107 protein-coding genes, 1 pseudogene and 1 riboswitch (1 of these 109 running past the window's edge) are annotated in these 115,343 nt (G+C 36.2%); of the genes and pseudogenes, 45 read left to right on the top strand and 63 right to left on the bottom strand.

Going from position 1 to position 115,343, the window contains the following annotated elements; all coding sequences use genetic code 11:
• On the top strand, window positions 1–373 hold the end of the coding sequence (gene nhaA / locus H560_RS0101970) for a Na+/H+ antiporter NhaA (RefSeq protein ID WP_027378489.1). It extends 806 nt beyond the left edge of the window; 373 of the gene's 1,179 nt are visible here — the last part of the coding sequence; its start codon lies off the left edge, out of view; its stop codon occupies window positions 371–373.
• Here the strand turns inward: nhaA and H560_RS0101965 are convergent.
• Window positions 370–1,383, bottom strand: coding sequence for a YihY/virulence factor BrkB family protein (locus H560_RS0101965; RefSeq protein WP_027378488.1), 1,014 nt, complete (start codon window positions 1,381–1,383; stop codon window positions 370–372). The two genes, nhaA and H560_RS0101965, sit on opposite strands and share 4 nt — an antisense overlap.
• A 191-nt stretch (window positions 1,384–1,574) precedes the next feature.
• Here H560_RS0101965 and H560_RS0101955 point away from each other — a divergent pair, with 191 nt between their 5' ends.
• Complete coding sequence (locus H560_RS0101955; RefSeq protein WP_027378487.1) at window positions 1,575–2,048, top strand: 23S rRNA (pseudouridine(1915)-N(3))-methyltransferase RlmH; 474 nt, start codon at window positions 1,575–1,577, stop codon at window positions 2,046–2,048.
• 86 nt (window positions 2,049–2,134) lie between these two features.
• On the opposite strand, the gene H560_RS0101950 is transcribed toward H560_RS0101955, so the two are convergent.
• The 5 genes and pseudogenes from H560_RS0101950 to H560_RS0101930 form a co-directional block, all read right to left on the bottom strand.
• Window positions 2,135–2,950, bottom strand: a complete 816-nt coding sequence (locus tag H560_RS0101950; protein ID WP_027378486.1) for a tetratricopeptide repeat protein — start codon at window positions 2,948–2,950, stop codon at window positions 2,135–2,137.
• The gene (locus tag H560_RS0101945) at window positions 2,947–3,513 is read right to left on the bottom strand and encodes a phosphatase PAP2 family protein (RefSeq protein ID WP_027378485.1); all 567 of its coding nucleotides are present in this window, start codon (window positions 3,511–3,513) and stop codon (window positions 2,947–2,949) included. Before H560_RS0101945 ends, H560_RS0101950 begins: the two co-directional genes overlap by 4 nt.
• A gap of 1 nt (window position 3,514) precedes the next feature.
• Window positions 3,515–3,850, bottom strand: coding sequence for a Sec-independent protein translocase subunit TatA/TatB (locus tag H560_RS0101940; protein ID WP_027378484.1), 336 nt, complete (start codon window positions 3,848–3,850; stop codon window positions 3,515–3,517).
• 332 nt (window positions 3,851–4,182) lie between these two features.
• Window positions 4,183–5,421, bottom strand: a pseudogene (locus H560_RS0101935) (TCR/Tet family MFS transporter); the annotation flags it as partial.
• A gap of 308 nt (window positions 5,422–5,729) precedes the next feature.
• Window positions 5,730–8,627, bottom strand: a complete 2,898-nt coding sequence (locus H560_RS0101930; RefSeq protein WP_027378482.1) for a protein translocase subunit SecDF — start codon at window positions 8,625–8,627, stop codon at window positions 5,730–5,732.
• Window positions 8,628–8,842: 215 nt separating this feature from the next.
• Here H560_RS0101930 and H560_RS0101925 point away from each other — a divergent pair, with 215 nt between their 5' ends.
• Window positions 8,843–10,204 carry a PQQ-dependent sugar dehydrogenase gene (locus H560_RS0101925; RefSeq protein ID WP_027378481.1) on the top strand — a complete coding sequence of 454 codons (1,362 nt, stop codon included), beginning with the start codon at window positions 8,843–8,845 and terminating at the stop codon, window positions 10,202–10,204.
• Between the two features lie 160 nt (window positions 10,205–10,364).
• Here H560_RS0101925 and hemN read toward each other — a convergent pair whose 3' ends face one another.
• The 4 genes from hemN to H560_RS20940 form a co-directional block, all read right to left on the bottom strand.
• Complete coding sequence (gene hemN / locus H560_RS0101920; protein WP_027378480.1) at window positions 10,365–11,723, bottom strand: oxygen-independent coproporphyrinogen III oxidase; 1,359 nt, start codon at window positions 11,721–11,723, stop codon at window positions 10,365–10,367.
• A gap of 108 nt (window positions 11,724–11,831) precedes the next feature.
• Window positions 11,832–12,728 (bottom strand): sialate O-acetylesterase, encoded by an 897-nt coding sequence (locus H560_RS0101915; protein ID WP_051289086.1) that lies wholly within the window; start codon window positions 12,726–12,728, stop codon window positions 11,832–11,834.
• 75 nt (window positions 12,729–12,803) lie between these two features.
• The gene (locus tag H560_RS0101910) at window positions 12,804–13,826 is read right to left on the bottom strand and encodes a beta propeller repeat protein (protein WP_027378478.1); all 1,023 of its coding nucleotides are present in this window, start codon (window positions 13,824–13,826) and stop codon (window positions 12,804–12,806) included.
• Between the two features lie 55 nt (window positions 13,827–13,881).
• On the bottom strand, window positions 13,882–15,411 hold the full coding sequence (locus H560_RS20940) for an APC family permease (RefSeq protein ID WP_051289084.1): 1,530 nt from the start codon (window positions 15,409–15,411) through the stop codon (window positions 13,882–13,884).
• A gap of 165 nt (window positions 15,412–15,576) precedes the next feature.
• On the opposite strand from H560_RS20940, the gene pnuC reads away from it, so the two are divergent.
• From pnuC to H560_RS0101880, 5 genes are all read left to right on the top strand, one after another.
• Complete coding sequence (gene pnuC, locus H560_RS0101900; RefSeq protein ID WP_027378477.1) at window positions 15,577–16,245, top strand: nicotinamide riboside transporter PnuC; 669 nt, start codon at window positions 15,577–15,579, stop codon at window positions 16,243–16,245.
• Between the two features lie 6 nt (window positions 16,246–16,251).
• Entirely contained in the window at window positions 16,252–16,902 is a 651-nt protein-coding gene (locus tag H560_RS0101895) for a hypothetical protein (protein WP_027378476.1), read from the top strand.
• A gap of 289 nt (window positions 16,903–17,191) precedes the next feature.
• On the top strand, window positions 17,192–17,959 hold the full coding sequence (gene dapF / locus H560_RS0101890; RefSeq protein WP_027378475.1) for a diaminopimelate epimerase: 768 nt from the start codon (window positions 17,192–17,194) through the stop codon (window positions 17,957–17,959).
• Between the two features lie 223 nt (window positions 17,960–18,182).
• The gene (mltG, locus tag H560_RS0101885; protein WP_027378474.1) at window positions 18,183–19,208 is read left to right on the top strand and encodes an endolytic transglycosylase MltG; all 1,026 of its coding nucleotides are present in this window, start codon (window positions 18,183–18,185) and stop codon (window positions 19,206–19,208) included.
• A gap of 169 nt (window positions 19,209–19,377) precedes the next feature.
• Window positions 19,378–21,933 carry a TonB-dependent receptor domain-containing protein gene (locus H560_RS0101880; RefSeq protein ID WP_027378473.1) on the top strand — a complete coding sequence of 852 codons (2,556 nt, stop codon included), beginning with the start codon at window positions 19,378–19,380 and terminating at the stop codon, window positions 21,931–21,933.
• A 45-nt stretch (window positions 21,934–21,978) separates the two neighbouring features.
• Here H560_RS0101880 and H560_RS0101875 read toward each other — a convergent pair whose 3' ends face one another.
• The 5 genes from H560_RS0101875 to H560_RS0101855 are packed head-to-tail and all read right to left on the bottom strand — an operon-like array spanning window position 21,979 to window position 25,827.
• A complete protein-coding gene (locus H560_RS0101875) occupies window positions 21,979–22,431 on the bottom strand; it encodes an adenylyltransferase/cytidyltransferase family protein (protein WP_027378472.1) in 453 nt (150 codons plus the stop codon).
• A 9-nt stretch (window positions 22,432–22,440) separates the two neighbouring features.
• A complete protein-coding gene (locus H560_RS0101870; RefSeq protein ID WP_027378471.1) occupies window positions 22,441–23,205 on the bottom strand; it encodes a methyltransferase domain-containing protein in 765 nt (254 codons plus the stop codon).
• Between the two features lie 11 nt (window positions 23,206–23,216).
• Window positions 23,217–24,239: a UDP-glucose 4-epimerase GalE gene (galE, locus tag H560_RS0101865; protein ID WP_027378470.1), complete on the bottom strand. Its 1,023-nt coding sequence runs from the start codon at window positions 24,237–24,239 to the stop codon at window positions 23,217–23,219.
• A gap of 18 nt (window positions 24,240–24,257) precedes the next feature.
• The gene (locus tag H560_RS0101860) at window positions 24,258–24,698 is read right to left on the bottom strand and encodes a hypothetical protein (RefSeq protein WP_027378469.1); all 441 of its coding nucleotides are present in this window, start codon (window positions 24,696–24,698) and stop codon (window positions 24,258–24,260) included.
• Window positions 24,699–24,702: 4 nt separating this feature from the next.
• Window positions 24,703–25,827 carry a DegT/DnrJ/EryC1/StrS family aminotransferase gene (locus H560_RS0101855; protein WP_027378468.1) on the bottom strand — a complete coding sequence of 375 codons (1,125 nt, stop codon included), beginning with the start codon at window positions 25,825–25,827 and terminating at the stop codon, window positions 24,703–24,705.
• Between the two features lie 86 nt (window positions 25,828–25,913).
• On the opposite strand from H560_RS0101855, the gene H560_RS0101850 reads away from it, so the two are divergent.
• Window positions 25,914–27,521, top strand: coding sequence for a S8/S53 family peptidase (locus H560_RS0101850; protein ID WP_027378467.1), 1,608 nt, complete (start codon window positions 25,914–25,916; stop codon window positions 27,519–27,521).
• A 31-nt stretch (window positions 27,522–27,552) separates the two neighbouring features.
• On the opposite strand, the gene H560_RS20935 is transcribed toward H560_RS0101850, so the two are convergent.
• Window positions 27,553–28,299: a hypothetical protein gene (locus H560_RS20935; RefSeq protein ID WP_081413903.1), complete on the bottom strand. Its 747-nt coding sequence runs from the start codon at window positions 28,297–28,299 to the stop codon at window positions 27,553–27,555.
• Window positions 28,300–28,307: 8 nt separating this feature from the next.
• On the bottom strand, window positions 28,308–30,842 hold the full coding sequence (locus H560_RS0101840) for a phosphoenolpyruvate carboxylase (protein WP_027378466.1): 2,535 nt from the start codon (window positions 30,840–30,842) through the stop codon (window positions 28,308–28,310).
• A 213-nt stretch (window positions 30,843–31,055) separates the two neighbouring features.
• Here H560_RS0101840 and H560_RS0101835 point away from each other — a divergent pair, with 213 nt between their 5' ends.
• The 5 genes from H560_RS0101835 (at window position 31,056) to H560_RS0101815 (ending at window position 34,698) form a co-directional block, all read left to right on the top strand.
• Window positions 31,056–31,460 carry a hypothetical protein gene (locus H560_RS0101835; protein ID WP_027378465.1) on the top strand — a complete coding sequence of 135 codons (405 nt, stop codon included), beginning with the start codon at window positions 31,056–31,058 and terminating at the stop codon, window positions 31,458–31,460.
• A 30-nt stretch (window positions 31,461–31,490) separates the two neighbouring features.
• On the top strand, window positions 31,491–32,054 hold the full coding sequence (locus tag H560_RS20930) for a hypothetical protein (protein WP_034752096.1): 564 nt from the start codon (window positions 31,491–31,493) through the stop codon (window positions 32,052–32,054).
• 99 nt (window positions 32,055–32,153) lie between these two features.
• A complete protein-coding gene (locus H560_RS0101825) occupies window positions 32,154–33,317 on the top strand; it encodes an iron-containing alcohol dehydrogenase (protein WP_027378464.1) in 1,164 nt (387 codons plus the stop codon).
• A gap of 195 nt (window positions 33,318–33,512) precedes the next feature.
• The gene (locus H560_RS0101820; RefSeq protein ID WP_027378463.1) at window positions 33,513–33,974 is read left to right on the top strand and encodes a lipocalin-like domain-containing protein; all 462 of its coding nucleotides are present in this window, start codon (window positions 33,513–33,515) and stop codon (window positions 33,972–33,974) included.
• A gap of 70 nt (window positions 33,975–34,044) precedes the next feature.
• Entirely contained in the window at window positions 34,045–34,698 is a 654-nt protein-coding gene (locus H560_RS0101815) for a GDSL-type esterase/lipase family protein (protein ID WP_027378462.1), read from the top strand.
• Window positions 34,699–34,757: 59 nt separating this feature from the next.
• Here the strand turns inward: H560_RS0101815 and H560_RS0101810 are convergent, their stop codons facing one another.
• A complete protein-coding gene (locus H560_RS0101810; protein ID WP_027378461.1) occupies window positions 34,758–36,110 on the bottom strand; it encodes a DEAD/DEAH box helicase in 1,353 nt (450 codons plus the stop codon).
• 191 nt (window positions 36,111–36,301) lie between these two features.
• Window positions 36,302–37,951, bottom strand: a complete 1,650-nt coding sequence (locus H560_RS0101805; RefSeq protein WP_027378460.1) for an ABC1 kinase family protein — start codon at window positions 37,949–37,951, stop codon at window positions 36,302–36,304.
• A 193-nt stretch (window positions 37,952–38,144) separates the two neighbouring features.
• On the opposite strand from H560_RS0101805, the gene H560_RS23155 reads away from it, so the two are divergent.
• The gene (locus tag H560_RS23155; protein ID WP_169725960.1) at window positions 38,145–38,300 is read left to right on the top strand and encodes a bacteriocin-like protein; all 156 of its coding nucleotides are present in this window, start codon (window positions 38,145–38,147) and stop codon (window positions 38,298–38,300) included.
• A gap of 34 nt (window positions 38,301–38,334) precedes the next feature.
• On the opposite strand, the gene H560_RS0101800 is transcribed toward H560_RS23155, so the two are convergent.
• From H560_RS0101800 to H560_RS0101745, 9 genes are all read right to left on the bottom strand, one after another.
• Window positions 38,335–39,834, bottom strand: a complete 1,500-nt coding sequence (locus tag H560_RS0101800; protein WP_027378459.1) for a carbon-nitrogen hydrolase family protein — start codon at window positions 39,832–39,834, stop codon at window positions 38,335–38,337.
• A 453-nt stretch (window positions 39,835–40,287) separates the two neighbouring features.
• A complete protein-coding gene (gene guaA / locus H560_RS0101790; RefSeq protein WP_027378457.1) occupies window positions 40,288–41,817 on the bottom strand; it encodes a glutamine-hydrolyzing GMP synthase in 1,530 nt (509 codons plus the stop codon).
• 272 nt (window positions 41,818–42,089) lie between these two features.
• Window positions 42,090–43,328 carry a phosphoribosylamine--glycine ligase gene (purD, locus tag H560_RS0101785; protein ID WP_027378456.1) on the bottom strand — a complete coding sequence of 413 codons (1,239 nt, stop codon included), beginning with the start codon at window positions 43,326–43,328 and terminating at the stop codon, window positions 42,090–42,092.
• Window positions 43,329–43,461: 133 nt separating this feature from the next.
• A complete protein-coding gene (purH, locus tag H560_RS0101780) occupies window positions 43,462–44,979 on the bottom strand; it encodes a bifunctional phosphoribosylaminoimidazolecarboxamide formyltransferase/IMP cyclohydrolase (protein WP_027378455.1) in 1,518 nt (505 codons plus the stop codon).
• Window positions 44,980–45,175: 196 nt separating this feature from the next.
• Window positions 45,176–45,748, bottom strand: coding sequence for a phosphoribosylglycinamide formyltransferase (gene purN / locus H560_RS0101775; RefSeq protein WP_027378454.1), 573 nt, complete (start codon window positions 45,746–45,748; stop codon window positions 45,176–45,178).
• 147 nt (window positions 45,749–45,895) lie between these two features.
• Window positions 45,896–46,888, bottom strand: coding sequence for a phosphoribosylformylglycinamidine cyclo-ligase (purM, locus tag H560_RS0101765; protein WP_027378453.1), 993 nt, complete (start codon window positions 46,886–46,888; stop codon window positions 45,896–45,898).
• A gap of 266 nt (window positions 46,889–47,154) precedes the next feature.
• Window positions 47,155–47,706 (bottom strand): NADPH-dependent FMN reductase, encoded by a 552-nt coding sequence (locus tag H560_RS0101755; protein ID WP_027378451.1) that lies wholly within the window; start codon window positions 47,704–47,706, stop codon window positions 47,155–47,157.
• Window positions 47,707–47,900: 194 nt separating this feature from the next.
• On the bottom strand, window positions 47,901–48,629 hold the full coding sequence (locus H560_RS0101750) for a pirin family protein (protein WP_027378450.1): 729 nt from the start codon (window positions 48,627–48,629) through the stop codon (window positions 47,901–47,903).
• Window positions 48,630–48,800: 171 nt separating this feature from the next.
• Window positions 48,801–49,178, bottom strand: coding sequence for a winged helix-turn-helix transcriptional regulator (locus tag H560_RS0101745; RefSeq protein WP_034752094.1), 378 nt, complete (start codon window positions 49,176–49,178; stop codon window positions 48,801–48,803).
• Between the two features lie 90 nt (window positions 49,179–49,268).
• Between H560_RS0101745 and H560_RS0101740 the strand changes: the two genes are divergently transcribed.
• Complete coding sequence (locus H560_RS0101740) at window positions 49,269–49,868, top strand: FMN-dependent NADH-azoreductase (RefSeq protein WP_027378448.1); 600 nt, start codon at window positions 49,269–49,271, stop codon at window positions 49,866–49,868.
• Between the two features lie 92 nt (window positions 49,869–49,960).
• On the opposite strand, the gene H560_RS0101735 is transcribed toward H560_RS0101740, so the two are convergent.
• The 8 genes from H560_RS0101735 to H560_RS0101700 form a co-directional block, all read right to left on the bottom strand.
• Window positions 49,961–50,431: a hypothetical protein gene (locus H560_RS0101735; protein WP_027378447.1), complete on the bottom strand. Its 471-nt coding sequence runs from the start codon at window positions 50,429–50,431 to the stop codon at window positions 49,961–49,963.
• A gap of 59 nt (window positions 50,432–50,490) precedes the next feature.
• The gene (locus H560_RS0101730; RefSeq protein ID WP_027378446.1) at window positions 50,491–51,894 is read right to left on the bottom strand and encodes an MFS transporter; all 1,404 of its coding nucleotides are present in this window, start codon (window positions 51,892–51,894) and stop codon (window positions 50,491–50,493) included.
• Entirely contained in the window at window positions 51,894–52,406 is a 513-nt protein-coding gene (locus tag H560_RS0101725; RefSeq protein ID WP_027378445.1) for a nuclear transport factor 2 family protein, read from the bottom strand. The genes H560_RS0101730 and H560_RS0101725 overlap by 1 nt, the downstream gene beginning before the upstream one ends.
• Before the next feature lie 152 nt (window positions 52,407–52,558).
• Complete coding sequence (locus H560_RS0101720) at window positions 52,559–54,415, bottom strand: glycoside hydrolase family 13 protein (protein WP_027378444.1); 1,857 nt, start codon at window positions 54,413–54,415, stop codon at window positions 52,559–52,561.
• Between the two features lie 282 nt (window positions 54,416–54,697).
• Window positions 54,698–56,857, bottom strand: a complete 2,160-nt coding sequence (locus tag H560_RS0101715) for a glycoside hydrolase family 97 protein (protein WP_027378443.1) — start codon at window positions 56,855–56,857, stop codon at window positions 54,698–54,700.
• An 84-nt stretch (window positions 56,858–56,941) separates the two neighbouring features.
• Window positions 56,942–58,048 carry a SusE domain-containing protein gene (locus H560_RS0101710; RefSeq protein WP_027378442.1) on the bottom strand — a complete coding sequence of 369 codons (1,107 nt, stop codon included), beginning with the start codon at window positions 58,046–58,048 and terminating at the stop codon, window positions 56,942–56,944.
• Between the two features lie 22 nt (window positions 58,049–58,070).
• Window positions 58,071–59,669: a RagB/SusD family nutrient uptake outer membrane protein gene (locus H560_RS0101705; protein WP_051289080.1), complete on the bottom strand. Its 1,599-nt coding sequence runs from the start codon at window positions 59,667–59,669 to the stop codon at window positions 58,071–58,073.
• Window positions 59,670–59,680: 11 nt separating this feature from the next.
• The gene (locus H560_RS0101700; protein WP_027378440.1) at window positions 59,681–62,428 is read right to left on the bottom strand and encodes a SusC/RagA family TonB-linked outer membrane protein; all 2,748 of its coding nucleotides are present in this window, start codon (window positions 62,426–62,428) and stop codon (window positions 59,681–59,683) included.
• A 335-nt stretch (window positions 62,429–62,763) separates the two neighbouring features.
• On the opposite strand from H560_RS0101700, the gene metG reads away from it, so the two are divergent.
• Window positions 62,764–64,800: a methionine--tRNA ligase gene (gene metG / locus H560_RS0101695; RefSeq protein ID WP_027378439.1), complete on the top strand. Its 2,037-nt coding sequence runs from the start codon at window positions 62,764–62,766 to the stop codon at window positions 64,798–64,800.
• Between the two features lie 90 nt (window positions 64,801–64,890).
• Here metG and H560_RS0101690 read toward each other — a convergent pair whose 3' ends face one another.
• The 5 genes from H560_RS0101690 to H560_RS0101670 all read right to left on the bottom strand — a co-directional run bounded on the left by H560_RS0101690 (window position 64,891) and on the right by H560_RS0101670 (window position 70,981).
• Window positions 64,891–65,595, bottom strand: coding sequence for a class I SAM-dependent methyltransferase (locus tag H560_RS0101690; RefSeq protein ID WP_027378438.1), 705 nt, complete (start codon window positions 65,593–65,595; stop codon window positions 64,891–64,893).
• Window positions 65,596–65,906: 311 nt separating this feature from the next.
• The gene (locus H560_RS0101685; RefSeq protein WP_228372400.1) at window positions 65,907–67,565 is read right to left on the bottom strand and encodes an MFS transporter; all 1,659 of its coding nucleotides are present in this window, start codon (window positions 67,563–67,565) and stop codon (window positions 65,907–65,909) included.
• Window positions 67,566–67,602: 37 nt separating this feature from the next.
• Window positions 67,603–68,718, bottom strand: coding sequence for an HlyD family secretion protein (locus tag H560_RS0101680; protein ID WP_027378436.1), 1,116 nt, complete (start codon window positions 68,716–68,718; stop codon window positions 67,603–67,605).
• A gap of 17 nt (window positions 68,719–68,735) precedes the next feature.
• Window positions 68,736–70,046 carry a TolC family protein gene (locus tag H560_RS0101675; RefSeq protein ID WP_027378435.1) on the bottom strand — a complete coding sequence of 437 codons (1,311 nt, stop codon included), beginning with the start codon at window positions 70,044–70,046 and terminating at the stop codon, window positions 68,736–68,738.
• Between the two features lie 89 nt (window positions 70,047–70,135).
• Entirely contained in the window at window positions 70,136–70,981 is an 846-nt protein-coding gene (locus H560_RS0101670; protein ID WP_027378434.1) for a helix-turn-helix domain-containing protein, read from the bottom strand.
• A 70-nt stretch (window positions 70,982–71,051) separates the two neighbouring features.
• On the opposite strand from H560_RS0101670, the gene H560_RS0101665 reads away from it, so the two are divergent.
• Window positions 71,052–71,525 (top strand): Mpo1 family 2-hydroxy fatty acid dioxygenase, encoded by a 474-nt coding sequence (locus tag H560_RS0101665; RefSeq protein WP_027378433.1) that lies wholly within the window; start codon window positions 71,052–71,054, stop codon window positions 71,523–71,525.
• A 64-nt stretch (window positions 71,526–71,589) separates the two neighbouring features.
• On the opposite strand, the gene H560_RS0101660 is transcribed toward H560_RS0101665, so the two are convergent.
• The 4 genes from H560_RS0101660 to dnaA form a co-directional block, all read right to left on the bottom strand.
• Entirely contained in the window at window positions 71,590–72,657 is a 1,068-nt protein-coding gene (locus H560_RS0101660) for a DUF2891 domain-containing protein (protein WP_027378432.1), read from the bottom strand.
• Between the two features lie 90 nt (window positions 72,658–72,747).
• The gene (locus tag H560_RS0101655; protein WP_027378431.1) at window positions 72,748–73,446 is read right to left on the bottom strand and encodes an SAM-dependent methyltransferase; all 699 of its coding nucleotides are present in this window, start codon (window positions 73,444–73,446) and stop codon (window positions 72,748–72,750) included.
• Window positions 73,447–73,470: 24 nt separating this feature from the next.
• Complete coding sequence (locus H560_RS0101650; RefSeq protein WP_027378430.1) at window positions 73,471–73,956, bottom strand: low molecular weight protein-tyrosine-phosphatase; 486 nt, start codon at window positions 73,954–73,956, stop codon at window positions 73,471–73,473.
• 125 nt (window positions 73,957–74,081) lie between these two features.
• The gene (dnaA, locus tag H560_RS0101645) at window positions 74,082–75,536 is read right to left on the bottom strand and encodes a chromosomal replication initiator protein DnaA (RefSeq protein ID WP_027378429.1); all 1,455 of its coding nucleotides are present in this window, start codon (window positions 75,534–75,536) and stop codon (window positions 74,082–74,084) included.
• Between the two features lie 137 nt (window positions 75,537–75,673).
• Between dnaA and H560_RS0101640 the strand changes: the two genes are divergently transcribed.
• From H560_RS0101640 to H560_RS0101620, 5 genes are all read left to right on the top strand, one after another.
• A complete protein-coding gene (locus tag H560_RS0101640) occupies window positions 75,674–76,105 on the top strand; it encodes an acyl-CoA thioesterase (RefSeq protein ID WP_027378428.1) in 432 nt (143 codons plus the stop codon).
• Window positions 76,106–76,181: 76 nt separating this feature from the next.
• Window positions 76,182–77,030, top strand: coding sequence for a prephenate dehydratase (gene pheA, locus H560_RS0101635; protein WP_027378427.1), 849 nt, complete (start codon window positions 76,182–76,184; stop codon window positions 77,028–77,030).
• A gap of 430 nt (window positions 77,031–77,460) precedes the next feature.
• Window positions 77,461–78,204, top strand: coding sequence for a hypothetical protein (locus H560_RS0101630; RefSeq protein WP_027378426.1), 744 nt, complete (start codon window positions 77,461–77,463; stop codon window positions 78,202–78,204).
• Window positions 78,205–78,315: 111 nt separating this feature from the next.
• Complete coding sequence (locus H560_RS0101625; RefSeq protein ID WP_027378425.1) at window positions 78,316–80,532, top strand: DUF2339 domain-containing protein; 2,217 nt, start codon at window positions 78,316–78,318, stop codon at window positions 80,530–80,532.
• A 102-nt stretch (window positions 80,533–80,634) separates the two neighbouring features.
• Window positions 80,635–81,066, top strand: a complete 432-nt coding sequence (locus H560_RS0101620) for a hypothetical protein (protein WP_027378424.1) — start codon at window positions 80,635–80,637, stop codon at window positions 81,064–81,066.
• An 89-nt stretch (window positions 81,067–81,155) separates the two neighbouring features.
• On the opposite strand, the gene H560_RS0101615 is transcribed toward H560_RS0101620, so the two are convergent.
• Both H560_RS0101615 and H560_RS0101610 read right to left on the bottom strand, forming a co-directional pair.
• Window positions 81,156–82,433, bottom strand: a complete 1,278-nt coding sequence (locus tag H560_RS0101615; protein WP_027378423.1) for a replication-associated recombination protein A — start codon at window positions 82,431–82,433, stop codon at window positions 81,156–81,158.
• 23 nt (window positions 82,434–82,456) lie between these two features.
• Entirely contained in the window at window positions 82,457–82,816 is a 360-nt protein-coding gene (locus H560_RS0101610; RefSeq protein ID WP_027378422.1) for a helix-turn-helix domain-containing protein, read from the bottom strand.
• A 124-nt stretch (window positions 82,817–82,940) separates the two neighbouring features.
• On the opposite strand from H560_RS0101610, the gene H560_RS0101605 reads away from it, so the two are divergent.
• The 8 genes from H560_RS0101605 to lgt all read left to right on the top strand — a co-directional run bounded on the left by H560_RS0101605 (window position 82,941) and on the right by lgt (window position 89,076).
• Window positions 82,941–83,429 (top strand): hypothetical protein, encoded by a 489-nt coding sequence (locus tag H560_RS0101605; RefSeq protein ID WP_027378421.1) that lies wholly within the window; start codon window positions 82,941–82,943, stop codon window positions 83,427–83,429.
• Complete coding sequence (locus H560_RS0101600; protein ID WP_027378420.1) at window positions 83,390–84,535, top strand: hypothetical protein; 1,146 nt, start codon at window positions 83,390–83,392, stop codon at window positions 84,533–84,535. Before H560_RS0101605 ends, H560_RS0101600 begins: the two co-directional genes overlap by 40 nt.
• A gap of 13 nt (window positions 84,536–84,548) precedes the next feature.
• Window positions 84,549–85,124, top strand: a complete 576-nt coding sequence (locus tag H560_RS0101595) for a DUF6705 family protein (RefSeq protein ID WP_027378419.1) — start codon at window positions 84,549–84,551, stop codon at window positions 85,122–85,124.
• 35 nt (window positions 85,125–85,159) lie between these two features.
• On the top strand, window positions 85,160–85,747 hold the full coding sequence (locus H560_RS0101590) for a DUF6705 family protein (RefSeq protein ID WP_051289078.1): 588 nt from the start codon (window positions 85,160–85,162) through the stop codon (window positions 85,745–85,747).
• A 35-nt stretch (window positions 85,748–85,782) separates the two neighbouring features.
• The gene (locus H560_RS0101585; protein WP_027378417.1) at window positions 85,783–86,718 is read left to right on the top strand and encodes a hypothetical protein; all 936 of its coding nucleotides are present in this window, start codon (window positions 85,783–85,785) and stop codon (window positions 86,716–86,718) included.
• A gap of 160 nt (window positions 86,719–86,878) precedes the next feature.
• A complete protein-coding gene (locus H560_RS0101580; RefSeq protein WP_027378416.1) occupies window positions 86,879–87,424 on the top strand; it encodes a hypothetical protein in 546 nt (181 codons plus the stop codon).
• 109 nt (window positions 87,425–87,533) lie between these two features.
• Window positions 87,534–87,785 (top strand): membrane protein insertion efficiency factor YidD, encoded by a 252-nt coding sequence (gene yidD, locus H560_RS0101575; RefSeq protein ID WP_027378415.1) that lies wholly within the window; start codon window positions 87,534–87,536, stop codon window positions 87,783–87,785.
• 442 nt (window positions 87,786–88,227) lie between these two features.
• Entirely contained in the window at window positions 88,228–89,076 is an 849-nt protein-coding gene (gene lgt / locus H560_RS20925; RefSeq protein ID WP_034752092.1) for a prolipoprotein diacylglyceryl transferase, read from the top strand.
• A gap of 80 nt (window positions 89,077–89,156) precedes the next feature.
• On the opposite strand, the gene H560_RS0101565 is transcribed toward lgt, so the two are convergent.
• Window positions 89,157–90,671 carry an NAD(P)H-hydrate dehydratase gene (locus tag H560_RS0101565; RefSeq protein WP_034752043.1) on the bottom strand — a complete coding sequence of 505 codons (1,515 nt, stop codon included), beginning with the start codon at window positions 90,669–90,671 and terminating at the stop codon, window positions 89,157–89,159.
• A gap of 214 nt (window positions 90,672–90,885) precedes the next feature.
• Here H560_RS0101565 and mscL (H560_RS0101560) point away from each other — a divergent pair, with 214 nt between their 5' ends.
• On the top strand, window positions 90,886–91,263 hold the full coding sequence (gene mscL / locus H560_RS0101560) for a large conductance mechanosensitive channel protein MscL (RefSeq protein WP_027378412.1): 378 nt from the start codon (window positions 90,886–90,888) through the stop codon (window positions 91,261–91,263).
• 104 nt (window positions 91,264–91,367) lie between these two features.
• Window positions 91,368–91,748, top strand: coding sequence for a large conductance mechanosensitive channel protein MscL (gene mscL, locus H560_RS0101555; RefSeq protein ID WP_027378411.1), 381 nt, complete (start codon window positions 91,368–91,370; stop codon window positions 91,746–91,748).
• Window positions 91,749–91,799: 51 nt separating this feature from the next.
• On the opposite strand, the gene H560_RS0101550 is transcribed toward mscL (H560_RS0101555), so the two are convergent.
• Window positions 91,800–92,759 carry a D-2-hydroxyacid dehydrogenase gene (locus tag H560_RS0101550; protein WP_027378410.1) on the bottom strand — a complete coding sequence of 320 codons (960 nt, stop codon included), beginning with the start codon at window positions 92,757–92,759 and terminating at the stop codon, window positions 91,800–91,802.
• 87 nt (window positions 92,760–92,846) lie between these two features.
• Window positions 92,847–93,254, bottom strand: coding sequence for an LNS2 domain-containing protein (locus H560_RS0101545; RefSeq protein ID WP_027378409.1), 408 nt, complete (start codon window positions 93,252–93,254; stop codon window positions 92,847–92,849).
• Window positions 93,255–93,468: 214 nt separating this feature from the next.
• Here H560_RS0101545 and H560_RS0101540 point away from each other — a divergent pair, with 214 nt between their 5' ends.
• The 5 genes from H560_RS0101540 (at window position 93,469) to gcvT (ending at window position 97,186) form a co-directional block, all read left to right on the top strand.
• Window positions 93,469–94,086: a hypothetical protein gene (locus tag H560_RS0101540; protein WP_027378408.1), complete on the top strand. Its 618-nt coding sequence runs from the start codon at window positions 93,469–93,471 to the stop codon at window positions 94,084–94,086.
• A 222-nt stretch (window positions 94,087–94,308) separates the two neighbouring features.
• The gene (locus tag H560_RS0101535; protein ID WP_027378407.1) at window positions 94,309–94,908 is read left to right on the top strand and encodes a Pr6Pr family membrane protein; all 600 of its coding nucleotides are present in this window, start codon (window positions 94,309–94,311) and stop codon (window positions 94,906–94,908) included.
• Between the two features lie 197 nt (window positions 94,909–95,105).
• A complete protein-coding gene (idi, locus tag H560_RS0101530; RefSeq protein WP_027378406.1) occupies window positions 95,106–95,615 on the top strand; it encodes an isopentenyl-diphosphate Delta-isomerase in 510 nt (169 codons plus the stop codon).
• 2 nt (window positions 95,616–95,617) lie between these two features.
• The gene (locus tag H560_RS0101525) at window positions 95,618–96,094 is read left to right on the top strand and encodes a hypothetical protein (protein ID WP_228372399.1); all 477 of its coding nucleotides are present in this window, start codon (window positions 95,618–95,620) and stop codon (window positions 96,092–96,094) included.
• A 15-nt stretch (window positions 96,095–96,109) separates the two neighbouring features.
• On the top strand, window positions 96,110–97,186 hold the full coding sequence (gene gcvT / locus H560_RS0101520) for a glycine cleavage system aminomethyltransferase GcvT (protein WP_027378404.1): 1,077 nt from the start codon (window positions 96,110–96,112) through the stop codon (window positions 97,184–97,186).
• A gap of 106 nt (window positions 97,187–97,292) precedes the next feature.
• On the opposite strand, the gene H560_RS0101515 is transcribed toward gcvT, so the two are convergent.
• Window positions 97,293–97,646: an arsenate reductase family protein gene (locus tag H560_RS0101515; protein WP_027378403.1), complete on the bottom strand. Its 354-nt coding sequence runs from the start codon at window positions 97,644–97,646 to the stop codon at window positions 97,293–97,295.
• 123 nt (window positions 97,647–97,769) lie between these two features.
• Here H560_RS0101515 and H560_RS0101510 point away from each other — a divergent pair, with 123 nt between their 5' ends.
• The 3 genes from H560_RS0101510 to H560_RS0101500 all read left to right on the top strand — a co-directional run bounded on the left by H560_RS0101510 (window position 97,770) and on the right by H560_RS0101500 (window position 100,534).
• The gene (locus H560_RS0101510; protein ID WP_027378402.1) at window positions 97,770–98,237 is read left to right on the top strand and encodes an acyl-CoA thioesterase; all 468 of its coding nucleotides are present in this window, start codon (window positions 97,770–97,772) and stop codon (window positions 98,235–98,237) included.
• Window positions 98,237–99,109, top strand: a complete 873-nt coding sequence (locus H560_RS0101505; protein ID WP_027378401.1) for a sugar phosphate isomerase/epimerase family protein — start codon at window positions 98,237–98,239, stop codon at window positions 99,107–99,109. Before H560_RS0101510 ends, H560_RS0101505 begins: the two co-directional genes overlap by 1 nt.
• Window positions 99,110–99,125: 16 nt before the next feature.
• Window positions 99,126–99,199, top strand: a riboswitch (Fluoride riboswitch).
• A gap of 30 nt (window positions 99,200–99,229) precedes the next feature.
• A complete protein-coding gene (locus H560_RS0101500) occupies window positions 99,230–100,534 on the top strand; it encodes a voltage-gated chloride channel family protein (protein WP_027378400.1) in 1,305 nt (434 codons plus the stop codon).
• Window positions 100,535–100,748: 214 nt separating this feature from the next.
• Here H560_RS0101500 and H560_RS0101495 read toward each other — a convergent pair whose 3' ends face one another.
• The 4 genes from H560_RS0101495 to H560_RS0101480 form a co-directional block, all read right to left on the bottom strand.
• Window positions 100,749–100,943, bottom strand: a complete 195-nt coding sequence (locus H560_RS0101495; protein ID WP_027378399.1) for a hypothetical protein — start codon at window positions 100,941–100,943, stop codon at window positions 100,749–100,751.
• 169 nt (window positions 100,944–101,112) lie between these two features.
• The gene (locus H560_RS0101490; protein ID WP_027378398.1) at window positions 101,113–102,354 is read right to left on the bottom strand and encodes an MFS transporter; all 1,242 of its coding nucleotides are present in this window, start codon (window positions 102,352–102,354) and stop codon (window positions 101,113–101,115) included.
• Between the two features lie 84 nt (window positions 102,355–102,438).
• The gene (locus H560_RS22215; protein ID WP_027378397.1) at window positions 102,439–103,140 is read right to left on the bottom strand and encodes a GLPGLI family protein; all 702 of its coding nucleotides are present in this window, start codon (window positions 103,138–103,140) and stop codon (window positions 102,439–102,441) included.
• 198 nt (window positions 103,141–103,338) lie between these two features.
• A complete protein-coding gene (locus H560_RS0101480; RefSeq protein ID WP_155844932.1) occupies window positions 103,339–103,992 on the bottom strand; it encodes a hypothetical protein in 654 nt (217 codons plus the stop codon).
• Between the two features lie 168 nt (window positions 103,993–104,160).
• Here H560_RS0101480 and H560_RS0101475 point away from each other — a divergent pair, with 168 nt between their 5' ends.
• Entirely contained in the window at window positions 104,161–104,517 is a 357-nt protein-coding gene (locus H560_RS0101475) for a helix-turn-helix transcriptional regulator (protein ID WP_228372398.1), read from the top strand.
• Between the two features lie 113 nt (window positions 104,518–104,630).
• Here H560_RS0101475 and rny read toward each other — a convergent pair whose 3' ends face one another.
• The 6 genes from rny to H560_RS0101445 form a co-directional block, all read right to left on the bottom strand.
• Window positions 104,631–106,199 (bottom strand): ribonuclease Y, encoded by a 1,569-nt coding sequence (gene rny / locus H560_RS0101470; RefSeq protein WP_027378394.1) that lies wholly within the window; start codon window positions 106,197–106,199, stop codon window positions 104,631–104,633.
• Between the two features lie 222 nt (window positions 106,200–106,421).
• Entirely contained in the window at window positions 106,422–106,709 is a 288-nt protein-coding gene (locus tag H560_RS0101465; RefSeq protein WP_027378393.1) for a cell division protein ZapA, read from the bottom strand.
• Window positions 106,709–107,011 (bottom strand): hypothetical protein, encoded by a 303-nt coding sequence (locus tag H560_RS0101460; RefSeq protein ID WP_027378392.1) that lies wholly within the window; start codon window positions 107,009–107,011, stop codon window positions 106,709–106,711. The genes H560_RS0101465 and H560_RS0101460 overlap by 1 nt, the downstream gene beginning before the upstream one ends.
• A gap of 137 nt (window positions 107,012–107,148) precedes the next feature.
• Complete coding sequence (gene porT, locus H560_RS0101455) at window positions 107,149–107,931, bottom strand: type IX secretion/gliding motility protein PorT/SprT (RefSeq protein ID WP_034752040.1); 783 nt, start codon at window positions 107,929–107,931, stop codon at window positions 107,149–107,151.
• Between the two features lie 3 nt (window positions 107,932–107,934).
• Window positions 107,935–108,666 (bottom strand): bifunctional demethylmenaquinone methyltransferase/2-methoxy-6-polyprenyl-1,4-benzoquinol methylase UbiE, encoded by a 732-nt coding sequence (gene ubiE, locus H560_RS0101450; protein WP_027378390.1) that lies wholly within the window; start codon window positions 108,664–108,666, stop codon window positions 107,935–107,937.
• Window positions 108,667–108,669: 3 nt separating this feature from the next.
• Window positions 108,670–109,239, bottom strand: a complete 570-nt coding sequence (locus H560_RS0101445) for a hypothetical protein (protein ID WP_027378389.1) — start codon at window positions 109,237–109,239, stop codon at window positions 108,670–108,672.
• A 103-nt stretch (window positions 109,240–109,342) separates the two neighbouring features.
• Between H560_RS0101445 and H560_RS0101440 the strand changes: the two genes are divergently transcribed.
• Together H560_RS0101440 and H560_RS0101435 are read left to right on the top strand one after the other, a co-directional pair.
• Entirely contained in the window at window positions 109,343–110,410 is a 1,068-nt protein-coding gene (locus H560_RS0101440) for a 3-oxoacyl-ACP synthase III family protein (RefSeq protein ID WP_027378388.1), read from the top strand.
• Window positions 110,411–110,476: 66 nt separating this feature from the next.
• Window positions 110,477–111,682, top strand: a complete 1,206-nt coding sequence (locus tag H560_RS0101435; RefSeq protein ID WP_027378387.1) for a metallophosphoesterase — start codon at window positions 110,477–110,479, stop codon at window positions 111,680–111,682.
• A 69-nt stretch (window positions 111,683–111,751) separates the two neighbouring features.
• Here H560_RS0101435 and H560_RS0101430 read toward each other — a convergent pair whose 3' ends face one another.
• Window positions 111,752–112,504, bottom strand: a complete 753-nt coding sequence (locus H560_RS0101430) for a polysaccharide deacetylase family protein (RefSeq protein WP_027378386.1) — start codon at window positions 112,502–112,504, stop codon at window positions 111,752–111,754.
• A gap of 84 nt (window positions 112,505–112,588) precedes the next feature.
• Window positions 112,589–113,551 (bottom strand): NAD-dependent epimerase/dehydratase family protein, encoded by a 963-nt coding sequence (locus H560_RS0101425; protein WP_027378385.1) that lies wholly within the window; start codon window positions 113,549–113,551, stop codon window positions 112,589–112,591.
• A 91-nt stretch (window positions 113,552–113,642) separates the two neighbouring features.
• On the opposite strand from H560_RS0101425, the gene ggt reads away from it, so the two are divergent.
• Window positions 113,643–115,328: a gamma-glutamyltransferase gene (gene ggt, locus H560_RS0101420; protein ID WP_027378384.1), complete on the top strand. Its 1,686-nt coding sequence runs from the start codon at window positions 113,643–113,645 to the stop codon at window positions 115,326–115,328.
• Window positions 115,329–115,343 lie beyond the last annotated feature (15 nt).

Genomic DNA, 115,343 nt, shown 5'->3' with positions numbered 1-115,343 from the left:
GGCCAATACGAATATTACCTTTAATGATGATATGGTTTCCGGATTGTGGAGCACACTGGGCTTTGGTATTATCGGGGGATTAATTGTAGGAAAACTGGCAGGCATCGGTTTATTTTCTTTGCTGGCGATTAAGCTTAGAATCAGCTCTTTGCCTCAAAACAGTAACTGGACACACATGATTGGTGTAGGTTTTCTGGCAGGAATTGGCTTTACCATGTCAATTTTTATTGCACTTCTTTCTTTCAAAGGAGAAATTGAAATACAGGATGAATCTAAATTTGCAATTCTTATCGCTTCTTTTGTAGCTGCTGTTTTAGGATATGTAATTTTAAGCTTAAGTGGTAAAAATCAATTAATTGAAGAAGAAAACTAATCCTTTTTATCGTTATTAATTTTCCAATTATGATTTCCGTCGACATTTAATTCAGGCTCATTAGTGTGGGCATGATACTTCTTTGCTTCTTTTTTAATCTGGTCAGATAACAGCTTTTCGATCCTTAACTTCCTGATTGCCATATTCAATTCATTTCCGAATAACAGGAGATACACATTTACGTTTACCCAAACCATCAACAGAATCATACTTCCTATGGAACCGTACAAAACGTTGTAGCGGGCAATATTTTTGACATACAGAGCAAATCCGTATGTTGTAACCACAAACAGAATCGTTGTAAGGATGGCGCCGGGAATGGCCTGCCTGAACCTTGAAATTCTCACAGTTCCCAGCCAGTAAAATAATGTTAAAAGTATAAAATAAAACAGTGGAAATGATACAAATCCAATGATCTTGGAAAGATTATCTACGAGCCATGAAACATCGTAAACCGGTGTAAATAACTTTAAAACAACTTCGGAATAATATACACCAAAAAGGGTAAGAAAGACTATTGAAATAAACCCGATGGTAATAAAAAACGAAAGGATGAATTCTTTGACATCAGTCATTTTTTCATCTGTATTTTCATTGAATCCATTAATAAGAGAAAAAGTTCCGTTGGTAGCAAAAACCAAAGCCAGAACAATAGTTAAATTACTGATTCCCTTCATATTGGGAATAATATTCGTTTCAATATAACTTCTTACATCCCCTTCCATATTAGATGGGAAAACATTGTGCATCAATACTTCGAAAATATAAAACTGAAGCTTGTCATAGTGAGGCATATAAGGCAAAACAGACAGCAGGAAAAGTAAAAACGGGAACAAGCTTATCGTAAAGCTCCATGAAATAGCAGCAGCCTTTCGCCCTATCTGTCCCTTGAAAATCCCCCTGATATAAATCTGGAACATCTGCCAAAGCGATATCCCCAGCACAGGAATATGAATATCATCAAAAAACTCTTGAATCTTCAAGATAAATCTCGGTAGTTTTATGGCCATTTACTTCAAATATTATCTGTTTATCACAGTTTCTGGAATTACCGAAAAGACAAAAATGAAAATCAGCTTCATCATTTTGGTGTAATTACAAAAGTAATGATTTTTTTAGTTTTAAATTTATACTTACAGATTGGTAATTATGACGTTCTTCAATTTATGAATATCTTTGAGGCAAATTATAAAAATAAAAAATGCAGATCAATTTGCTTTGTATCGGGAAAACTGATGATAAAGAAATTACAACACTTATCAATTATTATCTGAAACGACTTCCAAAGCACTGGAATTTTACCATCATCGAAATTCCGGATGTAAAAAATGCGAAGAATCTTTCTCCTGATCTTTTAAAAAAGGAAGAAGCAAAACTTTTTCAGAATTATATGGATAAAAATGACCTTGTCATCATCCTGGATGAAAAAGGGAAACAGTTTACAAGCCGCGAATTTGCTCAGAAAATTGATGCATGGATGAATTCTTCCGTAAAGAAAATTCACATTTTAATAGGTGGTGCCTACGGCTTTGCTGAAGAAGTTTACACCAGGGCAAATGAAAAAATGTCGCTTTCCAAAATGACGTTTACCCATCAGATGATCCGTCTTTTTATTGTGGAGCAGGTGTACCGCGCTGATCAGATTTTACAGGGAAAACCTTATCATAATGATTAGGGTTTAAGGTTTAAATTTAAGGAATTTGGGTTTGTTCTGTTTTGAGGGTTTCGGCGGCTTCGCCGCCGAAACCCTCAAAACAGAAACTATTTTTTAACCTCACATTTAGAATAATATTCCAGCAAAAGAGGTTTTTCATACCCCAGACTTACCGCTTTATCAAGGGTGGCGCATGCTTCTTTCGGTTTTGCGGTATCAAACAAAATTAATGCTTTATTCACATAAGCCTGTGCAAACTTAGGATCTATGGAAATTGCTTTATTAACATCGGCAAGTGCTTCTTTATTCTTTTTTAATTTATAATAAACATCCCCCCTCCCGCTGTATAAAAGAGATTCCGGCTTTTCTGAAATCAACTGATTATAATCCTTTAAGGCACCTTCCAGATCGCCGCTGTTCTTTTTCAGGTTGGCAAGACCGGTTCTTGCATAAATATTATCCGGTACGAAGCTTAAAATCTGGTTTAAATCCTTAGCTGCCAGATCTTTTTTGCCCAAATTCTCATATACTTTGGCTCGTGTAATATACATATCTGCATTTTCCGGCTCTATAGAAAGACCTTTGTTGAGATAGTTCAAAGCGGCCTGCTTATTACCTTTCTGCCCGTGAATTGACCCCAGATTAGCGTACACAGCAGCTGACATAGGGTTTGCTTTTAAAGCTGATTCGTAGGATTTGAAAGCGGAATTTGTTTTTCCCAATCTTCGCTGGGCAGTTCCCAGATAATTATAATACTCCGATTGGATCTGCTGGATTTTTTCACTTTGAGCCAATGCCGAATATTGTTCCTCAGCACATTTATAATCGGCTTTTTGAAAACATTCTTCAGCCTTTTTTTTATCCTGCGCGTAAAATTGTTGAGAAAAAAAAGCTATTGCTAAAAGAAATAAATGTTTTTTCATGATTGTATAGTTTGCTTGTTGATCACTTTTTTTGCAAGTGCACCGAAAATCACACCCAACAAAGTTCCAACAAACGCCCCTACCAAAATATCTATCGGGAAATGCACTCCTAAATATATACGGCTGTAGGAAATAACTGCAGCCCATACAAATATAGCATAAGGAAACCATTTAAGCTTATTTTTTAATAAAATACTTAAATAAGTTGCCAGAAAAAACGTATTTGAAGCATGGGCAGAATAGAATCCATATTGTCCGCCACATTTTACAATCCTCATGTGATGTTCTAGTGTAGGATCATGGCAGGGTCTTAACCTTTCAATTCCATGCTTGAAAATACCAGCAACCTGATCGGAAACCGTTACCCCAATTGCTACAAATATCAATATAAAAATTAAGGATCTCAGCTTATAATTTTTATATAAAAAATAACAGAAAATAACGTACAGCGGAACCCAGATCCAGGTGCTTGAAATCAGCATCCAAAACTGGTCAAAAGAAGAGCTTCCCAAATTATTGAGAAACAAAAACACTTTCTTATCTTCCTGAATAATCTCCTCCATCCTATCTGCTTACTGGCCCTTCGTATGTTTCATCTTCAGAAGGCTTTGGTTTTGGAGGTTCATTGGAAGCCTGGGGCTCGGTAAGGACATCTTTTTCAATATCTTTCATTGGGTTGAAATCTTTTGCGGCGTCCTTTACTTTCTCTATTTCGCGTTTTATTTCAGAAACCGGGTTATCAGTTTCTTTCATTATTTCGGTTTTGATATCTTCCACCGCACCACGCATTTTTCTTACACCTGATCCCAAGTCACGTGCAATCTGAGGAAGTTTATCCGGTCCGAATAATACTACGATTGCCACAGCAATCAGCGCCATTTCTCCAAAGCTTAGTTCCATGAGAACAAAATTACGAAAGTTTATACAATTGTATTATGTTAATTATCAATTTTAAACAAATTTTAAGAAAAGAGAGACGGTTATGAATGAGAGTTAAAAGTTATTTGTTGTTTATTGGAGGTTATTCCTATAATTTTAATTAAAACTTTTATCCCAACATCATCTATTCATCATTATTTAAATAAGAGTTAATATATAATTAATTCACATCAAATTGATTTAACTTAACTTTTCATTCATCAAAAAATGATAAAAATTTAATCTCCCGATATTCTTTCAAACATTATATTTCCAATGAAATCGGGACATCGCTCTGATGTCTCGGTTTATTTTTATTCCAATAAATCTTTTTTGATTTCTTTATTCTTAAAATTAAAGTAAGTGATAACCACACTTATAGCCATTAATATAAACGCCAGGAAAAATGGTGCCCCCGAGAACTTAAACGGTGCTTTATCATGGGTAAAGAAGTAAAATAAATTGGTCATCATAGGCGGCCCGATGATTGAAGTGGCGCTCATAAGGCTGGTCAATGCGCCCTGTAATTCTCCCTGTTCGTTAGACGGAACACTTTTCGTAATCACGGATTGAAGAGCCGGCCCGCAGATTCCACCCAGGCAATAAGGGATTAGAAATACAAACATCATCCAACCCTGCGTAGCAAAGGCAAACAGCAGCATTCCTACAGCATAAAGCGCCAGACCATAATAAATGCTTTTCTGTTCTCCTAATTTCGGGGTTGTCCACCGGATGAGACCTCCCTGTACAAGGCCAACCAATAGTCCCACAACTCCGAGTGAGATTCCTACCATTCTTTCTGTCCAGCTAAACTCATACATTGTAAAAAAGCTCCAGTTACTCTGAACGGCGTGTCCTGCAATGTAAATTAAAATTAATGATACAATAAGTCCTGAAATTTCAGGATGTTTTCCTAAAAATTTAAATGAACCGATAGGATTTGCTCTTTTCCAGTTGAATTCTCTTCTTTTATCTTTATCCAAACTTTCAGGAAGGATGAAATATCCGTAAAGGAAGTTCAATAAACAAAGTCCGGCCGCCGCATAGAAAGGAACTCTCGCTCCGTAATGTCCTAAAACACCTCCTAAAACCGGCCCGATAATAAAACCAAGCCCGAATGCTGCACCAATTAAGCCAAAATTCTTCGCACGGTCTTCATCTGTAGAAATATCAGCAATATAAGCACTTGCGGTGGTTACACTGGCTCCCGTAATTCCTGCGATCACTCTTCCCAGAAACAGCCACCAGATCGTCGGAGCCAAAGCAAGGAAAATATAATCCACAGCAAATCCGAAAAGTGAAATCAGGATAATTGGTCTTCTTCCGTATTTGTCACTGAGGTTTCCCACAACAGGTGAGAAAATAAATTGTGTAAATGCATAAGCAAAACCCAGCCAGCCGCCATATTTTGCAGCTTCACTTATGTCACTATGAATAAGTTCCTCAATAAGCTTCGGAACCACCGGAATGATAATCCCCCATCCCGTAATATCAATCAGTAATGTAATAAATATGAAGCCAATAGCGGCTTTTTTCTTAGAGTTTTCCATAACTGTGCAAAAGTAAACAAATCAGAAAAAATAATGATTCTAAATTATATAATTGGTGAGTTTTGGTGTTATTGCTTGTTGATAGTTTCTTATTGATAGTTGATAGTTTAATGATAATGTTTTTTGATATCCTTCGACTTCGCTCAGGATGACAATATGAAGATTAAAAACAGTTAGTTTTAGAGCTGCCATCCTGAGCGAAGTCGAAGGACCTATAATTATTTTTTTTAGATCATTGCGGATGACAAGCTGTCGGGCAAAAAAAAGCCTTTCAAATTGAAAGGCTTTTCTCTTATTTATTGTAGTATAAATTATTTTGAAGCAAGTACTTCTTTGTTCGTGGTGGTTTTACCATGAACTTCTTCTTCCTTACCTTTTTTCAGGAAGTCGTAAGCAATAGCCGAAGCTACGAAGATTGATGAATATGTACCGAATCCGATACCGATTAACATCGCAAACATGAATCCTCTCAGGTTATCTCCACCGAAGATAAAGATCGCCAGGATTACTAGGATTGTAGTAAATGAAGTATTGAACGTTCTACCCAAAGTACTGGAAATTGAATCATCAAATAATCCCGCCAATGTAACAGATTTCTTTTCTCTCAGATATTCTCTGATTCTGTCGAAAATAATTACCGTATCGTTGATTGAATACCCCAGCACCGTAAGGATTGCAGCGATGAAATCCTGATTAATTTCCATGTTGAACGGCATATATTTGTGAAGCAATGAATACGCTCCCAAAATGATCACCGCATCGTGGAACAAAGCAGCAACCGCACCAAGAGAGAACTGCCATTTTCTAAATCTTAATAAGATATAGATAAAGATCATCCCCAATGCACCTAAAACTGCATAAATACCATGAATTTTGATATCATCTGCTACAGAAGGCCCTACTTTCTCAGAAGAAATGATTCCTGCGTGTTCTTTGTCAGCAGATTTGAAATCTTTCAACGTCATATTTGCAGGTAGGTTTGTTTTTAAACCTTCAAATAATTTTTGTTCAATGATCTGGTCAGCTTTTAAAGATTCATCTTCGATAAGGTAATCTGTAGAAATTTTCAGCTGGCTGTCATTTCCGTAAGTTTTAGCTTCTACGGAAGAGTTTTTACCGTCTTCAGTCTTAAAAAGTGTTACTAATTTGCTCTCAATATCTTCAGCTTTCACCGGCTTGTCGAATCTTACCACGTAGTTTCTACCCCCTGTGAAGTCGATACCGTATTTGAAGCCGTGTGTAGCAATTGAAATGATGCAAACCACCGTTAAAACAGCTGAGAAAATATATGCATATTTTCTTTTTCCGATAAAATCTATCCATGTATTTCTGAAAAGGTTTTTCGTAGCCAGAGTCCATACAGAAAGGCCTTTCCCTTTGCTTAATCTTGAGAAGATCATTACTCTCGAAAGCAATACAGACGTAAATAATGTCATCGCAATACCAATCATCAGCGTTAATGCGAAACCTTTAATAGGGCCTGTTCCGAAGAAGAACAATACAACAGCCGTTAAGAATGTAGTGGAGTGACCGTCAATAATTGCATTTAATGCATGTTTGAAACCATCCTTATAGGCTTCAAGAATACTTTTTCCTGCGAATAATTCCTCTTTTGTTCTTTCATAAATAATAACGTTCGTATCAACCGCAACAGCCATCGTAAGAACGATACCCGCGATACCAGGAAGCGTAAGCGTAAAGTCGCCGGAATCCATAATACCGAAAATATAGAATAAGTTGATAATCATTGCAATTACCGCATATACACCAGCTCCGCCATAGTAGAAAATGATATACACAATGATAATTCCGAATGCTATAATAAATGATAGTAAACCTGCATCAATAGATTCCTGTCCTAAAGACGGCCCTACTACAGTAGCCTGAACCACTTTTGCACCTGCAGGTAATTTACCGGCACCCAAAACGTCTACCAATTCCTGAGCTTCCTCCTGAGTATAGTTACCCGAGATTCTTGTACTACCGTTAGGAATTACACTTTGTACGTTCGGTGCACTGTACACTCTGTTATCAAGCGTTACAGCTACCGGTTTCTGAATATTTTTTTCTGTTAAAGTTTTCCAGTCTTTTGCACCTTTGGAATCCATCTGCATGCTTACTTCCACTCTTCCAAGCTCGTCGTAAGTAATGCTTGCTTTTTCCACAGATCCGTCTACCGGAGCTTTTTGGTTTATATTTCCTCTGATAGCGTATAATACCAAGCTTTCAGTATCTGCTGCATCAGGCTTATAACCCCACATGAATTGGGTATATTTAAGGTTTGCCGGACGTAAAGACTGTGCAACCTTACTATTTAAAATTTTATTTACAGCAGCTGTATCAGATAATTTTACACTTGCAACAGCACTAGGATTCATAGATTTTCCTCCCTGTGTAATATTATTAAAATTCACATTTTTAGCCACTCCCATAGAATCTCCTTTGATGGCTACCATCGTAGATAATGTCTGGAAATAAGGCACTACTTCAGGATATTGTTGTACTTCCCAGAATTGAAGTTTTGCAGAAGTCTGAAGCATCTTCTTCACCTTGTCGATGTCCTTCATACCAGGCATTTCCACAGAAATTCTAGCAGTACCGGGTACTCTCTGAACATTTGGCTGGATAGCTCCCAACTTATCAATTCTCGTTCTGATAACCTCGAAAGCTGTTCCTACAGATGCATCAATTTTTCTTTTCACAATGCTTTTCACCTGATCATCAGGCGTGTTGTACTTCACTTCAGAAAGAGTGGTATTTCCGAAAATTTCCGGATCTGCTAGCTTCAGATTGGTACCTTTAGCTTTGTTAACAGCATCGAACTGATCAAAGAAATTGTCGATGTAAGATTTTGTGGAATTCTTCTGTACTTCATCAGTCTTGTTTAAAGCTTCAATAAGAACAGGATTTGTAGAATAATTCGTTAAATCATTCACAAGATCTCTCTGGTTGATCTCCAAAAGCACGTTGATACCGCCCTTAAGGTCAAGACCAAGCTTCATTTCCTTGTCTTTGGCTTTTGTGTAATAAAGCTTTGTGTAACCAAGATTCAGAGTATCTTCCTTCAATCGTTTGATCTCCTTCTCGTTTCCGTTCGCAGCTTCAATCTGCGATTCAATTTTGCTGGCGTACCAGGTTGGTAATAGCTCATTTAAGCAAATCAACCCTAGTACAATAGCAACAATTGTAATAAGTCCTTTTCCTTGCATTTTGTTATAACTACGTTAAATTAAGTCGGCAAATATAATCATTTTCTTGTATTTTATGAATTTTTTAACAACAGAAATCGTTTATTTTCAGATATATCGGCATTCTTATTTTTATTTCAGATTTAATAATTTTTCCGGCAGATTATAATGAATTTTTCAAAGATTAATTGGTATGAAATTTTCATTCTGTTTAATACACTAAATATCAAAATATTATGAAAAAACTACTTTTTTTTGCAGGTCTTTTTTCCTGTATTACTTTCCACGCGCAGAATATTACGCTGCAAGAATTTGCCACCGGTTTTACAGCCCCTGTTGAGATTGTAAATGCCAATGACAGCCGGCTGTTTGTGGTTCAGCAGAACGGTATCATTAAGATTGTACAGCCTAATGGCGCAGTAAATCCCACCAACTTCCTGAATATAAGCTCAAAGATCACCTACGGTGGTGAAAGAGGCTTATTAGGACTGGCATTTCATCCGCAATACTCTACCAATGGGTATTTTTTTGTGTATTATAATGACACAGACGGCAATATTACGGTGGCGCGGTATACCAGAAGCTCTAATCCCGATGTAGCAGATCCGGCTACTGAAAAAATCATCATTAATCAATCCAAACCGTTTGATAATCATAATGGAGGAAGCATTCATTTTGCTCCGGACGGCAATTTATGGATCGTAACGGGAGACGGAGGCAGCGGTGGAGACCCGAACAATAATGCTCAGAACAAAAACTCACTTTTAGGAAAATTATTAAGGCTGGATATTAATTCTACAGGGCCTTACAATATTCCTCCGGGAAATCCTTTTGTAGGGGTAGACGGAGCAGATGAAGTCTGGGCTTACGGATTGAGGAATGCCTGGAAATTCAATTTCGATACTGTTTCCGGAAACGTCATGATCGCAGATGTAGGACAGGGACAATTTGAAGAAATCAACAGGGTTCCCCTTACGCAGGCCGGAGTTAATTACGGGTGGAGGTGTTATGAAGGTAACAACACTTACAATACTGCAGGCTGTGCTGCACAATCAACAATGACCTTTCCTGTTGCCGTTTATGACCACTCTGGAGGAAAATGTTCTATAACAGGAGGTTACGTTTACAGAGGAACACAATATCCGGCCTTACAGGGCAAATATGTTTTTGCGGATTACTGCTCTACACAAATCGGAATCTTGAATAATGACAATTCAATTACCTGGACAACAGCATTTTCAGGCAATAATTTTTCAACTTTTGGGGTGAATAATCAAAATGAACTCTTTGTAGCTGCGGTCAACAACGGTAAAATATTCAGGGTAACTTCCACAACGCTTGGAACGCAGGAAAACGAAAATTTAAGTCAGATAAAAATTCATCCAAATCCTGCCTCAGAAAAAGTTTTCATTGAAGGCTTAAAAGACAAGAATATTTCCGCTGAAATCATCAATTTCGAGGGTAGAAAAGTAATAGAATCGGCAAAAATAGAAAATGACAACAGCATTAATATTTCAGGTCTTCCAGCCGGGGTTTATTTTATTAATTTAAAATCCGGAGACCTTAAATCTTACAGTCAGAAACTAATTATCAAGTAAAAATATTTTAAATATTTATTGGCCTCAATCTTTTGGTTGGGGCTTTTTAAATAATGCAAAATGAAAAAAACTGATGAAATTTTATTAATTCTACAATTAAAAATTCATTTTACATATTCTTTTTTTAAACATAAATTAAGTTTAATAGCTGTTTAAAAAATTATATCGTCATTGAAAAAATTCTTGTTTCCGGCTTATTCCTCATCATTCTCAGGTCAAAAACCATTGCTACATTTCTTGTAAAAGCTCTTCCCTTTTCTGTAATCTGAACATGATGTCCATTGATTTCCACAAGCTCATCCCTTTCCATTTCCTTCAGCATTTCCAATGCGTTTTCTAATTCCGGGAAAGAATTATTTACATCAAAAGTCGTTTCAAGCTGACACATTAAATTCAGGATATGTCTTCTTACAGTAAGGTCCTCTTCATTCAGGATATGTCCTTTAACAACCGGAATTTCGCCCTCCTCAACCATTTTCTGATACTCCTCCACCGTTTTCACATTTTGGGCAAAAGCATACCAGGAATCTGAAATAGCAGACATTCCAAGCCCTACCATCAGCTGGGTTTTGCTGGAAGTATAGCCCATAAAATTACGGTGCAGCTTTTTATGAATCAACGATTGGTACAGATCATCATGCTCCAGAGAAAAATGGTCCATCCCAACCTCAATATATCCTAAATCTTCCAATAATTTTTTACCATCTTCATACAAACGGCGCTTTTCTTCACCACTCGGAAGGTCATTTTCATCGAAACCCCTTTGCCCGACACCTTTTACCCACGGAACATGAGCATAAGAATAGAACGCCAGACGATCAGGTTTTAGCTCCATGGTCTTGCGGATGGTATATTCCATGGCTTCCCAGGTCTGGTGAGGAAGTCCGAAAACCAGGTCATGACTGATTCCTCTGTAACCAATCTCTTTAGCCCATTCCGTCACTCTCTGCACATTTTCGAAAGGCTGAATCCTGTTGATAGCCTTCTGAACCTTCGGATCATAATCCTGAACCCCGAAGCTTACCCTTCTGAAACCCAGATCATATAACGTTTGAAGATGTTCTCTTGTAGTATTATTCGGATGCCCTTCGAAAGAAAATTCCTGATGTTCTGCAATTTCCACCGTTTCAAAAATCCCTTCCAATAAGGTTTTTAAATTTTGAGGCGAAAAAAAAGTAGGCGTACCTCCCCCTAGATGCAGCTCTTTCAGCTTCGGTTTTTCATTAAACAGCCGAAGGTACAGCTGCCACTCTTTCAACACGCTTTCAAGGTAAGGAATTTCTACGCTGTGCTGTTTCGTAATGCGTTTGTGGCACGCACAAAAAGTACATAATGCCTCGCAGAAAGGCAGGTGAATATAGATAGAAATTCCCTCTTCTGCATTGGTTTCCTTAAAGGTCCTGATCACACTCTGCTTCCATTGTTCCGGAGAAAAAGAACTTTCGTCCCAATAAGGAACTGTAGGATAAGATGTGTAACGGGGGCCGGGAATATTATATTTATCTATTAAAGAATTCATTAAAATTTTAAATTTATAAGAAAATTCTACAGTGAATTTCGCATTGCAAAATTAGCTATAACTTCTGAATTTTAAATCATGAATTATATTAGGCTTTATCTATCCTAATTATTTTATAATGAGTCTAAATACCGCTTCCGCGAAATTCTTCCCTAAATCAATATAACCTGCGCTGTCATAATGCCATGGATCGTTTCCATAATTGTATTTTACGGTCGAACGAATAATTGCTGCTTTTTTATCATTTTTAACAAATTTTTCCTGAGCATATTGCACCAGCTCACCTGCTGGCCACACTTTTCCCCTTTCATTTTTCCCTGAGTCTGATATTTTTCCGATAACTACAGGTAAATCGTCTGTGAGTAAAGCTGCTCTCATTTGATTCATTAAGATTTTCAAATGATTGTAATAATTATTTGCAATTTCTTCGGTGTAGCTTGCATCGCCTTCACCCTGCATCCAAAGGATTCCGGACGGAATGATCTCATCTTTTTTACCGTTGCCATCAATATCTGTTTCTGCTAAAGCATTTTTTACGGTTTTTAAAAAGTTATCGTATTGATTAATTCCGTTTTTGCCTTTGAAATCGGCATCCCAGCAACCAAAGTTCGCACCAGCTAAAGTATCAATTGAAGTTCCTTCCCTGGCGTATTTTATTAATGCAATTTTGTCATTCGGGAAAAGCTCTTTCATTTTTTTTGCGAAAGAAAGCTCTAAACCGAACCTGTCTGAAAGCACATTGGTTTTTCCATCGGTTTTAAATCCGGTTCCGTTCCCGGGTTTTAAAATATCCCATTTTCCTATTCCCCCGTTTAAATCACCGTCCGGAACAGAATTTCCTTGAAAAATATAGACATCTTTAAAAGTTTTTAAATCATTCGGAAGATCTTTATTATACCCGAAGCCATTCATGTTCGATTGTCCGGCAAGAATGAAAACTCTTATTTTTTGTGTATAAAAAAAAGCAGGAAGTATAAGCAGCAGGAATATTTTCAAATTTCTCATTTAAAAAATTGTATTTAAAATTTAACCAAACAAATATCGAAAAACGTTTTACAGAGAAGTACCTTTAATTTACATTTAAAATTTTAATTTCATCAAAGAAACCTTATCTTTTCCGGCAAGAACAAGTGTATTTCCATCAACCCATTCACAAACAAAAAATCCTTTTTCATCAGAAATTTTCTTCCATGTTTTTCCAAAATCTGAAGAATAGCTGATATGCTGATCGCCCACTGCAATAATTTCTTTTCCTTTTGAACCGGGTTTTATTTTTACACAAGTAGTATAGCCCGCATTTTTGCCCGAAGCCTGGATTTGCCAGGTTTCACCGCCATTGTTTGTTGTAGCAATATTATTGATGTTTGCCTCTTGTTTTGTATAATCTCCACCGACAGCAATCCCAAATCTTGTAACAGGATCCATATCCATAGAATAAATTCCTGTAGAAGAAGTTCCGTTTACAAACTGAACTTCTTTACCAAAGAGCTTTTTACCCATATCATAAGAATAAAACTGTCTTGATTTTTTACCTCCCGTTACAAACCAGAACTCATTATTATGAATAAAGATATTTGTATTGCTTGCAGCGAAAGCAGCCTCACCTTCCTCAATTTCGAATGGTTTTTCACATGATAAAACCTTCCAGTTTTTTCCGCCATCTTCTGTCTTGACAATATTCATACATTTTCCGTAAGGATCTCCCAGAGCTATGCCTTTATTTCCGGAAAAAGCCAAAGCATCATAAAAAGCCGCTTTAGCAGTATCGGTATAAACAATTTCATGCTTTAAACTTTTTTTATCAATCTTAAAAAAATAAGCCGGGCTCTCAATATTTATGGCATAAAATGAATTCTTATCCTGAGCTAATGTGCGAAACTGCAGTTTCTTTTCGGATAACTTAATCTGTTTTTGATGGCTTTTATTTTTTAAATCAATAAAACCGAATTTAGAATCTGTTCCGCTGTACCAGACTTTGTTGTCATAGATTTCCAATGCGCGGATGCTGATTTTATCGTTAAATATTGTTTCAAAGCTTTCAATTTGCTGGGCAAATGAAAATACGCCCAGAAAAAAGAATAAAAATGGTAAAATCTTTTTCATAATTAAACAAAAATAAAAAATCCACAGAATTCTGTGGATTTTAAATGTATATTTTTTATAAATCTAAATCTGGTTTTTCCAAAGGCTCCTGCTCTGCCTTGAAAGTTTCACCGTAGCCTCCGTTTTGAAGCTTAGAGTGTTTTTTACTGTAAAGGAAATAAATCACAAACCCGATTGCCAGCCACGCCAGAGAATACATTTGTGCCTCTTTGCTTAAGTTGATAATCAGATAAACGTTGATCGCAATACCCGCACAGGCAATTACCGGCAATGCAGGAACTTTGAAGTTTCTCTGCAGGTTCGGTTCTTTTACTCTTAATACCCAAACTGCAACACAAACCATTGTAAACGCGAATAGTGTTCCGAAACTCGTCATGTGAGCAAGGTCATTAATTGGTGTTAAAGAAGCAATAACAGAGATTACAATTCCTAAAATGATAAGGTTTTTTCTTGGAACCCCTGTTTCAGGATTTACTTTTGCAAATGTAGAAGGTATCAAACCATCTTTAGACATTCCTAAGAAAATTCTGGACTGTCCCATGATCATTACCATCAATACAGAAATCAAACCAACCGTTGCAGCAATTGTAATGATATATCCGGCCCAAGCCTGGCCTGCAATATCAAATGCATACGCTACCGGTGCTTTAATGGCATCAGGATATTTCCCAAGCGGGTTAAAGTCTGTATAATGCATCATCCCCGTTAAAACAAGAGATACTAAAATATATAAAAGTGTACAGATAATCAATGAAGCAATGATAGCAAAAGGTACATCTTTCTTAGGATTAATAGCTTCACCTGCCTGCGTGGAAACCGCATCGAATCCTACATAAGCAAAGAAAATAGCAGAAGCTCCGGCTACCACCCCGCCCAGACCGTAGGCTGTGTGGGAAACCCCGTTTTCTGTAATTACCGTAGGCTCAGGAATGAAAGGTGTCCAGTTTTCCGGGTTGATGAAGAAAGCTCCGGCAATAATCACGAATATAATAGCGGAAACTTTAAGGATTACGATAAAGTTATTGGCTTTAGCAGCACCCTTTGTTCCTCTTAAAAGTATCGAAATTACAAATAACACGATCAAAAATGCAGGTAAATTCATTGAAAAACCTGAGTTTCCGGCTGCAATATACGTTTGAGGATCCGTAGTAAGATAATCCGGAAGGTGCAGCCCAAACATTTTGAGGAGCTTACCAAAGTATCCGGACCAAGAAACGGCGACCGTCATTGAACCCATAGCATACTCCAAAATCAATCCCCATCCGATGATCCAGGCGAAAATCTCCCCCACCGTTCCGTATGCATACGCATAAGCAGAACCTTCAACCGGAAGAATAGAAGCAAACTCCGCATAGCATAGAGCGGCAAACACGCAAGCAATCCCCGCAATTACGAAAGAAAGCGCCAATGCAGGTCCTGCATTATAATAAGCTCCCGTTCCTGTAAGTACAAAGATTCCTCCACCTATAATAGCTCCGATCCCAATAGCAGTAAGGCTCCATTTTCCTAAAACACGCTTCAGCTGGCTCTTTTTGATATCAGCCTCATACGCGCTCATTGGTTTTTTAACCCAAATTTTTGACATATTTTATTATTTATTAAAGATTTACGAAAATATAAAAATTTTAGAAACCTTAACGTTTATTCATAAACTTTAATCATTTATTTTAAAAGAAAAAATTTAAAAAACTGATTTTCATAATATTTAAATCATTTTCAGGTGTCTGAATTTTTGTTTATTTTTGATCACATGAATGTATACGATCTTTTCGTAAAGCCCTATGAAAGCTACACTTTGCTTCAGATTTTCCTAGAATCATTTGCATCAGTATTCGGGATTCTGAGCGTCTATTTTTCCATCAAAAAAAATATCTGGGTTTACCCTACCGGTATTGTCTCTACGCTTATTTATGTTTATATATTATTTAACTTCGGATTGCTGGGAGACTGTATGATTAACGTCTATTATACTGTAATGAGTGTATATGGATGGGTTCTCTGGGCAAAGAACTCAAAAGATCACGTTCATGTGGATGTTACATGGACTACAAAAAAAGAATGGGGGTACGGGATTTTACTTTTTGCCTTAAGTTTAATCTTAGTAACTGTAATCTATTATTACAAACCTTATATTGATAATCAGTTTTCTATGGAAGGTGCTAACCTGGGGCTGTATCATCTGGATTGGGGAAACTGGATGGATGTGGCAACCACTTCAATATTTTTAGTCGGGATGTGGTTTATGGCCAAAAGGCGCATTGAGAACTGGATTTTCTGGATCATCGGAGATTTTATTTGCATGCCGATGATGATTTATAAGGGACTTGGAATCACTTCGGTGCAATATTTGGTATTTACTATAATGGCTATCCTCGGATACCTTAATTGGAAAAAAAGTTTAAAGAAAAAAAGTTTATAAAAAGTCATGAAAAATTTATTTAAAATAGCATTTAGCATCATAACTATCGCTAGTTTAACATCTTGTGCGGTTTATTCCGATCCTTATGCCGGTGGCGGTTATGGAGACCCTTATTACAATAACGGATATTATTATGCTCCTCAGGGATATTATGGTAATGGCGGATATTGGGGGAATGACGGGTATTATTACCGAAATGATGTTAATTACTATTACGACAACGGAGTACCTTATTATTACTACGATTATAATAACTCAAGAAGAAAGGTATATGTAGAAAGAAGATCATCCGGTGGTACGACTTCCGCAAGACCGAATAACGGTTTCAGAGGAAACTCAAACAACGGCGGATTCAGACAGAACAGCGGGCAAAATAACGGCAGCTTCAGAAATCAACAGAATACCCAGAGACCCCAGAATAACAGCGGAGGTTTTAGAAATAACTCTTCCAACGGAAATTCCAACAGCGGATTCAGAAATAATTCTTCCAACAGCAGCAGTTCGAACAGTGGCAGCTTCAGGAACAATTCGTCTAATAACAGCAGCTCGAATTCAAACAGCGGCGGATTTAGAAATTCCGGGTCCAGCTCCCAGCAGAACTCATCTTCTTCTCAGCAGAATAACAACTCGAACAGAAGCGGAGGCGGATTTAGATAATAACGATTATAAATAAGAGAACGGACAGCTAACACTGTTCGTTTTTGTTTTAATTGTAGTAATTTTGCATGTTCAATTTTAAGCAGAATATTAAACTTTCAACCATAAAAGAAAACAAAAGATTAACACATTAGTTATTTTAAGTTTATTATTAACCACATTAGTTTAAAAAAATCTTTGATTTTTATTCTTTTTGAGAATTTTTTGTTTCTACTAAATAATACTGAAAATATCTTTGTCTCTTTTATGGTTAAAAAAATTAATTTTTAAGCAAATATTAAATCAAGATATGGAATTCTATAAATATCAGGGTACAGGAAATGATTTCGTAATGATAGACAACCGTTCCGGAGAATGGAATGATCTTTCAATTCCCGATATCCAAAAACTTTGTGACCGCCGTTTCGGAATTGGTGCAGACGGTCTTATTAAAATCAATACTGCAGAAGGCTATGATTTTGAAGTTGATTATTATAATTCAGACGGTTCGAAAAGCTTTTGCGGCAATGGCGCCCGATGCTCGGTTGCATTTGCTTTTTTCCTTGATATTTTTGAAGGAAACTGTAAATTTATTGCCATAGATGGTGAGCATGAAGCTGAAATCCACAACGGGATTGTAAAATTAAAAATGAGCGATGTAAAAGCCATTTCCAATGACGGAACGGATACGGTAATGAATACCGGCTCGCCACATTACGTAAAATATGTTGAAGATTTGGTGAATTACAATGTTTTCGCACAAGGAAAAGACATCAGAAATTCCGAAAATTATAAGGAAAAAGGAATCAATGTGAACTTTGTGGAAAAAATTACGGATGATGAAATTTTCGTAAGAACCTATGAACGAGGTGTTGAGGACGAAACATACAGCTGCGGAACAGGAGTTACAGCTTCGGCTTTAACTTTTCTGCAAAATAACAATCTAATTTCTGTAAAAGTTAAAACTTTAGGTGGAAATCTTAAAGTATATGCTGAAAAAAGCGGAAATTCTTTCCAGAACATCTGGCTGGAAGGTCCTGCAAAACAGGTTTTTAAAGGAAAAATTGATCTTATTTAGTCTGTTTAAATTTTTTGATAAATATTTAAAACATTAAGGAATTAAGATTTATGCTTAATGAACTTTAAAAAAGCAATTTATTGATTCTTAATTTTAGCAATATTTTAAACGCTTAAATTCTTAATGTTTAAAATAAAGAATAAACAAAGTTTATTTATATTAAGGAAATTAACAGTATAAATATAAACAGTTTTAAAAACAGAAACTTTTAATCAAATAATAAATGAAAAAAGCTATTCTCATTGTTATCCTTCTTGTTGTTGTGATAGGAGGATTTTTAGGTTTGAGATTTTATAATAAATATTACGGGAACAATATCGAAAAAGACGGATATGTTTTGATTCCTCATGAAGCGAGCTTCAAACAAATCCTGGATTCTGCAGCCAAATATGTGGATAATAAAGAATCTTTCGAAGCCGTATCCAAAGAAAAAGATCTCGATAAATATTTCAAGCCGGGCCGTTATCATTTTCAGAAAGGAATGGGTAACTCCAATCTTGTAAATATGATAAAAGCAGGAAATCAAACCGAGAATAGTTTCAGAATTGGTGATTTTGGAGACATTTACCAGATGGTAGGTAAGGTAACCAAAAAAACAGAGCTGGATTCTTTAAAATTCATGAACGATCTTAATGCAATCGCCCTTGAAAAAGGCTACAAAAACGCTGAAGATCTTAAAAAATATTTCTTTATTGATACTTATAATTTTTTCTGGACGGTAACCCCGAAAGAATTTTTCAAGAAATTTGATGACCAGTACAACGAGTTCTGGAACAGTGAAAGAAAAGCTAAAGAGCAGCAGTCCGGCCTTACGAGAGACCAGATTTATGCCCTTGCTTCCATTGTTTATAAAGAATCAGGAGGTAAAAAGGATGAGATGAAAACCATCGCCGGGCTCTACCTGAACCGTTACAGAAAAGGCATGAAACTGCAATCTGACCCTACGGTAATATACGCGATCAATAAACAGACAAATTTTAAGGAACCTATAAAAAGGGTTTTATACAAGCATTTAACAACACCTTCGCCTTACAACACCTACGCCAATGCAGGCATTCCTCCGGGACCGATCTGTGTGGTAGATAAAAATTCTGTAGATGCAGTTTTAGATGCTGAAAAGAATGATTACATCTTCATGTGCGCGGATCCGGCAAGGTTTGGTTATCACAAATTTACGGCCAGCGCAGAGCAGCATGCCATCAACGCAAAAGCGTACCAGGACTGGCTGAATTCTAAAAATATAAAATAGAAAATAAATTTAACTTTATTTTAACAAATTAATAATTAACATTTAGCTTTTTAAAGCGACATATATAGTTACAAATAATAAATCAGCCTTAATATTTTGAAATTAATAAGTTTAACGATTTCGTAATATTAAGATTAAATCTTTTATGATTTTACACAAAAAATACCTTATGAATCAGACGGAAATCTTTAACATTTTTACAAAAAAAACCTTAGGGCTTACTTTTGTAATTTCGGCAGCAGCACTGGCTTTTGCACAGGAAAAGGTAGGTATTTCAGGATCGGTAGTCAATAAAAATAACCAGCCTGTTCCTTATGCTTCGGTTACCTTCAGTAATAAAGCAAATAAATTATACAGCGATGCAGCTCTTACCGATGAAAAAGGACAATACAAAGTAGATCTTGCCCCTGGAAACTATGATATTTCAATTGAGGCAATCGATTACAAAAAAAGTGTTCTGAACAAGCAGATTACAGCTGCAGGAAACATCGGCGCTTTTTCCATTGACCCTGAAGTAAGCGCTACCAATACAAAGACAACTGAAATTCAAGGGGTAACCATTACAGCCCAGTCTACAAAACCTTATAAGGTAGAATTAGATAAAAGAACATACGACCCGTCTCAGGATATCGTAAGTAAAGGAGGAAACCTTCAGGATGTGCTTTCTAATGTGCCTTCGGTTTCTGTAGATACGGATGGTACAGTCTCCATGAGAGGAAGTTCAAACGTTAGATTTTTAATTAACGGAAAACCTTCTGCTCTTCTGGGAATTGATGACGGAGCTAATGCGCTTCAAAGTATTCCTGCAGACCAGATTGAAAGAATTGAGGTGATTACCAACCCTTCTTCAAAATTTGAGGCGAGCGGAACAGCTGGTATTCTAAATATTATTTTAAAGAAAAACAAAAAAACTGGTTTCAACGGTAGTGTTACGGGAACCGTAGGATATCTGCCACAAACCAACCTGAATACCAACCTAAGCTGGAGAAAAGGAAACTTCACATGGTTCCTGAATGGCGGCGGCGGATACAGGGAATCTAAAAATACCAGCAGAAATGATGACTATTTTACAAATGCAATTTTAGATGACGCCCTTGTAAGAAGAAATACAGATTCTGAAAACAAAAGTAAAAATGATAATTACAATGCTTCTGCAGGTATTGTATATGATATTACAGACAAAACTTCCGTAAACGCTTCGGGAACAGTAAGAACATTCGACAGTGAAAATTTCGGTAATATTGATTATAGCTATACTCCTTTGGTGGATCCCTTCTATACATCAAACAGAAGCACTTTCGGAAGAAACAATAACCTTGCTTTTCAGGGTGACTTCGGATTAGACCATAAATTTGACGACAAAGGACAGAATTTGTCATTATCGCTAAGTTTACAGAGAAGCAGATCATACAATGATACCGATATTGATGACACCCGTGACGGGTTGCGAAACATCATTAATCAACATACCATCAACAAAACAGTTATTGGTAAAGCTGATTATGAGTTACCAATTGGTGAAAATTCAAAATTGGAAGCCGGCTACAGACTTGATATCAACAATAACGACTATAGCAACGATGTACAGCAAAGTACAAATTCGGCGCCTGTTTTATCATTTTTACCACTTTATACTTACGATGCTACCTATAAAGAAACTTTTAATGCTTTCTATCTACAGTTTAAAAGTAAAATCGGCAGACTTGGCTATCAGGTGGGATTGAGAGACGAGCTTTCCAATGTCGACATTTTTTACAAAAACTTAGTTGCTAACAAACCAGCAATCAACACTACGAAAAATTACAACAATTTATTCCCAAGTGTTTATTTAAGCTATGAAATTGCTAAAGACAATCAGTTTTTATTAAATTATACAAGAAGAATTGACCGTCCGAGATCATTCTTCATGATTCCGAACCCAAATTATAATGATAACCAGAATATTTTTGACGGTAATATTGATTTGAACCCTTCTTATGTAGATTCATACGAATTTGGATACAGTATTTCCAAGAAGAAATTTACAATTAACCCTACATTATATTACAGACATCAGACTGACGATACGAAGATGCTTGTGTACAATAAATTAGCAGAAGATGAAAATGGAAACATCCTTTTTCCTAAAGTAGTGGAATCCCATACCAAACCGATTAACCTGGGAACTGATGATCGTTTTGGTTTAGATCTAAACTTCAACTGGGATGCTACAAGCTGGCTAAAATTCTTAGGAAATGTAGATGTATTTGGATATAATACAAAAGGAAGTACTGTTTACGATACCTACGATCAAAATCTAAACCCTATACAGGCTGTCGCAAACTTCGAAGGTAAAGGTTTCTCGACAAGAGCAAGACTTACCACTACAGTAAAGGTGGATAAAACTTTAAGCTTCCAGTTTCAAGGATTCTACAGAGGAGGTCAGAAAACAGCTTATCAGGATAGAAAAGATATGTACGCTATCAATTTTGGGGCTTCAAAAACCATCTGGAATGGAAATGCTACCATTTCGTTCAATATCCAGGATATTTTTAATACCAGAGCAATGAGATCTACTACTTATACTGCAAACAGCGTAAGAGACTCTTATATGCAGTGGCAGCCCAGACAGTTTGCGCTTTCTTTCACTTACAGATTCAAGCAGGGAGAGAAAATCGAGCAGCCTAAGAAGAAAAAAGACATTAATGCCAATGATGCAGGCGGCGATGAGCAAGTCCCGATGTAATCAGTCATACATAGAAAAGAAAATCCCGAAAATTTCGGGATTTTTTTATTTTACAGTTTCTGTTCTTTTTATTTTTTCCATTTCGGCTTCATAGATTCTTTTTCTCAGATCACTGGAGGAAAACCTGTGGTCTCTTTTGTTGTAAAAGATCTCAATGCCTTTTTCTTCGCAGTATTTTTTCCCTGTAAAATCTTTGTCCATATAATCATCACCGATGATTCTTACATCTATAACAAATGATTTTAAAATATCTTCCAAGTCCTGCTCCGTATAATAAGGGATAATTTCGTCAACAGCATTTACAGCTTTTAACTGAATGTATCGTTCAACAATAGTCTGTGTTGGTTTATTTTTATTAGGGCGGTCATGAGACGGGTCTATTTGCAGCCCGACAATTAAATAATCGCAAACTGTTTTAGCTTCTTCCAGCATTTTAATATGGCCGGCATGAAGCAGATCAAATGAGGAAAATGTAATGCCTATTCTTTCTGTTTTCATAATGTGTATTTAAAATTTTGCCGAAATAAATGTTCTTTTAAATGGATAAAAGACCGGTGATTCCGGGAATGTAAGTTTTAATTCTTTTTTATAATCTTCTTTAAACTGTTCTTGCAAATCTTCCGGAAGCCTTTCTATGTAAGGAATCATTGCAGTTCCTGAAGCCCATGTGAAAATAGCTTCCGCATCTTCCATAATGTGGGGAAATACTTTTTCAAAAACAGTGATCTCGCTTCCTTTATTATCATATAAAATTTTAGCGTAATCCTCAATCTTCAAAACCGAATATTCCCGTGTCCACAAATTGTATGCTGTTTTATAAGGTTCCGTTTCCGCAACTTTTCTCAGAAGCTGATGCACGATAAATTCATGATTAGAAGGGATCTGAATCGCCAGTTGGCCGCCTTTATTGATCTTACCAATAATCCTGGCAAATAATTCTTTATGGTTATTACACCACTGAATGGCCGCATTGGATATAATAAGGTCAAAAGTATCATTTAAATTCAGTTGATCTTCAATGCTTCTCTGCTGAAAAGTGAGTCGGCTGGTCTGGAAATGTTTTGCTTTTTCAAGCATTTCCGCGGAAGAATCAATCCCTGTTACTTTAGAATCCTGCAGATAATCCAGTAATTTTGATGTCAGTTCTCCTGTTCCGCATCCCAAATCAATTACGGAAAGATTCGGTATAGGTTCCACCAAATCCAGCAAATCGAAAAACGGCGCCGAACGTTCATTTTTAAACTGATCGTATACTTCCGGATTCCAGGCCATAACTTTTCTTTTTAAGCGTTTCTTGATTCTAAATATTTCTGCCACTGCCAAACCGTTCTCAAAGCCTCTTCCAATGAAGTTTCAGATTTCCAGTTCAGCTCTCTTTCAGCTTTATCCGCATTGGCATAAGCAATGGTAATGTCGCCTTCCCTCCTTTCACAGATTTGATAAGGAACTTTCACGTCATTTGCAATTTCAAAAGCTTTTACCACTTCCAAAACAGAAGATCCTTTACCGGTTCCGAGATTGTAAATATCAATCTTCGTTTCTCGGGAAGTGTCTTCCATCAGCCTTTTCAGAGCTGCTACGTGAGCTTTTGCAAGGTCCACCACATAAATATAATCCCGAACTGCCGTTCCGTCTTCCGTATCATAATCATCACCCCAGATATTCAGTTTTTCTCTTATTCCTGCAGCAGTTTGCATAACGTAAGGTACTAAATTATTGGGAATTCCGACCGGCAATTCACCAATTTTTGCTGACGGATGCGCCCCGATTGGGTTAAAATATCTTAATAACGAAATCTTTCGGTGATAAGCTTTGGCAAAATCAATGATGATCTCCTCTCCCATCTGCTTTGTCTTTCCGTAGACACTTTCAGGCTGTTTCAGAGGTGTATTTTCATCGATTGGCATTTTCTCTGCCTGTCCGTAAACCGTGCAGGAAGAGCTGAAGATAAAGTTTGAAATTCCTCTATCTTTAAACTCCTGCAAAATATTGATCAATGAGAAAAGATTATTCTCATAATAATCTACCGGAATTACCTGGCTTTCTCCTACCGCTTTTGAAGCCGCAAAATTGATACACCCTTCAATCTGATGTGCATCAAAAACCTGCGTCAGAAGCTCTCTCCTTTTTAGATCAAAAGGATAAAAAACAGGCTTTTTCCCCGTAATTTCCTCAATATTTTTTAAAATAAACCTTTCCGTATTGGATAAATCATCTACAATAACAACATCAAAATTATTATTTAAAAGCTCTACAACCGTGTGCGAACCTATATATCCAAGACCTCCTGTTACGAGTATTGCCATTTTTAGTAATTGTTATTTTTAATCATTGTGTTTTCCTATGTTTTCTATCTCATTCTTTGCTGGAGTATGTCTAAAATAATTTATTAACAGTGCTGAAGTAATTAGAAAACCTATAAATACCAAGAAAGAATATAAATATACATCCATTCCTTTTTTATAATTATTAAGAAAACTTATTGACCATAATATGCCTATTAAGACAATTGATAAGTTTAAATAAATAAACGTCCTTTTAGATTCTTTAAAAATATTTACAAACGTAAAAATTAACAATATAAAAGTTGCAAAAATTAAAAAATATATTAAAATTTTAAGGCTCTTATAATCTTCTGTTACACCATAATCTTTCAATAAAATACTAATAATAACTGAACCATAATAAATTATCCATCCCAGAACAAAGATAATAGTCAAAAAATAAGCAAACTTATTTTTTAAAATCCTTTCGTCGTGAAGCATATTTTTATTTCATAAACTCCAACACCGCATCCGTAATATATTTCAGCTGCTCATCATCCAGTTCCGTATGCATCGGAAGAGAGATTACCTGATCCAGAAGCTTATCCGTATTCACAAAATCGGCATCATTGCTTTCCTGATAGTAAGCTTTTTGCTTTCTTAGGGCTACCGGATAATAAATCATGGCCGGAATATCTTTTTCAGTAAGAAACTTTTGTAATTCATTACGTTTTCCGTTTAGGATTCTTAATGTATATTGGTGGAAAACATGCGTAGAATATTCTGCTCTTTTTGGGGTTAAAATATTTTCATGTCCTGCAAAAGCCTCGTCATAATAATCTGCCGCTCTTCTTCTTGCTTCATTATAAGTATCCAGATGAGGAAGCTTTTTCCTTAGAACCGCTGCCTGAATGCTATCCAAACGAGAATTTACCCCTACCTCATCATGATAATATCTTTCATACATTCCGTGGTTTACAATTCCTCTCAGGCGGTGTGCCAGTTCATCATTATTGGTAAAAATAGCTCCACCGTCACCATAACAGCCCAAATTTTTAGAAGGAAAGAAAGAAGTTGTGCCTACTGTAGACATTGTTCCGGCACTTTTTACTGTTCCGTCCGAGAAAGTAAATTCTGAACCGATAGCCTGTGCATTATCTTCAATAACGTATAAATTATGCTGCTCTGCAATTTTTAAAATTTCCTCCATATTCGCACATTGTCCGAAAATATGAACAGGGATAATTGCCTTTGTTTTAGGAGTAATAGCTTTTTTAATAGCATCAATAGAGATGGTAAAAGTATCATAATCCACATCTACCAGAACAGATTTAAGTTTCAGCAAATGAATAACTTCCACGGTTGCAGCAAAAGTAAAGTCTGCTGTAATAATTTCATCGCCTTCCTGAAGATCAAGCGCCATTAATGCAATCTGCAGTGCATCTGTACCGTTGGCACATGGAATGACGTGTTTTACTTCCAAATAAGATTCCAATTCATTCTGGAAAGACTTTACCTCAGGGCCGTTTATAAAAGCCGCCGAATCCATTACATTTAAAACTGCATTATCTACTTCATTTTTTATTTTGTAATACTGACTTTGTAAGTCAACCATTTGAATTTTTTTCATAAACAAATATTTCTGTAAAAATAAGGAATTTAAAATCCTATCAAAAATTTTATTGATTTTGTTTTATCTTTATACAAAATAAATACATGAAAAAAATTTTACTCTTTTGTGTTCTAGCAGGTTACTCTTCTGTTTTTGCACAGACTTCGCTGGTTTTTGTTTATTTCAAAGATAAGCCGAATAAAGCAGCATTTTACGCAAATCCCCTGTCTGAACTCTCTCAGAAATCACTGAACCGCCGGACTGCATTAGGAATTCCTCTTAATGATCAGGACGCACCTATTGAGCAGTCTTATATCCAGAATCTGCAGACACTGGGCTTTACGGTAACGGATTATTCCAAATGGCTGAACGGTGCCGCCGTAAATGCCACGCCGGCCCAGATTGCAACAATTCAGGCTCAAAGCTATGTGCAGTCGGTGGAAAGCTTTGCAAAAAATTCTTCTACCATTCCAAAAGCCAGCCAGGTGAATAAGTGGGATGATTTTATAAATTCTACCAATAAAACGCTGACGGTTTTTGATTACGGATCAGGATCTGCGCAGATTGACCAAGTGAACCTTCGCCCGCTTCACCTTGCGGGATATACGGGAACGGGTGTCACTATTGCCGTGATTGATACCGGATTTCCAACGGTGGATACAGGTTCTGCTTTTTCAAGACTATGGACCAACAGCCACATAAAGGGAGGCTTTGATTTTGTAACCAAAACAGCCAATATTTATGATCCTACCTTAAACAATCACGGTTCCGTAGTTTTGGGAGCAATCGGAGGATATATTCAGAATACCTTTGTAGGATCTGCCCCGGATGCAGATTTTTATTTATATCGAAGTGAAAATGCCACCGTAGAAATTCCAGAAGAGGAATTATACTGGATAGAAGCCGCCGAAGAAGCCGAAAGAAAGGGTGTAGACCTCATCACCACTTCTCTGGGATATGCTGTTTTTGACGACCCGAAATATAATTACACTTATGCCAATATGAACGGAACTACTTCCTTCATTGCAAGAGCCGCTGAAATTGCCGTTAATAAAGGTATTTTTGTTACCATTGCAGCCGGAAACTCCGGGGTACAGCCCTGGCATTATATTATGACCCCGGCAGATAATGCTAAAGTTTTCACTATCGGATCAGTAGATGCTGCGGGTGCTTCATCCAACTTTTCTTCATACGGACCCAATTCTGCGGGAGTTGTAAAGCCCGATGGCAGTACAAGGGGTACTTTAACTACCACCGTAATGAATAATTCTACTACAACAGTGAGCGGAACTTCCATTGCAACGCCTGTTGCAGCGGGCGGAATTGCCTGTCTTATCCAGGCTTTTAATACCATGAGCCGTGACCAGATGAGAAACAGGCTGAGGGAAACAGCATCGCTCTATCCTTCCCATACCGACCAGATGGGTTTTGGAATCCTGAACTTCGGAAAGTTTTATAACAATGTCCTGAGCACTTCTGACCTTGTGAAAAAAGAACAGCTGGTCATTTTCCCGAATCCCGTTAAAAACATTCTGAATATCGCTTCTGAACACGACGTTCTTTCTATGGAGATTTATGATAATTTAGGAAGATTAATAACAAAAGTAAAGAACCAGAAATCGGTAAAAGTTGAAGATTTTGCGAAGGGAGTTTATTACCTGAAAGCACAGACAAAAAATAAAATCTATTACGAAAAATTCATCAAAGAATAATTGAAAAAGCCTCTCAAATTGAGAGGCTTTTTTATGAAGCTTCAAGTTCATCAAAATCTTTGATTTCAGAAAGTAGAATGGGCTTGTGTACAGGAATTTTGCTCCAGTTTTCCATGAAAACTTCATCACCGCCTTCTGCATCAGTGTTTGTATTCACTTTTTCCTGTTTTTTACCAGTCAAAAAGTTAATACTTGTTTCACGGTTGACCACCGGCCCGGAATTGTCACTTGAATCATATCCAATTAACTGAAAATCAGAATTAATATATTTAAAAGTATAAGCCCAGTAGCCATATCTTCCGTGGGCATAATGCACAAAAAGCTTATTTTTGTCAATGGAAACATCCAGCTCCGGTGCAAAATAAACGCCGCCGTCTTCATTTTCGGAAGAAAAGCAAGCTTTATTTTCAACAATTAATTCATAATCATCGTTTTTTGTTTTAAACAAAATAACAATTCCCCGCCGGTTCCTGTCGAGCTTTCCTCTGTTTTCATCAGTTATTATTTTATCTTTTTCTGTTGCTTTGATGATAAGGATACAGTCCTTGAGCCCGTCATTATTCAAATCCCCCTGGATTTCTTTAAAAAGAACAAAACCTTTCGGTAAAAAATCTGCAGGTTTTCTGTGAACACTTTCTACATGATCCTGTACGGCTTTTGCAACAGACATTGCTTCATGCTTGGCTTCAGGGGTAGGATCCGGCTTAGATTCTTTTTTACAGCTGACGGGCAATGCAAGTGCAGACACGAAAGACAGTAAACATAAAAAATTCTTCATAATTTAATTTAAGCTGAATTTCTACTTGCATTAATATTTCCGAACAGTGATCTTGTCACCAGCTTTTCATACGCTTCCTTATTTCCTTCGCCCTTCTGGATTTTCATTAAAGCATATTGCTGAATGCTCAGTAACGGAAGCACTATTCTCTCACGGATCTTCACGGATTTTCTGGATAACGGGTCTTCTTCCTGAAGCATTTTAAACCCTGTAAGCTCCAGCATAATATCCTTTGAAAGCTGGTATTCATCAAATAAGACCGTCCAGAACTCCCCGAATTTCGGATTATTTTTAATATAATACGTTAACGGGAAGTATGATTTATTCATGCTCATCATAGAATTGAGAACCAATGTTTTAAAGAAATCTGATCCTTTGTACAATTCTCTTACTTCATCAAACCTGCCTTCCTCCTTCATTTTCTGCATCGCAAATCCGAAACCGAAGAAACCCGGAACGTTCTGCTTCAGCTGTGACCATGATCCCACAAAAGGGATTGCCCTCAGATCCTCAAATTTCAGTTCGTTTCCGCTTCCTCTTTTTGAAGGACGGCTTCCGATATTCGTTTTTCCGTAATATTCCAGCGTACTCATTTCCTGAAGATAAGGTACAAACATTGGATGTGCTTTCAGGTCAGAATATTTTTTATAGCTGATTTCGGCAAGCTCCATGATTAAAGCTCTTTCTTTTTCAGTAAGATCTTTTTTAACATTTTTAAAAACATCATTTTCCACACCGGCGGTCAGAAGCTGTTCAAAGTTATATTTTGCCTGTTCCTTATTCCCAAATATGCTGGTAATCGTCTGCCCCTGAATGGTTAATTCAATTTTATTATTGGCAATTGTTTTTCCTTGTGAAGCATAAAAATCGTGGGTTTTTCCACCACCTCTTGCCGGCGGCCCGCCCCTTCCGTCGAAGAAAACAACTTTAATCCCGTTCTGCTCTGAAAGTTGGGTTAAAACTTCTTTAGCCTTATAAATTTCCCAGTTGGCTTTCAGATATCCGCCGTCTTTGGTTCCGTCTGAGAATCCAAGCATGATTGTCTGCTGGTTTCCTCTTCTTTCGAGATGTTTTTTGTAAACCGGGTTTCTGTATAAATCCTGCATTACATTTTCTGCATTGGCAAGGCCTTCCATCGTTTCAAACAGTGGAACAATATCCATATTGATTTCCGCATCCTGATAACCGCAGATTTTGAAAAATGCATATACATTCATCACATCTTTCACCGCATCAGAATTTGAAATAATGTAACGGTTCATTCCTCTGGATCCGTTCAGCTGCTGGATTTCCGCGACCTGGGAAACTGTAAGTAATGTGTCTTTCACGATATCTTCAAAATCGGCCGGATTTATTGTATCCGAATTTTGAATTAATGTATTAAACTTTTCTTCATAATCCGCTTCAGTATTTCCATTTAATCTTGCGAAAACCGTATCAATCACCTGCTGATGGATTCTGCTGTCCTGGCGAACATCCAATGTTGCAAAATGGGTCCCGAAAATCTTTACCCTATCTTTAAACTCAATCAGTAAGTCCAGGAATAATGAATTGTGCTGTTCCACCAAAATTTTTTCCGCTTCTTCAAGCCTGCTGATGATGTCATCGGCCGTCAGTTTTTCACTTCTGAAAATAGCTGCGTATAATTCATTGCTAAGCTTCGTTAAAACCTCTGAAACACCTCTGAAGCTCAATCTTCTTCTTACCGATTTTAAATTGTTGTAATATGCCTTTAAAATTGCAGAATGAAGCTCTTCCGCCACTCGTTTTGTAACATCGGCCGTCACAAAAGGATTTCCGTCACGATCGCCGCCCGGCCAGAAGCCAAGCTGGATAATATCTTCATGAAGATGAAAATAATCGCTCCCGAATTTGGATTTTATCTTGGTAAAAAGCTCACCGATGGTATCGTAATAAACGTACCGTAAATAGTAAATAATGCTCATCGCCTCATCTATCGGGGTTGGCTTTTCTTTGTTGACAAACGGGGTTTTTCCCAACTGTTGCAGCAGCATATCAATATTGGTGATAGAATCTGTAGTAATCGCATTTCTGAGATCATGCAAAATCCTCTGTACTGAGTTGGGATAAAATTGTGTAGGGTGTGCTGTGAAAACCACTTTTACGGTAAAATCTTTCAATTTTTCACGAACTTTCTCCAATTTGTGATCTTGGAGCGAACGTTCAAAAAGGTGGGCAACGGTACCGCTGTCATTCCCGGAATGCAGATCCGGAAAAGCTGCATCTTCAATACTATCAAACAAAACTACCTGTTTTTCAATATATTGAATAATCTTAAAAAGCAATTCAAGCTTTTGTTCTTCGGTTTCTAAACTGGTGTGATTTTTAAAAAACTCTTCGACAATTTCTTCGGGTGTTTTTCCGGCTTCATAACCGGTCTTGCTTTCTTCACATAAAAACGGAAGCAGCATCCCGATATTCGTCATTTTATCATAAGGCAGACTCATAAATAATGAGTTGTAGATCTGGAATTTATTCTCCACGATCTGCCTGAATTTTTCTGCGCGTTGGTCGTGTATCATATAACAAATGTAGGGGATTTTGTTTTTAACAAAAACTAATTTTAATTTTTATCAGAAGTTTTTAATCTTTCGTATTAACTTATTATTAGCAATGAAAAACCTGAAATAATATAGATTACTTGTAAAGTTATTAATATTGTATTTATTCTTTATAATTTTTGACCACAAAAGTTTAATTATTATCTTTACAATAACAATCTAATCCATATCCAAATGAAAAAAATATTACTATTCCTCTTACCTGTTTTATTTTTCACAGCTTGCGGTGATGATTGTTATAACGCACCCCAGCCGATTGTTTTTGAATTCGTTGATGCTGGTGGCGAAAACCTGCTGACAAACGGAACGCTGACTACCTATTCAATCAAGGATGAAAACAATGCCAACATACAGTTAACCAAAACTTCTGACGACAAAATAATCCTTGAAAATGTAGGCGCTTACGACGGGACTAAAAATTATACTTTTTATTCCAATGTTAAAGTTTTTGATTTCTCCATTCAGTCCTCAGAATTTAATGCCGGATGTGATGGCTTTCAGATTAATAAACTCACTTTCACAGGCGTAAACATAAACGTAACCGACGAAAATGGATATTATAAAATTGTATTGGAATAAATTTTGACCTTACATTTGCAAAAAAACAGCATGAAATTTTTCTTTCCGACTTTCTTGTTAGTATCCGGGTTGGTATTCGGCCAGAAAACCATTCCGGGCGACTTCAAAAAAATCCCGGAAATTCTGGATAATACCGAGCTGCTCTACCCTTTCATCATTCCTGATAAAAAATATGATTACTGGTCGGTCCTTCGTAACAATCCGGATCCTGATAAAGCCATCATTTACGAAAGTCAGGCTCCTAAAAATATGACCATCAATGATCCGGCACCTGAAAAAGGATTTTTCCAAAAATGCCTGGAAGAAAACTGCTTTTCATACCTTATTGCCTGTGAAAACGGTAAATCAAGATACTTTTCTAATGAACAGCAGTTGAGAAATTTTATAGGATATGTTGACAATCTGCCTGAAGCCATTTTAATTGCAAATACCCATGGATACGCTGTTGACACTAACAATCAGCTGAGCAGTTCCTATAAAATTGATGATAAAAACGTTTCATTATATCTTTCCAAAACAAATTATAATCCTGCGAATAAGGAATTTTTCTTTGTTGTCATTAACAGGAAAACCGGGAAATTACAAGCTAAATAATATTGTTTTAATAAAAATCAATTATAGTAATTTTAAAATTTTATTAACTGAATTTTCGTTCGGCAATGCGTAAATTTGGCTTAAAATAAATTTAAGAACATGCTTAATTTCGAGTTTAAAAATCCAACAAAAATACTTTTCGGGAAAGGTGAAATCGCAAAAATCTCCAAAGAAATCCCTCAGGATGCTAAAGTTTTAATGATTTACGGTGGCGGAAGCATCAAAAACAACGGTGTTTACGACCAGGTAAAGGAAGCTTTAAAAAATCATGATGTATATGAATTCGGCGGAATTCCTGCCAATCCGGAATATGAAGTTCTAATCAAAGCTTTAGATATAATCAAAGAAAAAGGCATTACGCTTCTCCTTGCTGTAGGAGGCGGTTCCGTAATTGATGGAACAAAATTCCTTTCCGCAGCGGCCAATTACGATGGCGAGCCCTGGGAAATCCTTAAAAAGCCTGTAAGAACTTTCGAAGGTGAAGGAATGCCTTTCGGAAGCGTTTTAACGTTACCGGCAACAGGCTCAGAAATGAATTCAGGATATGTGATTTCAAGAAGAGAAACCAATGAAAAGCTGTCAACCGGCGGCCCGGGACTTTTCCCGCAGTTCTCAGTTCTGGATCCTGAAGTGGTAAGGTCTATCCCCAAAAGACAAATCGTAAACGGATTAACAGACGCTTATACCCATGTTCTGGAACAATATATGACGGCACCTTCTTCCGCTGACCTTCAGGAAAGAATAGCAGAAAGCATCCTGATCAGCTTACAGGAAACGGCTCCGAAAGTCCTGGCAGATGAATTTGATTATGATGCAGCCGGAAACTTCATGTGGTGCTGTACAATGGCTTTAAACGGATTGATTCAGAAGGGAGTAATCACAGACTGGGCAGTTCATGCGATGGGACACGAATTAACAGCCTATTTCGGTATAGACCATGCAAGAACCTTAGCGATTATCGCTCCGTCACATTACCGCTATAATTTTGAATCAAAAAAAGGAAAGCTGGCTCAGTATGCAGAAAGAGTCTGGGGAATTAAAGAAGGTTCCACAGAAGAAAAAGCTGAAGCAGGAATTAAAAAATTAGAAGAGTTTTTTCACAGCCTGGAAATCCAGACAAAGCTTTCAGAATACACTGAAGATTATAAAGGCACCGCAGAAAAAGTGGAAAAAGCCTTTACAGAAAGAAACTGGCTGGGCTTGGGAGAATATAAAAAGCTGACTCCGCAGGATGCTTATAAAATCGTAGAGATGAGTTATTAAGAGGATGGAAGCTGGAGGCTGGAAGTTTTATTTTCGTTATGTTAAAATACAACATCATAGTAGTAAACTTCCCGCTTCCTGCATCCATCTTCTAGCTCAGTTGCCTTTTTTACAAACATTCGTTTAAAAAACCGTAATTTCATTACTGATATTTCAAATTTATTTATATTTTAGCATATTCTTAAATCAGTGAAAATGAAAAAACAACTACTTTTATTTGCCTTTTCAGCGTTAGCGCTTACTTCTTGTGAAGATGACAACATCCAAGCCTATGAAATGGACATGATGAAGGGTGATTGGAAAACCAGCAAAATAGAAGTGATCTCAGGAAAGGATGACAAAACAGTAATTTCCACATACACTCCTACAGGTTGCTCTGCAAAAGACAATACGTATTTTAATACAGACTATTCCACTTCTTATACAGCTTACACCGGAGTTGGGGCTGATTGCCAGGAAGATGAGAAAAGCGAAGGTACTTATACTTACAATACCGATACTAAAGATCTTGTGATCAATTACAAGAATGACAGCTCAAGACCTTATAAAGTAGTAGTGCTTACAAGCACCGAAATGAGACTGAAACAAATGTATGACAATATAGATCAGGATGGAGATCTGGTGATAGACTACACTTACATCTCTTATAAAAGATAAAAACAAACTCCCGAACTTCCGGGAGTTTTTTATGGAACAGAATTTAATATTAAACAAAAATTATTAAACAATGAAGAAGATACTATCAGCATTTCTACTGCTGTCTTTTGCACTTTTCTTTTCACAGGAAAACAAACCGATGTTCTGGCAGGACATTCAGAATTTCAAAAAAGCAGATCAGGAAACAGCGCCCCCCAAAAATGCTATTTTATTGATTGGAAGCTCATCTTTCACAAAGTGGACGGATGTAGCCAGTTATTTCCCGGAAAAAACCATCATCAACAGAGGTTTTGGAGGTTCTAGGCTTACAGATCTTAATTTTTATGCCAAAGATCTTTTAAATTACCAGCCTAAGCAGATTATTATCTACTGCGGCGAAAATGATTTTGCTGATAATGATAAACTGAAAGCAGAAGTGGTAGTGGACAGATTCAAAACGTTCTATAAAAAAATCCGACAAAAATTCCCGAACATCGAAGTGGATTATATTTCAATCAAATATTCTCCAAGCCGCGAAAAGCTTTGGCCTCAGATTAAAGAAGCCAACAAAATGATCGCAGCATTTATGAAAAAAGAGCCTAATGCAGAATTCATAGACATCACTGAAGTGATGAAAGACGCTAACGGGAATGTAAGAAAAGATCTTTTTCTGGAAGATATGCTTCACATGACTCCCGAAGGCTACCAGCTATGGACTTCTGTGATGAATCCTTATATGAAATAAAAATTGATACTTAATAACTGTGCTGAAAACTAAAACTCCCGAAAAATTCGGGAATTTTTTTATTTCTTTTTCTTAGATTTTGAAATTGCTTTCTGCTGAGCCCTGTTCGCTCCGAATTTCTTTGGTGCTTTTCTTTTTGATGGTCCGCCCCAGTTTTCTTTCTTGTTTTTGTCTTTCTTTTCATGGAATGCTCCTCCACCTTCATTTAGCTTTACAGGTGCCGGATTTTTCATAGCGACATGCTCTTCTTCGGAAGCTATTTTTTTAGGATTAATTTTCACTTCAGCAGGGAAATCGATGAATTTTAAATCCTTATCCATTAACAGTTCAATGTCAAGAATTAGCGGTTCTTCTTTCTTCGTTACAAAAGTAATAGCCTTTCCGTCCTTGTCTGCCCTACCCGTTCTACCAATCCTGTGAATATACTGCTCCGGAATATCCGGTGTTTCAAAATTAATGACATGTGTAATATCAGAAATATCCAGACCTCTCGCCATAACATCCGTTGTAATCAGGCCTCTGATCTCTTCATTTTCAAAGCTTTTCATTGCTTTAAGCCTGTAATTCTGGGATTTATTAGAGTGAATCACATCAAACTGTCCCGGAAAAAGCTCATCAATTTTTGTAAACAATAAGTCAGCATTCTTTTTATTATTATTGAAAATCAGCACTTTGGACATATCCGTTCCAGTTTTCAATAAATATTCAAGTAAATTAATTTTAGTATTAAAATTTTCTACTTTATAAGCGGTTTGTTCTATTTTTTCAAGTGGAGTTCCTGATTTTGCTAAAGAGATTTCAACCGGGCTTGCAAAATACTGGTCCAGCATTTCATCCACGGCTTCCGTCATTGTGGCAGAGAAAAGAATATTCTGTCTCTTTTCTTTCATCATTTCAAAAATGTGGGTAAGCTGTGGCCTGAAACCAAGATTCAGCATTTCATCAAATTCATCAATGATTAGTTTTTGTACCTCTTTCAGGGAAATAGCGTTATCAATTGCAAGATCCATCACTCTTCCCGGAGTTCCCACAAGGATATCGCAGCCGTTGTTAAATAAAAGCTTTTGGGTATTAATGTTTTTTCCACCGTAAATTCCGATTACTCTTGCTGTAATATTTTCCGTTAATTTTTCAAGAATTTCTGTTACCTGAACCACTAGTTCCCTTGTAGGAACCAGCACCAAGACCGTTGGATTTCCATTTTTATTGTATTTCCACGTTTTAAGAACAGGTAAAAGATAGGCTAATGTTTTACCGGTTCCCGTCTGGGCAATTCCCATTACATCACGGCCGGAAAGGATCGGCTTCAGGCTTTTTTCCTGAATAGGTGTAGGTTCAAATAGCTCCAGATCCGCCAAAACATCAAGAATTTTAACCGGAAGGTCAAAATCTGCAAAAGTGAGTTTCTCCATTCTGCAAAGATAGGTAAATAATTTTTTTAAATTTTGGAGGAAAGATTGAAGATGGGTGATGGAAGTTTTTATATTTGAAAATAAGATGCTTCGACTCCGCTCAGCATGACATCGCTACAAATTTATCGTTAAATGAAACAATTAATACTAGAGTTGTCATGCTGAGCGGAGTCGAAGCATCTCAAATATATTTACTTCCTGGTAATTCTCAGCAAAATAATGATAATTAATAAAATAGAAAATATAAAACCAAGCACGGCCACCAAAGACATTTCCCCTATTCTCGGGCCCGATTCTGAAACGAAAACAATGGCTGTTGCGATAATATTAGCACCTAAAATCATCGCTAAAATTAAATTAACGATGCTGGATTTTATCAGTTGGTTTGTCTTTTCAATATTCTTTATTTCGCTGGAAACAGTGAATTTATTTTCGTCTAATTTTTGAAGTACGGAACGTAATTCTTTCGGTATTTCATCTACATTATCCGTGAAATTCATCATACGGTCCATTCCCGTTTTTAAAATATTCTTCGGACTAATTTTTCTGGTGAATATTTTCTTTGTGTACGGATGAAGACTTTTTACAATATCAAGATCCGGGTTAATGCTTCTTCCAACGCCTTCTATCAGTGTAATTCCTTTAAACAAAAGATAAAAATAATCCGGCATATAGAGTCGGTTATCTTTCAAAACATCCTTCATTTTATTGATAATCACCTGCGCATTGATTTCCTTTAAAGAAGAATTATGTACAAAATTCAGAATATCTTCCACATCATTTTCAAACCTCCTCTCATCGGGAATCTGATAGCTGACCGCCATTTTTTTAAGGTATCTTACAATTTTATGCGGGTTTTTAGCAACAAAACTTATGATTAAGTTTTCAAGAACTTCCTTATCATTAGGCGGAATTTTTCCTACTGCTCCAAAATCAATGAAAACAATTTTTCCATCTTTTTTAACTAAAATATTTCCGGCATGAGGGTCAGCATGAAAAAATCCAAAATCTAAAATCTGCGAAACGAAAAGCCTCAAACCAACCTCAGAAACATGTACAGGATCAATATTATTTGCTTTTAAAGCTGAAATATCCGTTACTTTGATTCCATCAATAAATTCCATGCAAAGAACAGTATTGTTAGAAAATTCTTCATGAACTATAGGAACATACGTTTCTTTATGATTTTTAAAATTTCTTCTGAACTGGAGAATATTTTCCTTTTCATTAATTAAAGAAAGCTCTTCCAGCAAAGATTTTTCAAAAGTGGAAATGGCCTGCTTAAGATTCAGCTTTTCACCTATTTCCGAGTAAGAAGAAACCAGTTTTTCAAGATCTTTTATCAGCAATAAATCATCTTCTATAACAGATTGTACATCAGGCTTTTTTATTTTTAGAATAACTTCCGAGCCGTCAATTAAAACAGCTTTATACACCTGGGCTATGGAAGCCGTAGCCAGCGGAACTTTCTGGATATCAATGAAATGATCTTTAATGGAGATATCAAATTCATTTTCAAGAATTTCTTCAACGTTCATTTCGACAACATCCACCTTATCCTGAAGCTTCTGCAGCTCCTGAACCAATTCGGGCGGAAGAAGGTCTTCCCTGTTGCTGAAAGTCTGCCCCAGCTTTACAAAAGTAGGTCCCAATTCTTCCAAAACCAGACGGATTCTTTCGTAAACGGTTCCTTTTGAAATAATTTCATCAGAATTGTCAGGAATTTCTACCTGTCTGTTTCCCGTATTCATCCTTGCCAGCATGTCTTTAAAACCGTATTTACTTAATACGGAAATCAATCTGGCTGATCTTTTCAGTTTTCTTTGCTGCTTGTCAAACATATCTTGAAATGTAGTTGCAAATTACTCCAAAAATTATTCCTATTGAGTATAATTATTTTTCTTTTCGTTTCCTGTGTCGTAAATGATAACTAAAAAATTCTTTAAAATGTAGTTATTATTTACGACTGAATTAAAAATATTTTTAACTTTATAAGAAACAAATCATTAAAACTAAACTCAAAAAAATATTATTATGAGAAAATTATCAAAACTTTCAAGAGAACAATTAAAAACAATCGCAGGAAACGGATTAATTAAAGACTGCTCAAACAAATGCTGCCCGGATGATGGCAGACCAAGATGCCCGGGACTAATCTGTACAACAGTTATTTGTCCGAAATTCCTGTAAAAAACAAAAAAAGAATGCAATTTGCATTCTTTTTCTATTTCAAATAGGTTTCATATAAATCTCTCCGACGGTCCTTCATCACCTGAACAGAGCCGTGGTGGTGAAGATCTTTCAGTAAATTTAGATCCACATCCACAATTAATGTCATTTCTGTGTTTGGTGTTGCTTCACCTTTAACAGCGTTCGAAGGAAAGGCAAAATCTGAAGGCGTAAAAACCGCGGCCTGCCCAAACTGGATATCCATATTATTGACCCCAGGAAGATTTCCGACACAACCTGCAATCGCCACATAACATTCATTTTCAATAGCTCTAGCGGCCGCGCAATGACGAACACGCATGTAAGCATTCTGAGTATCTGTGAGGTAAGGTACAAATAGAATTTTCATCCCCTGATCTGCCAAAATTCTCGGAAGTTCCGGGAATTCAACATCATAGCAGATTACCAGGCCTATTTTTCCGCAGTCGGTATCGAATACCCTGATCTCATTTCCGCCCTTCATGCCATAATATTTTTTCTCATTGGGCGTGATATGGATTTTCCTATATTCATCGACTCTTCCGTCTCTGTGAAGAAGGTAGCTCACATTATATAAATCATTATTTTCAAAAACCGGCATGCTTCCTGAAATGATATTTACATTGTAGCTGATCGCAAGATCGGAAATTTTCATCTTAATTTCGTCCGTTAATTTTGCTAATTCTATCATACTGTCCCTCTCTGAAAGCTTATTGAACGGAGCCAGCAGCGGTGTATTAAATAATTCCGGAAACAGCACAAAATCAGCCTTATAGTCACCCATTACATCCACAAAAAATTCTACCTGCTCGTAGAAAGCATCGATATCCTTGAAGTGCCTCATCTGCCACTGCACCAGACCCAAACGAATAATGCTGTCCTGCATGGTGTTGGGTTTTTTGCTGTAATAAATATTGTTCCACTGCAATAAAACAGCATTTTCTTTCGAAGATTCGTCTTCAGGAAGATATTTTTTTAAAACCCTGATTGGTAAAAAGTTATTGGATAACTGAAAGGATAGAACAGGATCATAAATTTCTTTGTCACGTACTCTCCGAATGTATTCTCTTGGTGATAATTCGCTGTGTTTATGGTAATTTGGGATTCTGCCACCCAGAATAATTGATTTTAAATTCAATAATTCACACAATTCTTTTCTTGCATCGTATAATCTTCTGCCCAACCTCAATTCCCGGAACTCCGGATCTACAAAAACTTCAATTCCATACAAAACATCTCCCGTTGACGAGTGGGTATTAAAAGTATAATTTCCAGTGATATCGCTGTACGTATGATCGTCTCCAAATTCGTTATAATTCACTATAATAGAAAGTGCCACCGCAGCCAATTTCCCGTCTACAGTGATACAGATCTGGCCTTTTGGGAATATTCTTGTCAGTTTTTCGATGCTTCTTTTTGACCATATTGATTCTGACATTTGCGGATAAGCCCGTTTCATTGTAACTACCAATTCATCATAATCCTGAACCGTCAGCGGTCTCGTCTCTATTTGCATTTGATGTAATTTTACCTAAATTTAGGGAAAATAAATTGATAAAAAGTTTTCAAGAACTTTAATTATTCTGAAAAACTAACTGAATATCTCCTTTAATCATAATTCTTTTTAACGCAAAGCACACAAAGATTTTTTTACTACTAACTGATTTTAAGGTTCGCAAAGGCGTTCTACTCAGCAAAGTTCACAAAGGTTTTTAATTAAAGATCCTTGTCGAGGTTTAAAACCTTGACAAGATTAACGAGAAGATTTTCTAGGCCATACTAATATTGAAATGAAAGCCTTCCACCCTAGCCCAGATTGCAGCGGCATCCTTTTTTGTTGCGGCCGGAGCAAAGCGGAGGCCGTAACAAAAAAGATATAGCGGAAAGCTGGAAAAAGCTCCAAATAAAAAATTTGTGAACAAAAATCCCGCCCAAAGGCAGGATTTATATGTAAAATTCAAGTCAAAAATTATTCCCACTCGATGGTTGCCGGCGGTTTGCTTGAAATATCGTATGCTACTCTGTTGATTCCTCTTACTTCATTGATGATTCTGCTGGAAACAGTATCCAAAAATTCGTAAGGAAGTCTGCTCCAGGTTGCTGTCATGAAATCGATGGTGTTTGCAGAACGAACTACAGCAGTGTATTCATAAGTTCTTTCATCACCCATAACTCCTACAGATTTTACAGGAAGAAGCACCACGAAAGCCTGAGAAACTTTTTCATACAGATCATTTTTATACAATTCTTCAATGAAAATATCGTCAGCTTCCTGCAAAATTCTTACTTTTTCGGCATCAACAGCTCCTAAAATTCTGATTCCCAAACCAGGACCAGGGAAAGGATGTCTGTGAACCAAATGATGAGGAATTCCCAATTCTTCACCTACTTTTCTTACTTCATCCTTAAATAATTCTCTTAAAGGCTCAAGCAGTTCAAACTCCATTTCTTCCGGAAGGCCGCCCACATTGTGGTGAGACTTGATTACCGCAGAAGGTCCGTTTACCGACTGGCTTTCAATTACATCCGGGTAAATTGTTCCTTGCGCTAAGAATTTTGCCCCTTCAATTTTATGAGATTCTTCATCAAAAACATGAATGAACTCGTTACCGATGATTTTTCTTTTGGCTTCAGGATCATCAACTCCGGCTAATTTTGACAAAAATCTCTCGGAAGCATCAACCAGCTTAATGTTCATATGGAAATGTTCTCCATAATTGTCCATTACTTTTTTGCCTTCATCTTTTCTCAACAGACCTGTGTCTACGAAGATACAAGTCAGCTGATCACCGATTGCTCTATGAATTAAAACCGCTGCTACAGAAGAATCCACTCCTCCTGAAAGTCCAAGGATCACTTTCTGATCTCCTACTTTTTCACGGATTTCTGAGATTGTTTTTTCAATATAATTAGTCAGTTTCCAGTTTTTCTCAGCATTACAGATTCCGAAAACAAAATTCTCAAGCATTTTCCCACCTTCTTCAGTATGAGAAACTTCCGGATGAAATTGTACGCAATAGATTTTTTTATCTTCATTTGACATTGAAGCGATTACGCCGGATTGTGCATTTAATTCAAAACCTGGAGGCAATTGTCCCACCTCATCAAAGTGGCTCATCCATACAATAGAATTATTAGTCACCCCTTTTAATAAAGAAGATTCTTTTACGATTTCCAGATGCGCTTTTCCGTACTCCCCTTTTACGCCTTTATGAACTTTTCCGCCTAAAAGATGTGCTGTCAATTGCATTCCGTAGCAAATTCCCAGTACAGGAATTCCCTGTTCATATAGTTCTTTTTCAACCAGGTGAGCATTTTCTGCGTTTACAGAGCTTGGTCCTCCGGAAAGGATAATGCCTTTCGGCTGCTTTTCTAAGATTGTTTCTAATGGTGTATTGAAAGGTAAAATTTCAGAATATACGCCCATCTCGCGGATTCTTCTTCCGATAAGCTGGTTATACTGTGATCCGAAATCTAATATGATAATACCGTTGTTCATTATTATAATTGATAAATGATGATTGATAAATGATGAATGTGATTGATTAATATTCAATTACATTATTTTCAGTTCTCCGGGTTACAACCGAAGCTATTGTTGTTTCGCCCTTTCAGGGCTCAATCTAACTTTTTTAAATTTTGGCTAAAGCCAAATTGATTCTTTTCTAATTAATTGGGCTAAAGCCCGATCCTATTGATGTAGCCTTTTCAATGATAAATTCTTTACAAAAAAAGACCTGGATTGCTCCAAATCTTTTTTCGTGATTTATTTTAAAACTTTCCGATGTCTTCTCTGTAGAAGCCGTAATCGAAATGTACATGACTTGCGTCTTCGTAAACTTTCTTGCGGGCATCTTCGTAAGTAGCTCCCGTAGCCACGATGTTTAGAACTCTACCACCGTTGGAAACTACTTTGTCGCCTTTTCTTACAGCACCTGCATATAAAAGTTTGCTGTGCTTCATTTTATCTTCCCCCACGATTTCGAAACCGGTTTCAATGTTTCTCGGATACCCTCCGGAACACATTACAAGACAAACCGCTTTTTCGTCTTTAAACTTAAGCTCAATGTCTTTCCCTTCCATACAGTCGTTGATGACGTCTAACAGATTGTTTTCCATTAAAGCCATTAGCACCTGAGTTTCAGGATCCCCGAATCTCATGTTGTATTCAAGAAGGTAAGTTCCGTTTTTAGTCACCATTAATCCGAAGAAAATGATTCCTTTAAAGCTGAAACCTTCCCCTTTAAGACCTGCAATTGTTGGTTCAAGGATATTTTTCTCGAAATCTGCCTGATGTTCTGCTGTAAATTCCGGGCTTGGTGCCACTGAACCCATACCTCCTGTATTTGGTCCTGTATCACCGTTTCCTGCTTTTTTATAATCTTTGGCAGCAATACACGGGAATAGTTTTTCACCGTTTGAAAAAGCGATAATTGAAGCCTCAAAACCTTCTAAATATTCTTCGATAACTAAACGAATTCCGGCATCCCCATAGATTCTTCTGATCATGAAATCATGGATCGTAGCTTCAGCTTCTTCCAAAGTATCGCAGATAACAACACCTTTTCCTCCAGCCAGACCGCTAGCCTTGATTACTAAAGGATAAGCCTGTGTCTGAACATATTCCTTAGCTTCGTTATATGAATCAAATACCACAGCTTTTGCCGTTTTGATATCATAGGTCTGCATGAATTTCTTAGAGAAAGCCTTACTTCCTTCCAGGCTTGCAACTTTTTGATTCGGACCAAAAACTTTAAGGTCGTGCTTCTTGAACTCGTCCTTCAAACCTGCTACAAGCGGTGCTTCAGGACCTACAATCGTAAGATCTACCTTTTCTTTGATAGCAAAATCTCTAAGTTCTTTAATCTCTGATAAATGAACATTTTTTCCTATTACATCAGTGGTAGCGTTTCCGTTGGCGAAAAACATTTTAGTAACTCTGGAGTCATTCTGAAGTTTTGCAGCCAAGGCAGACTCTCTTCCACCTTCACCTATGATTAATATTCTCATAATTTATTTAATTATCTAGTCTAATTTTACAAATATATAATTTAAAATTAAAAATTGAGATATTAAGGAATTAAGAAATTACCATACAGCAATCTCTTAATCTCTAAATGTCTGTTTCTTTTAATTTCATTTATTAATGGAAAAAATGTCTGATTCCAGTGAACATCATCGGAATTTTATGCTCATTCGCAGCCTCAATGCTGTCCTGGTCTTTTACACTTCCTCCCGGCTGAATAATCGCTGTAATTCCCTCCTGAGCGCAGAAATCTACCACGTCACGGAAAGGGAAAAATGCGTCTGAAGCCAAAACTAAATCTCCGGAGAATTTCTCTTTTGCTCTTTCAATTGCCTGCTGTGTTGCCCAGATCCTGTTCACCTGACCGCCACCGATTCCGAAAGCCTGAATTCCGTTAGAAACTACAATTGCATTAGATTTTACATATTTTACCACTCTCTGAGAGAATAATAATGCTTTTCTCTGTGCTTCTGTAGGCTGTGTTTCAGTAACCACTTTAATATCGTCAGAGAAAATGCTGTCGTTGTCCTGAACTAAAATTCCGCCATCAACCTTCACCCACGTCTGCTTATCAGAAACAGGGTTTACGATTTTTATAATTCTTAAATTTTTCTTTTTTCTTAAAACTTCAAGAGCTTCCTCATCAAATTCAGGAGCCATTACGATCTCAAGGAAAGTTTTATTTAATTCTTCAGCCGTTGCAGCGTCGATTTTGTAGTTCATTGCAACAATTCCTCCAAAGATAGAAACCGGATCACACTCAAAAGTTTTCTGGTAGGTTTCCAACGCTGAAATCCCAATTGCCACACCACAAGGTGTAGAATGTTTTACTGCGCAACAAGCCATTTCTTCCTTGAATTCCGTTACCACTTTCCAGCAAAGATCCATATCGCGAAGATTGTTGAAAGACAATTCTTTACCTCCCAGCTGTTCGAAATCTTTCATTGCCCCGTTTTCGAAAGTAGAAACGTAGTAAGCTGCTGTCTGATGCGGATTTTCACCATATCTTAGGTCAGAAACTTTTTTGTAAGATGCATTTAGATACGTCGGATATTCTTCATCTAAAAGCATTCTGGAAATAGCTGCATCGTAAGCAGAAGTAAGGTTGAATACCTTTCCTGCCAGTTTTTTACGAGTTTCGATGTATGTATCACCATTTTGTTCCATTTCGATTTTTACTGTCGCGTAATCTTCCACGTCAGTAATTACCGTCACAGAATCAAAGTTTTTCGCAGCAGAACGAAGCATTGAAGGACCTCCGATGTCGATGAATTCTACCTTTTCGTGAAGAGAAATGTCTTTATTTACATTTTCAAAGAAAGGGTAAAGATTTACAATCACCATGTCAATCAGACCAATCCCGTGCTCCTGAACTGTTTTCATGTGCTGCTCGTTGGAACGAACGGCCAACAATCCACCGTGAACTTTCGGGTGTAATGTTTTCACTCTTCCGTCCAACATCTCAGGGAAATTGGTAACCTCATCAATCTGAATTGGATTTAAACCAGCATCTTTCAAATGTTTGAACGTCCCTCCTGTAGAAATCAATTCATAATTCTGGGCTTCCAAAAACTGCGCAAATTCGATCAATCCGCTTTTATCAGAAACGCTGATTAAAACTCTCTTTTTACTCATTTTACTTTCGATTTTTTACTTTTTACAGCTATTTCAAACTGTAAACCGGGTCTTTCACCTCCGGTTTTACTTTATTTTTACTTAGATTTTACCTTGTTTTTCGAAACTTTTTAATCTAAATGTGTCTTTATATAAATTTAACAATGTATCAGTTTAACAATTTACCAATAAGTGAAATTGGTAGATTTATACATTGTTAGATTGTTACATTATTAAGTACTTTATTTATTGCTTTTGGGAAAATTTCATATTCAATTAAATGGACTTTTTCCGCTACGGTTTTGGGAGTATCATTTTCTGTAATTTCGAATGATTTCTGAAGAATAGCTTCCCCTTCATCGATTCCTGAAGTCACAAAATGCACCGTTGCACCGCTTTCTTTTTCTTTAGCTTCAATAACCGCGTTATGAACGTGATGTCCCCACATTCCCTTTCCTCCGAATTTCGGAAGCAATGCCGGATGAATATTGATTATTTTTCCAACCCAATTTTCACAAAACTCCGGTTTCAGAATGGATAAAAATCCAGCCAATACAATTAAGTCTGTATTTTCAGGAATAATTTTACTAAATTCACTGCTGAAGTTTTTCCCTCTCGGAATCAGAACATTTTCTATGTTATGATTTTTTGCTCTTTCCAGTCCGTAACATTCTCTGTCTGCCACCACCAAAGATATTTTTGCATTTTGGATCTCTCCATTATCGATGGTATCGATGATTCTCTGAAGATTGGTTCCTGAACCTGAAACGAGTATAACTAAGTTTTTCATTTTATTTTGTGAGCCTTGTCAAGGTTTGAAACCTTGACAAGGCTTTCTATGTTATTAACTAGCCCCGATTGCAGCGGCATCCTTTTTCTGAAATGGCTTAAAAAAAGCGCTGGAGAAAAAGATATAGCGGAAAGCGGGATTAAGCTTCTAAAATTTTAAATCAATCTTTTCAGTTCCTTCTGTGATTTCTCCGATTTCGTAAGCATCGTCAAGAAGGTGCAATACTTTTTCTGCGTGTTCTGCATCTACTACAACGATCATTCCTACACCCATATTGAATGTTCCGAACATCTCCTCACGAGCCACACCACCTCTTTTTTCAAGCTCCAGCATAATGCTTGGAATCTGGATTTTAGAAGCATCAATTGAAGCGCAAAGCCCGTCTCCGATAATTCTTGGAATATTTTCGTACAATCCACCACCCGTGATGTGGGCAATACCGCAAACTTTAACTTCTTCAAGAACTTTATGAATATCTTTATAATATAATCTTGTAGGAACCAAAAGGGTTTCATACAAAGGTTTTCCTTCAAATTCTTCATTGAAATCAGGAAAGACTTTTCTTACCAAAGAAAATCCGTTGGAATGGAAACCTGAACTTGGAAGAGCAATAATTTTATTACCTGCTTTGATACCTGAACCGTCAATAATCTGGTCTTTTTCAACAATTCCTACGCAGAATCCAGCTACATCATAATCTCCAGGCTGGTACATTCCCGGCATTTCAGCTGTTTCACCGCCGATCAGTGCGCAGTTGTTGTCTTTACAAGCTTCTACCATTCCTAAAACGATCTCAGCAGCAATCTCAGAATCTAATTTTCCACAAGCCAGATAATCTAAAAAGAACAATGGTTTTGCCCCGTGGCAAAGGATGTCATTGGCACACATGGCAAAGCAGTCCACACCGATAGAATCATATTTTTTTGAATCCAAAGCTACCTTAAGCTTTGTTCCCACACCATCTGTTCCGGAAACCAGGACAGGATTTTTGTATCCTCCGATTTCATAGAAAGCCCCGAAGCTTCCCAAATGATTCAATACATTGGAATTGTGAGTTTCTCCAACCGCTTTCTTGATCTTGTCAACGGTTTTGTATCCTTCTTCTTTGTCTACTCCTGCTGATTTGTACGTGTTGCTCATATTATTTAATGTAACAGTGTATCAGTCTAATAATGTAACAATGCCTTAATTGGTAAACTGGTACATTGCTAGATTGGTACATTTTATTTATAATTATTTAGAAAACAAAAAAGCCGACAATCTTAGTAGATTATCGGCCGTTATTTTATCTCAGAATTTCAGAGCCCAAAATATTCCCTTTCTTGGAAAAATGTTGATTGTAAGAGGTCTGAATTTTCATCTTATTTCTTTTTGCAAAGATATTAATTTTAAATTAATTTTCAAATCTATTTTTCAAGGATAGATTCAATAGCAGAAATCTTCTGTATTTTCTCTCTTAATTCACTGTCTTTCTCTGCATTAGAAATTTTATGAGCCGATTTATCAAAATTATCATTGAAGAATGGAAGTGAAAAAGTATCAACAATATTTCCACCGTGAAGGGGGAAACGCTTAGCTGCAGCTTCCAAAACGCCTAAGCCACCTCTTCCACCGGGAGCCGTAGCCATTAGTAACATCGGAACTTCATTCCAGACTGCTCTGTTTTTAATTCTTGAAGTCCAGTCGAACACATTTTTGAATGCCGCTGAATACGTCCCGTTATGTTCCGATAAGGCAATCAATAATACATCTGCAGCGTCTATTTTCGAAGCAAAATCTACTGCCTGCTGCGGAACTCCGCTTTCTACTTCTCTCTGATGCTTGTAGATCGGCATTTCAAATTCGTCCATATCTACAATTTCCACTTCTGCATTTGCGATAAGTGATGCTGCGTAAGAAACTAATAATTTATTGATTGAAGTCTCGGAATTGCTTCCTGCTATTGCTAAAACTTTCATTTACTTTTAATTGTTTTGTTTAAAATTATTTTTGCTGAACCACTTCGTGGTTCGTTGATTTTGGTTATTTTTTCCATGGGCTTCACCCACGGCTATTCATATTGAACCACTTTGTGGTTCCCTGATTGAAATCATTTCAAGTATGGTTGTAATTCCTGAAATGGTATCAATTTAACGCTGCAAAAATTAATTATTTATTTCAAATAATCGGGTAATTCCATTGGAATTTCCATTAAAAGGATTTCGGCATCTTCAACTGCTTCAATATTAAAGCTTTGGGTATCCCAAATTCCTAAGCCGTCTCTTTCATTTAAGATTCTGTCGCCCACTTTTGCACTTCCTTTTAACACAAAAGCATACACTCCGTTACCTTTCTTGTTGAGCATATAATTTTTACCGTTTCCTTTGGTAAAATTGGCTAAATTGAACCATGCATCCTGATGAATCCAAACACCGTCATCGTTTTTATCAGGAGACAAAATCTGCTGAAATCCATTGATTTTCTCGCCTTCTTTGATACTTTTCTGGTCATATCTTGGCTCTACTCCCACTTCTCTTGGGAAAACCCATATCTGAAGGAATTTTACAGCCTCATCTTTATTTTTGTTGTATTCGCTGTGCATTACCCCTGTTCCCGCGCTCATTACCTGAATTTCTCCTTTTCTGATAACAGCAGTAGTACCCATAGAATCTTTATGTTCCAGATCTCCTTCCAAAGGAATTGAAATAATTTCCATATCTCTGTGAGGATGCGTTCCGAAGCCCATTCCCTGGGAAACGGTGTCGTCATTCAAGACCCTCAATACTCCGAAATGAGTTCTTTCAGGGTTCTGATAATTTGCGAAGCTAAATGTATGATAGCTGTTTAACCAACCGTGGTTTGCGTGACCTCTTGAATCTGCTTTATGATATACTGTTTTCATAATGTGAATATTTATAGTACAAATGTACGGGTTGCAGATTGGCAGAATGTTGATGTAAGGTAAGAAAGAATTTAGGGTTTAGGGTTTAGGGTTTAGGGTTTAGGGTTTAGGGAAAATACTTTTATTAATAGCTTTTTTGTTATCTCTAAGAATCCAGATCAAATTCTTTATCTATATTCCGTTGTCTTTCTCAGCTTCTGCGGGGCTGCCGAAAATATGCTTACGATGGTTTTCGCCCCAGTCTTTTAAGGATGCTACCACAGTATGCAGGGTTTTCGTGTGTTCAGTAGGAAAATATTCAATGCTTACAGGATAAGTGTCTTTTACTACCCTTTCCACCAGACCGTTTTGCTCGAGCTCCCTTAATTCTTTAGCCAGAACTTTGGAAGTAAGCTTCGGAATACTTCGTTCAATTTCTGTAAAACGTTTGTTCCCGGCATCTAAAGAAATGATAATCTGCAGCTTCCACTTCCCGTTTATCACATCCAGTGTGTCGCGAACCGGCTTCAGAGCCTTCATACAGTCTTTATGATTGTGTTTCTTTTCCATTTTTTTCACTTTCCTTTAGGTAACTACTATATTTTGGAAAGTAAATTTACAATAATTTTGTCAGTAATAAAAACAAAAAAATTAAACAAAATGGCAAAGATTTTAAATATCAAAACAAGTATAAGCGGAGAAAATTCTGTAAGCAACCAACTTTCACAAATTGTTATCGATCAATTGTTAGAAAAAAATCCTGGCAGTAACGTGGTAGTTCGTGACCTGGCTGCAAACCCGATTCCACATTTGGAAATCCATCATTTCAGTGCTTCAAGAATTGCTGATGAAGAAAAAACAGAAGAGCAGAAAGAGGCCTCAAAATATTCTGACGAAGCATTAAAGGAAATCGGGGAAGCAGATATCATCGTGATTGGAGTACCATTCTATAATTTTACTTTTCCATCCACATTGAAATCATGGATCGACAGTATTTCAGTTGCCGGAAAAACATTTTCTTTTGCAGACGGAACTCCGAAAGGGCTTCTAGAAAACAAAAAAGTATATTTAAATTTTGCAGTCGGCGGAGTGTATGAAAACGGGCTTATTGAAAATATGGAACACTATTTAAGAACATTATTCGGATTCATAGGAATTACGGATATTGAGGTTTTCATTTCTCAGGGTACGATGGTTCCTCAGCTTAAGGAAGAGAATTTCTCAAAAGCGGTGACTAAAATTGAATCTGTGCTGGCGTAAAAATTTGATCAGCAATTTTAATTTATATCTGAATATAAAAATCAAAAAAGCGGACTCTTATGATCCGCTTTTGACTATTTTATAAGGTAATTTTACTGTAAAAGAGACCAAACTGCAACACCGATACCGGCATAAGCAACCACAGTAATGATGTCTGCGATGGGCTGTGAGAAGCGTTTTTCAGCAATTTTCTCACTATTGATCTGGTTCTTATGGAATTTAAGAACTTTTTTCGAATTATTAACCGGGTGTGCCACCAGACTGTCACTTTCCCATCGGTCAACAATTATTTTATAGCTCTTGCCGTCAACGTCTATCTTAACATTTTTATTTGGAGTAAGCTTTTCCTGAACATTAATTGCGGCGGGCATTTGCTGAGCATTACTCAGGCCCTGAGATTCGGCGGCATCTTTTATCTGAGCAGGAATATTATTGGCAATAACGGCAGTCTTTTTAGATTGCGGGTTATTGTCGATTTCCGTATTCGCCTGTTTTTTCACCTGATAGGTATAGCAACTCACAAGGGAAAATGATAAAATGATGAGATAAAGATTCTTTCGCATTGGTCAAATTTAATAATTAAACGGAATATTCTCCATTTTCTTTTTGAAAAAATACTTTTTTAAAAATGTACCTGCTTAATCTCCTGTTCAATTTCTTTAGGAGTATCGTGTTCTGATTTAACGAAAATTAAAGTTAAAACAGCTGCCACCAACATACAGACACCGCCCACTACGACGTAATCTATGGCATAGTTTCCAAAAACATTGCTTACAATCGGTCCACCGAAAATACCATTGATGATTTGAGGAATCACAATAAAAAAATTGAAAATTCCCATATACACTCCCATTTTCTTCTGAGGAATAGAATCAATTAACATTGCATAAGGCATCGCTAAAATACTCGCCCAGGCAAATCCCAAACCAACCATGGAGATCCACAAGCTATTAATATCTTTGATAAAATACATGGAGATTAATCCCAGACCGCCACAGGCCAACGCTAGAGCATGTGTCTGTTTTTTACCAATAAATTGAGCAATCGGAGTCAATGCAAAAGCAAAGAAAATAGCGTAGAAATTATAGCTCCCGAATAAACTTCCCGTAAGATCTCCCGCCTTATTGAACTCTGCAGAATGGGTATCATCCGGGGAAAGCCCGAAATGGTGTGTCGCCAAAGCACTTGTTGTAAAAACCCACATCGTAAAAAGCGCAAACCATGAGAAAAACTGGACAATGCCCAGCTTTTTCATCTGTGAAGGCGCATTTTTAAAATCTTTAAAGATATCTGAAAATTTAGATGTATGTTCAGTTGTTTCTTTTCCGGATTCAAAGGATGCAAATTCTTCCGGTGAATATTCTTTGGTTGTAATGATTGTATATAAAATGGATAAAATCAAAACTGCTGCCCCGATGTAAAAAGCATAAATAACATTATCTGCTACAAAGCCTTTTGGAGCTACATTTGAAATACCCAATTTGGTCAGCCAGTTCGGAAGATCAGAACCAATCACCGCCCCGATTCCAATTAAAATCGTCTGAACGGAAAATCCGATGGTTGCCTGATGTTTCGGAAGCATATCTCCTACCAAGGCACGAAAAGGTTCCATGGCAACATTAATTGAAGCATCCATCATCGCCAGGAAAATGACCGCCATCAATAAAACATTAGCAGCCATCATCTGTGTTGCCGAAGCAGCATTCGGGAGCATGACCAAGCCAATGGCGCACAATACCGCACCAATTAAAAAGTAAGGCTTCCTCCTGCCCAGCGGACTCCAGGTATTATCGCCCATGTGACCGATAATTGGCTGAACAATTAAACCTGTAATAGGTGCTACAAGCCAAAACCATGATAATTCATGAACATCTGCCCCGAAATTAGCCAAAATACGGCTCGCATTTCCGTTTTGAAGGCCAAAAGCCATCTGAATTCCCAGAAACCCCATACTCATGTTGATGATCTGAGCCATGGAAAGATTCGGCTTCTTTTTTCTTGAAAGTGAACTGTGTAGCGGCTCCATTATTTAGCTTTTAACTGTTGGATTAATGCATCTTCTATCGGCGTTTTTTCAACTACCACTTTATCTACAACATCGTTCGGAACTGTTACGGAAAGCACATATTGTTTCACCTTCCATTCCCCTTTTATTTTTTCAACAACCCCAGAACCGCGGCAAATCTTCATCTGGGTATCCAGCAGCTCATCAAACCAGGCCAGTTTGCCATCTTTACTGAAATAAATATTTCTTTTTAACGAAGTGAAATTCCATGTTTTCTTTTTGTCGAAATAAGGCTTTGCCCAAACCATGAATGCTTTTTTGTCCCAGACTTCAGTGGCATCCGTTCCAATAAACGTGGATTCATCAGCAAAATAATTAAAATAAGTGTTAAAATCTGATTTTGCGGCGGCAACATTGAAGCCGTCCAGCATTGTTGCGATTTCTGTTTTCTCTTTATCAAATTTTGACTGAGCTGAAATGGTAGTATAGCTTGCCGCAAGTAAGAGGAATATTAAAAATATTGTTTTTTTCATATCTATTTTTAGTCTTTTTTAAACGCAAAGGGCGCAAAGTTTTTCTTTTTTTTTTACTATTAAACTTTTTAAGTTCGCAAAGGCGTTTCACTTAACTAAGATCGCAAAGATTTAATTGTGAAATTTGTGAAACCATTTGTGCTATTAGTGTTTTAATTTAATTCAATAATCATCGATGTTTTTGCAGGTATTGTTATACTATTTTGCAATGAAAATTCTTTGTCGGAAATGATGTCTTTTCCTTTTGAAAACCTGTTCAGGGATTCTGAGAATCTTTTCAAATCCAGTGTTTCCTGTTTTTCATTATTATTTAAAACCACCATTACGCTTTCTTTTTCATTGTATCTAAAATACACAAAAACATTATTCTGAGGAACGAAATTTTTAGTTTTTCCGGTGTGGATCACTTCTTTTCCTTTTCTCCAGTTCAGTATTTTCTGTGTAAACCTATAAAATTCCTTTTGCTGAGGGGTTTGAGATGAAGTATTAAAAGCGTTTTGTTTATCAGATTTCCAGCCTCCCGGAAAATCCCTTCGGATATCTGCATCGCCGCCTTTGTTTTTGTCGCCCCGCATTCCGACTTCGGAACCATAGTAAATCTGTGGAATTCCGCGAACGGTTGAAATTAAAGTTAATCCTAATTGATAAGCTTTCGGATCATCATTGAAAATCTCATTCCATCTTTCGGTATCGTGATTTTCGAAGAAAACCATTACATTATTGATATCCGGATAAAGGAAATCACTTGATAAGCTGTTGTAAATACGGTTCATCCCGCTGTCCCAGCCTTCTTTTTCCTTCAATGCTTTCGGCAGGTCTCCGTACAGCATAAAATCCATGACAGACGGAAGATTGGAATTGTAGTTTGCTGCTTCTCCGGTCTTTGAATCCTTTTGCCATGCAGAAATTTGTCCGGCCGTATTCAGCCAGGTTTCCCCGACAATATTGAATTTCGGGTATTCATCGGTGATGGCTTTTGCCCATTTTGCCATGGCTTCTTTATCATTGTACGGATAAGTATCTACCCGGAATCCGCCTAGTTCAGCATATTCTATCCACCAAATGGCATTTTGCGTTAAATATTTTAAAACTAGAGGATTTTTTTGATTAATATCCGGCATTGTGGTATCAAACCAGCCGTCCAAAGCTACTTTTCTATCTGCTTCTGAAGCATTAGTATCAAATTGTGTGGTTGTTTTATAGTTTGAACGTTTGAAGCCGTTTTCACCATCATTAAACCAGTGAATCCAGTCTTTTGTGGGTAAATCTTTGATCATCCAATGAGAAACACCCCAGTGATTGGTCACGTAATCCATGACCAATTTCATATTTCTTTTGTTTAATTTTTGGGAAAGCTCTCTGTATTCTTCGTTGGTACCGTAGCGTTCATCTATTTTATATAAATCTGTCTGCGCATAGCCGTGGTAGGAATACACTTTTTCGTTGTCTTCATTCACGGGTGTTAACCAAATTGAGGTTGCTCCTAAATTTTGAATATAATCTAAATTATTAATAATTCCGCGTAAATCTCCGCCATGACGGCCATTGGGAAGACTTCTGTTGGCTTTTTCCGTTAAATTCGGGCTTGAATCATTTTTTTCATCGCCGTTCGCAAAACGGTCGGGCATGATAAGATACATTACGTCTTTTGATGTAAAAGATTCTCTGTTTGCTGAATTTGGATCACGCTGTTTTAATTCATAAGTGTAAGAACCTATATTTTTTTTACCGTTTTTGATGTTTATTTTAAATTTCGGAAAATTGATTTCGTTTGTATTAATCGTCACAAAAACATAATTCGGGTTTTCCACTTTCTGAATATCTTTAATCTGAACTCCGTCAGAAAGTTCGATGTCGCTGTTGGCAATATCTTTTCCGTACACTAGAATCTGAAGCTCGGGATTTTTCATTCCTTTCCACCAGAAGGCGGGTTCTACTTTGTCTAGAGGTTTTTGGGAAAAAGCGATGACTGCTGTGGAGAGGGCTACGATTGTGTATAATTTTTTCATTTTAAATTAAATGTGTATGATGTTATTTTTAAGTTTTAACGCAAAGTTCGCTAAGATTTTTACTACTATGCGTTTTTTAAGCTCATAAAGGCGTTTCACTTAATTAAGATCGCAAAGATTTAAATATAACAGTATAGATAATTTATTTTGATTAAAAACCTTACAGAAGTTTATCTGTAAGGTTTTTGTAGTTTTGGCTAAAGCCTTTATTTTTTGTTATTCAAAGCGGGCTAAAGCCCGCTCCTATTGATCTGCACTAAGTTTAGCAAAGATCAGGTAACATTATTTTACCGGCTTGATAGAAATCGCGAAACCGCCGCTTCTTGCCATTTTAAAATTGATTTTTGACTTGCTTGTAATCTGCTTTTTGTAGATATTATAGCTCTGAGGATTGTCTATGTAATCGGCATCTTTTCCGTCTTCATAAATCGTTGCTTCATATTTTTGACCTTTATCCAGAAAAGAAAAATCTACGGTATATTCACGCTTGTTTTCATCGGTAATTCCGCCCACAAACCAGTTTTCCGTACCTTTTGCTTTTCTTGCAGTGATCACATAATCTCCCGGTTCGGCGGATAAAATTGTCGTATCGTCCCAATCTGCAGCCACGTCTTTGATAAACTGGAAAGCATCCATGTGCTTTTTGTAGTTTTCCGGTAAATCTGCAGCCATCTGAAGCGGCATATACATCGTTACATAAAGCGCCAGCTGCTTTACTAAAGTTGTCTTCACAAAACGCTTGTCTCCAGGGAAATAGTAGTCTAATTTTGTTTGGAAAATTCCCGGGGTATAATCCATAGAACCTCCCATCCATCTTGTAAACGGAAGAATGGTCTGGTGATCGGCATTATTCCCTCCGAAAGCTTCATATTCTGTTCCACGCGCAGCTTCTGCAGAAATGTAGTTCGGATATGTGCGGCTTTCTCCGGTAGGACGTACGGATTCGTGAGAATTGACCATGATTTTATACTCATTCGCTTTTTCTGCAATTCTGTAGAAATGGTTGATCGTCCATTGGGAATAATGGTGCTCCCCTCTTGGAATAATATCCCCAACATAGCCAGTTTTCACAGCATCATAGCCGTATTTGTTCATCAGCTGGAATGCTTTATCAGCCCATCTTTCATAGTTCGTTGCCGAACCTGAAGTTTCATGGTGCATAATGAGCTTAATGCCTTTAGAATGAGCATATTCATTCAACATTTTTATGTCGAAATCAGGATAAGGTGTGATGAAATCAAAAACAAATTCTTTTGAATGGCCGAACCAGTCTTCCCAACCTACATTCCAGCCTTCAATTAAAAGTCCCTGGAACCCGTTTTCTGCTGCAAAATCGATGTATTCTTTAACTTTCGTATTATTGGCAGCGTGTTTTCCGTTGGGTGTCAGTTTAGAAAAATCAGTCACACCAATTCGTACATTGGATTCCGGCTGACCATATGCCCACTGTGATTTTCCGATGATCATTTCCCACCATACTCCCATGTATTTTGTAGGATGAATGTAAGAAGTGTCGGTATATTTTGTAGGTTCATTAAGGTTAAAAATCATTTTTGAATCCATTACCTCTTCCGCTTTCGGAGCCACAATAATTGTTCTCCAAGGCGTTACAGAAGGGGTTTGAATATATCCTTTCGCTCCCTGTCTGTCTGCTGTAAGGTGTGTTTTGAATTTAAAATTCTGAGCATCAACCTCAAGGTGAGAAGCAGGATAGTCTAAAACTGCTGCTTCCGCTACATTGACATATAATGGCTGTTTTCCTTCTTTTTTAAGCATTAAAGGAGACTGAACTGCATTTTTGATTAATTTCTGAGAAGCATTTGCGTCAAAAGCTTTGTCCCATCTTCCCGGGATCTCAGAGATTTTCGTTTCCTGATATTGATATTCCTGAGAATCATAGTCTGCAACCATCCACCATGCTTTCATATTGGTAGGGAAATCGATTTCAGAATCTTCTTCTCTGATCACGAAATAGTTCAGGTTTTTCTGCTGGGGAAACTCATATCTGAAACCCAATCCGTCATTGAACAATCTGAATTTCACAACAATATTACGTTCCGTAGAAGCCTGATTTAAAGTAACAGCCAGCTCATTGTAATGATTGATATAATTTTTCTTTTCCCCTAAAACCGGCTGCCAGGTTTCATTTTTGGAATCTCTTTTTTCATCTGTTTTCGTAAAACCGTTATTAAGATCAAATTTTACATCTTCCGGTTTTGCAATTTCCGAGGCAAATTTTATAGAAGTATCTTTAAATAATCTCAATCCCAATTTGGAATCTTCCACTACTACATTGCCGTTATATTTCAGGTTGTAATAAGGTACTCCCTCCTTCAGCTGAAAGTTCATCTCAAACTTTCCGTCCGGCGACTTTAAAGATTGTGCATTCACACCAACAAACATCATCGAGAACAATATTGCTCCCACTGTAATTTTCTTCATAATGACTATTTATAAAACTTTAAAAATAAAGAAAGTGCTGCCGAAAAGCAACACTTTGCTATGTAAATTCAATTTTAATTAATATTATAATGGCTGTATTTTATAAGTTCCCATTTTTACATCAACAGAAATCTTATAACTACCGCCTGTACCATCAAATTTGATATTTCCATTGCTTCCTTTAGGGCCTAAATAACCTGTATTGCCATCTCCAGCAATATTTCCCCAATCAAGATCTCCCCAGCTTTGCTGACCTAGAAATTTAAATTCAGAAGCAGCAGGAAGACTTATTGTATGTTCAAATTTACCATTCCCCAAATTTGTCATTGGAATTGCAGTACCGGCATTCCACCCATTTACTGTACCTACAAGGTAAATGTTTGCAGGATTCCATGTATTGACTGGTGATGCTGAAACGGTAATGGATTTTACAGTTGCATCTGCATCAATAACGACTTTATACATACCTGTAGCTCCGGTAAACTGAATGTTTTCAGGTGTTGAAGGTGCTAAATTAGTAGACCATGTTTTGAAGTACTTGTTACCAGCATTCATTCCTGCTACATCCAGGCTATAATTTGTGGGTCCCCAATCCTGTTGTCCAAGAAATCTGAATGATTTTCCATTTTCCAGATAAGTATAGATCGTTGAAAAGTTATCTTTTTTGTAAAGCATCTGTGCTGTACCTGCATTCCAACCTACAGCTGATGCGTCTCCTACGATGTAGAAGGATGGAAACTCTGTAAGATATGGCGTCACTATCATCGTAACGGGGCTGGAGTACAATATATTAGGCCCTACTTCAGATTTAAGTCTTATTTCAACTGATGTAGCAATACCTGGAATAAGTCCACTATCAAGCATTAGTTTATTGAAATCTCCAACAGTATAGGTTGCTGCTAAATCATTTGCTGTAACAATTGATTCTCCTGCACCTTGAAAATTTGTACCTGCTTTTGCTACTTGTAATGTATTTTTAAGTGCTACCTGGGATTGAAATTTTGGATTCGTCCAGTCGAATTTCACAGCAATATCAGCCTCATTGTCTTTTAATAAAACTAATGTTGTTTTGTCTGCTTTTAAAGTAGGGGTTGTCCCTTCTCCTAAAATTGCCTGATCTTCATCTTTTTCACAAGAAATTATTAGAAGGCTTATAAAAGCTACTGCTAATATTTTGAATAAATGTTTCATTTTTGATCGTGTTTTTTTATAATTAATAGCCAGGATTTTGAACCAAATTAGGATTCGCAACAATATCTTTTGCCGGAATTGGATAAAGATTTCTATAGCTTTCTACAGCTTTTCCATCTTTTATATTACCTTTCCATGGCCACACATAATCTCCTGTAGTGAATTTTCCATATCTGATAAGGTCTGTTCTTCTTGTAAGCTCCCAAGATAATTCCCTTGCTCTTTCATCTAAAATAAAATCTAGATTAATAGAAGTAACATTCCCACTTGTATTGCCATAAGCTCTTTGTCTTAACTGGTTTATATACTCAACCGCAGTTGCCTGATTTCCGTTTCCACCCCTTAAAGTTGCTTCTGCATACATCAGATAAATATCCGCTAAACGGTACAATGGAATATCAGCTTCCACCCAGTTGTTATGAGCCCCTGGAGTTCCATCACTTTTAACATTTTTAAATTTAATAAAGGCATATCCATCATTAAATGAACCTAAATCATTGATTTCCAGATTCTGTCCCGCTGTATAGAAATTCCCTCTTTTGTCCACACCACTTGTCGGGAATTTATTTACAAAAGCTTTAGTGGTTCTGATACCACTCCATCCGCCATTGATACCGAAATCTGCGGCAGGCATAGTTCCTCCAACTGCGGCGTGTACCAAATAGGTCGTCCCACCATTAGTCTGGGTATTGATACCATCAAAATTAACAGTAAAAATCGCTTCAGGGTTGTTTACATTATTATCCGCTAAGAATAGTGAACCATAATTTGGTTTTAAAGAATATCCCGCACCAATAACCTTGTTACAATAAGTAATACAATCATTATTTCTTTGTGTCCCTGTATAAACACTCGCGTTAAGATACAATCTTGCCAGTAATGCCCAAGCTGCAGCTTTATCTGCTCTACCATAAGCATTTGATCTTGCATCTTTTAATTCATTTGCACAGGCTAATAATTCCTGCTCCACATAATTGAAAAGCGCCGCTCTTTCTATTCGTTGAGGCGGATTTACAGAACCAGGAAGATAGCTTTCATCTACAAAAGGTACATTTCCAAACATATCTAAAGCGTGATAATACGATTGTGCTCTTAAAAATCTTGCTTCGGCACGCATATATTTTGCTTCCGTTAAATTATCTCCGGAAATACCGTTGGAAGCTAATTTTTCATCCGTCACATTTCTTAAAAATTCATTACAAAAAGCTATCTCTGTATATATTCTGTAATAAGCTGCGGCAATGAACTCATTGGAAGAGTCCCATGTCATTTTATGAATGGTATGTAAATTTCCGTCATTCCAGCCAATTACAGCTTCATCTGTAGAAATTACATTTAATGTATATAAAAGCCTCGTGTATTGAGAAAAACCTCCATTAATTCCATTAATATCACTATCCGGATAGTTTCCTCCATCTCCGCTAACCTGTCCTCCAATAGCTAAGCCTCCATATAGTTTGGCCAGAGCATTAGGATAATTAGCAAAATCCTTGAAGATACTTGCTGATGTAACATCGGTAATAGGCTCTCTTTCCAGATCCTTTACACATGATGTAGCTGATAACAGCCCGACCACGGCCGCTGTTAATATTATATTTCTTGTTAATTTATTTGATTTCATCTACTTAATAATTAAAATTGAAAATTAAAACCTAATGAATAAATTCTTGGCATTTGATAATAACCATTATCTATTCCTCCAAAAACCTCAGGATCAATACCTGAATATTTTGAGATCACAAAAACATTCTGAGCCATAGCATACACTTTAAGATTACTTCCTTTAGTGAAAACTTCACCAAAGTTATATCCTACATTTACGTTATCCAATCTTAAAAAAGAAGCATTTTCTATATATAAATCTGAAAAATATTGCGGAACCTGAAATTGATAAACCGCTGCTGTAGAGTACACATTTTGCAAATATTCATTAGTAGATGCAGATTGAAGTGAGCTGTTTGAAGCCGCATTATTATAAACATAATTTCCTAATACCGCTCTTGCACTTAAGCCAAAATCCCAGTCTTTTACAGATAATTTTGTTGAAAAGCCTAAAATAGCATCCGGCGTTGTTGATTTGTAATAATATTTATCTAAAGTATTAATAATACCGTCATTGTTTCTATCAACATAAACTCCGTCAACAGGTTTCCCATTTCCATCATATACCTGTTGATACACCCAAAAAGCATTAGGAGCATAACCTACAGCATGAGCCTGAATTGTATTCCCAGAACCTCCTTCAATTCCCCCAACAGGAATATTGAATGTTGCATCGGCCCTGTCAAGAAGCTTAGTTATTTCCGGTTTGTAGTGAGTTGCATTAAAACTTACTTCCCAAGTCGTTTTTTCATTTTTTACAGGAACTACCGTAATACTACCCTCAATGCCGCTATTTTTCATATTTCCTACATTAAGTAAATTTTGATTACTTAAATCCCCAGCTGCTATATTCGTGTTGACCAATAAATCTTCCGTATCCTTTCTGAATAAATCAATTGATCCTGTAATTCTGTTATTTAAGAAACCATAATCCAACCCAATGTTTTTTGTTGTTGTGGTTTCCCAAGTAAGATTTGGATTATAAATATTAGGACGGTACATGAAATAAAATTGATTCCCAAATTGATAGCCAGCCCCAACTCCACTTGGATTGTATGCAGCATAAGCCGGGTAATTGAATGGTTTATTTCCATCTAAAGCCGGTAGTTCCTGCTGGCCTGTTTTCCCCCATCCCGCTCTTAATTTTAATGTACTAATTGAAGCTATATTTTTAATAAAATTTTCCTCACTTAGTTTCCAGGCAACAGAAACTCCCGGGAAATTACCCCAGAGATTGTCTCTTGTTCCATTAAAAAACCTTGATGAGCCGTCTCTTCTTAATGATCCTGAAATGACGTACTTATTGGCAATTGTAAAAATTGCTCTACCATAGAAAGATATTAAAGTATTCTGAGTCTCAAAATTGTTTCCGACAGTTATAAAAGGTTCTATTCCTCTATAAGTAGTGGCACCAGGAATAGACGTGATAAAGTCCTGGTAAGAATATCCTGCAGTAAGATCTACGCCTGTATTAATTGCTGAAATATTTTTAACATAATTAAAATAAGTTTCTAATAACTTATTTTTTTTCTCCATGGTATATAAATTTGCACTTCCTTTATCATTAAACCCCGATTTATATCTCGCATCAACCTTCTTTTGCCCTTCACTCTTGGTGTAATCATATCCTGCATTCACATTGAAATGCAAATCCGGAAGAAAATGGAATTTGTAATCTAACTGAACATTTCCCAAACCTCTCAGAACCGAGGATACATCATGATTTGCCATTATTATTGCTAATGGATTGGCATTAGCATTCACATTCAGGCCGCCATTCAACAACCATTCATAATAACCGCCATAATTAGAGTTACCAGAATATATAGGCTGGGTAGGATCAAAATATGTAGCAGACTTAATAATACCACCATCAACAAATCTATTATCTGTGAATGTTCCTTTTGTACTTATATTAACTGATAAATGGTTATCGAAAAATTTAGGATTTAAGTTCAGTCCAACTGATGTCCTTCTGAAAGAGTTTGTTCTTACAATACCATTTTGTTCATTATATCCCACTGATAAACGATATGGCAAACCTTTAATTCCTCCAGAAAAAGCAACATTATTATCTGTACCCCAAGCATTTTGATAAATTAAATCCTGCCAGTTAGTACTTGAATTCCCTAATTTTGCCTTATAAGCATCTGAAGCATAAGTATTAACAAAGCTTCTAAATTCATCAGCATTCAATACATCTACATTACCCATCTTACTTGAAATAGATGCTACCGTTGAAAAATTAACCCTAAATCTTCCTGTTGTGCCTTTTTTTGTAGTAATCAAAATAACACCGTTAGTAGCACGATTACCATAGATCGCAGTTGCAGAGGCATCCTTAAGGATATCAAAAGTCTCAATATCATTAGGGTTAATTAATGATAATGGATCAGACACTCCGTTTACACCTACAAAATCCTGCGGAACACCATCAATTACAATTAATGGCGAGTTATTACCATTCAAAGAAGCTGTCCCCCTGATCCTTATAGCGGTTCCTGATCCAGGAGCTCCACTATTATTCGTTATCTGAACACCGGGCGTCTTGCCCTGGATTAATTGTCCTGCAGAAGTAGCACCACCGTTAAAATCTTTTGCTGTTACAGAAGTTATTGACCCCGTGAGATCTGATTTCTTCTGTTTTCCATACCCAATCAATACAACCTCCTCTATTTTCTTCTCTTTTGTTGCAGAGTCTTGCGTTTGTGCATGAATTATGGTACTTGCCAATAAAAATGCAGGCGCAATTTTTAATACCGTTGTAAAATTTTTCACAATATCATTTTTTATATAGTTCGTTTCTTCAATAATATTGGCTATAAGCCAGTCTTGCAATTTATAAAAAAATTAGAATTATCATAAATTTATTTAAAATTAAGATAATTTTATGTAAATTACATGATGATTTTAAATCAATACCCTGTTTTCCATTTATTTACATCAAATTATGCGAAACATAATAACTTACCGCAATTAACAATAAGTCAAACATCCGTTTAACTAAATGTAATATTTCATCCGCTTTTAAATTCCCGGAACCTTTTAAAAACAGCAATTACGGTAACTTTCAAGGATTATCCGTATCTTTGCATATTAAAACTAAACTATAAATGTCAAACAGAAAGATGATTACGGCTGCATTGCCATACGCAAACGGACCGGTTCATATAGGGCATTTGGCAGGTGTATATATTCCTGCGGATGTTTACGCAAGATTTCAGAGAAGATTAGGAAAAGATGTAGTGTTTATCTGTGGTTCGGATGAGCACGGAATTCCTATTACCATCAGAGCAAAAAAAGAAGGGGTAACCCCTCAGGATATTGTTGACAAATACCACGAAATCATTAAAAAATCTTTCGCGGATTTGGGGATTTCATTCGATGAATATTCCAGGACAACTTCCAAAAACCACTATGAAACCAGCCAGGACTTTTTTAAAGTTTTGTATGAAAAAGGGAAATTTACCGAAGAAATGTCTGCTCAATATTTTGATGAGCAGGCCGGAGAATTTCTTGCAGACAGATATATCGTGGGAACCTGCCCCAACTGTGGAAACGAAAATGCTTACGGAGATCAGTGCGAAAGATGTGGTACTACCCTGTCGCCGTCTGAATTGATTAACCCAAAATCAATGTTAAGCGGAAACGTTCCTATCCTTAAAGAAACAAAAAACTGGTATCTGCCATTAAATGAATATGAAAATTTCCTGAACGAATGGATCATTGAAGGCCATAAAGACGACTGGAAACCAAACGTGTACGGACAGGTTAAATCTTGGTTAAATGACGGTCTGAAGCCACGTGCAATGACCAGAGATCTCAACTGGGGAGTTCCGGTTCCGCTTCCTAATGCAGAAGGAAAAGTACTATACGTATGGTTTGATGCCCCTATTGGCTATATTTCCTTTACTAAAGAATGGGCAGAAAAGAACGGAAAAAACTGGAAAGATTACTGGCAAAGCGAAGACAGTGATCTTATTCACTTTATCGGAAAGGATAATATTGTGTTCCACTGTATTATTTTCCCTGCGATGATGAAGGCTCACGGGGATTACATCATGCCGAAAAATGTTCCTGCATTTGAATTCCTGAACCTTGAAAATGATAAAATTTCAACGTCAAGAAACTGGGCAGTTTGGGCGCACGAATATGTGGAGGATTTCCCTGGCCAACAGGATGTTTTAAGATATGCTCTTCTTTCATCAGCTCCGGAAACAAAGGATAATAATTTTACATGGAAAGATTTCCAGACTAAGAATAATTCTGAGTTGGTAGGTATTTTTGGAAACTTCATCAATAGAGTTGCTGTTCTGATTCATAAATATTATGACGGAATTGTTCCTCAGGGTGACGTAAACAGCCCTGAATTAAATGAAATCAACAAAGCAGCAAAGGAGATTGCAGGATTTTTAGAAAACTATGAATTTAGAAATTCCTTAACAGCTTTGATGAATCTTGCCCGCTTCGGGAATCAGTATCTTCAGACAGAAGAACCTTGGAAAACAATTAAAGACAATCCTGAAAAAGCCGCCCAGTCTTTATTTGTAGGTGCTCAGATTGCTGTTGCCCTTGCACAGCTTTGTGAACCGTTTATGCCTTTCAGTTCTGAGAAATTATTGAATATGTTCAATGTTCAGAAACAAAGCTGGAATGATATTGAAACAAAATCTGTATTAATAGAAACCGGTCATAAAATCAATGAATCATCCCTTCTTTTTTCAAAAATTGAAGACGATGTCATTGAAGCTCAGATCCTGAAACTGGAAAACACAAAACAAAACAATAAAAAAACAAATCCTAACGCAAACCCTATGAAAGAAGAAATCACTTTTGATGATTTTACGAAAATCGACTTAAGAACAGCAACTATTACAGAGGCTGAAAAAGTAGAAAAAGCCGATAAATTACTGAAACTGACTGTGGACACAGGTGTGGATGTAAGAACCGTTGTTTCAGGGATTGCAGAAAGCTTTACTCCGGAGGAAGTCATTGGAAAGCAGGTAATGATTTTATTAAATCTTGCCCCAAGAAAAATCAGAGGTATTGAGTCTCAGGGAATGTTGTTGCTGACGACAAAACCGGACGGAAAATTATCGTTCGTAACACCGGATGACAGTAATGTTGAAAACGGTATTGAGATTGGATAATTTTTTTAAATGTTTAAATATAAACCACATGTGATTCATGTGGTTTTTTGTATCATTGCGAGGAGTGTAACGACGAAGCAATAACAAATATTATTTCTTAGTAAGTTTCGCTAAATAAGCATCTTCATCCTGTAAAATCTTCTCAATTTTAAATCCATTATTCTCGGCAGCATTTTTTAAGGTTGTAAAATCAAGATACAGCCATTTTATAGGATCTTCAGATTCACCTTTGTAGTGAACAATATAATCCAGTTCGCCGTAATAACCTTCTGCGGGAATGTAAACTCCACCGTCTTCATCTTTATCGAACATATACAAAATATCTGTGCTGTCGATTAAGATTTGTCCGTTTTTATTTAGCAGTGAATATAATTTTTTCAGGTAAATATCAATCACATTCAGGCTTTGAAAAATTCCGGTTCCGTTCATTAATAACAAAACCGTATCAAAAGTTTCTTCTGAAAAATGAAGCATATTTTGAGCAACAGCATTCTTAATTCCGCGCAATCTGCATACCTCAATGGACTTTGGCGAGATATCCAGCGCCGTTACATCAAGATTTCTTTCGTTCTGAAGATATAAAGAATGGGATCCCGCACCAGCACCGATGTCCAAGACTTTTCCATGAGCTAATTCCAGTGCTTTTTGTTCAATTTCATTCATTTCTTCAAAACTACGGAAGAGATAGTCTACCGGAAGCTCATCCAGCTCGGAAATTGAAGTTTCAGTCTGCAGGTCTTCAGGATTTTCGTTGTGGTAAAAATCCCAGATGGCTTTGCCCATTAAGTCTTTCATAGTTGATTTTAAAATACAAAGATAATGGTTTTAAAAGCTTAAACAAAGATTGCATCGTTCCCGGTAATGACAAACCGGTGATAAAAAACACCGCCTTTTCGTGGTGGCTGAGGCTCTCGAAGCCACCGTTCCCTACACCCTAGCCCCGATTGCAATGAAAATCCTTTTTTGAAAAAAAAGATTGCAATGAAAAGCGGGAAACAGCTCCTAAAATTCAGCGTAATGTAATTCAATTTCTAAAAATAAATGCAAAGCCCTGCTTTTTAAAATAAAACAGGGCTTTGACTAAGTAAATGAAAAACAAGGTTTCGTTACATTGCGTAGCCGGCCGCATCTTTTATTTCTTCTTCAATTCTTCTTTCTTTAATTCTTCTTCCTGCAATGATAGATTTTCCGCTCAACACTCTTATAAACCTCAGATAATGGAACCTTTTTACTCCGAAATGGTGGGTTAAAACATATACAAGTACCATAAAGCCAACAATTACAACATATCCGAATATCCTTTTATTTGCCGCAAGAATGGCATTTAGCTGAATCATCTTCATATTTCCCGCAACGTTCTGTGGTGAGATGGTCATCCCATCCATGTACACCGCAAGATTTCCCAGACTTTCTATCTGAAACTGATACTGGAACCATGAGAATAAGGCCGAAAAGATACCAACCGTTAAGAAAGTTCTCCAGACCAAAACCAATCCTATCGCAGCAAGCATATCATTTAATTCTAATTTATCAAGCGTATAAAACCACACAGCAATAAACAATGCTGCCATTCCGTACCCTTTCAGAAACATGGGCAGATACCAGTTTTCATAATTGAATTCCGGAACCATAGAGAAATACATAATCAAAGCATAACCCAACATGGCAGAAAACCCAGAAAATATGAACATTTTTAAAGGCTTTTTCTTTTTGAACCAGTAAACAGCTGCAATTCCGGCTGTAATAAGCCCGGGAATCATGAACAGGTTTAATTTTGCATTGGTTAGCTGATCATATCCAAGAACTCCCACCGAAAAAATATTCTGTATTGAGGCCGTACCCAAAAACATTCCCATCCAAAACAGCATGAATAATCCATTCAGAACATTATTTTTCGTAAATATGGAAAAAGATAAATAAGGTCTTTTCAAGGTAAACTGACGTACCACCAACAAACCAAAACTTATAAAAGAAGCAATAGCCGCATGAATGATACGTTTCGAATTCAGCCAGTCCTGCTGCTTTCCAAATGATAAAACATAAGCCAAAAACATGAATGCCGATATAAACAAGATGATGCTCATCCAATCGATATAATGCAGAGGAACTTTAAGGGCAAAATATTTATCATGCATCAAAACCCAGCACAGAAGCGCCATCACAAAACACATTATTGTTACAATCACAAAAAACTGCTGCCAGTTATACAAAATGGAAACTTCTACTGCGTAATAGCTTGAAATTTGGTTCAAACTTAAAACCGCGGTATAAAATACACCATAAAAAACTCCCCGATCACCCATCATCATCATTAATGGCAGAAAGAGCTCAATGGCCACCATCATTTTAAGAAAACCGATCATGAGCGATACTCCTACAATTACAACCGGATTCAGCGTTGTAGCATTGACTAACCCCAGTAAACCCAACAGCACGAGTAAAAACACGAATTTATTTCGCACTTTAAACCTCATTTTCATCCTGAGAACAATAGGCATAGAAGCTCCCATCCCGATGGTGGTGGCATAATTCGCAAACATAAAATATTCCGAAAGCTCACCCGTTCCGCCCACCATAAAGCTGATATTCCCGGTATAAACCCCACCCATAGGCAGAACCACAATAACCAGCAGGGCAATCATTAAAAGCTGAACGGGCTTTGGAACCCAGTCGTTAAATAATCCTTTATTGTACATATTTTTTTCAAATTTGATGTTGAGGGCCTGAGGTTTGAAGATGGAAGAGTGAATTTTTTTAAACAACATAACTTCCCTCTTCCTGCATCCGGCTTCCGGCCAAAAACTATTTGCTAATCTGAATATTCATATTCATCCCAGCGCTCAGCTTATCAATATTTTCTTTTTTATTGGAGCCCGTAAACTCGATTCTTACAGGAATTCTTTGCTGAACTTTAATAAAATTTCCCGTAGAATTATCTGTTGGAACATTGGAATATTTTGAGCCGGTTGCCGCGGAAATTGCAGTTACCACCCCTTCAAATTTCTGTCCGCCCAACGCATCGGCTGTCATGGCCATTTTCTCCCCTATTTTGATGTTTGGCATCTGGCTTTCCAGGAAATTAGCCGTAACCCATTTTTGCCCGTTCAAAACGATCGTTGCAACCTGCTGTCCGGGTTGAATCAATTGCCCCTCCGAGATTGTTCTTCTTCCCATCACTCCATCATAAGGTGCTGTAATAACAGTATAAGAAAGATTGATTTTTGCCATTTCCAGGGCTGCTTTTGTTCTTTTGATTTCGGCATCATTTATTCCTAACTTGCTTTTTACTTCCGTTGTAGAAAGATTTGCAGACTGCTTTTGATTGGCCAGTGCTTCATAGGCTGCTTTTTGCGCATCATATTCCGTTTTTACCTGGTCATACTGCTGTCGGGTAACCGCTTCAGATGCTAAAAGGTTTTTGTATCTGCTTAAATTCTGTTCGGCGTTCCAAAGTCTTGCCTTTGCTCCGGCAATATTGGCTTCCATCACACTTACGTTATTAGAAACTGTATTTACAGAGGAACTTGTAGCGTTTTTTTGAGCCAAAGCATTCTGATAGGCCGCTTCAGCCTGACCGAGCTGTGTTAAAATTTCACGATCATCCAAAATTACCATCGTATCGCCTTTTTTTACTTTTTGATGCTCAATGAATTTTATTTCTTTAATATAAGCTGAAACTCTTGTATTAATAGGGTTAATAAATTCCTCCACCTGAGCGGCTTCAGTATATGTTTTATCTCCTACATGAAAGTACTCGCTTACCAGCCAGTACAGACCAAATCCTATAGCCAGAAATACAACGATATTGGAAATAATTGCTCTGATTTTATTTTTTCTGTTTTGCTTTTTCTTTTCGACAACACTTGACTGGCCGGCTGCCGCTGATGTATTTTTAGTATTTTGTTCCTTATTTTCCATTGTTTTAGTTTTAAAAATTATAGAGTTCCTGTAGATTTTAGAAGATTATAATATTGATACAGGACATTGATTTCCGCATTGGCATAATCCAGCTCAGATTGCAGCTTCTGGTTTTGCGCGTCAATCATTTCTGCTTGTACTGCTAACTGGTTCAGATATTTAGCTTCGGTGATCTTATAGTTTTCTTCTGCCAGTTTTTTAGCATCATTCAGAATTTCTGCCTGCTGGATAGATTCCTGATATTTCACATAAGCTGCATTTACCGCCATATCAATATTCTGTTGGGTAAGAATCATTGCATCGCCTGCCTGAATTTTTTGTAATTCTCCAAGCTTTACTCTTTCTTTGGTTTTATACAGATTATCAATATTATAGCTTAGCGAAATCCCCGTTTGCCAGCCACCTGCATACATATCCACTACAGGATTTCTGTTGGTTATCGGCCTTTGCAGGGTATATCCTCCAAACCCCGCCAGCGTAGGCATTTTGTCGGTTTTTATAATTTCTATATTTTTATCTGCTGCATCAATATTTGTTTTTGCTGATTTCAGTAGCGGATTGCTTTCATGAGCAAGATTCAGATAATAATCCATCCCGATCCCGGATTCTTTATTGTCTAAACTCTCCACCGGAATAATCTCAGTATCAGAAGATAAACCTAAAGCAATATTCAAATTATAATTGAGAATTTTGCGGTTGTTTATCAAAGTTAAAATTCCCTGATCAAGGTTTTTAATTGCGAGCTCGCCACGAATTACCTCATTACGGGTAACCATCCCCTGTTCATAAAATTTTTGAATGTTTTTAAGGCGCTCCTGAGCAAGTTTTTTGTTGTTTTTAAAAACTTCCTGCTGATTTAGAACTTTATAAATATCAAGATAATTGGAGATTACTAAAAATTTCACATCCTGCTTATTCTTTTCAAGATCCAGTTTGGAAAGCTGTTCCCGAAGCCCGGCCAGCTCAATGGATTTATTAACCAATCCTCCATTAAAAATCAGCTGGGTAGCCTGAATTCCATAAGAGCTTCCATAGTGAGGCATGGAAATATGAGTGGAATTTGAAAAATCTTTGTCGACAGCTACTGCATCTCCCAAATAAAATTGACTCATAGAAGCCGTGATTGAAGGCAATTTCTGAAGCTTTACAGTATTTGTTTTCTGTTTTGCAATATCAATATTTTGTGCCGAAACTTTTAACTGCTGGTGATTTTGTACCGCAAGCTCGGCAGCCTCATTCGCTGTCATCTGTTTTATTTCCTGTGAAAAAAACAGCGCAGGAAAGATTGCTACCACAAGTGATAGTGCTGTTTTTATGTTCTTTACCATTGTACCTTGTTTTACAGATGCAAAGTTATGGCGCCCATAAGTTCAAACAAATGTTTAAGAATTGGAAAAAGATGTTCAAATGTAAGATTTCAGCTTATAAACTGATTCCGGTATTGTGAAGGACTTACTTCCAAATGCTTTTTAAAAAAATGAGAAAATGAATACTGATCACTGAAACCCAGCATCGTAGAAATCTCTGAAACCGGCTTACTGGTGGAGTTTAAAAGTACTTTAGCTTCATTCATTACCACTAATGCAATGATTTGGCTGGCCGACTTTCCTGTAATGCTTTTCACTACAGATGAAAGATGTCTGGTTGTAATTGACTGGCGTTCGGCATAGAATTCTACCGTTCTTTCAGTGTTGTGGTTGGCCGCGAGATCATTCAGGAAAACGAAAACAATTTCTTCCTGCCTGGACATCTGGCCCATTGAGTTCGTATCTTCTTTGGAAATAATCCCTGCCATCTGGTAACAAAAAACAGAAAAAAGATGCTCCACCACCTCTTTTTTATATAAAATTTCGGTTTCTGTGTCTAAAATATACTTAAGAAAATTAACACTCTTCCAAACCACTTCCATTTCCTCAGGATTAAAAGGAACACCCCGATTCATCTGCTGTCTGAAATATCTGTAGCCTATTAATCTATTGAACCTCAAAGACAAAGCTGAAATGAATTCCCTTTTGTAGGAGACCATTCTGGACTGAAAATCATCACTCACGGAAATCATTTCATAAACCGTCTGCGGATCAGTCACCATGAACATATTAGCAGAAAGTTCAAGATCATTAAAATGCTGACGCAGCTTTATAGAACCGGTTTTAATAAATATAAATGCCGGATTCTCAGGACGAAAAGGCTTATCCACAGCAATTCTCTCGAAAATATTATGCTGGGTAAAAATCTCAACACCGAATTTTTCTAGGACAGACATAGCACAAATGTAAGCAATCTCTCCAGCGATTACAAAAATTTATTATTTTAGTATTAACCAAATTTTAGATATGAGAAAAATTGATTTACTTCTTGCAGAATACGGTGAAAGCCACAGAAACTCAACAAATAAATTGATTCACTGGATATGTGTGCCTCTGATTTTCTGGACCATTCTGGGGTTCATTTCCCATATTCCAACCCCGAATATTTACCTTAAATATTTCGGATTTCTGAGCATTGCCAGCTTTATAGCTTTAGCTTTGGTTACCTTATTTTATTTCCGGTTGTCTTGGAGAATAGCCATAATAATGATTTTCATAATGCTTTTAATGGAACATTTCGTTTCACTGGCAAATGTAACCTTCGGGAAAAAATCATGGATTCTTTACCTTGCTATATTTGTAATAACATGGATTTTACAATTTGTAGGACATAAGATTGAAGGTAAAAAACCGTCTTTCTTAAAAGATCTTCAATTCCTTTTAATTGGCCCGATCTGGCTGTTAAGTTTTATTCTTAAAAAACTGGGAATCAGGTATTAGTATTTGTTGAAGATGGAAGATGGAGGATGGAAGTTTTACCCTTCATACGGCTCTCTCAGCCAATTTAATCTTCCAACGCATATACCGCGAAACTTGCGAGCCAGTGATCCCCTCCATAATTCCCCTGAAACAATAGCGGAAGCCCGTTATTCAGGAATACAGTTGCTGTTTTACGGAAATCTTTTTTCAACGGATGACCATCAGGAAGAGACTTTGCAATTCCTTTCATACACCATGCCTTTGTAAAAGATAAACCCACCAGGTGAACCGTTTGATAATCACTAAGATCACTTACCACGGGAATCTTTTCAATATTCTCCAAACTTCGTTTTTCATAGAATTTATTTAACCATTGTACAAATTCTTTCTGTGGAAGGACCCTCCTCATTAAATCTGCAATTTCCAGGCTCGGGGAAAAGAAGTCCGAACCATCCGGCTCAAGATAAGCAGGTGTTTTTTCATCTTTTAAATAAAAATATTTTGCTTTCTCCGTCAGCTGAATTTCAAATTCTTTGTCTTTATTTGCCCTTGCCCAATCGATCGCAAAAGCCATTGCAAAAGCCGTATTAGGGTGAACTCCGGTTCTGTTCGGATAGGTTTGTTTGGGCAGATAGGTCTTCCACGATGTCAGGATTTTATCCGTTAAAGGCTTCAGATTCTGATGCCATATTTTTGCTTTTGGATGATTCCATGTTGTTAATTCTTCATCAAGCTTCAACAGCCAGGCCCAGCCATAGGTTCTTTCGAATGTTCCTGTGAGTTGATATTTTGTGAAATAATCTGCTTCAATTTGAAGATTTTCTTTTTTAAATGAATTATCAAGAATATTTTCAATGTCTTTTGCAATAGAAAGATTCGGTTTAGTTTTTAATAATCGTACCAGCATCCAATGTCCATGAACAGAGCTATGCCAGTCGAAACAGCCATAAAAGCTGGGATGCAGATCTTTTGGAGTTAATGGAACTTCATTAGAATTATTGATGATGTGAGCTGTCTTGTTCGGATATTCCTGATTGATGCAGTGAAGCGGTTTTTCAGATAATTTAACAGCCATTTCGTCCGTAAGTTTCGGAACTTCCTGTGCATACATCAAAAACGGAGAAAATACAATTGCTAATAGACTCTTTTTCATCCACTAAAAATATAAAATAATTTTAATTTTTGACAGTTTGAATACCTAAAAACACTAACAAATAATAAAGCTATAAAATCAACATTATGATTATTTCCCCAAAACAAAAACCGCCGGAATTTTATGCAGTTCAGGCTTTTGTTTCTGCCAGTCTTTCATCGTTTTTGTTTTGATAAATTCATGTTCCGGATCATTGATGCTGGCAGCGATACAGAGTTTTGTAGATGGCGACAAAAATTTACATAAATCTTCAAAAAGCTGATTATTCCTATACGGAGTTTCCATAAAAATCTGTGAATAACCGGTTTTCTGAACCAAACTTTCCAGATTCAGGATATGCCTTTTCTTTTCTCCTTTATCAATCGGGAGATAGCCGTTAAAAGTAAATTCCTGACCGTTGAAACCGCTGGAAATAAGAGCTAAAATAATAGACGAAGGCCCTGAAACTGGCACTACCCGAATATTTTTTTCGTGACACCATTTTACGATAAGATTACCGGGATCAGCAATACAGGGAAGCCCCGCTTCGGAAAGCAATCCGAAATCCTGCCCTTTATTCATTAGCTCCTGAGCCTCTTTAATATCAGCATTTTCCGTGTATTTATCTAAAAGAAATAGTTTCAGATCCGATTGCTTTTTTTCCGGAGCAAAAAACTTTACAACCTTTCGGGCAGTTTTTTCATTTTCCACGAAAAAATAGTCTGTTTTCATGATATAATCTTTTATCACCGGCGAAAAGTGCGTGATAGAAGTATTTTCAGAAAGATAAGCTGGAAGTAAAAAAAGCATTTTGAATGATTTAAAAATTATGAGTTATAAAGTTTCGGGCGATGATAAATTCATCTTTCTCTCATCTATTAATTGTTGTGCAATGGTATTGCAGCCTTCGTCAAGAATCTGAAAAACATCTTCAAAGCCATTCATATCTCCCCAATATGGATCAGGAACTTCAGCATTTTCGTGGTTCCCTGCTACTTCTAGGAATAGCTTTACTTTCTGGCGTTGCTGTTCATTTTTTGCTATTGAAACTACATCTTCATAAATATCAATGTCCATACAGTAAATTTTGTCGAAAGACTCAAGATCTGAACTTTTAATGGGTCTTGACACCTGCTTAGAAATATCAATTCCGTGACTTGCGGCTGTTTTAATGGCTCTTTTATCGGGATTTTTACCTTCGTGCTGAGATATCGTCCCTACCGAATCTACAAAAAAATCAGCAGGGAGCTTTGTTTTCATGATGCCTTCCGCCAGAGGGCTTCTGCATATATTCCCCAGACAAACCATTAATATTTTCATTACTTTTAATTTAAAATTTTAACTAAATAAAGAAATTCCAAATAAAATTTCAACCAACAAAACTAAATAAAAAATGAAGAATAAAATTTATTCTCCATTTTTTTGTATTTAAATTAAATTATTTCTTATTGTTTGATTCTTTCTGTTAATTCCTTAACATACTTTTTCACTTCCTTATCGATCTTGGAAACATCTTTAATTGTTTCGCAGGCATACATTACTGTTGAATGGTCTTTACCACCCATTTCCTCACCAATTTTCGTGAAGGTGGAATTGGTAAATTCTTTAGCAAAATACATGGCCAGCTGTCTTGGAAGAGCTATTTCTCTTTTTCTTGTTTTCGATAAAAGCTGTTCTCTTTTGATACCAAAATAATCACACACAACTTCCTGAATATAAGGAATATTGATAATTTTTTTCTGGTTTGCCGCTATTTTGTTGATTGTTTCTTTCAACAATTCAAGACTTAAATCTGACTTATAAATTGTAGAATAGGCAATTACAGAATTAATAACACCGATAAGCTCTCTTACATTTGTTTTTGCTTCAGACGCCAGGAAATCCAGCATGTCTTCCGTCAAAACAATACCGTCTCTGCTTAGTTTATCAACGATAATTTTCTTACGGGTTTCCAGATCCGGAGATTTGATCTCTGCAGAAAGTCCCCATTTGAAGCGGGATACGATCCTGTCCTGAATGTCCATAATATCTGCCGGAGCTTTATCTGATGTAAGGATAATCTGTTTTCCGTTTTGGTGCAGATAATCAAAAATATGGAAGAAGCTGTCCTGCGTTGCAGATTTCCCCGAAAGGAATTGAATATCATCAATAATCAGCACATCTACCATTTGATAGAAGTTCGCAAATTCTGTCTGTTTATGAGCTTTTGCCGCTGAAATAAATTGCTGGATAAACTTTTCAGAAGACAAATAAAGAACTACTTTATCGGGAAACTGGCTTTTAACTTCAAGACCAACCGCCTGTCCCAGGTGGGTTTTTCCCACTCCATATCCTCCATATAAAAATAATGGGTTGAATGCCGTAGCCCCCGGTCTTTTTGCAATCGATCTTGCCACTGTTGCAGCAAATTTATTGCTTTCTCCTTCTACATAATTATCAAATGAAAAATCTGATTTCAGATTAGAATCTATATTTACTTTTTTGATTCCCGGAACCACAAAAGGATTTACAATATTAGATGAAAAACCTTGCGGCATCGTTTCCTGCACTTTGGGAGTAGGAACCGTTTTCCCTTTCATGTTCATGGTAACCGGTTTTTCTAAGCCGGACGGCTTGTTTTCCATTACGGAGTACCATAATTTCACACCTTTTCCTATATTTTTCTTCAGGGCAGCAGAAAGTAAGGACAGGTAATTATCCTCGATGTATTCCTTGTAAAAATCGCTCGGAACCATCAGCGTAAGGTTATTATCAACCAAAGAAATTGGCTGTACCTTATCAAACAGTAAGTCGAAAGATTTCTCAAGTTTTTTCAGATCAGAATTGTCCTCAGCAGCGTTCAGATTATCGCGCATGAACTGAAGGCACTTCTGCCATGTCAACATTAAATTTTCATCCATAATTTATGCCCCGATTAATTCTTAGTTAGTATCTTTTTTAGAAGGAAGACAAAGGTCTAAATTTTTTATTTTTAAAAAAAATTTTGCACCTATTGATTATTTAAAAATATATTTGTATGTATAAAGTGAGATAAATCATGATACATACAACACACTCATTACGAGTACGTTACGGAGAAACCGATCCTATGAAATATGTTTACTACGGTAATTATGCAGAATATTTTGAAATTGGAAGAGTAGAACTTTTTCGAAGCATCGGAATGTCTTATAATGAGATTGAGAATCAAGGAATTTGGCTTCCTGTTTCGGAGTATAAAATTAAGTATTTAAAACCGGCTTTCTATGACGAAAAATTAGAAATTCACACCTATGTAAAGAAAATTCCGGGAGTAAGGATAGAATTTGAATATGAAATTTTCAATGAAGAAAATACCAAGATCACTGAAGCATCCACCACGCTATTCTTTCTTGATGCCCAAACAAAAAAGGTTGTAAAGTGCCCGGAAAATCTCCTAAAGCTCATTGAAGAAAACTGGAATAAAGAGATATTAAACCATAAACCTTAATCCAAAACATTAAACTTTCAATCCAAAACCTTAAACTTTTTCACTACTTTTAAAATTCAACAAATACAGAAACATAATGAAGATTGCATTTTTGGGACCTCATGCAAGTTTTACACAGCTTGCCGCTACACAGCTTTTCCCGGATGATGAACTATTGCCTCAGGCTAATATTCTGGACTGCTTTAACGCTGTAGAAAACGGAGAAGTGGAAAAAGCCGTTGTCCCGCTGGAAAATTCTATTGAGGGAACCGTTTCTATGACACTGGATTATTTATATAAAACCCCGGAAATAAAAATAGAAGCAGAAGCAGTAATGCCTATTGCCCATCACCTGATGGTGCACCCTGACTGCAATCCTGATCATATTGAGAAAATTTACTCTCATCCTCAGGCTTTAGCACAGAGCTTTCATTTTCTTGATAGCCATTTCAAAGATGTTCAAAAACAGGATTTTTCTTCTACCGCCGCCGCTGCAAAATACGTTTCTGAACACCAAGACCGGAATCTGGCTGCTGTAGCCAATCAATTTGCGGCTCGTTTGTATGGCTTAAAAATCATCCACAGAAATATTCAGGATTTTGAACAGAACCATACCCGTTTTATTATAATATCAAAGCAAGGAAAAGCTTACAGTCATGATACATTAGATTTACTGGGCGAAAAATCCGGGTTAATAATTACTCTTCCGGAGGATCATCCGGGAGGCTTGCATCAGGTTTTGTCCGTCTTTGCATGGCGAAAGATGAACCTCAGCAAAATAGAATCCAGAACATTGAAAACCGGCCTTGGCAAGTACTTCTTCTTCATTAATGTAGTTGGAAAATGGGAACCTGTTTTACATCAAAATGCCCTTGAAGAATTAAAGGCCATTGATGCAAAGGTTGATTTTCTTGGAAATTATAATGAGTATCTACTACAAAGCTAAAACATTGCTTTTTAGTTTCTTAAACTTAAAAATTTTAATATTTTTATGTAATTTTATAATAAAAAAACAATAATTCTAATTATTATTTGATCATAAATTATTCTGCATTTTGATACAGTATTTTTATTTTAATCTTTAAACAAGGGTATTTAAGCTTTATAGCTATAAATTTTTTATTATTCTTTACATAGTAATTTTTTTCACATAAAATTTTTAACCAAAATCTACTTAATCATTTTTCACTTAAGGTTGTATAATGCCTTTATGAGAATTTTATTAATTCATTATCACTTTTTATGATAAAAAAATACAAATGTTTTAATTTAATGTTAAAAAATATTTAAAGTTAATATTTTTATTTGCACAATATTTGATATAACTTTACAAGAAACTAACTGAGAATACCATTAACTAATTAAATTTTTTAAACATGAAAACTAAGATTTGTAGCGTGCTTTTAGCTTTGTTAGCTCTCCCCTTTTTTGCACAAACCGGTTCGGTTGGGATTAACACACCTAACCCGCAAGCCACTCTTGACGTAAACGGAACAGTAAAAATTCGCCAGACACCTGTTGCTCCGGCACTTCCGGGATATCAGATTCTGGCTGTAAATTTAAATACAGGCGGTGATTTCCAGATTGCCCAGGTAAATCCGCAGCTTATTGCTGATCTTGCCATTAATACCATCAACAGTGGTGTTAGTACATCTGTGTATTCAGCCAGAAAAGCCAGCGGTGTGAGCTTAATTAACCTTGGTCTATTACCGGGAGGATACAGACCCATTAATTTTTTAGCTGCAGAAAGAACAGTAGGTACAGCATCACTATTCTCTGATACGGATAACAGCTATACGGTACCATCCAACGGAGTATATGCCATAGGATTCAATTTCAGATATGGAACGGGATTACAGGCGGCTTTATTAACGGGCTCACCCGGATTGGGAATCCTGAGAACGAGAGCCGGAGTGGCAACCCTTATCGATACCCGTAATTTTAGCGGCGCAAATCTTGGATTATTGAGCTTAACTATTTCTGAATCAAGTATAAATTCCCTTTACAACCTTCAGGCTGGTGATAAAATTTCATTCGGTCTTACAGGCGCTTCAGTTCTTGAATTGGGTGTTCTGGGTTCCAGTACAGGGTCTTTTTATATTTATAAAATATCGAATTAATACTATCAATTTAATCATACTACTAGTTAATCCATCGTATTTTCTACGATGGATTAATTGTTGTATGGGATAAGGAACATTTAACTATATTTGAATTACTAAAAACATACAATGATTTATCTTCTTATAATAGTAATCGTTCTTGTTATTGTTCTTTTTAACAACCTGAACAATAGAATCAGAAACCTGGAGCAGGAAATTTCTGATCTGAAGAGCACTTCTTTAAAAGAAACCAAAGTAATAAAGGATGAAACCATTCCTCAACCAGCATTTACTGTAAAGGAAGAAACTAAAATCATTGAACCTGAAGCTATAAAAGTGCATCAGGAAATATCTTCTGAGCCCGCAAAAGATTACTTTACTCCTGTTTTTGAATTTTTAAAGCAAAATGCACTTACTATTATCGGGATTTTTACACTTGTCTTAGGAATAGGTTATTTTGTAAAATATGCAATAGACAGAGACTGGATCGGCGAAACGGCAAGAGTGGGAATTGGCCTGCTTACCGGTGCTGTAATCATGCTGACAGGACATTTCTTAAGGAAAAACTACACTGTTTTTTCATCTATCATCACCGGCGGCGGAATTGCTGTCTTATACTTCACAATAACGATCGCCTTTCGGGAATATCATCTTTTTTCTCAGAATATTGCATTTTCATTAACATGCCTTATTACCCTTTTGTCCATTGCACTTTCTTATTATTATAAAAGTGAAATCCTTATTGTTTTTTCACTCATCGGAGGGTTTCTGGCCCCGCTGATGATCAGTACCGGACAAAGCAACTACCCTTTCTTATTCACTTATTTAACCGTTTTAAACATAGGAATGCTTACGGTAGTTTTCCTGAAAAAGTGGAAAAGTGTGGGCTGGGTTGCCTTTATCTTCACAAGTGCTTATCTTTTTTTCTGGATAATGGAAAAACCAGATATCAAAAGTGTTTATTTTTTTATTATTACCTATATTGTGTTTTATGCATTCGCGTTGCAGGGCTATTTCAGGAAGGAAAATCTTGCCGCTCCGGATATTTTGATGCTCGTTTTAATCAATTTCGGATGTGTTACCGGTTTGGTCTTTATTTTTAACGAACTGCAGTACGAGCCTGTAATAGTGTTTCCTGTAAGCTTTGCTTTGGTTAATTTATTTTTATTGTACAAAGAATTTTCAGCGAAAAATATTGGAGTGAACTATTCTGTTTTTGCCGGAATTTCTGTCAGCTTACTGACTGTTGCCGTTGCTTTACAGTTCAAAACTCATTTAATTACAAGTGTCTGGGCCATTGAAGCAACCTTATTGCTGTTTATCTGGAAAAAAACGAAGCTCAATATTTTCAGGATTTGTTTTTATGTGCTATTTCCGCTGGTTATTATTGCGCAGATGATCACCTGGTCAGAATATTTTAACAAAAAAGATTTTGCAGTAGTTTTTAATCCTGTTTTCCTTACAGGGCTTGTAACGGTAATTACTACTTTTATCAATTTGATATTGCTCAGAAAACTTCCTGATACGGATAGAAAGAACGCCAGCTTTTTCGAAAATATTTTTGCAGTGGTAAGTTATGGAGTGATTTATCTTGCCATTTTACTGGAAATCCTTTATCATATTTCGGAACGGCCGTGGATTGTGATTTTCAGCGTTGCAATGCTTTTTAGTTTGTATTATTTATTCTTCATTTTACTGTTGAGGAAAAAACTAGATCTGAATAAAATTCTTGAAACAGGGCTTATTTACTTATTTTTATTCATTATTACCATTAATACTGTGGTTTCCGGATCCGGAATTATTTCAAACTACTTATTGAAAAAGATCGATCTAAATTTTTACGGACTGCATATTTTATACTGGATTCCGTTTATTTACATCATACTTAACATTTTACCGTCATCTGATTTCTTTAAAATTAAATTTTCTTACTGGCTGGTGTCAGCTGCGCTGATTACGGCGGTCAGCAGTGAATTATATCATATCTATCTTTTACTGAATGTAGATACTATCAGAGAAATTGCTAAACTTGGAAAGCATTTCAGAATCCTTTATCTACCTATCATTTGGGCAATTCTTGCCAGTATTTTCATCTATAAAGGCTTAAAAAGCGATAATGCCGAATATAATAAAATCGGGTTTGTATTAATTGCAGTTATGATCCTTAAACTATATACTTATGATGTTTGGGAAATGGATAATGTATCAAGGATAATTGCTTTTATCATACTGGGAATCATATTATTATTAAGTTCATTCCTATTCCAAAGGTTAAAAAACATCATCCGGAATCTGGTTGAGAAAAAAGAAGAAAACCCTGAAGCTGAGAATACAAAATCACAATAAATCATTATATTTATAAAGCATTCATTAAATTATTGGAAATTTTTATTCAAATTTTCTGAAAAATAACTATATTTATCAAGTTTTTAATTATTCCTAAACATTATGAAAAAATTACTCTACTCTTTTTTACTCTTGTCTTCGGCTACATTATTTGCTCAGAAGAACCCTGCAACCAAATTTGCAGTTGCCAATGATATTGTCGGAACGGTAGATATGTTTACTATGCATAAAGATGCAGTCAAAGGCTCACAGGTTTATAAAACAGCTGCAAGCCTTCCGCAGAATCTCAAAAAATACAGCTCTATCGCAGAAAACGGATTGGTAGAATATAAATTTAAAACCGGGCAGGATAATATCGACAGACTTCCACTTTCTGACCTGAACATTCAGTACATGATTCCGGAAGAAACTCCTGTTTATATTGACGGATATGAGTTTACCAACACAAAAACGCTGGTATTTGGTGACATCCTTACAAAGATGGAAGCGAAAGACAAAGACGGTAAAAAAACTTTGTTTATTACAACGAAATAAATAATTTCTTAGATCATATTTAAATGGAAGGATACTCGTTAGAGTATCCTTTTTCAGTACACTTGTTTAAACTTTATATTTAAACAATTTTAGTATTTATTATTCCATTTTTTCTTCAGTTCTTCGTAGATTTTCTTTTCTGTAGCATTATTTCCGGGCTCGTATAATTTTACATTTTTTATTTCCTCCGGCAGAAAATCCTGTTCCACAAAATTCCCCTGGTAAGAATGAGCATACTTGTATTCTTTTCCATAATCAAGATCTTTCATAAGCTTTGTGGGAGCATTTCTCAAATGCAGAGGAACCGGCAGATTTCCGGTTTGCTTCACCAAAGCAAGCGCTTCATTTATCGCCATGTAAGCAGAATTACTTTTTGGGGAAACCGCAAGATATACGGCCGTTTCACTGAGGATAATCCTTGCTTCCGGATTTCCGATCACGTTAACCGCCTGAAAACAGTTATTAGCAATCACCAGCGCATTCGGATTTGCAAGACCTATATCTTCCGCAGCCAAGATAAGCATTCTTCTCGCAATGAATTTGATATCTTCTCCCCCTGCAATCATCCGGGCAAGCCAATAGACAGCACCGTTCGGGTCACCTCCTCTCATGGATTTTATAAACGCAGAAATAATATCGTAATGCTGTTCGCCGTTTTTGTCGTAAAGCGCCATTGTTTCCTGCAAAACGTCAAGCACATCTTCATTTTTGATTTCCTTTTTAGAAGAATTTTTATATTGATTCAAAACCAGCTCCACAGAATTGATTAGCTTCCGGGCATCACCGCCTGAATATTGGATAAATGCTTCTTTTTCTGCAATTTTAAAATCGGTTTTCTCATCGAGATTATATCTTGCGGAAGAAATATCAATCAACTCCTCCAGTTTTTCATAGCTCAAAGCTTTCAGAATATAAACCTGACTTCTGGAAAGCAGCGCGGAAACCACTTCAAAGCTGGGATTTTCCGTAGTCGCACCAATCAGGACAATCCACCCTTTTTCCACCGCGTGAAGCAATGAATCCTGCTGGGATTTATTAAAACGGTGAATTTCATCAATAAATAAAATCGGAGACTTTCCCGAAAAAAGATTTTGTTTTTTAGCATCTTCAATAACGTCACGGACATCCTTCACACCCGAAGATACAGCGGAAAGCTTATAGAATTTCCTTCCTGATTTTTCAGAAATAATCTCCGCGAGGGTAGTTTTTCCGGTTCCGGGAGGTCCCCAGAAAATCAATGAGTTAAGAGCATTATTCTCCATCATCTTCCTGATTGTTCCTTTTTCACCCGTAAGATGCTCCTGCCCCAGAACGTCGTCCAGCGTTTTAGGCCTTAATTTTTCAGCTAATGGAATATTTTGGTTCAAGATGTTCTGTTTTGAAAAATTTATTAATTTCTTTTGTCAAGCATTTCTTTTAACAGGGCAATTTGTTCGTCTTTTGCCTGTATTAGTTTTTCGTAAACTTCTTTATTATCTTGATATAAATTTTGAATATGTTGGCTTCCTACTCCATGTTGATTATCATAAATATTATAAATTGTTTGATTTTTTAAATCCAAAAGATCAGTGATTTCAGTTTCTAACAATTTGGAAATAGCAAACAGCCTTTCAACAGTGAGCTTTGTAGAATTATTTTCTATTTTCGCATACGAAGCCTGGTTGATATTCAACTGATTCGCCATATATTCCTGACTAAATCCTTTTAATTCTCTATGCTTTCTAATGTTTTTACTGATAACGTCATTCATAATAAGAATAATTTATTCGTAAAAATAATAAATTATTCTTAAAACATTATTCTCAAATAAAATAAATTTCAAATCTTTGTGAAATTATTTTATATATTTACACCTTTAAAAAACAACAAAACAAATGAAGAAAAAATTATTTTCTTGGCTGTCGTTTATGACAGTTCTTGGTCTTATGCTGCAATCCTGCAGGAACGACTATCTTAATGAACAGCATGAAGCTTATAACAACAGCAGTGCTTTCAAACTTACTTCAAAAACTATTTCTTTACAGGAAAGTAAGCACTATGATAAGCTTTCCACGGAACTGCAAAAAGCAGAACAAACTTTTAAGACATTTAAAACCAATATTTTCGGGAAAGTAGTGAACTATGGTAACGGAGTTTCAATAGATACAGATAATGTAATCTATATTGAAAACGGTCCCGGGTTTCACACCTACACTTTTAGAATCAACAGGGAAAATGCTCCTGCCGATGCTCCTGTAGAAAATTTATTGCTGACACCGCTTCCTGACGGAACATACAGGGAGTTTCTGGTAACTTATAATTTTACTCAGCAGGAAAAGCAGATTTGCTTTCTGGTGGAGATGTCGACAGGAATGGAAAAGTAATAATAACAGAGCTTGAAAAAGGAACCTACGGAAACACACTTGGGAAACAGAACTGCGGCTATCAGGATGTAGATGTTTATTTCGCCTGCTACACGGGAGATCATCATTCCGGTAACGAAAGCACTTGGGGAGGCTGCAACTGGCAGAGCGCGGAAGGAGGTTATCCTCCGTTGCATTATACCATAGTTGCATGGGTTTGTACGGGAGATCCCGATCCAATAGATGATTCTACAGCTCCGGGAGGAGGAGGAAGCACGGGAGGAGGCGGAATAATTCCAAATCCTGACCCGCAGCCGGAAGACCCACCCTGTGTTGTGGTGCCTTCTACCTCATTACAGACTACATTAACAGATGAAAATGGATGTGCTATAGGAACCCCAACTTTACCGAATCTGGGAGGGAATCCGAAATATACTCCCTGCGAGAAAACAAAAAATCTTCTGAAAAAACCCGGAATAAAAACCAAAACAGATACCCTGTATGCGCAATCTAAAAAAACGGGTAAAAAAAGTGGTGAAAAAGCATTTATGGTAAAACCGGACGGAACAGACGGGCCCATTATCATTGGTGAAGAACATAAAGCATATCTTGGGGACCTTACCGGTTATCAGGGATATTTTCATAACCATACACCTGGTGGTGTAAAGATGCTTTCACCGCCTGATATTTATAAGCTCTTTCAGTTAATCATGGTTCAGCCTCCGGGTACACCAATAGATTCCTCTTTTGGAGCTATGGTAGCAGCGCAGGAAAAATGTTGGACTTGTCCGGATAATTATTTGTATTTTACTTATATGATAAGGTTTAATGGTACACTTGATGAAGCAAAGGCTATTAACGATAAAAATTATACAGAGGATCAAATTATGGGTTTAGTAAAAGATGTGCAAAAATATGAGCAGAGCATTAGAGATCTAGCAGAAAATGCCTCGCAAGAAGGTAATTTCATGAGTTATAAGGCATTAGAAAAAGTTTTTTTCTATGCGCTTGACAAAATGAATATTCCAAAAGATAAAGTAATTTTGCAAAGAATTGATAAAGATGGAAACGTAACAAGCATAACAACAGGAGCTGATGGTAAACCTACAGAAACACCATGTCCATAAAAAAATTTAAATTATGAAAAAAATTATATCGTTATTTGCAATAACACTAAGTCTGATAACTTGTAAAGCACAACAAACTTATCCTTTAAATACTTTTTTCGAAGATGTTCCTAATCTTTCTTACATGAAAGATCTTAATAATGATCTTCCGCCTTATGTAGGAATTTATAAAGCTACTTATGAAGGAAATGAAGTCACATTATACATTTCTAAAGAAGATCATTTGCTTATTAATACCTCTGGCGTAAGAAAATATTATCAGGATGTTCTTCATGTCAAATACAGCATAAAAAAAATATCAACAGGAACAATTTTAGAAGATAGTCAAAATACAATAAATCCTAAAGAAAAAGAAATTATAAGTATAGGAACAAATGTAAAAGATGATAACAGCATTGCTTTATTATATAGTGGTACTACTTGCGGGATTGGCTGGGGAAGAATAACATTAAAAAAAATAAGTAGTACAAAGATAAGCTGGTCTTATTATCCTAATGGTTCGCTTTTTAGTGGAAACGAGTGTCCTAACGGGCAAAATATTAAAGTTTATCTTCCTGATACTGAAAATCTTATTTTTACAAAGCAATAATGTAAGCCTCTCCGGAGGCTTTCTTATACACAATTATGAGAAAAATAATATCATTATTTGCTTTAGCAATAAGTTTAATAAATTGTAAAGCTCAGCAACAAATTTATCCATTGAATACATATTATGAAGATGCTCCAAATTATGCTTATATGAAGGATTTGAATAATTATTTACCTCCATATGTAGGAATTTATAAAGCTACATTTGAAGACAATGAAATTACCTTATTTATTACAAAAGAAGATAAGGTGCTTAAAGATTATGGTTCTGGTGATAGAAAGTTTTATAGAGATATTCTTCGTATTAAATATACTATAAAGAAAATATCAACGGGTACAATACTTCAGGACACCCAAACATCAAACTCTAGTGATCCAACTCTTAATAGAATTATAAGTATGGGAACTAATGAAAATGATAATCACAGTGTTTCATTATATTATGATGGTACTACCTGCGGTATCGGTTGGGGAAGAATAACATTAAAAAAAATAAGCAGCACACAGATAAGCTGGTCTTATTTTCCTAATGATTCGCTTTTTAGTGGAAATGAGTGTCCCAATAGCAATAGTATAAAAGTTTATCTTCCTGATACGGAAAATCTAATTTTTACTAAGCAATAATGTAAGCCTCTCCTGAGGCTTTCTTATACACAATTATGAAAAGAATAATTCTAAAAACAGGTTTGATTTTATTGACACTATTAGTTTCATTATTTAAATCACAGAAAGTAAAAATTGAAGGATATATCAAGCAACCAGAAAGTGAAAAAATTCGTGCCTCAATTATTATAAATGATACGATTAATAAACTTGCGAAATTAGATTCACTAAATTTTACCAGAAGAAATAAAATCTATCAGGAAAAAGAGCTTGTAGGCGGTAATGATGAAACCGGATACTTTAAAATAATAGCAAAACCAACTGATACATTATTTTTCAATTTTGGAAGATTTTATCATCATGAAAAATTTGCTGTGTCAGATTTAATGAAACAAAATAAAATTGTTATAGAACCGAGATCCATACCTTGCATTCCTCAAAAAAAGTGCGATCAGAAAACGCCTTCAAGTATATATGCCTACGTCGTTAAGAAAATAGACGTTTCAGTGGTAGACACATCTTTATATTGCAATGATGAATCATTGAGTTTAAAATATAAAGCAGTCTATAAAATAGAAAAAGAATTTTCTGATCATCATCATGATTCAACAATAGTTTTTACAGCTTATGATCACGCAAGTATGTATGAATACAATTTCAAAAACTATGAAAATATATTGGTTTATTTAGAAGAATATTGTGGTGAACTAATTTTAAGTGATTTTTTCCCGGTATATAAAACTGAAAATGGCAGATGGGCAACACCTATTGACACTTATATGGAGAGCCATTATGTTTCTGAACCTCCAAAATCAATTAATTTTGAAAAATCATTTTGTTATGATTTACCAGCTGATGCATCTGCCCGGTATTTGGGATATAAATTCCCTAAGGAATACTATAAAATAGAAAATGGAAAAGCTATTCCAATAATGGGAAGATACGTAGAAGATTCAATAAAACTATGGAAAGAATTTTCAGAAAAAAAATAAACAATACACTAATAAGCTAGTCTTATTATCTTAATGGTTCGCTTTAGTGGAAACGAGTGCCCTAACGGGCAAAATGTGAAAGTTTATCTTCCTGATACGGAAAATCACATTTTTACAAAGCAACAATGTAAGCCTATCCGGAGGCTTTTTATACACAATTATGAAAAAAATATTTTTACAACTTTTATTAATAACAAGTTTACTATACATTTTTAATTGCAAAGCACAAACTGCAGAGAAAATAGCCGAAGCACAATTTGTTATTAAAAAGCATTGGAAAGTTTTTACTTATTTGCCACCAACCAGAGAACAAAAAATTATTATTGATTCCTTAGAACGAAAAAATAGAGAATTCTTAGAGAAATGTAGAAAAGAAAGTATAGGTTGTATAGATGATAGCCCATTTCAAGAAGAATATTTTAGAGATAAAAAAGGTAGGGGCGGTTTTTTACAAGTTATAGAAGCTATGCTGAAAATTCCACCAAATGCAAAATTAGGAGAGAATATAATCCTCATTACAGTAGGTAGAAATAACAGTATAGACAGAATAAAATTTTTGAAATATACTGATATATATACTAGAAAAAGTATTGAAAGTCTTTTTAAACTCCCTGATCTTAACCAATGGAAATATGCTACAAACTATCGTCTTCCTATAGAAACTCAATTTAAAATAAAAATTTCTGTAAAAAAGAAAGAATATTAATAATCAATTTATTTTGATCTTAATAAACAATATCAAACTATTTAATACTAAAAATAAAACTCGTTTAAATTAAACGGGTTTTATTTTTTTACCCTATTTTTGTAGCGTTTTGAAACTTACATTCAATAAAATCATCACTTTCCCTTTGGTAATTTTAATACGATTTTACCAATGGTTTATCTCGCCCCTGCTCCCAAAAAACTGCCGGTACGAGCCTACCTGTTCGCATTATATGGTAGAAGCATTGAGGGTTCACGGGATTTTTAAAGGATTTTGGCTGGGTGCAAAAAGAATTTCAAGATGCCATCCGTGGGGAGGAAGCGGGTATGATCCTGTTCCGCCAAAAAATAAAATCAAATAAACAAACTACTAAAAAAATAGAAATGAGTAATATTTTTTTCAGAATTTATCTCGTAGTATTTGCGTTCATTACCCAATGTTTTTTTGCGCAAAATTATCCGGACGGCATGTCAGATGGAACTTTAAAAGTAAATTCCACTGATGTTCCCGTTAAAATCTACGCCACTACCGAACTGGGAGACCTGAATGTTTTCCCGGACAGAAAAGTAGATGGAAATGTTCTGATAATTCTGAATGAATCCAATTTCGAACCTGCATTTTTTAATTACAGCTCATTGACCTTAACGAAGCTTAAAGATGCAAAATATCAGTTTCTAGATAAAAATTTCAAGCTGATAGAAACACCGGTAAACCAGGACAATATCGAGCATTTTAAATATGCTGTGAAATCCGGCAAACCATTAACATCTGCAGACAATGTAAGCCTTGAAACCACATTCAAAATCTGGGATCCCACAAAAGGAATTCAGCTGGGGCCTATTACACTGCATTTTTACAGCTTGATGTTTATATTCGCATTCGGTTTCGGATATATTTTAATGAACAGGATCTTTAAGATTGATAATGTTAACCAGAAATATTTAGAGCCTCTTTTTACATGGACGCTAATCGGAACTATTCTGGGAGCCAGAATGGGACACGTTATTTTTTATCAGCCGGAGCTTTTTAAGGAAGATTTCTGGAGTGTATTTTTGCCGATAAGCACTAAAAACGGTTTAAAATTTACAGGATTTTCCGGTCTTGCCAGTCACGGAGCAACGATTGCCCTGATTTTTACGACCTTATATTATTCATTTAAAATTATTAAGAAAAATCCTTTCTGGGTGTATGACAGGCTTGGAATTGTGGTTTCTTTAGGAGGGGCTTTCGTAAGGCTGGGTAATTTTTTCAATTCTGAGATCATTGGAAAACCGGTGGATCCCAACTCACCTTTTGCATTACTTTTCCCACAGCAGAGCAGCGAATACGGAGTTACGGTTCCTCGTTATCCTTCGCAGTTATTTGAAGCTTTCGGGTATGTCTGTTTATTTGTACTGCTTTGGATTTTATATAGAAAAACCAACAAAAAATATCAGCAGGGATGGCTTTTCGGGTTGTTTTTCATCATTCTTTGGGCCATCAGATTCTTTGTTGAATTTTTGAAAGAACCACAAGGGGTTGAATTTATTAAGTTTGCAGGCTTAAACACAGGCCAGATCCTTTCGATACCTTTCATGATCGCAGGTGTGGTCATTATGATTATTTCTAAAAAATTCACCATCACACAGGCTGAAAATGAAAAACCGGAATAATTTAAGATTCTGATTTAAATAAATAAAAAAAGGCAAATTTGTATTACACAGATTTGCCTTTTTTGTTGAATTTATGAAGTTCAAAGCGCCCTTACGGTCATATCATTCAATTCATTAAATACATTTCCGAACGCATTAATAACATCCGTTGGAAGCATGGATTCTCTAGAATATTTTTCAGAAGCCAGTTCTGCTGCTCTTCCATGAAACCAGACTCCGAGAATTGCCGTTTCTTCTTCCGAGTAATTCTGAGCTAAAAAAGAGGTTAAAATTCCTGTGAGAATATCTCCGCTTCCGCCTTTTGCCAGCCCGGAATTCCCTGTTATATTGTAAAAAACCTTTCCTTCAGGCGTCACGACCTGGGTGTGGTGATCTTTTAAAATTATATAAATTTCAAGCTCTTTTGCTTTCTTTTTTGCCAGCTCTACCCTTTCAAGCGAATTCTCAGCAGCTCCGAAAAGTCTTTCAAATTCTTTAGGGTGAGGCGTAATCAATGATTTTTTCGGAATTAGTTTTATATTCTTTTTATCCTGAGAAATAATATTCAGCGCATCCGCATCCAGAACTAAAGGTTTTGAATAATTTTTTAAAAATTTAAGCAAATTATTTTCTGTTTCCTTTTCATTTCCCAATCCGGGACCTATACCATACGTTGCATTTTCATCAACTTGGAAATTTGTGATATAATCCAGTCCTCCCTCCATGAACATTGCTTCCGGACACGAAGTCTGCAGAATTTCATAGCCGCATTTTGGCGCTAAAGTAAAAGTGAGCCCAGCCCCCGTTCTCAGTGCAGCATTTGTTGCCAGAACGGCTGCACCTATTTTTCCGTAGCTTCCTGCAGTAATTATTGCTTTTCCGTAAGTTCCTTTGTGTGAGAAGTCTTGTCTTGGCTTAAACATGCTTTTAATTATGTCAGTATCTATAACAAAATCTGCAGTTTCAGTTTCAGAAATATAATCTTGGCTTAAATTGATATCCAAAATCTCTATTTTTCCTGTAAATTTTCCTGTCTCAGGATGAAGAAAACTCTTTTTCCAGAATTGAAAGCTTAAGGTATAATCTGCTTTAAGAACTGTGGAATCATCAGTAAAAATAGTGTCTGCAAGGAGTCCGGAAGGAATATCTATGGAAATTTTGAGATTATTCTGCTGGTTTAAAAAATCAATCAGATCTTTTAATTCACCTTCTATATTTCTGGACAATCCTGTTCCGAAAAGAGCATCAATAATTACAGTTCTGCTGTCAAAACGATAGCCTTTAGCCTCCTTAAAATCATAGATGGAAATTCCTGCAATATCTTTGAGTTCCTTAAAGTTGGTATTAGCATCCTGTGAAAATCTAGCTTTAGGATTCGTAAATATATCCACATCAAAACCCTTTGAAAATAGCATTCTTGCAATAGCAAAACCATCTCCTCCATTATTTCCGCTGCCACAGAAAACAGCAAAATTCCTATGGTTCTTGCAATTTTCAGAAATCCAGTCTACGCAAGATTCCGCCGCTCTTTCCATTAATTGAATTGAAGAAACAGGTTCATAGGTAATCGTGTACTGATCACAATTACGAATCTGCTCAGTGGTGAAAATTTTCATGTTAATTTGTTTTTATAGTAGTAAATCTTACGGAGCAATTTACAAAACAATATCTGAATCCGCCGAGAAAAAAGGTGTGTTTAGTACCACAAATTAAAAATATCCATTAAAAAAATAATTCACTTATTTTTAATCATAAAAATGTGAATTTTATAAAATTTTTTGTACTTTAAACACTACTTTTGTTTATATAATAATACTTAAAATATAAATTATGGGAATAGTTAAAGAATTCAAAGCATTTGCTTTCAAAGGTAACGTACTTGATCTGGCTGTCGGTGTTATTATCGGCGGGGCTTTTGGCAAAATTGTTTCCTCTTTGGTAGAAGATGTTATCACTCCATTATTATTGAATCCGGCTCTGAAAGCTGCTGGTGCCGAAAACATCTCGAAACTATCTTGGAACGGAGTTACTTACGGTAATTTCTTATCATCCGTCATCAGCTTTCTCTGTATTGCATTTGTCCTTTTCTGGATCATTAAAGGAGCCAATAATATTATTAAAAAAGAGCCGGCTACTCCTGCTGCTCCAACCACAGACCAAAAATTATTAATGGAAATACGAGATTTACTTAAAAATAAAAACATATAAAAGCAAACCACTTCAAATTGAAGTGGTTTTTTAATAAAGTTCCTTTTGCAATTTTAAAAAAATTTAATTATTTCTACATTTGTCCGTAAACAGACTAATAGTGTATGGGATTTTTAAAAGAATTTAGAGATTTTGCCTTTAAAGGTAATGTAATAGATCTGGCAGTGGGTGTTATCATCGGTGGTGCTTTCGGAAAGATTGTTTCTTCATTGGTAGCGGATGTCATTACCCCATTATTGCTGAATCCGGCTTTAAAAGCGGCCGGAGCCGAGGATATATCCAAGCTTTCCTGGCACGGAGTCACGTATGGTAATTTTTTATCATCCGTCATCAGCTTTTTATGCATTGCACTCGTACTTTTCTGGATTATTAAAGGAGCCAATAAAATATCCAAGAAACCAGATCCGGCTCCTGCAGCTTTAACTGAAGATCAAAAATTATTAACTGAAATCAGGGATTTATTAAAGAATAAAAACAGTCTATAAAAGCAAAGCACTTCAGATAGAAGTGCTTTATTTATATTATTAAAATTCAACTTATTGAATCTGCAAAATGCTTGAAATCTGCTCCGCCAGAGAAAGCCCGATTCTATCCTGAGCTTCCAAAGTAGATGCTCCCGTATGGGGAGTTAATGATATTTTCGAGTGGTTAAGAATTGCTTTTGAAGGGGTTGGTTCATTGATGAAAACATCCAGCCCTGCAAATCTTACTTTTCCTGAATCCAATGCTTCGATAAGTGCAGTTTCATCGATAACTCCCCCTCTTGAACAGTTTACGATCGCCACTCCGTCTTTCATCATTTCAAATTCATTTTTACCGATCATATAGCCATCTTTCTGAGCAGGTACGTGAAGCGTTATAAAATCCGAATGTTTCAGAACATCCTGAAGCGGCTCCGTTTCGATGTCTACATTAATGAACTGATTGTTGTAAAAAGTTACTTTTATGCTCGCCTTTCCTACATTGTTATCCGCAGCAATCACTCTCATACCAAGGCCTAAAGCTATTTTTGCCACTTCCTGCCCGATTCTTCCCATGCCCACAATACCAATCGTTTTGCCTTTCAATTCAATACCTGCTGCATAGGATTTTTTAAGATTAGCAAATTCTGTGTCGCCCACAAGAGGCATTTTCCTGTTTGAATCCTGCAAAAATCTTGCGCCTGAAAATAAATGTGCAAAAACAAGCTCAGCCACCGATTCCGAAGATGCAGAAGGGGTGTTTATTACATGAATTCCTTTTTCTCTTGCATAGTCTACATCAATATTATCCATTCCTACTCCTCCTCTTCCGATGATCTCCAAAGATGGGCAGTTATCAATAATATCTTTTCTCACCTGGGTTGCACTTCGTACCAAAAGCGTACGGATTTTGTGCTCATTAATATAATCTGCTAAATTTTCCTGGGGAACTTTTGCCGTAATTACTTCAAATCCTTTTTCTGATAGTGCATCAATACCGGATTGGTCTAAGCCGTCGTTTGCTAAAACTTTCATATAAATTTTATAGATTTAAAAATAAAAAGATCAAAAAATTAAATTCTTATGTAAAATTTAATCGTTTAATCTCTATACTAATTTTTTTTATTCTTCTTCTTTGAAAACCTCAATTGTTACCTGTTTTTCCACAAGATCCGTAAATTTCCCTTTGTATCTTGTAGCTCTTACCAGATGATTATCAATCCAGTGGTAATTTCCTCCTCTTGGTTTTCCACATAAAACACTGTGATATTTGAATCCGTGCTTATCCAGCCAATCAATTGTAATCTGCTTCAGGTTTTCTGTTCTTGATGTGAAAAAACAGATTTGATGCCCTTCATCATACCATTTGTTGATGGTTTCCAGCGCATCGGGAAAAGGCTCGCAGGTTACCATTCTTTCCGGTTCCTCATTCGGTACATCCTCGGTGATTGTTCCGTCGATATCAATTAAATAGTTTTTTACACCGTCCTTAAGAATCGGACTGATATGGTCTATGTACTCTAATTCCATACTTAAAAATTGAATTGCAAAGTTACAATTTTTATAATAAAGAGGCTTATTAAACTTAGTTTATGTGAAAATTATACTAAAATATTCATTATTCAATAAATAATATAAATAATTTGTTTAGTGTTTCTGTAATTCCGATTAAAAATTTTCTTTTTAAACAATTACTCACCTATTCCTTTGGTACCATTCTTGGTGCAACAATAAAAAATGAAATATGAAATTTAATTTATTTACCCTTGGAATTCTTTCATGCCTTGTTTTATCTTGTAGTAAAAATAAAACACAGGAAGAATCACCAAAAACACAGGACTCTATTGCATCAAGCCCGGCTGCTCCCATCTCAACAGACAAAACTGACAGTACAAGCCTGAAGCAGAATTTTGAACTTATTAAAGACACAAAAGAAACATCGGGTATAAATAAAGCCGATATCGACAAGCTTTCTGAACCGTTAAAAGCAATTGCCGCATTATACAGCGGACTGGGCGGTTCCAATTGCCAGGGTGAAGACTGTGAGCTTACCACCGCTCTGGGATTAGGAAAGCAGGGTTCACAGGCTCAAAAAGATTTGGTTAAAAAATGGTTTCCAAACGACAAGGCTGCAGAACAGCTACAGGCACAGGATTTTTACCAGACTCCCAATACAGCTTCAAATTTTTCTAATTTTCAATATTTAAATTTTGAGCAAAATGGCGACACAGTTACCGTAAATTACGATCTTATGGTCTACAGCCGCGGCCAGGAAACACATATCAAAGGACCAGACAAATTTGTGATAAAAGGAAATACAATTGAAACCATTAACAGAAATATCTGGAAAGATATAAAATAATGTGAATTCGTGGCTGGGAAAGCTGGAAGGGTGAAGCTGGAAGCTACAATCAGACATACAGTTTTGTTTTAATCTCAATTAACTTCCCTCCCGGCCCCAAGCTTTTTTCTAAAACCTTAACCCGTTTAAATAAATAATTTCTCTTTGAAATTAAATCAAGGTCATTTTACAAATGTAGAATGGCTTTTTGTTTTTATATTTGAATAACACTTTAAACAAAATATGAAAAAATTTTTAGCCCTTATTTTCTGTCTCATTGGCTGGTTTGCGTTGTCTGCTCAATATTACCTGATGATACAAACCTCTGTTGCCCCATTTTTAGAAATCAACATCAGGTTTTTCAGCTATTTTACGATTCTTACCAATTTGATTGTGGCGGTTTATTTTACTTCTCAGGTTTTTAAAAAGAATCAGAAAAGTGAAAATTCCGGAACTTTGACGGCTGTTACTATTTATATTGTCATTGTCGGGTTGATTTATCAGGTTGTACTACGTTCGACCTGGAATCCAACCGGTTTACAACGGGTTGTTGATGAGTTACTTCATACTTTAATTCCGGTTTTTGTCCTGATCTATTGGTTTCTATATGAAAACAAAAATGGGTTGAATTACAAGCAGATTCCAAAATGGGCTGTTTATCCATTAATATATCTTTTTTACATCCTGATCAGAGGAAACTTTTCAGGATTTTATCCCTATCCTTTTGTGGATGTCGTTAGTATCGGCTATTCTAAGGTAATGATGAATTCATTCTGGATTTTGGTTTTCTTTGTAGGATTATCGATGCTTTTTATCCGTACCGGTAAATTTTTAAATAAATAATCTCAATCAGAAGAATAGTGGGTTGGAAATGGGAAGTTAATTAAGGCTAAAAAACAGAATTGTAAGTCCGGTTGTAGCTACCAGCTTCACTCTTCCAGCTTCCAGCCAACTATTCTTCCCTTCTTAAACTGTCTTAAAAAATATGATGTTTCACCAAAAATTTCCAAAATACATTTATTAAACTTACATTTGTAGAAATGGAAGAATTCGTAGTTTTAGTAAATCCTGAAGATAAGGTTTTAGGCTTGATGGAAAAGCAGCAGGCTCACGTCAATGGCTTATTACACCGTGCTTTTTCCGTATTTCTGTTCAACAGTAAAGGCGAAATGCTTTTACAGAAAAGAGCTTCCGGAAAATACCATTCTCCCTTGAAGTGGACCAATGCGGTCTGCTCACATCCAAGAATTGACGAAACTTATCTTGACGGTGCAAAACGCAGGATAAAAGAAGAGCTGGGAATAGAAGTTGATATTTTTCAGAAATTCAGCTTTATTTACAAGGCGGATGTTGGAAATAATCTTTGGGAACATGAGCTGGACTATGTTTTTACAGGAACTTTTGACGCAGAGTTTAATTTAAATAAAAATGAAGTGGAAGAAGTGCGCTACATTTCTATGGAAGACCTTGATAAAGAAATGATTGAGCATCCTGAAAATTTTACGGAATGGTTTAAGATCATTTTGGAAGAATATAAACACCATTTTTAATAATGAAAAAAATAATTCTAGTATTTTCTTTTTTAATAGGAAGCTTAACATTTTCACAGTCGGTTCCTGCCAAGGTTTATGAAAGCCAAAACTACTCCATCACGTTTCCTGAAGTCTGGAAACTGACCAATGACAGTGAAATTATCAATATTTTCCCGAGCAACCAGATCGGTGCAATTACCATTTCAGAATACCACGACCTGAATCTTCCAAAAACGGAAACCAAAAAATTCATCCTCGCTCTTTACAAATCTTCCGATGATGAGAAGAAAATAAAAAGCAAAAGCGGTAAGAAAGGCTATACAGAATATTTTTACGAATATTTTGATGAAAAAGAAAAATTATTCTGGATCACTAAAGTTTTCCAGAAAGACAAGGATTTATTCCTCGTTTCCATTAACTGCGAGCAAAAATACTGGAACGGAAATTATATGAAGCTCTTCAATGAAGCTTTTGACAGTTTTAAAATAAAGAAATAGAAATAAAAATTAAATATGAAGAAAACAGCATTATACGACAAGCACGTTTCTTTGGGCGCTAAAATCGTACCTTTTGCAGGTTTTGAAATGCCTGTACAATATTCCGGAGTTACGGAAGAGCATTTTGCAGTAAGAGAAAAAGCAGGCTTGTTCGACGTTTCTCACATGGGGCAGTTTTTTATTGAAGGTCCGGGTTCTAAGGAGCTTCTACAATTGGTAACCACCAACAATGTAGACAGTCTGGAAAACGGGAAAGCCCAATATTCTTGCCTTCCTAACGAAAACGGCGGAATTGTGGACGACCTTATCGTTTACAAAATGGAAGACAATAAATATTTCGTGGTTGTAAATGCTTCAAATATTTATAAAGACTGGAATCATATTTCAAAATACAATACTTTCGGTGCAAAGATGACGAACGCTTCAGACGATATGTCCCTGTTAGCAGTTCAGGGCCCGAAAGCGACAGAAATTCTTCAGAAATTAACAGAAACTAACCTTTCAGAAATTCCTTATTACCATTTTACAGTAGGTTCTGTGGCTGGTGTGAATGATGTAATTATCTCAAACACAGGTTACACAGGAAGCGGCGGTTTCGAAATTTATTTTAAAAATGAAGATGCCGTAAAACTTTGGGATGCTATCATAGAAGCAGGTGAATCAGAGGGAATAATCCCTTGTGGACTGGCTGCCAGAGACACTTTAAGACTGGAAAAAGGATTCTGCCTTTACGGAAATGATATAGATGATACTACTTCTCCTATCGAAGCTGGATTAGGATGGATCACGAAATTTGATAAAGATTTTGTTTCCAAAGATACTTTTGCAAAGCAAAAAGAAGAAGGGGTTACCAGAAAGCTTGTAGCTTTTGAACTTACTGATAAAGGGGTTCCGAGACACGACTACCCTGTTATAGACGCAGAAGGAAACGTAATCGGGAAAGTAACTTCCGGTACGCAGTCTCCGATGAAGAAAATAGGCTTGGGGCTTGCTTATGTTGATAAGCCTCACTTCAAGCTGGGTTCTGAAATTTTCATCCAGGTAAGAAATAAAAATATTCCGGCAAAAGTAGTGAAAGCGCCTTTTGTATAGCCTGAAAAGCTTTAAACATAAAAACCGTTTCGTTTTACGAGACGGTTTTTTTTGCGTATATTTTAAGGTTAACCGCAACATTTAACGGAAAACTAAAAGTAAAAAATTAATCTGCCCTGAAAAAATCTTTCAGGCTCTGAAGATTCGCCTTATCATTTCCTATAAAAATTTCTTTATCCGTAAGGAAAACCGGGCGTTTTAAGAATGTATAATGATCAAGCAGCAATTCCTTAAAATCTGCTTCTCCCAAAGTTTTTATATCCAATTCTCTTAATTTGATCTGGGTAGATTTTTTACTGAACAAAGCTTCATAAGATCCTGCCTGTTTATGCATTTCTTCCAGCTCATCTTTGGTAATTGGTTCTTTTTTTATTTCGCGGAGCTCCCAGCCCTTAAGATTGAATTGTCCTAAAATTTTTCTGCAGGTGTCGCATGTATTAAGATAAAATACTTTCTTCATTTATTTTAAATCTGTTATTTTGTTAAAAACTAAACTTAATAAAAAGTTCAATCGGTAAAAGTAAGATTTAATCGGTGATATTAAAAATTATTAAATACCTTTATTCAATCAAATTTTTTAGAAATGGAGAACAAACCTATTACTTTTCAGTTTATTTCAGAACCTTCAGATGTTAATTACGGAGGAAATGTGCATGGAGGAAGCGTGATGAAATGGATTGACCAGGCCGGTTATGCCTGCGCGACTACATGGAGTGGAAATTATTCCGTAACAGTATACGTTGGGGGAATAAGATTCTATGAACCTATAAAAATAGGAGAAATTGTAAAGGTAGAAGCCAGAGTAATTTATACAGGTTCTTCAAGCATGCATATTTCCATTAACGTTTTTTCAAGAAACCTTAAACAGCCAAAATTTGATAAAAAAACACATTGCATTATTGTTTTTGTGGCGGTTGATGAAAACGGCAAAAAACTTCCTGTTCCAAAATGGGTTCCGGAAACCGACGAGGACAAGCAGCAGGAACAATACGCAAAACGCCTGATGGATCTGAGAACGCAGATAGAAGACGAAATGAAACCTTTTTTATAATGCAGCGAAAAGACTTTATAAAATTATCCTCTCTTGGTTTTTTAGGTTTATATTCCTGTGGAGTTTCTGATATTTTTATGAATAAAAAGACATTAGCCATCCAACTATATACAGTTCGTGATTCAATTTCAGAGAACCTGGAAAAAACATTGGAAATGCTGGCGGAATCAGGATTTGCAGAACTTGAAATTTATGGATATAACGGAACATTTTTCGGTAAAAACAGGAATGAATTCCAGAGTATTTTAAAAAATACGGGCTTAAGGGTTATCAGTTCCCATCATACCACCGGCATTCTTCATAATGATAGAGGAACTTTATTAAACAATTGGGAAAAATCAGTTGAAGATTTACACTTTATCGGTTCTAAATATATGGTTTGTTCTTATCTTTTTGATGAAGAAAGAACCATCGAAAATTATAAAAAGCTGCCGGAATTATTTGAAAAATCTGGAGAAATGACTCAAAAGACAGGCATTCAGTTTGCTTATCACAATCATGATTTTGAATTTGAAAAATTTGATGAAACTAAAAATGTATATGATTTTATTTTAGAAAATTCTTCATCAGATTTGGTTAAAATGGAATTGGATTTATACTGGATTTCAAAAGCAGGCATTGATCCTTTAATTTATTTTGAAAAATATCCGAAAAGATTTCCACTATGGCATGTGAAGGATATGAAAGCCGGAACTAAAGATTTTGCTGAAATTGGAAATGGAACTATTGATTTCAAAAGAATTTTCGCAGCCAAAGAAAAGGCCGGCCTTAAGTATTGGTTCCTAGAGCAGGATTCCAGTGATAAAGATATTTTTGAGAGTATAAAAATAAGCCGGGATTATATTCTGAAAAATAAATTCTTTTTAAAATAATAATTATATTTGCAGCAGTATAAAAGGAAATGGTGCTCTTCCTTACCCAACCGCCTCGTTTCAAACGGGGCTGATGACGCCTGATTTACAGATTATTAACAATAATTAATCAGGGAAATTATGTCTAAACATCAACGGACTTTGAATCGCAGAATATCACTTCATACCAGTATTTTTTTCAGAAAATATCCTGCACTACCTTATATTTTAAAATGGTTTTGCATAAGTATTATTATTGGTGCTTTAGCCGGAACAGCTTCTGCCGGATTCCTGATGTCTTTGGAATGGGCCACTCATTTCAGGGAAAATCATATCTGGATTATTGCTTTTTTACCGTTTGCGGGCTTATTAGTGGGACTTATATATCATTATTACGGAAAAGATGTTGAAGCCGGCAATAATTTGTTGCTTGAGAACATTCATCATCCAAAAAGTATTATTCCTTTTAAAATGGCACCTTTTGTCTATCTGGGAACTGTTATTACGCATTTATTTGGAGGTTCTGCAGGCCGTGAGGGAACAGCTCTTCAAATGGCAGGAGCTATTGCCGACCAGTTTACAAAACCATTTAAGCTTAATCCAAATGAAAGAAAAATTTTAATCATTTCAGCGATTGCTGCAGGTTTCGGCTCGGTTTTCGGGACTCCTTTGGCCGGAGCAGTTTTTGCCATTGAAGTTTTCCTGATCGGGAAAATCCGTTACAATGCTATTTTTCCTGCATTTGCATCAGCAATTCTCGCAGATTTGATGACGAATCTCTGGAATGTAAAACATACCCATTATCATATTGATTTTATTCCAAAACTTGAATTTCTGCCCATTCTATACAGCATTTTAGCGGGAATTATTTTCGGAATCTGTGCTGCCGCATTCAGCAAATCAATTCATAAGACAAGCTCTTTTTTTAAATCAAAAATTAAATATCCTCCATTTCGCCAGGTTTTAGGCGGACTTCTGGTTGCCGCCGCAGTTTTTGCAATGGGATCTACCAGATATATCGGACTGGGAATCCCAACAATTATTGAATCTTTCGAGACTCAGCTTCCGTTATACGATTTTGCTTTAAAAATGATTTTTACCATCATCACACTTTCTGCAGGTTTTAAGGGAGGGGAAGTGACGCCTTTATTTTTCATCGGGGCGACTTTGGGAAGCGGATTATCACTTTTTATTCCACTTCCGACGGGATTACTGGCAGGAATGGGATTTGTCGCAGTTTTCGCTGGTGCTACGAATACGCCTCTTGCCTGTATGCTGATGGGGATAGAGTTATTCGGGGCAGAATGTGGAATTTATGCAGCGATAGCCTGTGTTGTGGCTTATTTATTTTCCGGGAATAACAGCATCTATACGAAACAAAAGATTGGAGAAGCAAAGAACAGCCGGTTTGAGCATCTTAATGACAGGAGTTTTTCAGATTTGTAGAAATTTTGATGTTCAATTTTTCACCACCCCGTCAAAAATTCTTCCAAATTTTCGCCACCCCTCCAGAGGAGGGAATTTCTGTACTGTAAAGTTTTTTACAATACTCTTTCCTCAAATCGAATAGTATTAAACTACAAAAACCTTCTGGAATCCAAAAGGCTTTTGCGTATTAAATGTGGAAATGTTTATTTCTAAATTGAAATAATTTCTTTGACTAACAAGTAATTACTTGTGGGCAAGCGATATATGTAGAGCAGTATTTCGGTCCTGTAACGGCACCGGTACAGCTGCACCCGCAAAGAGACAGATCCGGAGTACCCAATGATCCGCCGCCTCCTATACCTCCTGTGATATTTTTAAGATCGTCTTTTCTAAGCTTCTTAGCGTTTTTCAAAATGTTGTTTTGCATGTGATTTTGGATTTTTGGTTAAATATAATTTTAGTTACATTTCAAAGTTAAACAAATATTAATTATTCGAAGCATAATTTTATAGTAAATTTTACAATTTCTTTATCTCATTATACTTACTATTCTATTAAACGGAAATGAAGCTTAAATATTTCTTAAACACTTGTAATTATTCTGTAAATTCCAGATCCTTGTTGTGGGTTTCAGAAATGGTTAAGGCAGAGTAAAAAGCAAGTCCAAACACGATGGCTCCTACCAATGCAGCACTTACAATCACTGAAAAATCTGTCTTAAAAAAATCAAAACCAAAAATCATAACAGGAACCAGCCCACGTACCATATTGGGAACCGTAGTGGTTGCCGTATTCCGGATATTAGTTCCAAACTGTTCCGCAGCCAGCGTTACAAACATGGCCCAATACCCCGTTCCCAGACCAAGCCAGACGCAGAAAATATAATATTTGGTTTCGGTATTTGTATTTCCGAAAAGCATAATGGCAACTCCAATGATGGTAAAAACAAGCATATAGAAAATAGCCATTTTACGGGACTTTAACAGGTGTGAAATGAAACCGCTCGTAAAATCTCCCACAGAAATCCCTACGTAAGCCCACATAATTGCCTTTCCGGGGCTGATGCTTTCAATTCCCATTTCAGGGGCGAACTGGTTTGCCAAAACAGCCAGTATTCCAATGCAATACCAAGTCGGCAAACCTACAGCAATACATTTTAAATATCTGGTAAGACGGTCTTTATCGGTAAAAAAGGAAAGAAAATTACCTTTAGAAACAGATTGAGTTTCAATATTTTTATAAATACCGGATTCTGAGACACTTATCCTTAAAAACAAAAGTAAGATACCTAAAATCCCTCCGATGATGTAAGAGACATTCCAACCTCCGGCTAATTCTACCGTCAGCTGAGCTACAACTGCACCCATCAATCCGAAACCGGCAACAACGGAAGTTCCGATAGCCCGCAAATTCTTCGGTAAGCTTTCAGAAACAAGGGTAATTCCCGCTCCGAGCTCTCCGGCAAGTCCAATACCAGCGATAAACCTTAAAGCTGCATATTGATACACCAAATGCTCTTTCGGAAAATAAGGCAAAAACCCGCAGGCAATATTCGCTAATGAATAGACCAGAATAGATCCGAATAATACTGATAATCTTCCTTTCTTGTCTCCAAAAACACCCCAGAAAACCCCGCCAATTAATAAACCGACCATCTGGCAATTGAGGATAAAAGTTCCGTCTACATCCGGATTCAAACCCAGATCTTTTAAGCTCGGAATTCTTACAATACCGAATAAGAGTAAATCATAAATATCTACAAAGTACCCTAAAGCAGCAATAATTACAGGAATTGAGAAAATGTGTTTTAGTTTTGATGACAGAGAAAGTTCTTCCATTTGTGGATTTTAAATTTTTATAAAAATAGAAAAACCTTCCAATTTCTTGAAAGGTTTTTAATAAAATATATTTAAACAATACTTTTATAGAATTTCCCTTAAAATATTTACTGCGTTTATTTTCTCACTACTGGATTTAAAATCTACTTCTAAATCTAGATTTAAATTTGAAATATTTTCAAGAAGATTACTACTTTTAGTGGATACATTTTTAAAAAGATTTTCATATTTATCATAAGATATTTCTTTTCTATCTTCAATTTTTACCTCACAATGCGTTTTGCCTTTATTTATTTCTGCTAATTCAAAACTATAATTTTCATTTTCAATATTTAAGATTAATCCTGGTAAACCTTTAAATACAAAAGCTCCTTCCTGAAATGGTATATTATTAGCAAACCAAGCAATCCATTTTTCACCTTTATAAAAAACTTCAGCTTTTTGCACATTGTAGCCTGCAATAACTTTGTTTTCTGTAAGAATTTTCCAATTTAATAAATTTGGTCTTTGTGTATAAATATTTGTATTGTCTGCTTTATCTAATAATGTAATTATATCAGGCTTTATATTTTTTTTATATAGTGCTAAATATGATTTAGCGCTATCATCTTTAAAGCAGTAATCAGGAGAATAAAACACACTATGGTCTTTAAAAATATCCAATTGATAATTCGCTATAGTTCCTCCTCCTTTTTTAAACTTATAAATAACAGATAAGTCTTGTGAAAAAACTAAAGAATTAAAAATCAATCCTATGCAAATAAGAATCTTTAAAATTTTATTCATTAGTTTGTTCGTCTATTTAAATGCACAGCAAAAAATATCAATGTCCCAAATATTGGGAAAAAGCAAACTAGTAAATGCCACACAAGCCTCTCATTAGATTTTAGCTTACTTATTTTAATAATTGCTAAACAAAAACTAATAATTATTAATGAGTAGCCTAGTAATAATAATATAAATTGGAAATTCATTTCATCTATTTTAATTAACTGATGCACTTAACGTACTCAAAGCTTTTTTAGGGGGAGTATTTCCAGTAGCAGCACAATGAGCAACAGCAACTCCATACATAACAACTGCACAATTGGGGGCAATATTACATGACATTGTACATGTCGCGTCTTTATCACAGGTACTTTTAATTACATCATAGGTTTTATTTATACATTCTACTTGACTATCAAAAGCATTTGTATTATTTACATACGTTAACTTTACAGTAAAAGTTTCCAACTGTTTTCTAACATCAAAATTTGCAATAAGTATTCCATTTTCGTCAAATTGTTGAATTACTCCATTTCCTTCTTCATTTAAAAGTGTTTTTTCGTAAAGTACAACTGTATTATTTGGCATAAGGGTAATAAAATCAACTCTATTCTCATTTTGAACTTTAATACGAATCATGTTCGACTTATCTGTTATTTTAAAAATTTCAATATTTTTTAAATCGAAATTTTGTTTTGAGATGTTGAACTGTTTTGAAATTTTAGAATAACTTTCAGTTTTGAAAAATTCATCTACCTGTGGATCTAGTTTAGTTTCTTTTTCGAAATTTTTCAATGACACTGTGTTTGCGAAAGTCATTGTAATTGGCATTATAAATAAACATAATGCTAAAATAATTTTTTTCATCATAAATTTTCTAATTTTCCTACTCTATTTTAGCTTTTCGGATACGCTACTTGTTTTAATTTCGTTCCAAAACTATAAATAAAAATCTAATAATAGGGAAATAAAATTTGCATTTTTTTTGTATTTTTTTGCAGAATGTGTACATATTTTGCATACTTGTACAAAACTAGGATGATGGTTCAGGAAAGATTAAAAAGCTTAAGAAAACAAAAAGGTATATCCCAAGAAACAATGGCAAAAACTTTAGGTACAGACACTTCTAACTATTCAAGAAAGGAAAGAGGTGAAGTGAAAATCTTTGACTACGAGTGGGAAAAACTTGCAAAAGTTTTAGATGTTCCTTTAGAAGATATTAAAAATGAAGAAACCAGACTTTCTTTCCAGTTTGAAAATTCTACTTTCCATGATCATTCTGGCAGTAATATCAATTATTCTAATGTTCCAGATTTTTTTATTGAAATTCAAAGGAAATATATAGAAAAACTAGAGGAAGAAATTAGAGATTTAAAGTCTCAAATTAAAAAATAATAAAAGTTCTCAATTGAGAACTTTTATTATTTTGGTCAGATTCAAAATAATATCCTATATAAAAAAACCTTCCAATTTCTTGAAAGGTTTTAATAAAATATATTTTTTAAATATTATCTCGCAATATTCACGGCTCTCGTTTCTCTGATTACCGTTACTTTTACCTGACCAGGATATGTTAATTCATTCTGGATCTTTTCAGAGATGTCGTAAGATAACTGAGAAGCTACTTCATCATTTACTTTTCCGCTTTCTACCATTACTCTCAATTCTCTACCCGCCTGGATAGCATACGCCGATGAAACACCGTCAAAGCTTAATGCTGCAGATTCAAGGTCTTTTAATCTTTGGATATAAGATTCCAGAACCTGTCTTCTGGCCCCCGGTCTTGCTCCGGAAATCGCATCCGCAACCTGAATGATCGGTGACAATAATGAAGTCATTTCTACCTCGTCGTGGTGGGCTCCGATTGCATTTACAACCTCTGCATTTTCACCATATTTTTCAGCCCACTGCATACCTAATAAAGCGTGAGGAAGTTCAGATTCCTGCTCAGGAACTTTACCTATATCGTGAAGTAAACCTGCTCTTTTTGCCAGTTTTACATTCAAGCCTAATTCAGCAGCCATTGTTGCAGCGATATTTGCTACCTCTCTGGAGTGCTGTAATAGATTCTGCCCGTAAGATGAACGGTATTTCATTCTACCTACGATTTTGATCAGTTCCGGGTGTAATCCGTGGATTCCTAAATCAATGATCGTTCTTTTTCCAACCTCAATGATTTCCTCTTCGATCTGTTTTCTTGTTTTTTCTACAACTTCTTCGATTCTTGCCGGGTGAATTCTACCGTCCGTAACCAATCTGTGTAGTGATAATCTTGCAATCTCTCTTCTTACCGGATCGAAGCACGAAAGAAGAATAGCTTCCGGAGTATCATCTACAATGATTTCTACACCTGTAACCGCTTCCAACGCACGGATATTTCTACCTTCTCTACCGATAATTCTACCTTTTACTTCATCAGATTCAATGTTAAATACTGATACTGAGTTTTCGATCGCCTGCTCCGTCCCGATTCTCTGAATGGTCTGGATAACAATCTTTCTTGCTTCACTTTTAGCATTAAGCTGAGCTTCTTCCATAATGCTCTGAACGTGCGCCTGAGCTCTTGTTTTTGCTTCCGCTTTCATGGTTTCTACCAATTCTGCTTTCGCTTCCTCTGCAGTGTAATTAGCAATTTTTTCAAGGATTTCTACTTTTTTCGCAGTTGCTACTTCCAGCTCTTGTTGTTTTCTCTCAAGAATTTCGTTTTTCTTGGCGTAGTCTGCAATCTGCTTGTCCAGGTCTTTTTCAAGCTTTCCGGCTTTGCTAAGCTCATCATTCAGCTTATGCTCTTTGTCTTTTATTCTTTTCTCTACCTCCTGCATTTTCTTTTCACGAGACTGAATATCTGCATCATGCTGGGATTTCAGCTCCAGGAATTTTTCTTTAGCCTGAAGGTTTTTTTCTTTCTTTATGGATTCGGCTTGTACATTAGCTTTTTCTATAAGGTTTTCGGCATTTTTCTTTGCATCATCTATAATAAACTTTGCTTTAGTATTAAGTGAGCTTCTAGAGAAAAACATCCCTACAACCGCACCGATTACTAAACAAATAACGCCGACTATAATGGCTGTTGTCATAATTTATATTTAGTTTTAATTGTCTTTATATCAATAAAAAAGCCTACAACAATTCAGAGATTGAGAGTAAACTCCTAATCAACACGATTTGAACTGATTTCCACTGTCTGTAATCCGGAGAACCGGCACGCCATTCAATGGACATTTGTTCGGTAATTGTTTAGCGTTGAGTTTACCTTTAATGTGTTAGAATTATTGTAGGCAGTTTTGTGGGAAAAAAATCTATTTCCCAATTTCATTCAACGATTGATTGATACTTGCTAATCTCTCGTTGGTAGAATGTATTGTCTTTTCGTAGTTCGCAGACACCACTTCGGCATTGGTTCCCAGTTTCAGGGCACACATGGCCAAAGCATCCTGTTTGTCTCTCACATCGAAATTCTGTTCAAAATCTTTAATCATATTTTCTATTTGCTTCCCTACTTTACGCAGAGTTTCCTCCTCTGCTGCCGGTACGTTCAGCGGATATACCCTTCCTGCAATGTTGATGGTTATTCTTCTTACCTCCATTATAATCCACTGTTTTGAAGCTGGGCAATACAGAAATCAATTTCCTTTACCAATCTGTTGATGTGATTCTTCATCAATCTGTTGTGCTCAGGGTTTCCTGATATTGCTGAATAAAGTTTTATATTTTTTTGTTCTTCTGCTAATACCTGATTTTTTTTTCTTTCCTCATCATATTTCTTCTTCAGTTCTTCGTGCTCCATATTTAATTCTGAGAATTTTTCAGTAAGATTTTTATAATTCTTTTGTAACAGTAAAATCTTTTTCTCTAATTCTGAAAAATTGTTTTCTAAATCTTGAAGCATTTCAGGTTTGTATATTCTAACTATTAGCAAAAATAACAAAATATTAATACTAACAAAAATAAAAAGCCCTATATTTTAATGGGAAACAAAAAAGGAGACACAAAATGCATCTCCTTGTTTTATTTAATTTTGATTTTTTATTCAAATTTAAGAACGAAAAATATTGCTCTTGTCTGCAATGTAGACATTGCTGCCGTCCAGTAAGGAGGTGTAGTTGCGTTATCCGCCACAATCTCGTTGTTCATAATGAAAGTCCCTCTTACAGCCGGAGTCAGCTTAAACTTATTAAAGTAAAACTGAATACCCATTTCCGCAGACCATGCAAAGTTGTGCGTGGTAGATCTGAAGATCTGCTGTCTGTTATCATCCGAAGAATCTGAGTTAGACTGAAGGTTTACGATATAGTTCACACCAGCCGCAACATACGGTCTTGAGTTATACCATCTGTTTCCGTGGAATTCCAATAATACAGGAACATCCACCAAAGTAGTTTTGATCTCTCTTACTCTGTCATTTTCCTGTAATGTTATCGGGGTAAAAGGATCGTTTGTCAAAGTACCTGCCGCATACTGGTCATTTGACTGCGTATTGAAAGTCAATTGTCTCTGCCCAAATTGTAACCCTGGTTCTAATCTTAAATCTAAAAAATCATTCAGTCTCCATTTTGCGATTAATCCGGCACCGAAGCTGTAGCTTTCTTTAGATGTAACAAGATTCTGATTATTATTCATCCCATATCTTGGATTCAAAACGATACGGTAGTCTAGTCTGTTGCCATTCAAGTAAAAACCCCAGCTGAATTTCTGCTCGTCAAAGTCTTCCAACTTATCCATTCTGTTTCGGGTTCTGAATTGCGCATCCGCAAAAATCGCAATATTTACTGAGGCTAAAACCAGTGCTTTTAATAAAAATTTATTCATAGGTTACTTTGTTGCTTTATAAATTGTGGCTATACCTAAACTTAGTTTTTTATATTCAACTTTTTTAAATCCTGTTTCTAAAAGAATTTGTCTCATCTTTTCCCCGAAAGGAAAAGCATTTACAGAATCCGGAAGGTATGTGTATGCCCTATTATCTTTGGAAACCAGTCTGCCGATGGCAGGTAATATATTTTTGAAATAAAACATATAAAATGGCGCCAAAAAACCCTCAACCTTTGAAAACTCCAGTATGTAAACACTCTTGTTATCCTTAACTACTCTTCTTAATTCTGCCAAACCTTTGGTAAGGTTTTCAAAATTCCTTACTCCAAATGCAACGGAAACAGCATCGAATCTATTGTCCTCGAAAGGTAAATTTTCTGCATCCCCTTTTTGCATGGAAATTTTGCCGTCTAATTTAAGTTTTTTTATTTTAATAACGCCAACATTTAACATTTGTTGCGATAAATCCAAACCAATTACCTTTGAGCCGGTTCCCTTTTCAATGGTAATAGCCAGATCTCCCGTTCCTGTAGCCACATCCAGCACTTCCTGCGGATTATCATTTTTCATCCATTTCACCAAAGTATTCCTCCACAAAACATCTATTTTCATGGATAAAACATGATTCAGAAGATCATATTTCGGTGCAATATTGTCGAACATATCCTCTACCTGGCTCTTCTTGGTAGCCTCAGAATTGTAGGGCGTAATTTTGGTTATATCTTTTGTCAAAACTTAAAACTTGTAATATTCTTTATAATAATTAAGGTAATCCTGCTTTCTGAAAATCTTAGAACGGGATTCCACTTTCTGGATATTTTTAATTACTTTATCGTAATCTTCATCCACATTGTAATAAAAATCATCTGTAAACAGCCTGTTGAAGTGTTTTGCACCTCCGTAATACGCTTTCCCGTCGATCATTGTTTTATCAAGGGTCAAAAGTAATGAATCTTTTTTAAGATTATAGCCATAATATTGATCATTGATATAATAATCCTGATGGGCAATATTAATCAATCCACGAATTTTATTAACTTCAAATGCAGAATCATAGATTAATTTTTTACTCTGGTCAAAAACTTTGATAGAATTTTTTCCTTTATTTAAATTCACCTGCACAGTCTGACCACCGGCGATGGTTCCTTCGGATCCGTTATTTATTTTATAGTAAAATGTATTGGGAGTAGGATTATCTACTACATAATAGTTTTTTTTGGCTAAAAAAAGAAAGTAGATCCCAAAGGCAACGATAAACGCCACAGATGCAATAAGTAAGCCTTTTAAGGACGGATTGTTTTTCATAAGATTGTAAAGTACAATTTTTGCAAATTTAATAATATTTTTAATTCTCCGTTATTAATATTAATTATTAACTTTGCATCTTTAAAAAAAATCATATAAACGAATGCCGAATACGATCATTATTGGTTCTGGATCTTACCTTCCCAACAGAATTATCGGGAGAGACTTTTTCCTAGATTCAGAGTTTTATTCAGAAGACGGAGTAAAGATTGACAAGCCTGCTGAAGAAACAATTGCAAAATTTGTAGAAATCACAGAAATAGAGAACAGAAGGTTTATTGAAGATGATCTTTCTAACTCACAAATCGGTTATGAAGCTGCAAAAATTGCTATTGCAGACGCAAAAATAGATCAGGAAGAACTTGATTATATTATCTACGCAAGTAATTTCGGGGAAGTTACCGTACACGGATACGCTGATTTTATGCCGACTATGGCTGCCAGAGTAAAGAATAAACTGGGGATAAGAAACAGAAAATGTGTAACTTACGATATGCTTTTCGGATGCCCTGGCTGGGTAGAAGCAATGATTTTAGCAGATACTTTAATAAAAGCAGGATCAGCTAAAACGATATTAGTAATCGGAGGAGAAACATTAAGCAGAGTAACAGATCCATCTGACAGAAACAGAATGATCTTTGCAGACGGAGCCGGAGCTGTTGTTGTAAAAGCTACCGATGAAGAAAATGTTGGAATTATTGCCCATAATACCATCTGCGACAATGGTATAGAACTGGATTATCTTGCCAACGGACCATCCATCAATAAAGATTCTGACCAGACGCGTTTATTTGTAAGAATGCAGGGAAGAAAAATCTATGAGTATGCGCTTAAAAACGTTCCTGCTGCCATTAAAGAAACTATTGAAGATGCAGGACTTTCTATTAAGGATATCGACAAAATCTTAATTCACCAGGCCAATGCTAAAATGGATTACGCCATGATCGAAAGACTTCATAAGCTTTATGATGTTAAAGATTATGACCACTCTATCTCGCCAATGACGATTCAGGATTTCGGGAACTCTTCCGTAGCAACTATTCCTACCATGTATGATTTAATAATTAAAGGAAAAATGGAGGGTCAATCGTTTAAAGAAAAAGGTAACGTTGTGATGACTTCGGTAGGTGCCGGAATGAACATCAATGCTATCGTTTACAGATTTCCTTAATAATATTTAATTTAAAATATAAAAAGCACAGGGAAACTATTCTTTGTGCTTTTTTTAAACTTGACTATGCAAAGAAATTTTTTAATAATTGCAGCAATTTTTTTATTCCTTGAAGTTTATATCTATCAGGCAATAAGAACTTTAACCGATAATTTCTGGATAAGACTGGGATACTGGGCGGTCACACTTGCCGTTTACGGGCTTTTCGCTTACGAAATTACCCACTTTCAGAAATCTGACAGAAGTACAATGAGAATGCAGATCATGATTTCCGTATTCCTTATTTTCATCTTACCGAAAGTTTTTATTGTTTTATTTTTATTGATTGATGATATTTTTAGGACCGGAACCTATCTGGTAGGATTGGCGAGACCTACAGAAAACTTTTTCCCGGAAAGAAGAAAGTTTTTAAGCCTTGTAGGGTTAGGACTGGGAGGTGTGCTGTCTGCTCTTTTCATTGACGGGATTACATTTGGAAAATACCGCCATACCGTAAGAAGAGTGAGAATCAACTTTAAAAATCTTCCGAAAAGCTTTAAAGGATACAAAATTATACAGATTTCAGATGTTCACAGCGGAAGTTTTTCTGATCCCGGCAAATTAGAACACGCCATTGAATTAATCAATGAACAGAATCCCGATCTGGTTCTTTTTACGGGAGATATGGTGAACAATGTCGCAGATGAGTTCAAGCCTTTTATTCCTTTATTTTCTAAAATTAAGGCAAAAGACGGGAAATTTGCAGTCCTTGGAAACCACGATTATGGTGATTATGTAACTTGGACTTCATTAGAAGCAAAAAAGAAAAACCTTGACACGCTGATAGACTATGAAAAACAAGCCGGATTCGATATGCTTCGAAATGAGCACAGAATTATCGAAAAGAACGGCGAAAAAATATACATTCTTGGTGTTGAAAACTGGGGTTTAAAGCCTTTTCCACAATTTGGAAGACTGGACGATGCTTTAAAAGACGTACCAGAATCCGCCACAAAAATTTTAATGAGCCATGATCCAACCCATTTCGATTACGTGGTGAAAAAACACCCGGCAGACGTTCATCTGACACTTTCCGGTCACACACATGGAATGCAGTTTGGTTTGGATCTTAAAAATGTAAAATGGTCTCCCGTTCAGTACCGTTACCCAAAATGGGCGGATTTATATGAAAGCGAAGGAAAAATGCTGTATGTAAACAGAGGTTTCGGAGTTTTGGGATATCCCGGAAGAGTCGGGGTACTGCCGGAAATTACGCTTTTTGAACTGGCATAAATGTTCAAGGTTCAGAATTTAAAGTTTAAAGTTTTTACTAAATCCTAAAACCTAATATCTGCAACCTATTTAAAAAATATAATCTTTCATACGGGAAGTAGCCATTTCTTTCTCGTTGATCCAGGTAAGGAGGGCATCTAATTTGTCCTCCATTTTTTTGCCCGAATTGATCTTCCGGTAAAAAGGAATTCCAAACTTATGGGTAGTAAAATCTGTAAACTGCCAGGAACTCAAATAAATCAAAACAAAATCGTCGTTTTTGAGGGTTTCAAAAACCATGCTCTGGTAATACTTCGTCGGTAAAATCTGAAATACAAAATCATTATACGGCAGCTGGCTGTAAGGCGAAATACTTTCCGGAACAATACTTAATCCATCCTCTTCGATGATTTCAGTATCCCTTTTCAGACGTTTGAAAGGAAACAGAATATTGGCGTTGTCGATATTGGAAACATAATTAAATTCCAGCAGCTTTAAACTTTCCTGAGGCTGCTTAAAATCTTTCTGACGAATGCCACGAACCTGTTTTTCCAAAGATTCCTGAATATTTTTCTTTGCTTCTTCTATTTCCGTAAGGCTGGAGTTTTTATTGTAAAAAGCAATTTCATGCCCTTTGGATGAAATTGCTTTTAGTAAGTATTCCAGTTTTTTTGACAAAGAGATTTCAACAAAAAAACTTGCTTTAGTATCATGAATATCTAAAATTCTAAGAATAGCTTTGGTATTATCAACTGTAATTTTCAACCTCTCTTCTTCAGAAATTGCATTGCTGTTTTTTGGTTCAGCTTCAAGATTCAAGATGTTGAAGGTTAATAATATCATTTAAACTTAATTTTATTTAAACTTTAAAAACAACTGATAATCAGATGTTAAAATATATTTTATTTAAACTATTACTTTAAGCAATTAATTTTTATTCAATTTTACTTTTAAATTTTTGATCATGTCCTTTGTCATTTCCGAAATACCGAAATCGTAAGATAATCCCCAATCTTTTTTAGCTACAGAATCGTCAATGGAAGCCGGCCATGAATCTGCAATTGCCTGTCTGAAATCCGGTTTATAATCAATCTCAAAACCAGGAATTTCTTTTTTGATTTCCTCTGCAAGTTCCTTTGGAGTGAAAGACATTCCACCCAGATTATATGATGAACGAACTGTTAAACTTTCTTTTGGAGCTTCCATTAATTTCAATGTTGCATTAATTGCATCATCCATATAAAGCATCGGCATTCCTGTATTTTCGGAGATAAAGCTTGTATATTTTCCCTGCTCAATAGCTTCGTAAAAAATCTCAACAGCATAATCCGTAGTCCCTCCTCCTGCAGGAGTTTTCCATGAAATCAGTCCCGGATATCTGATACTTCTTACGTCTACTCCATGCTTGTCGAAGTAATATTCGCACCACTTTTCACCTGCCATTTTTGAAATTCCGTAAACGGTGGTAGGATTCAAAACTACATCCTGCTCCACATTTTCCTTTGGAATTCCTTTTCCAAAAACTGCAATAGAGCTTGGCCAGAAAATCTTTTTAATCAACCCTTCTTTTGCCATTTCACAAAAATGAAGCAGTGGCTCAAGGTTTAATTTCCAGGCAAAAATCGGCTGCTTTTCTGATGTACCGGACAATAATGAAGCCAAATGATAGACAGTAGTGATTTCATAATCTTTAATGACCTGTCTTACCAATTGGGTGTTGGTAACATCCATTCTTTCGTAGTGACCTGCAGCAGTAATCCCCTGCTGCCATCTGTCCAGCCCGGAAGCCACCACGTTATCTCCGTGGATCTCAACAAGCCTGTTTGTAAGTTCGGTGCCTATTTGTCCTAATGCACCTGTAATTAGTATTTTTTCCGTATAGGATTCCATTTTTAGATTTTATTAGTTGATCAAAAGCAAAAATAAATATTTTAGACCCTATCTTAAAACAAAATTGTAAATTCGGCAATAAAAATTACAAATGAAAAAGATTATTTTCTCGCTAATCCTCTTTAGCAGCACTATTTCAGCGCAATACACAGATATCAATATCGTAAAGGATGTCAAGGTAAAAAATAAGGGCGTTGTAGTTTCCGCCCATCCCCTTGCCAGTGAGGCCGGAGCAAAAGTTCTGAAAATGGGTGGTAATGCGTATGATGCAATTGTTGCAACACAATATGCATTAGCGGTAGTTTATCCTCAGGCCGGAAACATCGGTGGCGGCGGTTTCTTAGTTGGAGTGAAAAATAACGGCGAAAAATTCGCGATAGATTACAGAGAAACTGCTCCTCAAAAGGCAACTCACGATATGTATGTTGATAAAACAGGGAAAGCCAATACAGATCTTTCTCAAAACGGCAGACTGGCAGTAGGAGTTCCCGGAAGTGTAGCAGGATTTTTTGCCACGCTCAAATATTGTAAACTTCCTATGAATCAATTGATTCAACCTGCGATTGATCTTGCCGAAAAAGGATTTGCGATTACTGATCAGGAAGCTGAACTTTTAAATTCCAGCAAAGAATATTTCCAGAAACATAATTCATCGCCCATTGTTTTTATTAAAAGTGTTCCCTGGAAAGCAGGAGATATTTTAGTTCAGAAAGAATTAGCCGAAACATTAAAATTAATCCAAAAATCTGGTTTAAAAGGATTTTATGAAGGGAAAACAGCCGAGCTTCTGGTTTCGGAAATGAAAAAAGGAAACGGGATTATTACTTTGGAAGATTTAAAAAACTATAAGGTAGCAGAAAGAAAAGCGCTGGAATTCAATTATAAAGGTAGCAATGTAGTTTCTATGCCATTGCCTTCAAGTGGTGGAATTCTACTTGCCCAAATGCTGAAAATGGCAAGCTATGAAAATTTAGAAAAATACCAGCAAAACTCTACAAAGGCCGTCCAGATCATGGTAGAGGCAGAAAGACGAGCATTCGCCGACAGAGCTGAATATATGGGTGACCCAGATTTTATTCAGGATAAAACCTCTTATTTAATTTCTGATGATTATTTAAAAAACAGATGGAAAAGTTTCAGCTTTAATAAAGCCACTCCAAGTTCTGAAGTCGGAAAAATAATTAAGCAGCCTAAAGAATCAACCCAGACAACGCATATTTCTGTAATTGATAAGGAAGGAAATGCAGCCGCGGTAACCACAACCCTTAACGGTTTATATGGCAGTAAAGTGGTAGTTTCCGGAGCCGGCTTCTTTTTGAATAACGAGATGGATGATTTCTCCATAAAACCAGGTGTCCCAAATATGTTCGGAGCAGTGGGCGGTGAAGCTAACTCCATTAAGCCTAACAAAAGAATGCTTTCATCAATGACTCCTACCATTGTTCTTAAAAACGGAAAGCCTTATATGGTGGTTGGAACACCGGGTGGAACTACTATTCCTACTTCGGTTTATCAGTCGATTGTAGATGTAATTGATTTTAAACTAAACGCCAATATTTCCGTTAATGCTCCAAAATTTCACCATCAATGGCTTCCTGAAGTAGTGGCTTTTGAAAAAAACTTCCCTGAAACCACCATTAAAGACCTGGAAAAGCTGGGCTACAAAGCCGAAAGATGGAACCAGATAGGACGAACGGAAATGATTCTTATTGATGATAACGGAACCATACATGCAGTTGCTGATGGACGAGGTGATGATTCTGTAGCTGTGGAGTAATTTTTTTAAACCTTC

This window comes from Chryseobacterium daeguense DSM 19388, from assembly GCF_000430825.1.
In the GTDB taxonomy this organism is placed as follows: domain Bacteria; phylum Bacteroidota; class Bacteroidia; order Flavobacteriales; family Weeksellaceae; genus Chryseobacterium; species Chryseobacterium daeguense.
This window is presented reverse-complemented; position numbering and strand designations above follow the sequence as displayed.

What these genes read in the sequence shown, in the direction of transcription:
- H560_RS0101965 (WP_027378488.1), bottom strand. Translation starts at nt 1,383, where the DNA reads ATGGCCATAAAACTACCGAGATTTATCTTGAAGATTCAAGAGTTTTTT.
- H560_RS0101955 (WP_027378487.1), top strand. Translation starts at nt 1,575, where the DNA reads ATGCAGATCAATTTGCTTTGTATCGGGAAAACTGATGATAAAGAAATT.
- H560_RS0101950 (WP_027378486.1), bottom strand. Translation starts at nt 2,950, where the DNA reads ATGAAAAAACATTTATTTCTTTTAGCAATAGCTTTTTTTTCTCAACAA.
- H560_RS0101945 (WP_027378485.1), bottom strand. Translation starts at nt 3,513, where the DNA reads ATGGAGGAGATTATTCAGGAAGATAAGAAAGTGTTTTTGTTTCTCAAT.
- H560_RS0101940 (WP_027378484.1), bottom strand. Translation starts at nt 3,850, where the DNA reads ATGGAACTAAGCTTTGGAGAAATGGCGCTGATTGCTGTGGCAATCGTA.
- H560_RS0101930 (WP_027378482.1), bottom strand. Translation starts at nt 8,627, where the DNA reads ATGCAAGGAAAAGGACTTATTACAATTGTTGCTATTGTACTAGGGTTG.
- H560_RS0101925 (WP_027378481.1), top strand. Translation starts at nt 8,843, where the DNA reads ATGAAAAAACTACTTTTTTTTGCAGGTCTTTTTTCCTGTATTACTTTC.
- hemN (WP_027378480.1), bottom strand. Translation starts at nt 11,723, where the DNA reads ATGAATTCTTTAATAGATAAATATAATATTCCCGGCCCCCGTTACACA.
- H560_RS0101915 (WP_051289086.1), bottom strand. Translation starts at nt 12,728, where the DNA reads ATGAGAAATTTGAAAATATTCCTGCTGCTTATACTTCCTGCTTTTTTT.
- H560_RS0101910 (WP_027378478.1), bottom strand. Translation starts at nt 13,826, where the DNA reads ATGAAAAAGATTTTACCATTTTTATTCTTTTTTCTGGGCGTATTTTCA.
- H560_RS20940 (WP_051289084.1), bottom strand. Translation starts at nt 15,411, where the DNA reads ATGTCAAAAATTTGGGTTAAAAAACCAATGAGCGCGTATGAGGCTGAT.
- pnuC (WP_027378477.1), top strand. Translation starts at nt 15,577, where the DNA reads ATGAATGTATACGATCTTTTCGTAAAGCCCTATGAAAGCTACACTTTG.
- H560_RS0101895 (WP_027378476.1), top strand. Translation starts at nt 16,252, where the DNA reads ATGAAAAATTTATTTAAAATAGCATTTAGCATCATAACTATCGCTAGT.
- dapF (WP_027378475.1), top strand. Translation starts at nt 17,192, where the DNA reads ATGGAATTCTATAAATATCAGGGTACAGGAAATGATTTCGTAATGATA.
- mltG (WP_027378474.1), top strand. Translation starts at nt 18,183, where the DNA reads ATGAAAAAAGCTATTCTCATTGTTATCCTTCTTGTTGTTGTGATAGGA.
- H560_RS0101880 (WP_027378473.1), top strand. Translation starts at nt 19,378, where the DNA reads ATGAATCAGACGGAAATCTTTAACATTTTTACAAAAAAAACCTTAGGG.
- H560_RS0101875 (WP_027378472.1), bottom strand. Translation starts at nt 22,431, where the DNA reads ATGAAAACAGAAAGAATAGGCATTACATTTTCCTCATTTGATCTGCTT.
- H560_RS0101870 (WP_027378471.1), bottom strand. Translation starts at nt 23,205, where the DNA reads ATGGCCTGGAATCCGGAAGTATACGATCAGTTTAAAAATGAACGTTCG.
- galE (WP_027378470.1), bottom strand. Translation starts at nt 24,239, where the DNA reads ATGGCAATACTCGTAACAGGAGGTCTTGGATATATAGGTTCGCACACG.
- H560_RS0101860 (WP_027378469.1), bottom strand. Translation starts at nt 24,698, where the DNA reads ATGCTTCACGACGAAAGGATTTTAAAAAATAAGTTTGCTTATTTTTTG.
- H560_RS0101855 (WP_027378468.1), bottom strand. Translation starts at nt 25,827, where the DNA reads ATGAAAAAAATTCAAATGGTTGACTTACAAAGTCAGTATTACAAAATA.
- H560_RS0101850 (WP_027378467.1), top strand. Translation starts at nt 25,914, where the DNA reads ATGAAAAAAATTTTACTCTTTTGTGTTCTAGCAGGTTACTCTTCTGTT.
- H560_RS20935 (WP_081413903.1), bottom strand. Translation starts at nt 28,299, where the DNA reads ATGAAGAATTTTTTATGTTTACTGTCTTTCGTGTCTGCACTTGCATTG.
- H560_RS0101840 (WP_027378466.1), bottom strand. Translation starts at nt 30,842, where the DNA reads ATGATACACGACCAACGCGCAGAAAAATTCAGGCAGATCGTGGAGAAT.
- H560_RS0101835 (WP_027378465.1), top strand. Translation starts at nt 31,056, where the DNA reads ATGAAAAAAATATTACTATTCCTCTTACCTGTTTTATTTTTCACAGCT.
- H560_RS20930 (WP_034752096.1), top strand. Translation starts at nt 31,491, where the DNA reads ATGAAATTTTTCTTTCCGACTTTCTTGTTAGTATCCGGGTTGGTATTC.
- H560_RS0101825 (WP_027378464.1), top strand. Translation starts at nt 32,154, where the DNA reads ATGCTTAATTTCGAGTTTAAAAATCCAACAAAAATACTTTTCGGGAAA.
- H560_RS0101820 (WP_027378463.1), top strand. Translation starts at nt 33,513, where the DNA reads ATGAAAAAACAACTACTTTTATTTGCCTTTTCAGCGTTAGCGCTTACT.
- H560_RS0101815 (WP_027378462.1), top strand. Translation starts at nt 34,045, where the DNA reads ATGAAGAAGATACTATCAGCATTTCTACTGCTGTCTTTTGCACTTTTC.
- H560_RS0101810 (WP_027378461.1), bottom strand. Translation starts at nt 36,110, where the DNA reads ATGGAGAAACTCACTTTTGCAGATTTTGACCTTCCGGTTAAAATTCTT.
- H560_RS0101805 (WP_027378460.1), bottom strand. Translation starts at nt 37,951, where the DNA reads ATGTTTGACAAGCAGCAAAGAAAACTGAAAAGATCAGCCAGATTGATT.
- H560_RS23155 (WP_169725960.1), top strand. Translation starts at nt 38,145, where the DNA reads ATGAGAAAATTATCAAAACTTTCAAGAGAACAATTAAAAACAATCGCA.
- H560_RS0101800 (WP_027378459.1), bottom strand. Translation starts at nt 39,834, where the DNA reads ATGCAAATAGAGACGAGACCGCTGACGGTTCAGGATTATGATGAATTG.
- guaA (WP_027378457.1), bottom strand. Translation starts at nt 41,817, where the DNA reads ATGAACAACGGTATTATCATATTAGATTTCGGATCACAGTATAACCAG.
- purD (WP_027378456.1), bottom strand. Translation starts at nt 43,328, where the DNA reads ATGAGAATATTAATCATAGGTGAAGGTGGAAGAGAGTCTGCCTTGGCT.
- purH (WP_027378455.1), bottom strand. Translation starts at nt 44,979, where the DNA reads ATGAGTAAAAAGAGAGTTTTAATCAGCGTTTCTGATAAAAGCGGATTG.
- purN (WP_027378454.1), bottom strand. Translation starts at nt 45,748, where the DNA reads ATGAAAAACTTAGTTATACTCGTTTCAGGTTCAGGAACCAATCTTCAG.
- purM (WP_027378453.1), bottom strand. Translation starts at nt 46,888, where the DNA reads ATGAGCAACACGTACAAATCAGCAGGAGTAGACAAAGAAGAAGGATAC.
- H560_RS0101755 (WP_027378451.1), bottom strand. Translation starts at nt 47,706, where the DNA reads ATGAAAGTTTTAGCAATAGCAGGAAGCAATTCCGAGACTTCAATCAAT.
- H560_RS0101750 (WP_027378450.1), bottom strand. Translation starts at nt 48,629, where the DNA reads ATGAAAACAGTATATCATAAAGCAGATTCAAGAGGTCACGCAAACCAC.
- H560_RS0101745 (WP_034752094.1), bottom strand. Translation starts at nt 49,178, where the DNA reads ATGGAAAAGAAACACAATCATAAAGACTGTATGAAGGCTCTGAAGCCG.
- H560_RS0101740 (WP_027378448.1), top strand. Translation starts at nt 49,269, where the DNA reads ATGGCAAAGATTTTAAATATCAAAACAAGTATAAGCGGAGAAAATTCT.
- H560_RS0101735 (WP_027378447.1), bottom strand. Translation starts at nt 50,431, where the DNA reads ATGCGAAAGAATCTTTATCTCATCATTTTATCATTTTCCCTTGTGAGT.
- H560_RS0101730 (WP_027378446.1), bottom strand. Translation starts at nt 51,894, where the DNA reads ATGGAGCCGCTACACAGTTCACTTTCAAGAAAAAAGAAGCCGAATCTT.
- H560_RS0101725 (WP_027378445.1), bottom strand. Translation starts at nt 52,406, where the DNA reads ATGAAAAAAACAATATTTTTAATATTCCTCTTACTTGCGGCAAGCTAT.
- H560_RS0101720 (WP_027378444.1), bottom strand. Translation starts at nt 54,415, where the DNA reads ATGAAAAAATTATACACAATCGTAGCCCTCTCCACAGCAGTCATCGCT.
- H560_RS0101715 (WP_027378443.1), bottom strand. Translation starts at nt 56,857, where the DNA reads ATGAAGAAAATTACAGTGGGAGCAATATTGTTCTCGATGATGTTTGTT.
- H560_RS0101710 (WP_027378442.1), bottom strand. Translation starts at nt 58,048, where the DNA reads ATGAAACATTTATTCAAAATATTAGCAGTAGCTTTTATAAGCCTTCTA.
- H560_RS0101705 (WP_051289080.1), bottom strand. Translation starts at nt 59,669, where the DNA reads ATGAAATCAAATAAATTAACAAGAAATATAATATTAACAGCGGCCGTG.
- metG (WP_027378439.1), top strand. Translation starts at nt 62,764, where the DNA reads ATGTCAAACAGAAAGATGATTACGGCTGCATTGCCATACGCAAACGGA.
- H560_RS0101690 (WP_027378438.1), bottom strand. Translation starts at nt 65,595, where the DNA reads ATGAAAGACTTAATGGGCAAAGCCATCTGGGATTTTTACCACAACGAA.
- H560_RS0101685 (WP_228372400.1), bottom strand. Translation starts at nt 67,565, where the DNA reads ATGTTGTTTAAAAAAATTCACTCTTCCATCTTCAAACCTCAGGCCCTC.
- H560_RS0101680 (WP_027378436.1), bottom strand. Translation starts at nt 68,718, where the DNA reads ATGGAAAATAAGGAACAAAATACTAAAAATACATCAGCGGCAGCCGGC.
- H560_RS0101675 (WP_027378435.1), bottom strand. Translation starts at nt 70,046, where the DNA reads ATGGTAAAGAACATAAAAACAGCACTATCACTTGTGGTAGCAATCTTT.
- H560_RS0101670 (WP_027378434.1), bottom strand. Translation starts at nt 70,981, where the DNA reads ATGTCTGTCCTAGAAAAATTCGGTGTTGAGATTTTTACCCAGCATAAT.
- H560_RS0101665 (WP_027378433.1), top strand. Translation starts at nt 71,052, where the DNA reads ATGAGAAAAATTGATTTACTTCTTGCAGAATACGGTGAAAGCCACAGA.
- H560_RS0101660 (WP_027378432.1), bottom strand. Translation starts at nt 72,657, where the DNA reads ATGAAAAAGAGTCTATTAGCAATTGTATTTTCTCCGTTTTTGATGTAT.
- H560_RS0101655 (WP_027378431.1), bottom strand. Translation starts at nt 73,446, where the DNA reads ATGCTTTTTTTACTTCCAGCTTATCTTTCTGAAAATACTTCTATCACG.
- H560_RS0101650 (WP_027378430.1), bottom strand. Translation starts at nt 73,956, where the DNA reads ATGAAAATATTAATGGTTTGTCTGGGGAATATATGCAGAAGCCCTCTG.
- dnaA (WP_027378429.1), bottom strand. Translation starts at nt 75,536, where the DNA reads ATGGATGAAAATTTAATGTTGACATGGCAGAAGTGCCTTCAGTTCATG.
- H560_RS0101640 (WP_027378428.1), top strand. Translation starts at nt 75,674, where the DNA reads ATGATACATACAACACACTCATTACGAGTACGTTACGGAGAAACCGAT.
- pheA (WP_027378427.1), top strand. Translation starts at nt 76,182, where the DNA reads ATGAAGATTGCATTTTTGGGACCTCATGCAAGTTTTACACAGCTTGCC.
- H560_RS0101630 (WP_027378426.1), top strand. Translation starts at nt 77,461, where the DNA reads ATGAAAACTAAGATTTGTAGCGTGCTTTTAGCTTTGTTAGCTCTCCCC.
- H560_RS0101625 (WP_027378425.1), top strand. Translation starts at nt 78,316, where the DNA reads ATGATTTATCTTCTTATAATAGTAATCGTTCTTGTTATTGTTCTTTTT.
- H560_RS0101620 (WP_027378424.1), top strand. Translation starts at nt 80,635, where the DNA reads ATGAAAAAATTACTCTACTCTTTTTTACTCTTGTCTTCGGCTACATTA.
- H560_RS0101610 (WP_027378422.1), bottom strand. Translation starts at nt 82,816, where the DNA reads ATGAATGACGTTATCAGTAAAAACATTAGAAAGCATAGAGAATTAAAA.
- H560_RS0101605 (WP_027378421.1), top strand. Translation starts at nt 82,941, where the DNA reads ATGAAGAAAAAATTATTTTCTTGGCTGTCGTTTATGACAGTTCTTGGT.
- H560_RS0101595 (WP_027378419.1), top strand. Translation starts at nt 84,549, where the DNA reads ATGAAAAAAATTATATCGTTATTTGCAATAACACTAAGTCTGATAACT.
- H560_RS0101590 (WP_051289078.1), top strand. Translation starts at nt 85,160, where the DNA reads ATGAGAAAAATAATATCATTATTTGCTTTAGCAATAAGTTTAATAAAT.
- H560_RS0101585 (WP_027378417.1), top strand. Translation starts at nt 85,783, where the DNA reads ATGAAAAGAATAATTCTAAAAACAGGTTTGATTTTATTGACACTATTA.
- H560_RS0101580 (WP_027378416.1), top strand. Translation starts at nt 86,879, where the DNA reads ATGAAAAAAATATTTTTACAACTTTTATTAATAACAAGTTTACTATAC.
- H560_RS0101565 (WP_034752043.1), bottom strand. Translation starts at nt 90,671, where the DNA reads ATGAAAATTTTCACCACTGAGCAGATTCGTAATTGTGATCAGTACACG.
- mscL (WP_027378412.1), top strand. Translation starts at nt 90,886, where the DNA reads ATGGGAATAGTTAAAGAATTCAAAGCATTTGCTTTCAAAGGTAACGTA.
- mscL (WP_027378411.1), top strand. Translation starts at nt 91,368, where the DNA reads ATGGGATTTTTAAAAGAATTTAGAGATTTTGCCTTTAAAGGTAATGTA.
- H560_RS0101550 (WP_027378410.1), bottom strand. Translation starts at nt 92,759, where the DNA reads ATGAAAGTTTTAGCAAACGACGGCTTAGACCAATCCGGTATTGATGCA.
- H560_RS0101545 (WP_027378409.1), bottom strand. Translation starts at nt 93,254, where the DNA reads ATGGAATTAGAGTACATAGACCATATCAGTCCGATTCTTAAGGACGGT.
- H560_RS0101540 (WP_027378408.1), top strand. Translation starts at nt 93,469, where the DNA reads ATGAAATTTAATTTATTTACCCTTGGAATTCTTTCATGCCTTGTTTTA.
- H560_RS0101535 (WP_027378407.1), top strand. Translation starts at nt 94,309, where the DNA reads ATGAAAAAATTTTTAGCCCTTATTTTCTGTCTCATTGGCTGGTTTGCG.
- idi (WP_027378406.1), top strand. Translation starts at nt 95,106, where the DNA reads ATGGAAGAATTCGTAGTTTTAGTAAATCCTGAAGATAAGGTTTTAGGC.
- H560_RS0101525 (WP_228372399.1), top strand. Translation starts at nt 95,618, where the DNA reads ATGAAAAAAATAATTCTAGTATTTTCTTTTTTAATAGGAAGCTTAACA.
- gcvT (WP_027378404.1), top strand. Translation starts at nt 96,110, where the DNA reads ATGAAGAAAACAGCATTATACGACAAGCACGTTTCTTTGGGCGCTAAA.
- H560_RS0101515 (WP_027378403.1), bottom strand. Translation starts at nt 97,646, where the DNA reads ATGAAGAAAGTATTTTATCTTAATACATGCGACACCTGCAGAAAAATT.
- H560_RS0101510 (WP_027378402.1), top strand. Translation starts at nt 97,770, where the DNA reads ATGGAGAACAAACCTATTACTTTTCAGTTTATTTCAGAACCTTCAGAT.
- H560_RS0101505 (WP_027378401.1), top strand. Translation starts at nt 98,237, where the DNA reads ATGCAGCGAAAAGACTTTATAAAATTATCCTCTCTTGGTTTTTTAGGT.
- H560_RS0101500 (WP_027378400.1), top strand. Translation starts at nt 99,230, where the DNA reads ATGTCTAAACATCAACGGACTTTGAATCGCAGAATATCACTTCATACC.
- H560_RS0101495 (WP_027378399.1), bottom strand. Translation starts at nt 100,943, where the DNA reads ATGCAAAACAACATTTTGAAAAACGCTAAGAAGCTTAGAAAAGACGAT.
- H560_RS0101490 (WP_027378398.1), bottom strand. Translation starts at nt 102,354, where the DNA reads ATGGAAGAACTTTCTCTGTCATCAAAACTAAAACACATTTTCTCAATT.
- H560_RS22215 (WP_027378397.1), bottom strand. Translation starts at nt 103,140, where the DNA reads ATGAATAAAATTTTAAAGATTCTTATTTGCATAGGATTGATTTTTAAT.
- H560_RS0101480 (WP_155844932.1), bottom strand. Translation starts at nt 103,992, where the DNA reads ATGATGAAAAAAATTATTTTAGCATTATGTTTATTTATAATGCCAATT.
- H560_RS0101475 (WP_228372398.1), top strand. Translation starts at nt 104,161, where the DNA reads ATGATGGTTCAGGAAAGATTAAAAAGCTTAAGAAAACAAAAAGGTATA.
- rny (WP_027378394.1), bottom strand. Translation starts at nt 106,199, where the DNA reads ATGACAACAGCCATTATAGTCGGCGTTATTTGTTTAGTAATCGGTGCG.
- H560_RS0101465 (WP_027378393.1), bottom strand. Translation starts at nt 106,709, where the DNA reads ATGGAGGTAAGAAGAATAACCATCAACATTGCAGGAAGGGTATATCCG.
- H560_RS0101460 (WP_027378392.1), bottom strand. Translation starts at nt 107,011, where the DNA reads ATGCTTCAAGATTTAGAAAACAATTTTTCAGAATTAGAGAAAAAGATT.
- porT (WP_034752040.1), bottom strand. Translation starts at nt 107,931, where the DNA reads ATGAATAAATTTTTATTAAAAGCACTGGTTTTAGCCTCAGTAAATATT.
- H560_RS0101445 (WP_027378389.1), bottom strand. Translation starts at nt 109,239, where the DNA reads ATGAAAAACAATCCGTCCTTAAAAGGCTTACTTATTGCATCTGTGGCG.
- H560_RS0101440 (WP_027378388.1), top strand. Translation starts at nt 109,343, where the DNA reads ATGCCGAATACGATCATTATTGGTTCTGGATCTTACCTTCCCAACAGA.
- H560_RS0101435 (WP_027378387.1), top strand. Translation starts at nt 110,477, where the DNA reads ATGCAAAGAAATTTTTTAATAATTGCAGCAATTTTTTTATTCCTTGAA.
- H560_RS0101430 (WP_027378386.1), bottom strand. Translation starts at nt 112,504, where the DNA reads ATGATATTATTAACCTTCAACATCTTGAATCTTGAAGCTGAACCAAAA.
- H560_RS0101425 (WP_027378385.1), bottom strand. Translation starts at nt 113,551, where the DNA reads ATGGAATCCTATACGGAAAAAATACTAATTACAGGTGCATTAGGACAA.
- ggt (WP_027378384.1), top strand. Translation starts at nt 113,643, where the DNA reads ATGAAAAAGATTATTTTCTCGCTAATCCTCTTTAGCAGCACTATTTCA.